Consider the following 114,593-nt stretch of genomic DNA (forward strand, 5'->3'; position numbering starts at 1 on the left):
TCATCAATGTTCAATGCCTGAGAATAAGGCACGTCTCCCCAAAGATCCACCAAATAACCCAATAGCAAGGCTGATTGAATTTTGGCAACACCTCTATAGTGGAAAGCCTGATTTTCAGTTGAAATGTCGATAATGTTTTTCAAATCTATCAATGAACCCGTATAGAAATGATTCCAAGGGGTATTGAAATTTGGCGGCACATATGCATAGAAGGTTACGTTCTGCTGAACGTTAAGGGTACCTGTCATATATTGAAGTAGGATACCCGTGGCTTGGGAAGTGAAGTCTCCCACGGCCCAAGTCATATTGGCCTGTGTAGCGGGAAGTAATACATTCACCCCTACCTCAGTCACTGCATTGGGGTTGACATTTGCTTCCTGCAAATCACAACCAGCAGTAGAAAGAAGGAGCGCTCCTGCCAAGCCATTTATAATTTTTTTCTTTATTGATTTCATTTGATCTCTTTTTTGAAACGAAAATTAGAATTGAGCTGACAAGTTGATACCAACTGTTCTTGTGGTCGGAGTACCAAAAGCATCCACACCGATAGAAGAGTTAGGACCTGCAAGGTTTGTCTCAGGATCCACACCCGTATAGGCAGTGAATAGCAATAAGTTTCTACCGTACAAGCTGACGTCAAGGTTTCTCATTTTCAATCTGTTGGCTATTGCCGCTGGCACTTGGTAAGTCAGGGTGATATCTCTCAAACGTACCCAAGAACCGTCTTCGATAAATCTTTCAGCAATATCTCTGTTACCAGTAGTATTGTTGTAATATCTCGCATCATCGATTACTACAGGGATGTCGTTTGGAGTACCATCTCCTTTCACACCTCTAAAGATAACCTGGCTGCCTCTGTCTTCGGTAAACTCACCTATACCTTGAGCTCTCATCCAGTTGGCGGTAACGTTAGCTACGTCTCCCCCTACCCTGATGTCCCAAAGGAAAGTCAAAAGGAAGTTTTTATATGAAAGGTTGTTTCTCAAACCTAAAAGGAAGTCTGGAGTAGGATCACCGATGATGATGTCACCAGAAGGGTTATCATCAGAAGGAAGAACCCTTTGAGGGTAACCATTTTCATTGATGATTTTATTACCCTGATCATCTCTCAAGAAACCTGTACCCATGAAGATACCATAAGGCTGTCCTTCAATCAAGGATGGTCTCAAGTTACCGAAACCTGCAAGGGCATAGCGGTCAACTGGAAGATCCAACACGGTGTTTCTGTTTCTGGAGAAGTTGGCCACGATATCCCACTTGAAGTCACCCACAAATGGAGAGGCATTGGCAACAATCTCCCAACCTCGGTTTTCGATAGTACCTGCATTGATCCATCTGGAAGAGAAACCGGTACTTCCCGGCTCAGATACCGCAATAATTTGGTCAACGTTTCTTTCTCTATAGTAAGTCACGTCCAAGCCAAGTCTGTTTTCTGCAAACCTGAATTCACCCCCGAATTCCCAAGTTTTGTTTCTCTCAGGACGAAGGTTGGGATTACCCGCAAGACCTGCAAGTTGCACCCCACCTACACCAGATGGAAGTGGGAACACTAGGCTACCACCCCATGCACCACTCACTGAAGAACGGCCGAAGTAAGTTTGATCTCTATATGGGTTAGTATCTCTACCAGCTTCAGAGTAAGAAGCTCTTAATTTACCAAAGCTGAAGAATCCCTGGTCGATGTTCAAGGCTTCTGTAAACACCAAACCAGTACCTACAGAACCGTAGAAGAAGGAGTTGTTAGGAGGCAACAAAGTTGAAGTCCACTCATTTCTTCCCGTCGCTTCCAAGAAAGCATAGTTACGGAAATCCAATGAAACCCTGGAGAATACCGCTGCAGTCTGCTTCAATTCAGTGAATTGATCCTGCACAAGGTTGGTCTGTGCATTAGTGATTCGATAAAGGCCTGGAATGGCCAGATTTCTACCGTCAAAGAATTGCATTCTGTATGATCTAGAATAGAAGTTTTGACCTACCATACCCTGTAGGTTGAAATCTTCACCCAACTGCGTGTTTGCCGTAATGATTAAATCAGAGTTAAGCAATCTATCATTATAAGTAGTCTCCTGAACTCTACCACCCGGAAGGGCATCGCCACCGAATGAACCTACAGCCCACTGCTGGTTTCTCTTATCCGAAGATACATCAGTACCGATTCTGTACATGATGTTCAACCAATCCAAAGGATCATAATTGGCTTGGATAAACCCGATTACTCTGTTTACCTCATCTGTATAAGGGTTGTTGTTCACTGTCCAGAAAGGGTTATCTGGAGAGTTATCTCTAAACGCCCTTTGTCCACCATCCGGTCTCAACCAACCTAAGCTGTTGTCATAACTTGGAGGAGTTCTGAAAGAACCCTGCACAACATCAGAGAAGTTATCCCCTCTTCCGAATCTTGTACTTGTAGAGTGCACATAGTTAGCAGAGGCCGTTACTCTAAGTTTTTCAGTCAAAGAGGACTCCCCTGTCACCTTAAATGATCTTCTGTTGTATTCATTGTTAGGAATGATACCCGTCTGGCTGAAATCCGCCAAGGATACATAGAAAGAGCTATGCTTGTTACCAGTTGAAATACTGATACTGTTGTCCAACGTCAAACCGTCTTGGAAGAAAACGTCTTGGTTGTTCACCGGATCCATCATTTGGTTGGTCGCGTTTGGATCGTTCATATCCACTAGATTCCCTCTTGGATCTCTATAAGTGGACTGACCATCAAATCTTAAAGTTGACAATGGTGGTCCAAAGTGACCAAAAGTTGTAGTTCCGTAAACACCTCTATCCCCTTGCGCATAAGTCATCTGTGCAGGGAAGTTCTGCATGATTCTGTCTACACCTGTATTGGAGCTGAAGTTTACAGAAAGGTTTTGGGTATCAGATCTGGATCCCTTTTTAGTGGTGATGATTACCACACCACTTGCAGCCTGGATACCATAAAGAGCGGTAGCCGCAGGACCTTTCAATACGTTCATGGATTCGATATCATTTGGATTGATATCAATGGCCCTGTTAGGGGTATCCACACTTGATGATCTGGAGCGAGTTCTGTATTCGTTGTTGATCGGAATACCATCGACTACGAATAGAGGCTGGTTTTCTCCTGAAATGGAAGACATACCCCTAATCACTATACTTGAGGCAGCACCGGCCGAACCACCCTGACGGGTTACCTGCACACCGGCAACTTTTGCGTTCAAGGCATCTACCATGTTAGGTTCACGGGAAAGTTGCAGTTCTCTACCTTTCACCTCTTGAGTGGAAGATACCAAGGCTTTTTTCTCCTGCTCGATACCGAAGGCCGTTACCACGACCTCGGAAAGCTGGGCAATATCAGGAACCAAAACCACATTTAGTTCACTTCTGTTTCTAACCTGAACTCTCTGTCTGGTATAGCCAATAAAAGAGAACTCCAGGGTAGCATCCCCTGAAGGCACCTCAATGGAATACTCTCCATCAAGATCCGTCACCGCACCAGTGGTCGAACCCTGTACCAGTACGCTCACTCCCGGCAAAGGCCCACCATCCTCTTGGGAGGTCACTTTTCCTGTCACTGTAATCTGGGCATACGAGGGTATGGCCAGCAAAAACAGCATCAGAAAAAAGACTGATTTTGTACAATTTTGCATCATTTACTTTGAAATTTTGGGTGTAACATAGATTAAAATATTTAAGGTTGAAGTTAAAGATCAATTATGCAGACACTTGCCCCCTAGCAGGCTGGCTAAAAAAACCGGTCAAAAAATCCTCAAAGCTGATGAAAAAGGCGCAGCAAACATTTTTCGATTTTAATAAACTTTAAGAATTAAGGCTAATTTTGGTTAATTTTTTAAGATTTTCAAACATTCCCCCCAAAAATCCCAACCATTACACCAACGGCAGTTTTAAATTATAAAAAAGGCAATGATAAAAATCTTATACAAAATTTTTAATTATGTCCCCTCCTCAGTATAAAAAATTTTTGAAGCTTGAGATTCTTGCTTTTATATGGAAAATAGGTCAGATAAAGGATCGAAAAATATTTTCACTAAAATTAAAAAAAAATGCCGATGGTTTCCATTTTCCATCGGCATTTATTGCTGCAATTATCAAATTAAGGTTCTAGTACCTCCACATTCTCGGCTACAGTTTCCTTTTCCGCCTCTATCTCCATCACAGCATCATCGGGTAAATTGTGGTGGGGGTTGATCGAAATATGCGGCGCAATCACCAATGCCACGATAGACATCAGCTTAATGAGGATATTCATGGATGGACCTGAAGTATCCTTAAATGGATCCCCTACGGTATCCCCAGTCACGGAGGCCTTATGGGGTTCAGAGCCTTTGTAATACATTTCCCCGTTGATTTCCACCCCTTTTTCGAAGGATTTCTTGGCATTATCCCAAGCGCCTCCGGCGTTGTTTTGGAAAATACCCATCAACACACCCGAAACGGTCACGCCGGCCAATAACCCACCCAATACTTCTGGTCCAAAAGCGAAACCTACTATAATGGGCGAAATCAATGCTATAGCACCAGGAGCCACCATCTCGCGAATAGACGCCTTGGTTGAAATCTCCACGCATTTATCATACTCTGGCTTGGCCTTGTACTCCATAATCCCTGGAATCTCCCTAAACTGCCTTCTTACCTCGTTCACCATGTCCATAGCAGCCCTACCTACAGCGGCTATGGCCAAAGAAGAGAAAATAAAAGGAATCATGGCCCCTACAAATAGCCCAGCCAATACATCAGCTTTATAGATATCTATAGAATTTATACCCGCTAAGCCAACATAGGCCGCAAACAAGGCTAATGCGGTCAAGGCCGCAGAAGCGATGGCGAACCCTTTTCCGGCAGCAGCTGTGGTATTGCCCACCGCATCAAGAATATCTGTTCTTTCCCGCACCTCTTTTGGAAGTCCCGACATTTCTGCGATACCACCTGCATTATCAGCAATCGGTCCGAAAGCGTCAATCGCCAACTGCATGGCAGTAGTGGCCATCATCCCCGCCGCCGCAATGGCAACACCATAAAGTCCGGCTGCCAAAAATGAGGTATAGATACCACCTGCCAATACCAAAATAGGCAGTACAGTTGACTCCATACCCACAGAAAGTCCTCCAATGATGTTAGTCGCATGACCGGTTGAGGATTGTTTGATAATAGAATTCACGGGCCTCTTTCCCATAGCAGTATAGTATTCTGTAATAATACTCATCAAAGCACCTACTACCAAGCCAATAAACACGGCTCCAAAAACACCCATTTTGGTAAATGTCACCTCTGGATTTCTCACAAGGTTAAGCTCACCAGCTGGCAACATGAAGTCTATAATAAAGTATGATGCCGCAACTGTCAAAAGGATTGAAACCCAGTTGCCCATATTCAAAGCAGCTTGCACGCTGTCGGTGTCTTTTTTGATCCTTACGAAAAATGTTCCCACTATGGAAAACAGCAACCCAACTCCCGCAATTACCAATGGCAAAAGAATTGGCGCGATGCCACCCATGTTATCATTGGAAATAATCTCACGTCCCAAAACCATGGAAGCCAGGATAGTGGCTACATATGAACCGAAAAGGTCAGCGCCCATACCGGCCACATCACCCACGTTATCCCCTACGTTATCGGCAATTGTTGCCGGGTTTCTGACATCATCTTCAGGGATGCCCGCTTCCACTTTTCCCACAAGGTCAGCGCCCACATCGGCCGCCTTGGTGTAAATCCCCCCACCTACTCTAGCAAAAAGGGCGATCGACTCCGCTCCAAGTGAAAAACCGGCCAAAACTTCCAAAGCTGTTTCCATCTCCATCCCGTTGACGTCTCCTCCCACGGAAAGGACAAACATATTATAGAATACTATAAATAAGGAGCCCATTCCCAAAACTGCCAAACCTGCCACGCCAAGTCCCATTACCGATCCACCGGTGAAGGATACCTGAAGGGCTTTTCGCAAACTGGTTTTGGCTGCCTGCGTGGTTCTCACGTTGGCCTTGGTGGCGATGTTCATCCCCACATAGCCTGCAAAGGCTGAAAGCACGGCTCCTATTACAAAGGAAATCGAAATGATCCAGCTCGAATTTTCAACCAGCGTGCCTGACCAGGCCAGAATGATCCCAGCAATAATGACAAAATAAATAAGCACTTTCCATTCTGCTTTTAGAAAAGCCATTGCCCCGCGGGCAATGTGTCCGGCGAGCTCTATCATATTTTGCTCTCCGGCATCCTGCTTGGACACCCAAGAAGATTTGATGGCCATTACGATCAGGCCAATTATACCCATTGCTGGGACCGCATACGTAAAGATTTGTTCCATGTTAATGTGGATTAATAGTGTTAGTTAACTTTAGCAAATATATTATTTATCACGCACCAGACAATTAATATGATGGTAATAGGTCAAAAATACAAAATATGTGCACATCAAAAAATCAACTCAAGGGCTATTTGTTACACTATAAATAAAAATTTAAGCTTAATTTTGACATTACCATAATTAAGACCATCAAATTTTACACATTTTAAAAATAGATTATTTTATCCATTCTAATAGTAACCTTATGCGAAACATGATCAAGGTCATTCAATGAGGGGAATTAACCTGATTTAGAAAGCCTATGCTATTTTTGCTATCTTTAAGTTTTGCCAAGAACTATTAAAAAATGATGAAAGCAGTCAGCATAATTGAGCCTGGTGGAGCAGAGGTACTAAAGTTGGTGGAAAAACCCAAACCTGTTCCCAAGGAAGGAGAAGTTCTAATTAAAATAAAGGCCGCAGGTGTAAACCGACCCGATATCGCCCAACGGAAAGGACGGTATCCCGCTCCGCCAGATGCCCCTGCTGATATTCCAGGACTAGAAGTCTCAGGAGTAATTGAGGAAATCGGAGAAGGTGTTCCGTCTGATTTTCAAGGAAAAGAAATCTGCGCATTAATGTCCGGTGGGGGTTATGCGGAATATGCCTGTGCTCCTTGGCAACAATGCCTCCCTGTGCCGGAAGGGATCTCGCTGGAAGAGGCAGCCTCCTTACCCGAAACCTTTTTTACCGTTTGGAACAACGTATTTGACATTGCAAATTTCCAAAAAGGAGAAACCGTTTTGGTCCATGGCGGCAGTAGCGGCATTGGAGTGACGGCCATTCAGATGGTGAAGGCCATGGGTGGAAAAGTCATCATCACCGCCGGCTCTGATGAGAAGTGTAGGGCCTGTTTGGAATTTGGGGCTGACCTGGCCATAAATTATAAAACCCAGGATTTTGAACAAGAGATAAAAAACTCAACACTTAGTCAGGGCGTCGATATTGTGCTGGATATGATTGGCGGGGACTACACGCCCAAAAACATCCGAATAGTGAATCCGCATGGCAGAATTGTGATGATCAATGCCATGAAAGGTAAAAATGCAGAAGTGGATCTTATTCAAATCATGAAGAAAAGACTTGTGCTTACCGGGTCCACTTTGAGACCCCAATCGATTGAATACAAAGGGAAAATTGCAGATAAGCTGAAAGAGTACATTTGGCCACTCTTTCCTTTGAATTTAAAACCTGTGATTTTCAAAACCTTTCCTCTCCAAAATGCTTCCGAAGCACACAACATGATGGAATCCTCGGTGCACATTGGAAAACTTTTGCTCATAAATCCGTAATATAACTTAAAGACAAATTAGACATGAAAAAATTTATACTATTTGCCCTCGCCCTTGCTTTCTCTTTGCCCCTTTGGGCTCAGCAGGAAGAACTCAGGGAACTTACCAAAGAAGAGCGTACCGGACGCCGACTAGCCCAAGAGCAACTTGACGCATATAATAAGAGAGATATTGATGCCTTTTTGGTGCCTTATAGCGATGATGTCAAGGTTTTTCAGTTTCCTGAAACGCTACTTTATGAAGGAAAAGAAAAAATGCGTGAAAACTACGCCAGATACTTTAACATGACACCAGACTTGTACTGCAAGCTGATCAATAGAATCGTGCAGGGCAACACGGTGATTGACCAAGAAGAAGTTACGAGGGTTCGGGGAGAGGAGCCCACGCACGCCATTGCAATCTACAAGATCAAGGACGAAAAGATTGCAGAGGTTTACTTTATCAAGTAGTTAAGATTTTTTAACGGATTTTTTTGAAACTATTGTAGCGTTTGATCCATTCTCTACGTATAAAGAATTGAACATGCATTCATGTTTTCAATACATTTAATAAGGGCTTATGTTAAAAAAGAGGTTTCCGTATCGGAGACCTTTTTTTTGTGCCTACTCTGGAGGGTTTTCTTTAAAAAAATCTGTAACCGACTGAAGCAGAAACTTTTTGGCAGATTCACTATCCCCCTTTTCAGGAAGTGGCGGTAAAAAAATGGTTTCGTCAAAACCAGGACCGGGTATCTCACCTGAAGTAATTAAATGTATGGGTTTTGCGTGTTTTTTGGCAATCTGCAGCAGTATGAAGCTTCCTTTCCCCTCAGCAGATTGTTCATCATATCGGCCTTCCCCGGTAATAACCAAATCAGCCCATTTCACTTTCTCCTCCATACCTACTTTGGCAAAGAAATATTCGGGCCCACTTATCAAGTTTGTGGGGAAAAAAGCACTCAAGCCCAACGCAATTCCGCCTGCTGCACCAAATCCCGGCCTATCTTCCAGCTCAAATGGGCTTTTTTCCTGCAGCATTTCAAAAAAACGCGCTGTAATGCCTTCCATTTCCTCCACCCTTTCAGCCTCCAGGCCCTTTTGCGGTCCAAAGACAGGCACGGCACCCGCTGGTCCAAGGAATTGATTTTGCACATCACAGAGCAGGCTAAATTTTAAGTTGAGCTTTTCAATAGGCCTTTGGATGAATTTGATTTTGTCCAAAAAATAAGGGGAAAACATGGCTACTTCCCTCCCCCATTGATTCAGAAATTTGAAGCCCAGGGCATTAAGAATCCCGACACCCATGTCAATGGTGGCACTGCCTCCCAGCCCCAGTTCGATTTCCCTGGCTCCTTCTTGGTAAGCAGCTTTGATTAATTCCCCCGTTCCGTAGGTGCAGGTGATGAAAGGATCCCTTTCTTCGGCTTTTAACAAGCCAACCCCGGAAACAGTCGACACATCGACGAAGGCTTTTTCACTCCCTATGTCCCAACCATAAAAACCTTTGACAGGTCTCCCCAGGGGATCCAAGGCAAGCAATTCCCGCTTTTCAAGCCCCATGGCTTGGGTTAACAACAAACATGTCCCATCACCTCCGTCGGCAATGGGACATGCTTTGATATCATAATCAGGATGTTTATCTAGGATCGCAGTCCGAATGATTTCAGCAGCCTCACCGGCCTTCATGGTGCCTTTAAATGCATTCGGTGCGATTAAGATTTTCATACATCCAGTTCCTTCATTCTTCTGAAATAATCCTTCGTAGCGGCCCTCACCTTTGGAGAAAGGTAAATTGCCGAAATCATGGTCGGAATGGCCATGATAGCGTACATCCCATCCACAAAACTGATCACCACCTCAAGAGAGGCCACCGCCCCTGCCACGATTGTTATTAAGTAAAAATAGTTATAATAATCGGCTTTTTTAGCTCCAAAGAGGTAATTAAAGCATTTATGCCCATAATAACTGTAGGTAAACATGGTAGAAAAGGCAAAAACCAACACCGCTGTCATCAACAGGTACTTCCCAAAACCAGGCAAGGCCATCTCAAATGCAGATAAAGTCAATCTTACACCATCATTTTCGGTGGTCTGCCATACCCCAGTCAATAGGATAACCAAAGAGGTCAAGGTACAAACCACAATGGTGTCGATAAACGGTCCCAGCATGGCGATCAAGCCTTCTCTAACGGGCTCGTTGTTTCTGGAAGCACCGTGTACCATCGGTGCAGTACCGATTCCGGCCTCATTACTAAAGGCAGCTCTTCTTGCCCCGGTTACAATCACGGCTCCAACAGCACCGCCCATCACGGCATTGCCCGTAAAGGCATCCTCAACGATAAGCCATAGCATAGCAGGTACCTCGCCGATGTATTTGAAAACAATGAGTAAAACGGTAGCGAAATAAAGTCCAACCATGAAAGGAACAAGTTTGGAGGCCACAAGGGCGATTCTTTTGATCCCCCCCAAGATCACACCTGCCACAATGACCATCATACTGATACCGATTATCCAACGTGAAGTCGCCCCCCTATCGAGTCCGGCAGGCTCAAGAAGTACAAACCTAAACGTTGCTGTCAACTGGTTAGCCTGGAAAATAGCCAACAGACCAAGTATCCCCGCCACGCAAAAGATGATGGAAAGGAATTTCCACTTTCGGCCCATTCCCTCCTCAATGACATACATGGGACCACCCTGGATCACCCCAGCAGTGTCTTTGCCCCTGTACATGATAGCAAGGCTACAGGTAAAAAACTTGGTAGCCATACCCACAAAGGCAGACATCCACATCCAAAAGATGGCGCCAGGCCCACCCATATTAATGGCAATGGCTACCCCGCTTATATTCCCAAGGCCCACGGTAGCGGCAATCGCTGCGGAAAGCGCCTGAAAGGAGGTAATCTGGCCGGGCATGTTGGAGTCGTCGTATTTTCCCCTGACTACCTTCATGGCATGCCCTAGTTTTCGAAAAGGCAAAAAGCCTGAATAGGCCAATAATATTAATCCCCCACCCATCAATAAGATAAGCATAGGGGTATCCCAAATCCAATTACTGAAATTGACTATAAGTTCACCCACGTTAATTGATTGATTTTCTAACAGTTAATAATCACCAAAAGCCTGGTTCCCGGATGGGCACACAAAACAAAAAACTTTTGAGTTGCTTTTGGCTTTATACAAGTAGGAATATTAATAGCTATTTTCTGCATTTGCAAATAATTACACCATAGCCTGCCCCATTATTTTATGAATATGGGAGTCATTGAGCCTATTTTTTGCCCATGAAAAAGTTGAAGGAAAAAACTTATCACTTACTTTCACCTCCTGAGCAAACAGGTTCGGCCAGCTGGTGGATAGATGTGTTCATCATCTCCTTGATCTTTTTAAATGTTTTGGGCATCGTATTGAGGTCTGTGGACTATATTTATGAATGGAGTCCCGCGCTCTTCAATGGTTTTGAAGTTTTCAGCATCGTTATTTTCAGCATCGAGTACCTGGGCAGGGTTTGGACGGGCAATATGCACCCCGACTACCCTAATTCCGCAAAAGGAAATCTCAAATTTGCCACCTCTCCCATGATGGTAATTGACCTGCTGGCTATTTTACCATTTTATCTCCCCTTTTTTGGACTGGATCTCCGGTTTTTCCGAATCATGCGGCTGTTCAGAATCTTCGCCATTTTGCGACTAGTGAGGTTCACTGACTCCCTTGACTTTATGTACAAGGTCTACAAAAAGAGGCTCAGCTATCTGGTTATCTTCAGTTTGTTTACCTTCTTCTTTCTGGTACTCTCTTCCATACTGCTCTATTATGCAGAAAACTCCGCCCAACCGGAGGAGTTTTCTGATGTGCCGACCACCATGTATTGGCTTATGGGCGTAATCTCTACTGTGGGTTTTGGAGAAATGGCCCCCGCCACCGTATTGGGCAGATTTATAGTATCCATTGTCGCCTTTATTACCATCATGCTTTTTGGCCTTTCTGCTGCTGTAATTGCATCAGGTTTTTCGGATATAATGGCAGATCTGAAGAAAGCCTAATTACTCTAGCCGGATGGAAATAATCCCCAATCCATGGGAAGCCTTCTTTTCATCCTCATCTAGCTCAGGCCCTATCGAAAACTGCAGACTTTCGACCCTAGTGATATCAAAATCCTCAGGAAGATCATGTTCAAAATAGTAAGGAAGAAAACTTGGATAAGGCCTTGGTAAGGTAACCGTTTTCACCGGTTGAACAGAATTCAGATCCAAAGTGTACTCTCCCATCTCTGCTCCTATTTCAACCATGCACCCATAGGCGCTTCCATCATCCAACACAAACGCAACCTGAAGATTTAGGGGCTTTTCCTCCAAAGAACGGCCTTTCAAGACCAACCTGTTTTTAGAGGAAAGATCGTTTTTCCTTCCTTTTATAGCATCCAGTATAAAATGCTTGAAGCTATAATCGTAGATCGGCTCAGCATTCAGGTTTTCTGGGTCTTCCACAAATAGCTGTTCAATGGGCATTTGGTATTCAAATTCCGTGGAATGCTTGGTTGGCACTAGCCGGAACCCCTCCCTCCACTGCCTTACCAGCCACTCTGAATCCGATTTGGCATCAAAGAGATGAATAGGATATTCGGCAGGGGTAATATTCACTTTGTAGGCCTCACGATCATAGAAATCCCAATCAGAAGGTCGTCCTTCCTTTCCTGCCGGATAGGTAATGTTTTTGCCGTCTTTATTTTTCACTATCAAGTGGTATTCAAACAAGCCTTCATATAATAAATCTGCAGGAATTTCTGCCTGGTAGTGGTATGGCTTAACCTCTTCCAACGCTATTGGATCCCTAAATCCAGGTTGGATTTTGATTGCTTTTGGTTTTTCTTTAGCTACATACTTTACTTCAATTTTCAAAGGTTGATCCAAGGATGCCGATTCAATTGACTTATGCACCAAATAGGATTTTTCTACTGTTGCCTTCGGGGCATAGAAATCGCCCAACTTTCCTTTGCCAAAATCCTCATCTGCAGGCCATGACTTCGATGAGCCGGCACGTTGTACAACGTAGGTGCCCGGTTGGATTTCAAATGATTTTTGTTCTGCGGTCACATCCACAGTATTTCCATCATTGATACCTTTGATACTAAAATCTTCCCCCAAACCTTCAAGGTTGATGCGCATGGAATGGCTCGCCCAATTTATTACAGCCAAAATTTTGTCTGGACTGTTTCTCCCAAAAGGATCCTCCACCCAGATTGCATCAGGCATCACTTCCAGTCGCCAGCTATCCTCATCAAGCCTGTCCAGAAAATAAGCTCCAGTCCCCTGGTATTTAATCAAGGGGCTGTTTCCTACGCCCGCCACTTGCTGGAGCAAGGAAATATTCTTGGGTTCATGCTCTTGGGCGTTGGTGTAGAAATATTTTTTGCCCGAATTGAAAAGAGCAAGGTCGGAATGGTAGTCAATTGTAAAATCATCAAACTCGAGGTTTTGGGGATAATTCCCAAACTCCGCTCTCATGGGCACTTTGCGAAAAACTTCGCCGCTAATCAACAAGGAAATTGCTTTACCTGGTGTGTAGGCCAGATTCATGTAATGGGTGTCATATTCGGTATTGACATCAGCCATAAAAGTGGGATCATAGGAAAAATGCGTCCCAATCTGTATACCCGCCGTTCTGAAAGACCTGGCCATCACCGGATAGATATAGGTACGCCCCACATCCGCAGCATCAAACTCATACACGAGCTTGCCCGCATGATGTTTTTCAAAGGCCTCCGAAAATGGAATATGGTAGTCGTTTACATTTGGTAGCAGGTTGCCTGGAATTTCTTTCTTGTAGCCCAGACCAGTGGGATACCATTGGAAAGTACCACCTTGGGCTCCCCCTTCAAAATATTCCTCAATGAAATGAGTTCCATGGCTGGCATTGTAAAATATCGGCTTTTCGGTCCCCGAGGCACGAATGGCCTCCACCATGCCTTGCACAAATTTCTGAACTTCCGCAGCCTCACCCCTATGATGGGGCTCATTGCTTACCTCCACAGCTATCAGGCGGGGATCATCCTTATATGCTACACCAGTGTAAGGGTTGGTGTGATTCATGAATTGGGTCAAATAGTTTTCTTGGGCCTTAATACAATTGGGGTCGGTAAGACATTCATCCTTTCCATATTTTTCAGAAAAGCCGGGTGTATCCTCATTGGGCTCCGGCCATCCGTTTCCCCAAAAGGCAATCGGGGTGATTACATAGTTTATATCCAGTTCATTTAATCTGTGGATCAAATAGTCGAAATGATCGAGGTGCTCATTTCCCAGCAGGTTTCCCAATGAATCGCTGATCTCCGTATCCCACACATGTACACGATAAAGATCAAAACCCAGGCGGGTAAAATGGTACAAATCATTGTCAATGGCCTCTTTCTGATTCACGCCCCACCTTTCGGCAGTCCGATAGGCATGTGCAAAAGGAACCGTGTAATTCACACCGAACCCTTTTACCTCGGCTTCATCTTCAGACCAGCGGATGACCCCCGACTCATCCAAGTAGGTGCTTGAGATTTGCTGGGCCATGAGACCAAAAGGAAATAGCAATAATAAGATTAATAATAAACGCATGTTAACAGGTTTGAATTTTGGAATTACGTGCCTAATTTCCAGTTTTTTCACTTATGATCATACTTTTCTTATATGTAAGGCGTATTTTTAAGGCAAAAACCAGCTTTCAATTCTAGAGTTATGAACCAACGGTTTGTTCAAATGTCATTACTGGTGAGGGATTATGATGAGGCCATTGAATTTTATGTGAAAAAGCTAAAGTTCATCCTTGTGGAAGACTCCACGCTATCGGAGACCAAGCGATGGGTGGTGGTAAAGCCACAAGGAAGCGGTGGTGCCTCCCTTTTACTCGCAAAAGCGGCCAATCCAGAACAGCTGAACTATGTCGGCAATCAGGCAGGGGGGAGGGTTTTTCTTTTCCTCTACACAGACAACCTTGAGCGGGATCTAGAAAATTTAAATCTTCACAACATTCCAATTGTGCGGGGCCCTGTGAATGAAGAATACGGGAAAGTGGTTGTCTTCAAGGATCTTTATGGCAACCTTTGGGACCTGATTGAACCTAGTTCCAAAAACCCAAACATTAAATGAAATCGCTTCTAGTTATCATATTGAGCTTTATTTCTACTTTAGGCTTTGCCCAAAAGATTGCCCATCAAAAAATCTTCAGTGAGCACCTAGGGGAAGCCAGAGATATCTGGATCATCACGCCATCTGGCTATGACTCCGGGAAAACCTATCCCGTATTATATATGCATGATGGGCAGAATTTATGGTATGACTCCCTCGCTTATGCAGGGACCTGGCAGCTTCAGGAAAACCTATCTGTCTTGGAAAAAGAGGGATTGGAGTTGATCGTAGTGGGTATTGCAAATGGAGGGGAGAAAAGGATGGCAGAACTTTCCTATTATTATAACCCCGACCATTCCTCTGGAAACGGCAAGGATTACCTCAGCTTTATCCTGGAGGAAGTCATGCCTGTAATCAATTCAAATTTTAATATTGATAAAGACAAAGTTGGTATTATGGGAAGTAGTCTTGGCGGACTGATTTCCATTCAGGCATTAGCCGAATTTCCAGAAGTTTTTACGGTAGCCGGGATATTTTCGCCCGCCTTTTGGTTTAACCCCAAAACCATTGAAAGAGAATATCTGGAGAAAATAAGCTCCGATACTAGAATTTATATGATCAGCGGAGCAAAGGAAGTCTACGGTGAAGTGGATTTTCCCAAGGATCAGGTAAAAGCTGAATCCGTTCTGACCGATGTTTTAACCCAGAGTCAATTCAAGTCTCTTATACATGAAGACGGCGAGCATAAAGAGTGGTATTGGGCCAGAGAGTTCAATGATGCCATAAAATTCCTTTTTAAGTGGAAATAAAAAAAGGCCTGTAGAAGAGTTCTGCAGGCCTTTTTAATTTATTTTCTCATTTGCTTAAATGCGTTGATTAATCCGTTTGTAGAACTGTCATGAGATTCGATGTTCTCCTCATTTTCCAGTTCCGGTAGGATTTCCTTAGCTAGCACTTTACCAAGCTCTACCCCCCACTGGTCAAAACTGAATATATTCCAGATTACCCCCTGCACAAAAATCTTGTGCTCATACATGGCGATCAAGGCACCAAGGGTAAATGGATCCAACTTTTTGACCAAAATAGAATTTGTAGGCCTATTGCCTTCAAATACTCGATGAGGAGCAATCACCGAAATCTCTTCTTTTGATTTTCCAGCCTTCTCCATCTCACTCATTACTTTTTCCAAACTCTGACCATTCATCAAAGCTTCTGTTTGGGCAAAGAAGTTCGACATTAGCTTGGTGTGATGATCACCAATCGGATTGTGAGAAATCGCAGGAGCGATAAAATCGCAAGGAATCAGGTGAGTTCCTTGATGGATCAATTGATAAAACGCATGCTGCCCATTGGTGCCTGGCTCGCCCCAAATGATCGGTCCCGTGCCGTAATTGACCTTTTCCCCGTCACGAGAGATATATTTTCCGTTGCTCTCCATATTTCCCTGCTGGAAATAGGCGGCAAATCTGTGCAGGTATTGATCATAGGGTAAAATAGCCTCGGAAGTTGCTCCCAGGAAGTTGGTATTCCAGATTCCGATCAAGGCAAGGATCACCGGAAGATTCTTTTCGAAAGGCTCATTTCTGAAATGCTTATCCATGGCATGGGCGCCATCCAATAGTTTCTCAAAATTGTCGAACCCAATTGCACATGCTATGGGCAACCCGATGGCGGACCACAAGGAGTACCTTCCACCAACCCAGTCCCAAAAGGCAAACATATTATCGGTGTCGATACCAAATTCGCTGACCGCTTTGCCATTGGTGGAAAGGGCAACGAAGTGCTTGGCTACCGCAGACTCATCCTTTGCTTTATCCAAAAACCAATCCCTTGCCGTATGGGCATTGGTCATGGTTTCCTGGGTTGTAAAAGTCTTGGAAGCAATGAAAAACAAAGTCGTTTCAGGATCAACCTTTTTCAAGGTCTCAGCCATGTGCGTGCCATCTACATTGGAGACAAAGAAAATCTCAAGGTTCTCTTTTTGGTAAGGCTTCAATGCCTCAGTCACCATCACTGGTCCCAGGTCACTCCCACCGATACCGATGTTGACCAATGATTTGATTGGCTTACCCGTGTAACCCTTCCATTCCCCTGCTCCCACTTTATCCGCAAATGCCTTCATTTTTTCCAAAACAGCATTTACATCAGGCATCACATCCGCACCGTCCACCTTAATAGGAATATTGGACCGGTTTCGGAGGGCTGTGTGCAATACTGCTCTATTTTCTGTCTTATTTATGGCCTCACCTGTAAACATTGCCTTAATCGCTGACTTAAGGTCAACATCTTCGGCTAGTTGTTTTAAAACCTTAAAAGTCTCATCATCCACCATGTTTTTGGAAAAATCAACCAGGATGTTTTCAAATTGTATATGGTATTTTTCGAATCTATCTCTTTGGGCAAAAAGAGACTTGATGGTCTGGTCTTTTTTGTTTTGGGCAAAAATATCCAACTGTTTCCAAGCCTGAGTTTGGGTGGGGTTAATATTTTTCATCTAAAATCGGTTTAATGGTTTAAAGGCATAAAAATACGGTTTTATATTCGACTGGCGAAATCTTCTGCGGGGGTTTGGAGATTAAAATCTGACCCGGATTTTTAGAATTCAAATATGTTCCATATTTTGAGGGTCTCTATTCAACCCAAAAGACGCCTGGGTTTATTACCCCCTATCGTTCAGATTTAATTAAAAACAAACAACCCGCTGCTTTTTAGCAACGGGTTGAATTAATATAGAACTCAAAAATCCTTAAAACTGATCAATATCTTGTCTTTCCAATGGTCTGAACTTTCTTCTTACCCCAACCTCATCATCGGCCATTTCACCTTCAAAAAACGGATGGGCTTGTGCCATTCTATCACCATCATAGAATATTCTAGTGGCATCATTTTGCGCTAACTTATTCAAAGGATCACCATAATTATCCAACATTACAAACGCATATTGATAATTTCTCAATCCTTCATCTGACACTTCCGCACTCACCACTTCAAGGCTTCTGAACCGGGCAGTGTCAATTCTATCTCTTTCATGGTACACGTAATAGTTTTCAACTATTGAAAAAGCAGAAAACTTGTTGCCGTTACCTGACATGTATCTTTTCTCATTGGGAGAATCGTACACAATGTTTTCAAACTCAGGATCCACTCCCCTTACATCCATTCTAATGGACAAGTCGGACATATTTTGGTCCCTGAATCGGTAATAATAATCCTCTACCCGCTCACCTGACTGGTAAGTCCAGTTTTGTTCGTTACTGGCTGTCATATAGTAAGGGCTGGCTTTGTAAGATCCCGAAACCTGAGGAGGTGTTTTGCCCTCGTGCATGATAAAATTCATTCTTTCAAGTTGCTGGATTCTTTCCACTGGTGCAATTTCCAAAATCTCTGGGACATAGACTTCGCTGTAGTCTCTTTGGTCGTCTGATGTACAACTACTCAACGCGATAGCGCAAAGTGCTACACCACAAATTTTCCTTAACATGATTACCTCCTTTAAATAATTAAAATATCAATAAACTTTATAAAAAAACATCCTTTAAGAATTGTCACGCTGTAAAAACTGACGAAAAACATAATTCAGGATACCTCCGTGTTTGAAGTATTCAATTTCAATGCCAGAATCGAGCCTACTGATAACTTCAAAACTTTTTCTTTGCCCATCTTCATTCTCCACGTGGACTAAAAGCCTCTTTCCCACTTCCAAACCACTTTCAATGTTTTCTATGGAAAACTTTTCTTTTCCACTAAGTTCAAGCGTTTCGGCATTATCACCTTCTGCGTATTGGAGAGGAAGCACTCCCATGCCAACCAGGTTGCTGCGGTGGATTCTTTCGTAGCTTTCTGCCAATACCGCTTTTACCCCCAACAGGCTGGTACCCTTAGCGGCCCAGTCCCTGGATGACCCGCTTCCATATTCTTTGCCTGCCAATACCAGCAATGGGGTATTTGTCTCCTTATATTTCTGGGCAGCATCATACACATTCATCTCCTCACCACTTGGGATGTGGATGGTATAGCCACCTTCCTTGGTAGAAAGCTCATTTTTTATCCTCACATTGGCAAATGTACCTCTCACCATAATCTCATCATTTCCCCTTCTGGATCCATAGGAATTGAAATTCTCCTTAGGCACCCCACGCTCCAAAAGGAATTTGCCTGCAGCCGAGACCTCCGAAAATGCCCCTGCCGGAGAAATATGATCGGTAGTAATGCTATCCCCTAGCTTTAGGAGCACATGTGCATTTTTAATATCCTTGGGTTCTGCGATTTCTTCCGAAATCCCATCAAAAAACGGGGCTTCTTTAATGTATGTGGACTTTTCATTCCATTGATAAACAGGATCTTTGGGTGCTTCTAGGTTTTTCCACTGCTCATTACCTTCAAATATCTCCCCATAATTCTTCTCAAAATCCCCCGGGCTAAGCACCTTGCTCACCACTTCGAAAATTTCCTCATTGCTAGGCCAGATATCTTTGAGATACACCGGCTCTAAATTGGGATCGTAGCCCAACGGCTCCGAGTTAAGGTCGATATCCACCCTCCCTGCCAATGCATAGGCCACTACCAGCATTGGCGACATGAGATAATTCATTTTAACTTGGGGGTGTACCCTGGCTTCAAAGTTTCTATTACCCGAAAGGACAGAAGCGACCACTAAGTCATTTTCCTCCACCGCTTTGGCTATATGCTTTGGCAGAGGACCACTGTTACCAATGCATGAAGTGCAACCATACCCCACCAGATGAAATCTCAATGCCTCTAGATCATCAAGCAGGTTGGCTTTTATCAGGTAGTCGGTTACTACCTTCGATCCTGGAGCAAGGGAAGTTTTTACCCAAGGTTTTACATCCAGTCCACGCTGCCTGGCCTTCTGAGCTACCAAACCCGCCCCTATCATCACATTTGGATTGGAGGTATTTGTACAGGAGGTGAGGGCCGCAATTACCACAGAGCCGTCGTGAAGTGCAAATTTCTCATTATGCAGCTTTACCACGACAGTTTTAAGTCCATCCCGAAGTTTGGTTTCAATTTCAACATCGGAAGGCATACTGGAGGCTTGCTCAGTTGGCTGGCTGCTCCCCCCTTCCTCATACCACCTGCTCACATCTCTTTTATCTATTGGAATGTATTCCCTGCCGTGAACATCCTGCAGGATTTCACCAAACTTACTTTTGAACTCCCTAAGCAAAATCTTATCCTGTGGTCTCTTTGGTCCAGCTACGGTTGGCTCCACATTGTCCAAGTTCAATTCTACTACACTTGAGTATTCGATCTGCTCCTCATCTTTTCTCCAAAGCAGGTTTTCCTTGCAGTATTGCTCCACCAGCTTGATCTGCTCCTCGCTTCGGTTGGTTTTGGCCATGTAGTCAAGCGTGCGGTCATCTATGGGGAAATATGTCACTGTGCAGCCAAACTCAGGAGACATATTTGCAATAGTGGCCCGGTCCGGCACCGACAGGGTATCCAGCCCCGGCCCAAAGACCTCCACAAACTTGCCCACTACCCCATGGCTTCTGAGCAGCTGGGTAATGGTCAACACCATATCCGTGGCCGTAGTCCCCAGCGGCAAAGAGCCTGTTAGTTTGAGCCCAACTACTTCCGGCATGATAAAATTGATAGGCTGGCCCAGAATCGCTGCTTCGGCCTCAATCCCGCCAACACCCCACCCCACTACGCCAATTCCATTCACCATGGGGGTATGGGAGTCGGTGCCTACCAAGGTGTCTGGAAAAATCTGACCGTCCCTTACAATTACCCCTTGGGCGAGGTACTCCAAATTTACCTGGTGGCAAATGCCCATGCCCGGAGGCACTACCGAGAAATTGTCAAATGCGGTCTGCGCCCATTTTAGCAACTGGTACCTTTCGCCGTTTCTTTCATATTCTACATCTACGTTCTTTTTATAGGAATAATTGGTTCCAAAATAGTCCACCTGAACCGAGTGATCTATCACAAGATCAACGGGGATAAGCGGGTTTATCTTCTGCCCATCTTTACCCTTCCGGACAGCCTCGGCTCTCAAGGAGGCGATGTCCACTACAGCCGGCACACCGGTGAAATCCTGCATCAGCACTCTCGCCGGTTTGAATGGTATATCTTTATCAGAAGGGCTGGGAGACCAATTGAGAATCGTGTCAATATTCTCTTTTGTAATGGCAAAATCATCAAAGTTGCGGAGGGCATTTTCAAGGAGTATACGGATGCTAAAAGGCAGTTTCTGAATGCTTTTACCCTGCTGGCAAAGCTCAAATAGACTCCAATAAGTAAGATCACCCTGTGGGGTTGAAAGAGAACGCTTGATTTGATATGGATCCAAAGACATATGAATGGGGTAGATTTAAAAGATTGAACTCATGGCCGGAAGGAAAAGTGAAGCCGGCAAAAAATTAACCTCCCATGGAGAGGTTTGTTTTAAGAAAAATCACAAACTTCAAAATCCATGTTCCTTATGCCAAAAAATAGGTTGCCAAAGTAAATATACAAGCTTGATTAAGTAAAACTTATACCAAGTTACCTGATGTCAGGCTTTAATTTTATTCACGGAATTAAAACCTTAAACGATGCTTTGGCCGGAGAAAGATTTGGATTTTGGGACCGAAGACGGGAGACGGAAGAACGGGAGGCTGAGTTCGACGTAGTAGTATTCGGAGCTTCCTTCTAAGACGGGGTCATTACGATTTAAACCGTTCCAATTACCCATTCGAAAGCATAAAATAAAGGCACAAAGTATGAAAACAAAAACCCCTTCGTGGAATGAAAAGAGACACGGCGTTTCTCAGAGTTCAGTTTGGGATCTTACAAACTCACACCTAATGGCAGAAAGATAAGATTCATAGACCTGCCTGTGCAGGCAAGTTTTCTTCTTCTGGAAGAATTTTATAGGCCTCATTTTAATCTCACCCCTACACAAAAAGCCCGAGTAAGTATACTCAGGCTTTTTAAATCAATTGTAAATTCAACCAATTGAAATGTATTTTATATGATCTGAAACGTCGTTTATTAATTCGCCTCTTCTGCCGCTTGCTGTCTGGCCTGACGTCTAAAATACCTCCTAAGCAACCAAGAATGCTGTAAAGCCTCAAGATTTTCATCTAGTCTATCTGTACCTGATTCCAGATTCTCCAAGGTCCCTTTGAGATATTGTGCAAATTGCTCGTCATTCAGAAGCATCCCCAGGGCATTGTCTGTTTCCTTGATTTTCTCACTTGCTGCGTTGAAATTAGCCGCGGCAGCAGAAGCCTCCTCGGTGGTACTTTCCAAACTCTTAGCCGTTGCCTGAAGGCTTTTAAACACGGTGGTATCCTTCACCAAGTTATCAAGCAAAGTCCCTTCCTGATTCATTTTTGAAGCAAAGCGTGATAGGTCTGCCGTGATTTGGTTGCTATTGACCGTGGTGCTTTCAAGGTTGCTTAGCATGTTTCGGAAATTCTCAGCAAGCAGACTATCCGTAAGCACAGCCCCTATGATCCCCTCACCCTCGCTGATTTTGCCCGTAAGGTTCTTTAGGTCATTAGTAATAGAAACCAAGTTTCTATTATTCTCCTGAAGGGTTTCCATCATCTTATCGGTATCCAGCGGCATCACCGAGACCAGCCTGTCATCGTTTTCAATAGTTGGAGCCTGAGTGGTTCCCCCATAGATGACAATGATCTTGTTACCGATCAGACCGTCAGAGCTAATAGTGGCTTTGGAGTCTTTTCGGATAAACTCACGGGTTTTTTCTTCGATATTCATCTCAATTTCCACCTGGGAATCCCCATAGAAATTGATTTTTCGGACGGTCCCGATTTTCACACCTGAAAACCATACGTTGTTACCTACCTGCAGACCGGCAACATCATCGAATACGGCCTTTACTCTGAAGCTTTTGACAAACTTCTTTTGCTGCCCGCCCAAAGTCATGATACCCGCCACGAGAATAATTATCCCGATCAAGGTGAAAATGCCTACGATAACGGATTTTCTATTTTCACTTTTCATCAATTAATGAAGTTATAATCATAAAACGCCTTAATTCTATCATCTGAAGTATAATGAAACACTTCTTCAAACTCTCCCACTGCCCCAAACTTGCCATCCAGCAAAACCGCCTGCCTATCACCGGTTACTTTGGCGCAGGTAAGGTCGTGGGTAATAACAATGGAAGAAGTCTTATATTCATCCCGCACCTGATTGATCAGGTCGTTGATATCGCCACAGGTAATGGGGTCAAGACCGGCTGTGGGCTCATCGTAGAGCATGATTTCGGGCTCCAAAATTAAAGTCCTGGCAATACCGATTCTTTTCTTCTGTCCACCGGAAAGCTCAGACGGCATCTGGTCAATGGCCTGGCTCAAGCCTACAGATTCCAATACGCGATGAATCTTTTTTTCCTTCTCACTTTCGGTGATGGTTTTCACATTTCTCACCAAGGGAAATTCAAGATTTTCCCTCACCGTCATACTATCATAAAGCGCACTGTGCTGGAAAGAAAAGCCGATCTTCAACCTCAATTTATCCAACTCCTTGCTTGGCAGGCTGTTCACTTCCTGACCAAATACCTTCAGCGAACCCTCATCCTGGGTCAACAACCCAACTACAATCTTAATCAAAACAGACTTACCTGTACCGGATTTACCCAGCACAACCAGGTTTTCTCCCTTATAAAGATCCAGATCCACCCCTTTGAGCACATGCAGGTCCCCAAAAGATTTTGTAAGCCCTTTTATTTCAATTACCTTCTCCCTCATGGCTTAATTAAATCTAAAGAAGTTAACAATCTGCAAAGCCAACAGCTCCTCGATAAAGATCAGAAACATAGCCATTACCACGGATGCATTGGCTGCCTTCCCCACCCCTTCGGTTCCTTTGGAGGATGTGTAGCCCTTATAGCAGCCCACGATCCCTATGGTAAAGCCGAATACGGTAGATTTTATGATGGATGAAAAGATATCCAAGAAGGTAAGCGCCTCAAAAACCTCCACAAAGAAGGTGGTCAGACTGGTAAGTTCATTTTGGTGGACATTCAAAAAGGCTCCCAAAAGGGCCACAAAATCCACATACATTACCAGTAGTGGAATCATGACGGTACAGGCAATAACCCTGGTCACCACCAAAAACTTGAAAGGATTGGTCGCGGATACCTCCATGGCATCAATCTGCTCGGTCACTTTCATGGAGCTGATCTCCGCACCAATACTGGAACCGACTTTTCCTGCAGCTATCAGTGCCGTCACCAAAGGTCCCATGGCCCTTACAATGGCAATAGAAATCAGGGCAGGTAGCCAGCTGGTGGCCCCAAATTCGGTCAGCGAGGGCCTGGACTGGTTGGTAAACACTATCCCTACAATAAAGCCAGTGAGGGATATCAGAGGAAGGGATTTGACCCCAATCTGATAACATTGGCGAATCACCTCTCTAAACTCGTAAGGCGGCAACCACACTTCTACAAAAAAGCGCTTCATAAACCTGAAGATACTCGCCAGGTCAATGAAGAATTGGTCTATTTTTTTAGATATGATATATTTCTTCTCAGCTGTTTTTTCTGCCATCTTTTACTAGAAATCAAAATGCGAAACTACTAAATATCACTTTAGAAGTCTCTTAAAAAAGCATAAAAGTTGTCTTTCTCAATTCAAAAGCACTTCTACTTCATTTTTGTTCAATGGCTTAATTAAAAAACCGCTGACCAACCTGTATTTTTTACTCTTCTCCACATCATCGGCGTCCATACTTGAGGTAAGCATTTTCACATCCAGCTCTATGGATTTGGATTCCAAAATCTCCAAAAATTCCCAGCCTTTCATCTCGGGCATATTGATATCCAACAGCAAAAGATCTGCCTGATTTTCGGCCAGCCAATCCAAAGCTGTAAGGGGACTTTCAAAAAACTGAAGACACAAATCGGGACAGCTTCGCAAGAGAATTTTCCGGTTGATCATATGCTGCACTTTATCATCATCCACAATGACCACGGTCTTGATTTTATCGGAACTCATAATATGGTTTTGGCTCGAATTAATACGATATCGAATGTAGGAAAAAATGGCTTCAAATACGGCAAAATTGCGCAAAAAGTTGATTTAGCCTAAGCGTAATTATTTAGGTTAGCCTAATTTAGATTAATCTAAATTAAGCTTTATAATTTATAAATCAAATATTTAAATCAATCTACTTAAACCCATTTATCAATTACCTGATTTTACTCAGGCCTTTCAGGGCCATTTTGGGAAATTGGCCTAATCTCTTCCTTTCAGCATGTAATTTTGGGAAACTTTGTCTGACAATCCCCTCTGCTTTTCAGTGGGGGCTTCTGCTTTTGGGAGTAAAACTTTGCTATCAGGGATCAGATTATTTTGGTAAATTGCCTTTCAAAACTTTACCTACCTATGAAGATAATTAGACAACTTTTAAGGATTTGCCCCCTACTTCTCACCCTGCTTTTTTCCCAAACCTTGATGGCCCAAGAGACCTACGATCAGAAGCTGGCCGAGCAATACAAGGCAGATGACTATGGAATGAAGACCTATGTAATGGCCTTCCTAAAAAGAGGTGATCAGGTGGAGAAATACAGTACCGAGGAAAGAGCCGAAATTCAAAAAGGACATATGGAAAACATCAACCAACTGGCGGCTGAAGGCAAACTCATTTTGGCCGGCCCTTTTATAGATGGTGATGAACTTCGGGGTATTTTTCTTTTTAATGTAGCCACCCTTGTAGAGGCCGAGGAGCTGACTTCTCGGGACCCCGCCATCAAGGCCGGTGTATTGAAAATGGATTTGGTGCAATGGTATGGATCAGCCGCACTCATGGCCATCCCAGAGCTTAGCAAAAAAGTGCAGAAGAAAAGCTTCTAAAAAAACAAGGGCCTTCCCGTTTTGGGAAGGCCCTTGTTTTTATTTTATCCTCTTTCACAGATTTCCTGATAAGGACAGTATCGACATTTGTCCTCATGCTCGGTCTGGTCAAAAGGCACCTCGGGATCATACACTTCTTCGAGGAGCTTTCTGAGCTCCGACCCGAAATCCTCTCTGTGATATCTATAATCATTCAACTCCTCCCCTTGAGTTCTTCCAACTTTCACCTGAAGATAGGGATTGAAGTCAGGTTTGAAGATTTCCCTTAGGTTGAAAATCGCTGGTTTGAGCGGACTGTTTTCTGAAGGAAACTTGGAGTCATATAGAAGTCCGTACAACAAAGTCTGCATGGCTGCCTTATTTCGGCTCTTGAGCTGCCTGTCAAAAAGGGAGGGAATGTCGGGAAAGGTTTTCTTATCTGTGCCTGATTTGTAATCAATCAACCGCACAGTCTCTCCCACTCGGTCCACCCTATCGATGATCCCACCCACTGCCACGCTCTTCAGTCCCGCCGGCGTGTCTATCTCCACAGCAGTCCTGTACTTTTTCTCCGCCTCCAAGGAGATGATTTCAAATGGCGCCGTGTTTTCATCAATGGCCAATACTCCCAACACATATTTCTGAAGCACATCCCGGGCAATAGCCAACTGGCCGTTGAGCTTGACCTCTGCATTGTCTTCCAAAAAATACTGCTTCCGTATGGCTTTTTCAATGGAGGGAAAAACCAGTTGCTTCAATCTTTCAAAATCCGTCTTTTCAATGACGGCGCTTTTTTTCCTTTCAATGTAATTTTGATAAAGAATCTCCAAACTCAAATGGGCGAGATTTCCAAAAACTGCCGGATCCACTTCTTCGTTCACCGTCGACTTTTCATCCATGCCTGCGATATACTTAAAATAAAATTTCAGCCTGCAGTCGAGCCAGACATTCAGGGCAGATGGCGAAAAGGCGGTCACTCGTTCACCGGCCTCTTTGAGCACATACCTTTCAAGAGACTTATAAATCTTTTCGTTTTTTGGAATGGATATAGGCTGGGACTTGCTCAAGTCTACCGGCACAAACACCACTTCCTCTTCCATTGCCCCTTCGGCCAAATCCATTTCTTCAGCCATTTGCTGAATGTACCTGCTTTTCTCCCCGGCCTTGCCCTGGTCACCCGCAGTAGTATAGATCATATGAACTTCCTCCGCACTGTGCATCAACCTATAGAAGGTATAAGCATAGATGGCATCATTCTGCTCCTGCACGGGCAAGCCAAATGCCCTGCGAAGGTTGAATGGTATCATGGAATTCATCCCTCCGCCTGGCGGAAAACTCTCCTCGTTCATATTACAGATTATCACCCTTCGGAAATCCAGGTTTCTCGACTCCAACACCCCCATCACCTGCAGACCGGCCAGCGGCTCACCCTCAAAGGGCAATTTGACCTCCCTAAAAACCTGACGGAATATGCGGATGAAAAAATCCATGCTCATCCCCACATCCTGCTGACCGGAAAGAATCTCCCCTAGCCTGTTTAGCTGCTTGTAAGTTTGCATCAAATAGCTTTTCTGCAGAGTCTCCTCTGATGCCTGCCTATGCAACCGCTTGATCACTTCCCCCAGATAGGGAAATATCTGGGAAGGGGAAAGCTTTACGAAAAGCATCTTGAAAAACCCATTGACCTTTGCCAGCATTTCCTGCGGCACATAGACCAGGTTGGTCTCTTGGATGTTTTTCAACAGGGTCTGTACTTCCTTGGCATTTTCAAATTGCAAATAAGGTGAGGCCAAAAGTTCACGCACAGGCTTGTGATAGAACATGACTTTCCCTTCCTCGACCTTGGTGTATTTTTGAAGATCAAGCACTCCTTCCAAAAATGCGTAAACAGGGGCATTTTTGACCGGATAGCCCATCGTTACATTGATCTTGTCAATATTGGGGGGCATGGCATGTAGCGTGGGAAAAAGCAACTGCTCATCCGGCAAAATTACCACTGTTTCCTCCAGGGGCTCCTCCCCTTTGATTTTCTCTAACAGCTTTCCTACCAGATTTGCCTGGTTGACCTTCAGTGGAATGGCGTAGGTTTTTATCTTGGCTTTCCTGTTAGCAATCTCCGTAGGCAAGTTTTCGGGGAAAGTAGGACCAAATACAGGGTCCTTCATGTATTCCCTGAAAAAGAGGCCGGCCTCCTGATTCAAATCCTGAATGTAATAGGCATCCAGATCCCAATAAATCTTTGCTCCAAACTTTTGGATGAAATGCTTGAGAAGCACCTCCTCAGTTTTCGTAAAAGCATTGAACCCCACAAATACATATTGCCTGTCTGGTTTGGGTATGCTCTCAAGGGATTCTATCACATTTCGGTACAACATCCCACCATATGCTAGCCGCTTGTTTTCCAGTTCGTCTTTAAAGTTCACATAAAGGCCATGGAGCATTTGCCAAAATTTCAGAAATTTATCCTGATGCCCTTTGTCCTGAAGGTTAAAAGACTTCCAAAACTCCCTTATCAGCCGAATTTGATCGTGAGTCAAGTAACTTAAATCAGTTTCAATTTCTTTAATTTCCGAAAGATCACGGTAGAGCTTCTCAGCATTGGCGAGAAATTGGTCCAGGTCATTGAAATCCTTTAGGATCATTTCTCCCCAATAATAAAACCGATCAAATTCCTCTGGGGCTGGGTGCAGCTTTTGATAAACCTTATAAAGCTCAAAGATCAACGTCAGGTTATCCGCAGGTCTATTCCCGGCATAGCCGTAAAATAAGTCCTCGATAGTTTTGACTTCCGGAAGCCATTGAGGCTTGTCAATGATTTTGCCCAGATGCTGGGTAAAGAAAAGCCCTGCCCGCCGATTGGGAAATACCACGGTCACATCTTTCAGTAAGGGAAAACTCTGTAATATATCCTGTGCTGTATTTCTAAGAAAACTATGCATATACCTGATGATTGCTAAATGAGTTTAATTGAAAAGTTGACCTTGCTTGCCCACAAGTGACACCTCCACAATCCTCCCGGATTCCAGGTAGCAGAGGTAACCTTTGGCCGGTAACTTGGTAATCTCACTGACCAGCTCCATATAATCCTGGACTTGATTTTTATAGTATTTTTTTTCCTCCCCCGTTTTAAAATCTACGATGACAGCCAAATTCTCCCTAAGGATCACCCGGTCAGGCCGCTTTTGCTCGCCACCCGGGAGAATAATCCCCTGCTCTGCCAGCAGCACTCCATTTCCTCCAAACCAACTTCTAAATAACTCTTGTTCAAAAAGTACTTCCAGCTGTTTCTGGAGAATAACTTTTTCATCCTGTGTGATTTCCCCCTCAAACATGAATGAATCAACCCACTGGTTGGCTTCCTCCCTGGTTTTGGAATGCTCGAGGAGGCGGTGAATAAGCAAACCATACTTCCTCTTTTGGTCAAGCACGTCCGAGCCTTCCAAGTTTTGGTCAAGCTCACGCACTTTCAACAGCTCCTGCCATGGGGTGTAATCCCAGCGCAAATCGGTCGGGACGGTTTTGATAGTTGGGGAAATAATTTTCTCCCCCCATTCACCAAATTCAAAAACCTTTGACTCACCGTCAAAGTATGTTGGTAGATTAACAGCAGCATTCACGGAATTGCATTGCTCGAGCAGCAATTGCAGATTTATACCCAGTGCATTCAGTGATTTTGACTTGCTGGTATCTTTATAAGCCGTAAAGGACCAAAACACCTCCTCTGCCCTAGTCAAGGCTACATACACCATGTTCAGTGTATCCAAATAAGCCATGATTTCTTCGCTGGCATAGACTTGCTCAAAAGCCGAGTTGGCCAGTTCCTTTTTAAGTGACAGGGGGATGATGGTCGAGGGAAGACCCTCCAATTCAAATGGACTCCATAAAATGTTATCCTTGGTGGTATCAAAAATGGTCCAGTCCAAGTAAGGCATGAGGACTACTTTATATTGAAGGCCTTTTGACTTGTGAATGGTCAATATGCGCATGGCATCATGGTTTTCGGGTATCTTCACGGTGCGCTTTTGCTGGTTTTCCTCCCACCATTCCAAAAAACCCGCAAGATCGGCTCTATTTTTTCCCACATAATCAAATACAGCCTCTTTAAACCCAGAGATATAGGCCTTTTCTTTTCCTGCCTTTGCCAAATCCAGAATCTGGATCAATTCTTCCAACATTTCGGAGAGGGGCATTTGCAAAAACTGCGGGATCCTGTCGGCCAACTGTTTGGCTTTTTCCTCCAAGGTTGCCGGCAATTCTGTAATGCTGAAAAGCTCATGCGAAACACTTTCCCCAAAAATCACCCCGCGGAAATACCACATGGAGGTGTAGGAAACCATGTCCCCTGTATCAAAAATATATTTCATCCCTGCTACCAATGCCTTCACCGAGGAAGCTTGCCCCAAATACATGGCCTCATCTGAAAGCACATCAAACCTATAATCCGAAAAATCCTCTGCCGCCTGCATCATCGTGTGCACAATCCTTTCCCCCTCAGACTTCCTTCTCACCAAAAACGCGATATCCTTCAAAGCATACCCCCTATCCTGCAGCTCCATCACCACTTGGGGCAGCTTTTGCAGCATCTGGGCCTCACAGCCCCCTTCTTCCGCATCCTTATCTTCCTGAATAAAATCCATCCGAACTTTCCCCTTGAAAGCAGCAGCTGACTTTCGGTCAGATACCTTCTGCTCCACATCAGCGTAAGCTTTTGCCAGAATGCCAGCAGCCTCTTCCCCATATTTCTCACTCAAAGTGCCCTGCAGCAATTTATTGAGCTGGGTAAAAACTGTATTGTTGAAATTAATGATATTGGGAAGGCTCCGGTAATTGGTTTCCAGATTCTCCACCCGGATCTTTTCTTCACCTATTTGCCGCTCCACTTCCTCCAAAAGCAATCTTAATTCCCCGCCCCTCCAGCGGTAAATGGACTGTTTCACATCCCCAACCAATAAATTGGTCTTATTTTCGGCCAGCGAGTTTTCCAAAAGGGGCTTAAAGCTTTCCCATTGAAAGCCACTGGTGTCCTGAAATTCATCGATTAAAAAGTGCTGGTATTGGTTTCCTACTTTTTCGTAAATAAATGGAGCGTCATTCTCCTTGGTAATTTCTTTGAGAAAATCATTTGCATCTGAAATCAGCAGGATATTTTCATCGTTTTTCAGCTCAATGAGCTCATCAAGCAGGTTTTTGAAAATCCCATATACATAAAAATTCTTCCTTACAGCCTCAAGCGTGTTCCAGCTCCTAGTTAAGGTGCCAAATTCAGAAATTATCCTTCCCAAACCGGCATGGAAGGAAGCCTCAATCAGATCTTTGTTCTTACTGGTCTTGGTAGCCCAGCCCTCCGGGTTGTCCACCATTTTCATCTGGGCGTCAGTTAAAGCCGGCACTGGGCAGGGTTTAGCCCCCAAATCCTCAAATCTCTTGGCAAAAGATCGCCCTCCACCACTATAATCCGTCCATTCCAAGCCGTACTCGGTACGAATTCGGGTAGCCTCCTCTTTTAGTTCGCAGCAATAATCCGAAAGCTTTTTCCTCTGCTGCTGAATGAAGCTCTTTAAATCCTGTACGTTTTGGGGATCTGCCAGAAATCTTTTGATGTCGCCTTGATGCTGCTTGAAACCTTCTTGGAATAGCTGTTTTCCCAAACCCTGTATCCCCTTTCTGATATCCCAGCTTTTCCCCTCCTGCACCTGCTCCTGGGCATAGTCTACCAGCCACTTGTGAAGCAGTTCGTCATCCATCACTTTGGTAATGATCCGGTCCACCACCCTGGAAAGCACCGCATCCTGGTCAAGCTCGACGTCGAATTTTGCCTGAAGATCAATCTCCCGTGCAAAGGACCTGACCACCTTTTGGAAAAAGCTGTCGATGGTGCTCACAGAAAAACTCCCATAATCATGAAGTATGGCCAGCAAGGTTTGCCGAGCCCTATCTTGCAGTTCCAGGGGGGTAATCTGGAAATGCGCAAGAAGTGTCGCATCAAGATCTACCTTGGGACGGATTTCCCGCTTCATTCTTGACAACACCTCCAAAATCCTTTCCTTCATCTCCTGTGTTGCCTTGTTGGTAAAGGTCACCGCAAGAATGGACTTGAAGGCATAAGGCTGGGCTAATGCAAGTTTGAGGTATTCCTTGGTAAGCGTGTAAGTTTTCCCCGATCCGGCAGAGGATTTATAAATGATGAATGGCTTCTCCGACATTGGCTTCCTAATAAAATGAATGTCGAAGGTAATTAATTTCTCACCCAATCACGAGAGTTGGCTGAGCTAGGGACATGGAATGTCACAAAATCTCATTTTCCATACCTGCCCAAAACAATATAGAGCAAGGGTCCCAATATAGGAAGTAAAAAAGAACCCCACATCCAAAGCATTTTTTCGCGGGTAGGCAGGGCTTTGTTGTTGAGAATCATTACCAAGGCAATGACAAAAAATATCAGGATAATCCCTCCGGCTACTTTCCATCCCATCCAAATAAATGGCGGCAAATCGAATTCATCCATAGCGCTTTCATTTTGACTTAAATTTACAAAAAGCAAATGTAAATATCTATAAAACAGCAAAATGAATTTTATTCAATAAGATTAAACAAAAGTCACTCCCGGGTCCTTCCTTTGGAATATTTCAAACATGGGATAATTTTCTATTTTTGCACAAAAAACAATCCCATGGTTTACTTTTTATCCCAGATCTTCAGCTTCCTGATTCTTCCCCTCACCATTATTCTCATCCTTTTCATTTCGGGTTTGATTATGGTCAAAAAACCGATAGGCAGAAAGCTACTTTGGGCCTCCCTGATTCTCCTTCTCTTGATGAGCAACCGCTTTTTGGCCAATAAACTGATGAATGCTTGGGAACCCCAGTTTAAGGAAATTGCAACATTACCAACCTACGAGGTGGGAATAGTGTTGACGGGAGTTACCAACATCAATAAAACCGCATCTGACCGCACCTTTTTCGACCGAGGAGCCGATAGGGCTACCCACGCCATGCAGCTTTATAAAGAAGGTAAGATCAACAAAATCCTAATCACTGGAGGCGAGGGTTTCTATAATGCCAATACCAATCGGGAAGCAGATCTATTGGCTAACTTTATGTACACCGCGGGGGTGCCAATGGAGGATGTAATTATCGAAAATCAGGCAGTCAATACTCGGGAAAATGCCCTTTTTGCCAGGGAAACACTCATAGGAAAAGGTTTCGATGAAAATGAAACTTACCTGTTGATCACCTCGGCTTTTCACATGCCAAGGTCCAAGAAATGCTTTGATAAAGTGGGGTTACAAACAGAAACTTACCCGGTGGATTATTATGGTTCAGACAGCGGGGCAAACTTCAAGTCCCTCTTCCAGCCCGCACCTGATGCGCTGATGATCTGGCAAAAAATGTTTAAGGAATGGGCTGGCCTATTAGTATATAAATTGGTAGGATATATTTGAGCCCATCCCTTTGAGGCCATTACCAGGTAGTAGATTTGAGGTCCTGCACAGCCTTGATGATATCGCTGATACTGATCTGTCCTACCAGGTTGCCCTCCTTCATCACGGGGCACCTTCTCACTTTGAGGGTAAGGAACTTCTGAGCGGCGTCGAAAATGCTCAAGTCAGGCCCCATGGTCAGCACTTCCGTGGACATGTGTTCCGACACTTTCCCGCCAAGGTCGGGGGTGTTGGAGTATTTCCCCTTGATGATCTGCTTAAGGCAGTCCCCTTCGGAGATCATTCCCACCAATTTACCGGAATTGTCCACCACGGGACCACCTGAAATCCTTTTGGAAGTCAAAATATCCACCACCTTGTCGATGCCGTCTTCCGGATTGAAGGTGATCAGATTAGTGGTCATGTAATCTTTTACATAAATAGGCTGAAGGGATTTTTTCTTATCCTCAACTACTCGAACTCCTTGATAACTTTTTACCATTTCGTATTTCTTTTAAGTTGAACATTTAATATAGATATAATCTAATAAATTTCAAAATCACCTTACTGAAAAATCTTTAAACTCGGAAGATTCTTAAAAAGACCGGAGACGGAAGACCGAATAAAAAAAACCGACAATCCAGGGGACTGTCGGCTTGCATTGTTTGGTTTAGTTGTTTTGTTTATCTGATGGCATCTCTGAATGCTGACTCCTCTTTGTATGCTCTGAATTCCGGATCGGTAGCCGCTCTTCTTTTTAGCTCGCTGCTTCTCTCCGCAGCCTTTTTCAAGTTTTCGTACATCACATCCTGGTTGCCGCTTCTGGCCGCCACGATGGCTAGTCCGTAAAATCCGTAACCAAAATCCCTATTTACCATGACACTTTCTTCAAAAGCATTAGTAGCGTTTCTGTAATCTTCCGCCAAAAGGTAAGCTAGTCCTTTGTTGAATAGGTTGGTTTCATTTTCAGGAGCATTGTTCAACCGAATGGTTGCCAGTTTGTAATCCCCATTGATGATGTCCACAGCGCCTCGGGTTGCGTCGTTTACATGGGTAAACTCTTCACTTTGATCCTTGGTAGAAGCATCTGACATGTATTTATACGCTGTCTGATAATCACCCAGCATCAAATGGGCCTGTCCAAGGTTGTGCATGGCATAGGCATTTTCCTCCTCAGCATTTGCCGTTTCAAATTCCCTCACCGCTTTTCTCAGGTACTCATCTTTCTCGGATTTTGAAGCCGTTCTGTTGGCCATATTCAAATAGACCACCCCAAGATTGTTGTGGGCCATTGGAGTACCATAGACCTCCACTTGGGCTTTATACAGGCTTTCCTTGGCGCCATAACTAGGACTGATTTCTGCTGCATAGGCAAGTTCAGCTTCTGAAAGCGTATCCGCCTGCACATCTCCCCTAGCTATTCGTGAACCCAGCAAAGAAATCTCCGCCTCTGATCTTTTGTCCTTGGTAGTTAGAATCTCAGTTTTGGCAATTCTCATTTTAGGGTAAAGGTCATTGAAAACCGTTTTATAAGTGGGTAGCTGACGCATTTGTCTTTCCTTGCTGTCAAAATCCCCCGATCCATCGATCACCTCGTAATATTCTTCTTTCTGACTCTCATTCAAGCCATCATAATCTTCCAACAACACTTTGAAATCAGACCAGTCATCCACCACTGGCTTGATGATAAACTGTACATCTTTTGATTCATCGCGGTAGTCAAACCTCTCCATTTCCCTTCTGTACATACGCTCAATAGCCTCCGCGCGGTTTTTGGAAAGATTTCTGTTTACCCTTTCTGACCCCTCCGGGGAGTGGGTTCCGGTAATGGTTACGGTTTTGGTTACGTTGTTATCAGCAATGAAGGCTTTCAAATATCTTCCTCTATCCGACTCAACTTCGCTAGACCGCAGGTTTGCACTACCTTGCTGGAAGAAAAACTCCACTTCAGTTGGCTCCAGTTCGTCCGAGGCTTCATAGTCATGGCCCATGTATAAGCCAAGATTTGGTATCCCCTCCTCTTCGGTCACCTGGCCGATTCTGGCCAGTCGTGAAGTGGTGATGATTCCGTCTGCAACCTTGATGGCTTCAGTGGACGCCGACCCGCCTTTCTTTTTGTGGGTGGCACGGCCAGCAACTTTGAGCGAGCCAGCTTCCATCCCTTCTTTGTAAGGGAATGCAAAGGTCTGCTGCTGGGTATTCTGCTGTTTGGTATTTATCGCAGCACCGTCAAATTCCAGGTTGTCGGAAATCGGCTGGATTTTGCCCTGATATTGGAATTCCGGCTGCAGGGTGTACTTGAAATTCTTGTTGAGCATTTTGGGAGGAAGCTGGGCTTCCATATCAAATTTGACAGAATCGCCTTCAAGCACCAGGGGATTAGGGTTGACTTCCACCTGTTGATCAGCGGAACGTTTGATGACGGACTGCACGTTTGTACAGGCGGATAAGGCTATTGCCCCACCCATTACTGTCAAAAAAGTTGCCTTTTTCATAAACATTGTTGTTGGTTTATTCGATTATTTATTATATTCCCGATAAAATCAAATTGATTTATTATAACAAGACCATTATTATCATGGAAAAAATCAAGATATTCTTTGAGGATCGGGCTTTTGGGGTTTGCTCCAAATTGGGTGAAAGGTTGAATTTCCCCATAGACAGTATCAGGCTGTTTTTTATCTATTCTTCCTTTATCACACTGGGTTCCCCGGTAATTTTTTATGTTACCATGGCCATGATGATGAAAGTGCGGAAATACTTCCGCAAGATGAACAACCCTGTGCTATTTGACTGATCTCAATTGGCTAAACTTCTTTTTTCCTTGAAAATAATATGTCAAGATTATCGAAAGGACACTTCTATCCGAACATCCTTTTACCAATTTTGGTGCCAAAAGGCTGTCTTTAGACATTCTACGGCGCATTTTGAAAAAATCACTGTATGCATTAAAGACCGCTTTGGAGTGGGCTGGCCCTTGGCTAAGCAACAAATGCATCCCTGCAGCCATGTCCAGGGGCAATCTCTTCCAAAACACCTCTCTAAAACCCCGCATCTCCAAGTTCAGGTAAAGCATTAAAATACTGTTTCGAAAGTTTAGGTAGGTTTTGTAAGAATTCGCCTTGCTCAGTGTGCCGCCTCCCAAGTGAAAAACCTTACTTTCGGGGACACAGTATAATTTTCTCCCTCTTTTTCGCAGCCTCCAACAAAAATCTATCTCCTCCATATGGGCAAAAAATTCAGCTCTAAAACCTCCAAGTTCCTCAAAAAACTCTGCTCTGACCCCCAAACATGCTCCCGAAGCCCAATCTACCTCTATTGATTGATCATACTGTCCCTCATCCTTTTCGATGGTATTTAAAATCCTACCCCTGCAATAGGGATATCCCAAGCTATCCAAAAATCCCCCACAGGCCCCTGCATAATCGAAGTATCCTTCATTTTGAAGGGACAAAATCTTTGGTTGCACAGCGGCGGTGTCAGGATGCTGTTTTAAGAAATCAACAAGAATGGTATCCCAATTTGGGCTAACCTCCACATCGGAATTCAATAATATAAAGTAGTCAAATTGGCCTTTCAGCTGATCCAAGGCCTTATTGTATCCACCTGCATAGCCTAGGTTTTGACCGATATTCAAAACCCTTAACTCTGGGTAGGATTTTTTTAAAAAATCAACCGAATCATCGCTAGAGGCATTATCGGCGATGATTACCGGGAAAAATGAATAATTTAAAACATTGGGAAGGAAGCGTTCAAGCATTTCCTTCCCATTATAATTTAATATGACGATTGCCGCCTCCATTAAAACATATTGCCGAAATCCATACCTGGAATATTTGGCATCATGCCTTGAGTGGCGTTTTTCATCTCTTCTTTGATCTTCACATCGATAGCTTCAAAGGCCTTGTTGGTGGCAGCCACGATCAAATCCTTGAGCATATCCTTATCCTGGGGATTTATCAGTGATTCATCCATGGTCATGTCAATGACTTGACGGTGTCCGTTGACGGTTACCTTGACCATACCGGCCCCTGACTCCCCTTCAGCGGTCACGTTGACCAATTGGGCCTGCGTTTCCTTCATTTTCGCCTGGGCCTCTTTCACCTTATTCATGATATTCATAAAGTCGAACATATCCTATCTGCTTTTTTTACAAAGATAATTGTTTTTACATCAGGTTTTAATACACACAATTTTCCTACCAAAGGAAATAACACCTATTTACAATATTTTATGCTTTTTTTACAAATATTAAAAGATAATATATCTTTCTTCGAACTTTTTACAATAAAATCGACTTATATACGTATTAGAAGTAGAACTCAAAAATTCTTTTAACAATGAAAACCATCACGAAAATTGATAAGGAGCACATCAGAGATTTACGATTCAGCCGCAGGGAGGTATTGGATAGCCCGGAGGCAAAAAAATTCCGTGCAGCCGACCTTCAAAGGGCGCTGACACTGGGAAATCTCCTTCAAAGCAAGGTCAACATCATTTTTGAAGACCGGGAGGAAAACACCTATTGTGTGGACACTACCGTATGGTCGGTAGGTGACCAATTTGTGACCCTTAAAGGAGGAATACACATCCCCATCAACTCCATCGTAGAAGTAAACTGAAAAATACAGTAAGGCAATAAAGAAAAAGCCCTTTTCAGTTTCGAAAAGGGCTTTTTTCTTGTTTGCTTTTACTTATTCGGTCCTCGGTCTTCGGTCTTCCGTCCCTAAAAGTACAGGAAGGCTGCTGGCAACCTAACGGACAACCATGTAGTTTCAGACCGACTGCTTAATCTGCTTCAAGGCCTCTTGAAGCCCCATCTGCCTTTGCTCTCCCGATTCCATGTTTTTAAGAGTCACTTCACCGCTTTTGATCTCCTCCGAGCCGATTATGATCACAAAAGGAATATTCTTTTTATCGGCATAGTTAAATTGCTTCTTCATCTTTGCGTCATCAGGGAAAATTTCAGCACTGATTCCCAATTTTCTTGCCTCTGTCAACACATTCAAACCGTGGCTCAGCGCATCTTCTCCAAAGTGGGCAACCATCAAGGTCGTTGACTTAAGGCTTTCCTCAGGGAATAGCTCCAGCTCCTCCAAAACATCATAAAGCCTATCCACTCCAAATGAAAAACCAACGCCCGAAACACCTTCCAGCCCAAAAACTCCGGTAAGGTTGTCATATCGGCCACCACCGCTTACTGATCCAATGGAAACGTTATTAACCTTGACCTCAAAAATTGCCCCGGTATAATAAGAAAGTCCCCGGGCTAAAACCACATCAAAATCCACAAACTCCTCGTCCTCCTTGAAGCTTCCTAAAAGGTCAAAAACTTCCCTCAGTTCATTCAAGCCCTGAAGCCCAACCTCACTACTCGCAAGAAAGATCTGCAAAAACTCAAATTTATCTTTGGACCCCATATCGATGATAGGCCCCAGTTTCTCAATGGAAGCCTCTGAAAAGCCTTTTTGCTCCAATTCTTCCCGCACTTTTTCCCAGCCAATCTTATCCAGTTTATCAATAGAAACACAAAGATCACTTTCGCGTCCCGGCTCCCCTATCACTTCCGATATACCTGTAAGAATTTTTCTGTTGTTGATTTTGATGCTATAATCGTTGAGCTTTAGCTCACTGAACACCCTTTTGATCATCAGGATGATCTCAGCTTCGCACACCAAGCTGTCCGTGCCTACCACGTCGGCATCACACTGGTAAAACTCCCTGTAGCGCCCTCTTTGCGGACGGTCGGCCCTCCATACCGGCTGGATCTGGAATCTTTTGAAGGGAAATGTGATGTCATTTCTATTCATCACCACGTAGCGTGCAAATGGCACCGTCAGATCATATCTTAACCCTTTTTCGGCCACTAATGGCAATACCGCATTCGATCCTTTTGATAATTTTTCGGCAGTAACCTTCTTTAAAAAATCCCCGCTGTTGAGTATTTTATATAAGAGCTGGTCGCCCTCATCCCCATATTTGCCCGTCAGCACGGAAAGGTTTTCCATGCTCGGCGTTTCGAGTTGCTGAAACCCAAAAAGTTTGAAGGTAGATTTGATCGTATCCAGTATATAGTTCCTTTTGGCCATTACCTGTGGTCCAAAATCACGGGTTCCTTTTGGCAAAGTCGGTTTTTGAATGCTCATTTGTCTGATATTTTGGACAAAGTTATATAAATTGAAGCAGAATATTTGTTTTTCTCTAGCCAAGGATTGCCATCAAAGGGCCTAAATCCATGTGGATTGGCGCTTTTTTCACAAAGCCTGGAGCAAATCCGCTGATTTATTTAGGAATATCCGTTCATAGTTTGATAGATATTCTTATCTTTGCACCTCAAATTTGAAAACTCATAAACAGATATCGATATGGCTGTTACTACTTTAAAAAGAAAACTGAAAAGAAAGAGACAATCTCAAAACACGAGAGTTATCAAGATCAAACAATTGAATGCTAAGCCAGTAATCAAGAATGTTGATATTGAAGAATTGAAAAAAGATTTCAACAAATAAGATTTATTTGTGAAAAGACATATAAAGAAGGCGATACCGACGGTGTCGCCTTTTTTATTGCTTCATTCTGGCTTGGGCCCTTTTCCCAAGTTCTACCACCCGCAGGTTTTTGATCTGCCCCTCGGCAAGCTCAAACTTCAAAAGTGTCCTTACCTGGTGAAATCCCTGGATGCCAATGGCGCCGGGATTCATATAAAGGACGTTTGACGCCTGGTCAAACTCTACTTTGAGAATATGCGAATGCCCGCAAACAAACAGCTTGGGAGCGGTTTGCTTGATCCGGCTCTTGATTCCTTTTGCGTAGCGGGGAGGTTTGCCCCCGATGTGGATCATCAACACCCTCACCCCTTCTACCTCAAAAAGTTGCTCTTCAGGAAATTCCGCCTGAGCAGAACTGTCGTCAATGTTTCCCGTGACTACCCGCAACTGCTTCCCCTTGGGCAGCTGTTCAATCACGTTTAACTCCCCAATATCTCCAGCATGCCATATTTCATCCACATCCTCCAAGTGCCTCAATACCGCCTCATCTATATAGCTGTGCGAATCCGATATCAATCCTATTAATTTTCCCATTTTCAAACAAAATTGGTTTCCCCGCAAGTTATAAAGATAGCGGACAATATATTTTACAATTATTGCGAAATATGCCGCCGTGGAATACGCTGATGGGAATAGTTGGAATTATTTATGCTTTGATACTGATAGCCCTGACCTGAACTGCAAAATGCTCACCCTCTTACTGTTTAACCATGAAAACTTGGCTCGGAACTTTTATTTTAGCGCTAACGCTGGCCTTGGGCAGCTGTCACAGCTCATTCATGAGCCAGGAAAAAATCCTTAGCCCTGATGAATTTGAAATCGGCTATTCCAAGCATCCCGATGCCATCCTTATCGATATCCGCACTCCAGAAGAAATAAAAAACGGGCATTTGAAGGATGCCATTTTTATAGATTACCATGACCAGCACTTCGAGGAGCAGCTGGCTTACCTTCGTAAAGACCTTTCTTATTATATTTATTGTAGCTCTGCTGACAAAACCATCCACACCGCCAGGCTCATGAGCTCAATGGGCTTCAAGAAAGTATTTGTGCTGCAGGGCGGCATCAAACAGTGGCACCAGCAGGGCAAGAAGATAATTCATCCACAAACATAACCCTATGAAATCCATCAACCCCTATACCGGCGAAACCTTAAAACTCTACAACCCCCATAGCGAGCTACAAATAAATGAGGCCATAACACGAGCCCATGATACCTATTTGGAATGGAGAAAAACTCCATTTTCCGAAAAGTCATCTTTAATGAATAAAGCTGCCGATATTTTGGAAAGCAAAAAGGATCATTATGCCAAACTCATTTCACTGGAAATGGGAAAAATGATGAAGGAGGCGGTAGCCGAAATTGAAAAATGCGCCTGGGTTTGCCGATACTATGCTGAAAAGGCCGAGGGCTTTCTAGCAGACACCCCGCTCGAGCTTCCCGATGATAAGAAAGCCAAACTCAAGTATAACCCCTTAGGTGTGATACTAGCCGTAATGCCTTGGAATTTCCCCTTCTGGCAGGTTTTTCGCTTTGCGGCCCCCAATCTCATGGCGGGAAACACAGGATTGCTCAAACATGCCTCCAACGTACCCCAGTGTGCCTTGGCCATTGAGGAAATTTTCCAGGAGGCAGGGTTTCCCGAAGGTTGCTTTCAGAGCTTGTTGATCTCTTCGGACAAAGTCAAGTCCATTCTCCACCACCCCCATGTAAAGGCGGCCACCTTGACGGGTAGCGAAAAAGCAGGGGAAATAATTGCCTCACAGGCCGGAGAGGTGTTGAAAAAGACCGTACTTGAGCTCGGGGGCAGTGATCCCTTCATCGTTTTGGCAGATGCCGACGTGGAGAAAGCAGCCAAAACTGCCGCCAAGGCGCGTATGATTAACTTTGGGCAAAGCTGTATAGCAGCCAAAAGATTCATCGTGCATACCGATATTTATGATTCTTTTGTGGAAATCTTCAAAAAAGAGATTGAAAACCTAAAGCAGGGTGAGCAATTTGATGAAAGCGCGGATTTTTGCTGCATGGCCAGGCCGGACTTGGCTGCCGAGCTCTACGAGCAGGTAAACAAAAGTATTGAAATGGGCGCCAAGGTGATTTTGGATGGCGGCAGGCCCGAGGAAGGAAGCGCTCTTTTCAGGCCGTATATCATTTCCGAGATAACTCCCGAAATGCCGGCATATAGTGAAGAGATGTTTGGCCCCGTAGCCACCATATTTGAGGTCAACTCCGAGGAGGAGGCTATCAAGATTGCCAATGACTCCCCTTACGGCCTGGGCTCCTCCCTTTGGACTTCGGACATGGACAAGGCGGATACCCTTGCTGCTCAGATAGAAAGCGGGGCTGTATTTGTCAACGGGCTGGTGGCATCGAGCCCATACCTCCCATTTGGGGGCATCAAGCGCTCGGGGTATGGCAGGGAACTGGCGGAATTGGGTATCAAGGAGTTTGTCAACATCAAAACCGTAACCTTTGCCTGATCGGCCTTGAAAAGGCCATGGAATTTGAAATTATCTTGTGAATTGCCGATTAACTTTCTATTTTTACGCCCATAAATTTTGGCTGTTACATGAGAGAAATACAATTTAGAGAAGCATTAAGAGAGGCTATGTCCGAAGAAATGAGACGTGACAAAAATGTGTTTGTCATGGGCGAGGAGGTAGCTGAATACAACGGGGCATATAAAGTGACCCAAGGTATGTTGGACGAATTCGGTCCGGAAAGGATGTATGACACCCCAATTGCTGAACTTGGTTTCGCAGGTTTGGGCGTGGGTGCCGCCATGAACGGTCTGCGTCCCATCATTGAATTCATGACCTTCAACTTTTCTTTGGTGGCAATTGATCAAATTATCAACTCTGCCGCTAAGATCTATTCCATGTCAGCCGGACAGTACAGCTGTCCTATTGTATTCAGAGGACCAACCGGTAACGCCGGGCAATTGGGCGCTCAGCACTCCTCAAACTTTGAAAACTGGTTTGCCAACACTCCAGGTTTGAAAGTAGTCGTTCCATCCAATCCTTATGATGCGAAAGGCCTTTTGAAAGCCTCCATCCGTGACAACGATCCAGTGATTTTCATGGAGTCTGAACTGATGTATGGTGACAAAGGCGAGGTTCCAGAGGGAGAATACTTGCTTCCAATTGGTGTAGCCGATGTGAAGAAAAAAGGTAAAGATGTGACCATCGTTTCTTTTGGCAAGATGATGAAAGTTGCTTTGGAAGCTGCTGAGGAACTGGCCAAGGACAACATCGATGCCGAAGTGATCGACTTAAGAACGGTAAGACCCATCGATTATGCCACCATCGTGGAATCTGTAAAAAAAACCAACAGATGCGTGATCGTAGAGGAAGCCAATCCAATCGCTTCACTTGCCACTGACCTGGCCTTCAACATTCAGAAAAACGCTTTCGACTACTTAGATGCCCCAGTTTTGAGAGTTAACAGTATGGATATTCCATTGAGTTACGCTCCTCAATACATCGAAGCTACCATTCCAAATGTCAAGAGAACAATCGACGCAGTCAAAAAAGTCTGCTACAAATAAGCACTTAAAAGGCCGATCATCTGATCGGCCTTTTTTTTTTGTCCTCCATCAATTTACAACCCATTACAAGGCGATGTCAAATCCGAATAAAATTTATACATTAACCACTGATCACAAAACATTAAGTAAGTTATATATCTTTATTCAACCTATTTTACACCAACATTAAACCAATACCAGATTGTTTTTACACTGGTTTAATACTGGTCTAACATTGGTTTTAGACTGGTGTATGGAAACCTGATATTGTAGCTTTTCTAAAAATAGAATGGAGTTTACTCCAGCTGATGGTAATTAAGGGAATGGCCTTCGTCCAAAGCCCTTTGGACACCGGGTGAAATGGCTGGAACTTTAAGCTTTTCGAATTTGAGCTGGCCATCCTGATCCAGGTTCCAAACGAGGTTGGCCTCCCAGTTTTCATCCTTGTCCGGAAAGTCTTCCCGGTAATGCGCTCCTCTTGACTCTTTTCGTTCCAAGGCCGCCTTAAGGACGAGTTTCGACACCTCCAGCACGGTAAAAAGATCCATATTGGCCCACACATTTTCAAAGTCGAGCCCCTCCACTGAAACGGAACCGGCAACTATTTCCTCTTCTATAGCTTTAAGTTGCTGCAGCCCTTCCTTCAAGCCTTTTTCATTTCTGATGATCCCGGCATGGTCCCACATCAAGTTTTTAATTTTCACAAGGACCTGATTTGGCTGAGCCTGCCATGGGTAGTGCTTTGGTGAAAAGGATTGTTCCAGTTCAGGGATACTTATCTTTTCCCCATTATCCTCACCTTTGATCTTTCTGCATAACTCCTCACCCGTAAGTTTCCCCAAGACCACGGTTTCAATAAGGGAATTGCCACCGAGCCTGTTAGCACCGTGCAATCCGCAAGCCGCCTCCCCTACTGCATACAGGCCCTGAACCCCGGTAAAGCCGTTTTCGAAATCCACCAGCAGCCCTCCCATGGAATAATGGCTTGTAGGGGCTACCTCCATGGCTTTTTCTGAAATATTGATCCCGAGGGATTCAAATCTTTCATACATATCGGGAAGTTTCTTTTTGATAAACCCCTCCTCCTTGTGGGATATATCCAGGTACACTCCTTTATCTTTTGTGCCCCGCCCTTTGGCAATTTCCCTTGCAATCGCACGGGCCACTTCATCTCTGGCATCTAATTCCATCATTTCAGGAGAATAATCCTCCATGAACCTTTTTTTATCCGCATTGAGCAAATGGCCGCCCTCCCCCCTTACGGCCTCTGTGACCAGCTTCCCTTCAAATTCCTCCGGCTTTACCATGCCTGTGGGGTGAAACTGCACCATTTCCATATCTTTTAGCTGGGCACCGGCTCGAAGGGCAAGCCTCATTGCGTCGCCGAGGTTTTCATTTTTCCTAGAAGAAGACCTGCTATAGATGGAAGCATACCCCGCGGCGGCTATTACGGTGTAATGGCTTTTAATTCTGAGAAGTTGTTTTTCCTTTTTATCTAAAACCAAGGCACCAACCACCCTATCCTTGTTTTTCAACAACTCAAATACATATTTTCCATCCAGACACTCGATCCCCATATCTTTGGCTTTTTGGACCAGGGTGTCTAAGATAGCCTTTCCGGTATGGTCACCTACAAAGCAGGTACGGCGGTAGGACTGTGCTCCAAAAAAGCGTTGATTGATTTTCCCATCTTCATTAGTGTTAAAGGGGCAGCCCCATTCCGCCAGTTCCCTGATGGCATCGGGGGCATTTTTGCAAACCAGTTCGACGGCTTTTGGATCATTGACAAAATGTCCCTCCTTGAGCGTATCAGCCGCATGAATCTCCCAGCGGTCCTCAGGGTCCAGATTACCCAAGGAAGCATTGATCCCACCTGCGGCCATTTTGGTATGTGCATCCCCAAACTCCCTCTTTGAGACCAGCATGCAATCCACCCCGGCTTCTTTCAGGGCGATAGCGGTTCTGATTCCCGCCGCTCCGGCCCCTATGATTAATACATCTGTAGTCAGTTCCTTGTCAATGTCCTTAAAAACCATCATGCCTTTTTACTTTTCAAACAATCATACCTTTCGAATGTTCGATTTAAGGGGATTTGAGAATTCCTGTACTATTTTTGAACGAACCTTTTGACAAACCTTTGAGCATGAGCAAACATCTTGATGCAATAGTAGTAGGAAGCGGCCCCAATGGACTGGCCGCAGCGATCTACCTGCAACAAAAAGGACTTTCAACAGCTATCTATGAGCAGGCTTCCGAGGTGGGTGGCGCCTGTAGATCAGGTGAGCTTACCCTACCGGGATATATCCATGACCTGGGTTCAGCCATCCATCCGCTTGGAATGGCTTCTCCTTTTTTCAAAACGTTACCTTTGGATGAGTACGGGCTGGAGTGGGTTTATCCCGATATTCCCTTTGCGCATCCTTTTGCCGATGGATCCGGCATAGCAGCCTATCAGGATATTGACCAAACTGCCCGACAACTGGGCAGGGATCAGCATACCTACTTTGAAATGATGAACTGGCTGACGGAAAACTGGGCAGATTTGGAGGGTGACATCCTTAGCCCCATGAAGCTCCCCAATCACCCGATCAAGATGGGCCGGTTTGGCATGAGCGCTCTTTTGCCGGTCACCACATTTTCTAACCTGTTTTTCAAAGAAGAAAAAACCAGGGCTTTTTTCTACGGTGCAGCAGCCCATTCTACCTTGCCCTTGACAAAACTGGCTTCTGCCTCATTTGGATTAGTCCTTCACGGGGTGGCACATAAGTATGGCTGGCCTTTCCCGAGAGGTGGAGCGAAAAATATTGCCGAGAGCCTGGCAGCCTATTACAGATCCATGGGGGGTATAGTATTTAGGGACAGTCCCATCCAGGACATCAACGAACTTCCGCGGGCTGAAGCCTATTTATTTGACCTGACCCCAAAACAGTTGCTCAATATCAAGGGTACCAATTTTGGTGAAGGCTATAGAAAAAGACTTGAAAATTATAAATATGGAAAAGGTGTGTTCAAAATTGACTGGGCCTTGAGTGAGCCTATTCCTTTTTTGAGTGAAGAGTGTAGGAAAGCGGGGACCATACATTTTGGGTACTCCACCAAGGAAATCGAAAACAGTGCAAGAAGAAGTGGCAAGGGCTATGTGACTCCCGATCCTTATGTGTTATTGGCCCAGCATACCATCTTCGACTCTTCTAGGGCACCAAAAGGAAAGCATACCGCATGGGCCTATTGCCATGTACCCAATGGGGATGAGACAGATATGACACCCTTTATAGAGGCGCAGATTGAGAAAGCCGCACCGGGATTTAAGGATCTTATTTTGGCCAGGCATACCCAGACCACCTCACAAATGGAAGCTTGGAACCCCAACTTGGTCGGTGGGGACATCAACGGCGGCTTACAGGATATCAGCCAGCTGTTCACCAGACCGGTGGCAAGCTTTACTCCCTACAACACCCCTGACAAACGGGTATATATCTGCTCTTCCTCTACTCCTCCAGGAGGCGGGGTGCATGGAATGTGTGGCTATAATGCAGCGGAAAAAGCTTATTCAGATCATTTCAAATAAGCCCCTGCCAAAACTATTTTATATTTTCGTGGGTATATATAGGTAAGAATAGAAGTATGAGTTTGTCAACAGAACAGAAGCATTTTATGCAAAGAGCGCTGGACCTAGCTCAAGAAGGCATGGAGTCCGGCAAAGGTGGGCCATTCGGCTGCGTGGTTGTCAAAGATGGCCAGATCATCGGAGAGGGAAGCAACAGTGTGACCTCCACCACAGACCCCACTGCCCATGCAGAGGTGGTAGCCATCCGTAATGCCTGCCAGCATTTGGAAAATTTCCAGCTTAGCGGCTGTGACATATACACCTCCTGTGAGCCCTGCCCCATGTGCCTTGGGGCAATTTATTGGGCCAGGCCAGATCGGGTTTTCTTTGCCAATGACAAATTTGACGCGGCTCAAGCGGGTTTTGATGATGCCTTTATATATGAGCAACTAGAAGTCGATCCCGCCCAACGAAGTATTCCCATGTATAAAATCACCATGGAAAACTCTGCGAAAGCCTTCAACCTTTGGCAGGAAAAAAACGATAAAACCATATATTAACCAAATAAAGAACTACACATGAAAAAGATACTATTAAGTTTATTGACCACCGCCATTTTATTTTCCTGTGCGCAAAACCAGTCTGAAGAAGAAAGGTTTACCTATGAAAACGACAGAATTGTAGACACCGAAACGGGTGATGAATATATGGTGGAAGACCAAGACACTTACACTGTCACTCATCCTGACGGCGAACAGGAGACTGTCACTTATGAAGAAACTCCTTTCTACGGCACGGAGGCGGCAGATGAGTTTTTGGAGCGCTACAATACCCGATTGGCCGAAAGAAAAGAAACCCTTTTGGTGGAACAAAAAAATAAAATCAAACAGGCCAGAAAGGAAAGGTACGCCGAGTACTCGGACAAGGAATTAATCGAACAATTTAACCAGCTGCACAAAGACCTGGCCCCCTACGAGCAACAAATGGATATCATTGCCGAATTGGTGGAGCGTGGAGCCGTTACTGAAGAGGAAGCTGTAGAACTGATGGAAGTAGATGAAGCTGACATCAATTTTGACATCGACTACGATCCGGAAGAAAACGCTGAAGAAATACCAACACCATAAATTACAAAAAAAGGCCAATCGCAGGATTGGCCTTTTTTATTTTATCTTTTACCCATCTTTGGGTTTAGGGCTTTTAGTGCATTTTGTGCACCACCCATTTTATTCATTTGCTTCATCATTTTCCTCATGTCGCCAAACTGCTTCATCAGGTTGTTGACTTCTTGAATGCTCCGGCCACTACCGTCCGCTATTCTTTTTCTTCTGCTACCGTCAATCAATTCTGGCTGGTTTCTTTCAGCAGGTGTCATACTTCTGATGATAGCTTCAATTGGCTTGAATGACTCATCATCTATATCAAGCCCTTTGATCGCCTTGCCCATTCCTGGGATCATGCCCATCAGGTCTTTCAGGTTACCCATCTTCTTGATTTGCTCCAACTGAGAAAGGAAATCATCGAAGTTGAACTGGTTTTTCCTGATCTTGGCGTTGATCCTTTTGGCTTCATCCTCGTCAAAAGTCTGCTGGGCTCTTTCCACAAGGGAAATAACGTCACCCATACCCAAAATCCTTTGGGCCATCCTGTCAGGATAGAAAACATCAAGGTTTTCCATTTTCTCCCCTGTGGAGATGAATTTGATAGGCTTGTTGACAACGTGTCGGATTGAGATGGCCGCACCACCACGGGTATCACCATCCAACTTGGTCAACACTACCCCGTCAAAATTCAAGCGCTCATCAAAAGTCTTTGCAGTATTGACAGCATCCTGACCGGTCATGGAGTCGACCACAAATAGCGTCTCAGACGGATTGAGTTTTTCCTTAAGCTCGGAAATCTCATTCATCATCTGCTCATCCACTGCCAAACGACCGGCGGTATCGACGATTACCGTCTTTTTACCTGATTTCTTGGCATAGGCGATTGCCCTTTCGGCAATTTCAAGGGCATTTTTGTTTTCTGGCTCTGCATATACTTCTACCCCGATCTGCTCACCTAGCACCTTCAGCTGGTCGATGGCGGCAGGTCGGTAGATATCACAAGCCACCAATAACACCTGGCGCCCCTGCTTCTTTAAATGTGTGGCAAGTTTACCGGAAAAAGTCGTTTTACCGGAACCTTGTAGACCTGAGATCAATACCACGGCTGGGTCACCTTTGAGGCTGATATCCTCTTTGGATCCTCCCATCAGCTCAGTCAGCTCTTCTTGGGTGATCTTCACCAAAAGCTGTCCCGGAGATACGGAAATCAATACATCACGACCTAAGGCTTTCTCCTTGATAGAGTCAGTTACTTCCTTGGCTACTTTATAGTTAACATCCGCATCGATCAACGCCCGTCTGATTTCCTTTACGGTGGTGGCCACGTTGATTTCGGTGATGGTACCGGTCCCCTTGAGGGTCTTAAAAGCTTTATCTAATTTATAACTGAGATTATCAAACATGCTGATTTCGTCTATTTACTGCAAAAATAAAAATATATATTCATTGAGGGCCATAAAAGGCCAATTTTTCTGGACAAAGATAGGCATAGAAAAAGGCCACCCCAAGGGTGGCCTCAAAAAATAAAGTGAGAATACATCGAACAAACCAAAAATTTAACACCCTCCAAAAGACATTTCGCGGAAAGTCCTGAAGATTATGTCCACTATACGGGATAAATACCAAAAGTGTCCCAAGGTCAGGTGTTTTTTTTTACATTTATTTAAACAAAACCCCGCAAAGGACTCTTATCATAAAGAATGTTTTTCTTGAAACTTTTATTATAACCACTAAAACACATTTAACCTATGGGTAATTTATTTAAAGGACTACTAGCCGGATGGGGCGCCAGCAAGCTTGGCGGGGGATGCCTCAGTACTCTTATCATCTTTGCACTTCTTTGGTGGCTACTCGGACAATGTAGCTAACTGACAGTTATATTTAGAAGCAAAAAAATAAAATTTATTTCAGAAAAGTTTTCTGGACCTCTGACTACCGGTCAAGGTGCGGAAAACTTTTCTCTTTTACAGGAATGGAGCTTTTCTGTATATGCTTGACTTTTTTCAACCCATCAACTGTAGAGAAAAAAATCACAATTTTCACGGTTAAATCATACAAAACTTTAGTCCTCAACATAACGCTCAATTTTTCCCTTTCTTTTTTTTTAATTAAGCAATAAATGGCTTAAACTCGTGTTAGAACTTAATAAGTCCTTTAGAAAAAACACACCAAAATATTGAGCATGAAAAAATTTAACCGCCTCACCCTAGCTTGTTGCATGATGGCGACTGTGGCCGTAGCCCAGGAGTCTGAACAGGAAGGTAGCCTCAACAGCGGGACCATCTCCAGCCAATTTGAATACCTTAACTCAATCTCCAACAATTATCAGGAGTATAAGGTGGTCAAAAAAACCAACCTTGACAAGATCCAGAAAAACATTACCGACTCCCTTGATTTCTACAAAGTACAGATTGTAGATGTGCAAAAAGAGCTGGCTTCACAAAAAACACATATTGCCAGCCTAGAGCAAAAAATGGAGAAGGCCGAGGCCGAAAAAAATGCAGCCATTGAAGCGAAGGACAACTTTGCCTTTTTGGGCATGCCTATACACAAATCCAACTACAATAACCTGATGTGGGGCATTGTAGCTGTCCTTGGTATGGCACTTTTATTCTTCCTTTACAAATTCAACAAAAGCCATAGAGTAACCGCTGAGACGCTCAAGACACTTGATGAAACGAAAGAAGAGTTTGAGCAGCACCGCAAAAATACCCTCGAAAGAGAAAGAAAACTTAACCGCCAACTGGTGGATGAAATGAATAAAAGGAATGTAAAAGCCTAATTCAAAAAAGCGCAGAGATTTGATTTCTGCGCTTTTTTGGTATTTGTACCTTTCCTTTCAAGGCCACTTTCCTGGGCATCCCTATTAAAAATAGCCTGAAATGATTAATTTGCATGCTTATTAAGCCAAAAGCCTTAAAACCAAGCTTGCATGCAGATTGATTTCAAACATAAAGTGTTGCCCCACCTGCTGGGCATCATTTCTTTTTACCTTATCGTCGTAGTATATTTTTCCCCCATTGTTTTTGATGGCAAAATGATGTTTCAAAATGACATCCTGCAGTGGGAAGGTTCTGCCAAAGAGGTGCTGGAATATAGAGAGGCTACCGGGGAGGACGCCTTGTGGACCAACCGCATGTTTGGGGGCATGCCGGCCTATCTGATCAGCACCGAATTTCCGGGCGACATTACCAACGCTATCACCAAAATTTTAACTTTGGGCCTACCCCACCCCATCAATTCCCTTTTTATGGGCATGATCGGGATGTATATTCTCCTACTAAGCTTTAGCATCAGGCCCACGATCAGCATGGGTGGTGCTTGGGCTTTCGCATTCAACACCTTTCATATTATAAGCCTTGAAGCGGGCCACAATGCCAAGATATGGGCAATCTGTCTTATACCATTAATTTTGGCCGGTATCCATATGGCTTTTAGCAGGCGCTTGATACTTGGTACGGGCATTTTTGCACTGGCACTTATGCTTCAGTTAAAGTTCAACCACCTTCAAATCACGTATTACACACTTTTAATCGTATTGATTTACGGGCTGGGTCAGATCATTTCTTTTGTCAAAACCAATCAATTGCCCGCACTTGGCAAAATCATGGCTTTCTTGGTGGTCGGGGCAGTGTTTGCCGTCATGGCCAATGCCGGCAGGCTAGCCACTACCTACGAATACGGGGACTACTCCATCCGGGGAAAAGCAACCTTGGAAACTACTGATTCCCCCGACTCAGGTCTGGGCAAGGATTACGCCTTCAACTGGTCTCAGGGAATACTTGAAACCATGACCTTTTTGGTGCCAAATTTCTACGGAGGAGGCAGCAGGGAAGACCTTGGCGAGGGCTCGGCTTCGGAGGAAGCCTTGAGAAGACAGGGTGCACAGACGGGTCAGATCCGTGATTTTATAAGGAATGCGCCAACCTACTGGGGAGAACAGCCGGGTACAGGCGGGCCCATCTACGGTGGAGCTATTTTAATTTTCATGTTTGTAATGGGCATGGTTTGGGGGCCAAGAAGGTTCAAATACATCTTTCTTGTCATCACCATATTATCCTTTATGCTGGCTTGGGGTAAAAACATGGCTTGGTTCAATTATGCGATGTTTGATTATTTCCCGGGCTATAACAAATTTAGGGCTGTCACCATGGCGCTATCAATGGCCCTATTTGCCATCCCGGTAATGGGCGCCATGGGATTGGAGTCCTACATGAACAACCGCACGCACCCGCAGGTAATGCCAAAGCTGCTTTTCGCGTTTGGGGTTACGGGTGGAATTGCTTTGATTTTGGCCTTGATTCCAGGCGTCTTTGATTTCCGCTCTCCATCTGATCAATACCTTCCTGACTGGCTAATTTCGGCCATCCGCGAAGACCGGCGAGCCCTGTTGAGCAAGGATGCTTGGCGTAGCTTTATCTTTATCGCACTTGCAGCCGGGTTGGTTTTTGCGTTTTTAAAATATAAGATCCAGGCCGTGTATGCTACAGCTGGAATAGCCCTTTTGATTTTGGCAGACATCTGGTTTATCAATAAAAGATACTTGGAAAACGACAGTTTTGTAAACGATCCCAGTGCGGAGTACTTTCAGGCTACCCCTGCCGACAATAGAATCATGGCTGATGAAGGCTATTACAGGGTCCTCAACCTGGAAAACCCTTTCAACGAAGCCAGAACTAGCTATAGGTTCAACAGTATAGGCGGTTATCACGGTGCCAAAATGCGCAGGTATCAAGACCTTATTGATGAGGTGTTGTCCTATGAAATGCAAGGCTTTATTCAGCAGGCCCAAGAAGGGAATTTCAATTTTGAAACCCTTAACGCCTTAAACATGCTGAATGCCAAATATTTTTACTTTGGAGCATCAGAAAATCAAGTATTTAGAAACGACAACGCCAAAGGTGCCGCTTGGTTTCCTGAAGCCGTATATCCGGTGACCTCTAACGTCGATGAGATAGGCGTGCTGCAAAATTCCGAACTTGGCAATACTGCAACGCTAAACTCACAAGAGTTTGGCACTCTTAATGCGGGTTCTGGTTCTATAGAGCTTGTTAATTATTCACCTAGGGAGTTGGTTTACAATGTAAGCGCAAACCAGTCTGGGCTGGCTTTATTTTCGGAGATCTATTATCCTGAAGGCTGGAGGGCGTTTGTAGATGGGCAGGAAGTGGATATTTTAAGGGCCAATTACTTGCTAAGAGCATTGGATTTGCCGGAAGGGACGTATGAAGTGAGGTTTTCATTTGAGCCTAGCTCCTATTATTCCGCCAAGCCCCTGATGATCATTTTCCAGATATTGATCTTAGTACTGCTAGGGTTTGGATTATTTTTGACAATAAAACCAATGGTTTCTCATGGTAGAGAAGGATAAAATAGTTAGCTATTACGATCAGTTTGTCACCGAACAGGAAAAGCGGGGGGTCAATTCCCGGCACCTGCATATTTTGGACAAGTTGGTGTCTGCCGGGCTAAAGAATGACCACAAGGTACTTGAGGTGGGTTGCGGCATCGGTACAGTCAGCCAATTGATTGCCAGAAAGGTCAATAAAGGAAAGGTGCTAGCAGTGGACATCAGTCCTGAAAGCATCGAAAAGGCCAAAAAACTGTGGGAAGTCTGTGAGAACCTCACCTTTGAAGTTTCTGACATGAAGGACTTTGCCAAAGATGAGCTTTATGACTTTTTCGTCTTTCCGGATGTTTTGGAACACATCCCGGTAGATCAGCATTTCAAATTATTTGAAACGGTCAAGCGGCACAGCCATAAGGATTCGGTGATTTTTATCAATATCCCCGCTCCACGCTTTTTGGAATGGATGATGCATAACGAACCTGAAAAACTTCAGGTAATCGATCAGCCCTTGGACACAGGGGAATTGATTAAAAATATCAGTGCCAACGGTTTTTATTTGGAAAAGATGGAAACCTATAGTATTTTCTACGAAGAAAATGACTATCAGTATTTTGTACTACGGTCTCATAAACCTCTGGAGAAAGCCACTTTGCGAAACAAGTGGTCGGTTTTCAGAGAGCGGTTAAGCATTAAAATCAGAAACGGACTTAATTAATTTTTTATGACAGGAGGAGCCGGATTTGCCAAGCAGGGTAAAGATCAGTTTGACGACAACCGCAAACTGCGCCAGATCAGAACGCCCTATAAGGATCAAGCCTACCAAAAAGACTCCCGTGTTTTTTCGGGGACCATGGAGGTATATGAGGAATTGAAAGATTGGCAAAATGACCGCAGGCAGGAAATTGCGCAGACGTCCATGTTTATCTGGTCTTTCATCGTGATGCTAATTCTATCTTTGCTGGCGGTAATGGTTTTGCTATTTTGAATTTCTGCTGAGCATAAAGAATGATCATTTACACCTATCCGGTCAGGACCGCATTTACCGAAAGGGATGTGGAAATGATTGAGCCCCACTTTTCCATCAAGCCATTAAAATTCACTGACAGTCCTGTAAAACTCCCCTTTTACTTTATTCTACAGGCTTTTCAGCTGTTGTTTTATTTACCCAAGACCACTCATTATCTGTGCTTTTTTGCCGGCTACCACAGCTACCTTCCCGTCATTTTCGGAAAGCTTTTCAAAAAAAAGGTTTTTATACAATGTGGAGGCACGGATGCCATGAACATGCCTGCGATCAACTATGGAAATTACCGAAAGAATATTTTGAGACAGTTTACCGAATACAGTTTCAGAAACTGCACGAAGATTTTGCCTGTAGCCCAGGCGCTGGTCAAGCAGGATTACCGCTATTCTGCGCTGATACCTGAGGCTCAAGGATTGAAAAACTTGGTTCCAGGGCTCAAAACCCCCATTCAGGTTATTCATAATGGTTTTTCGGGGGAATTTTGGAAAGATCTGGGCTTAGAGCGGAAAGCCCAAACTTACATTACGGTAGCCACCGGCATCTCCAAAAGCAACCGTGCGATGATCAAAGGGATTGATCTGATCGAGGAAATGGCAGCCCGTTTTCCAGATGCCCAATTTACCTTGGTAGGTGATGAAAATTATTCTACCCACCTCACCAATATAAAGGTACTGGGAAAACTTTCTCAAAAAGAGATACGCAACCTTTTTAACCAACACCGCTTTTATTTGCAACTTTCCATGTCTGAAGGCTTTCCAAACGCTTTGGCGGAGGCTATGCTTTGTGGGTGTATTCCTATTGGCTCAGCCGTGGGAGCCATTCCGGAAATTATCGGTGATACCGGCTTTATTCTAGAAAAAAAGGACTCCGCAGCACTGGTGAGGATTTTACAGGATGCCAACCAGGCTGATTTAATTACCCTAAGAATTTTGGCCCCGCTCAGGATCAAGACACATTATGATTATGAAGACCGAAAAAATGCCTTACTACAGGTTTTCCAGTGATCCTGCTTATCTTTAACTTTTTATTTTCGCATGGGTAAAATTGCCAAACAAAGTATTCTGACCACCATCAGCTCCTATTTAGGCGTACTGATTGGCTATGTCAATATTCTTTGGCTGCTCCCTTATGCGTTGACGCCGAGTGAATTTGGGGCATTTCGTACTATACAGGATATGGCTTTGTTGCTGGTCCCATTTGCGCAATTAGGGCTGGGCCATGGCATCACACGCTTTTATCCCCAGGTAAAAAAACACAAATTCACCTTTTTCACCTTTAGCTTAATCTGGTGCTTAGTCGGATTTACGGCTGTTGCGGTGCTGTTTTTGGTTTTCAAGGATGAGATTATCCGCACCTATTCGGTCAACTCCCCACAGGTAAACAACTATTTAGGCGTGGTGTTGATCATCACGTTTTTTTCGGTGATCCACACAATTCTGGATGCATTTATGCGCTCATTTCTCAAGGTGGCTATTCCCACTTTTATAAGAGAGGTGATGGTTCGCCTCCTGGTGAGTGCCTGGATTGTAACCTTTTTGTTGGGTTGGATAGATTTTTACCAGGTGATGATGGGATTAGGACTGCTTTACTTGATGGCAGTGTTGTTTATGATTGCCTACATGCTGAAAAGAGACCTGTTTAGGCTGAAGTTCAACTTCGGAGTGTTATCCCAGTCTTTCAAGGGTGAATTTATTAAATACAGCTTGATCACCTTTCTGGGGACGGCTGGGTCCATTTTGATCATGAAAATCGACAGCCTGATGGTTTCGGCGATGATCAGTCTGGATGCAAATGCCATATACACGATCGGGTTTTCCATTGCCGTGGTGATCGAAATGCCCCGCAGAGCCATTAGCCAGGTAGTGATGCCGGTGATTGCTGAAAGTTTTGCGGGTGGCAGGCTGGACCAGATCCACCAGCTCTATAAGAAAGTGGCGGTCAACCAACTGATTATTTGCCTCCTACTGTTCATTGGACTTTGGGCCAATATTGATAACCTTTACCATTTTGTGCCCAACCGGGACGTTTATGAAGCTGGCAAGTGGGTAGTTTTGCTCATTGGCTTGGGAAAGCTTTCCGACGTAATCTTTTCTGTCAACGGTGAGATCATAGTCTTTAGCAAATATTATCTATTTAACATCACCTCCACCCTACTGATGAGCCTGGTGGTGATATTGCTAAATTTGATGCTGATCCCAAGTTATGGAATTGAAGGAGCGGCGATGGCTTCCTTTGTTGCCATGTTCTTTTATAACCTGTTGAAATATTACTACATCAAGGTCAAGCTTCACTTTACACCCTTCACTTGGGATCTGGCGAAAGTGATTTTGGTGGGCTTAGTGGCTTATTATATTCCAACTCTATTGTTACCGACTTTAGACAATATCTTCCTAGACCTGATCATCCGGTCAGCGCTAATCATGATAATTTACCTGACAGGAATATATGTGTTCAACCCTTCCCCGGAGGGAAAAAACATGGTTCTGAATGCGTTGAATAAAATCAAACCTTAAAGTTCATCGAGAATGGCGGCCAGCTTTTTCGCAAGCTCTTTTCGGTCGTATTTTTTGACGTTGCCTCCACTATTTATTTGGATTTCCCCCTTTGCGTAGCGAAGTAGGAAGCTTTTGATTTCGTCCACTTGCTTGTGGGCAAACACTTTCCCTGCTTGGGCTGCCTGCAAGATCTGGGCAGAATCACCGGCGGGATCACCTAGGGCCAAAACCGGCCTTTCTGTGGCCATGTATTCAAATATTTTCCCGGGAATGTTGCCCTTGGCATTTTTGGTTTTGGTCAGAATCAAAAGCAAGAGATTGGCTTGCTCATAAAAGCCAAATACTTCCTCATGGCTCACATACCCCGCAAAATGCACATGATTGGCCAACCATTCATCCGACTCGATGAAATGGATAACCTTGTCACTGACCTTGCCCACAAAAGTCATTTCCACGGGAACTGCAGTCCCCTCAAAAGCCTGTCTAAGCGCTTTTACAAACGGCAAGGGGTCCCGAATCGCATCAATAATTCCGGTATAAACGATTTTCAGGCCTTTTGAAACCTCGGGAGCTGCCGCAAACTGAGTAGGCAAATCTGCTTGGTCAAAACCATTGGTGATTAAATCTATCGATCTGGGGTAAATCTTGCTGATTTCCTCCTGAAAAGTCGGCGATATGGTCAGCACCCGATCGGCCTCCTTCAAAACCGACCTCTCCAGCTCTTCATGCTGTTTCCTAACCAAGGGTGTCATAGGCAGGGTATCCAAAAATTCCCAACTGCTCCATGGATCCCTAAAATCCGCAACCCACCTCACTCCAAGTTTCCGCTTCAGATTTCGCCCTATCAGGTGTAGGCTATGCGGAGGGCCAGTGGTAATCACTGTTTCGATTTTATTTTTCTCAAGAATATCGGAAAGGTATTCCACTGAAGGTTTTACCCAAAACCTCCGGGGGTCAGGTATCAGCAGATTGGCGCGCATCCAGATGGAAAGCTTGTCGAAAAGTCCCTTTTCACCCTTTTCCAAAATCTTGGAAGGATCCTTTATTTTTCCTCCTTTAAGTTTCCTAAAAATCCCATAAGGCTCCCAGATAGGAAATTTCAGAACCTCCAAATCTATGGGTATTTCCTTTAGAAGGCTCATATCCTTCAGTTCAAAGTCGGGATTTTCAGGGGTAAAAATCACAGGTTCCCAGCCGTATTGCGGAAGGTACTTGGCAAATTTAAGCCATCGCTGAACACCTGATCCTGCGCTGGGCGGCCAATAATAGGTAATGATAAGAACCTTTTTTAATTCTTGCATTCTCAAAGATAATAAATAAACTTTTCGCCTCCCTTCTACTTATAATAAGGATTAATCTTTATTTTTAAGCTTAGAAAACCTATTAAGCATGAAGAAAATCGCAGTATTTACCTCAGGTGGAGATGCCCCAGGAATGAACGCCTGTATCCGTGCAGTAGTACGGACAGGAATTTACCACAACCTAGATGTTTACGGCATCATGTATGGCTACGACGGCATGATCAACGGAGACATCAAGAAAATGTACACCCACTCTGTGAGCAACATTGTGCAGCGTGGCGGAACCATCCTTAAATCTGCTAGAAGCGAAGAATTCAGAACCAAAGAAGGCCGGCAAAAAGCTTACGAGCAACTCAAAAAGCACGGAATTGAAGGTTTGGTGGCCATTGGAGGGGATGGAACGTTTACCGGTGCGCAGATTCTGAGCAAGGAATTTGGTATACCTGTGATAGGCTGTCCTGGAACTATTGACAACGATATATATGGCACAGATTTCACCATTGGTTTTGATACGGCGCTGAATACCGCCCTGGAGGCCATTGACAAGGTGAGGGATACGGCTGCGGCCCACGACAGGATCTTCTTTATTGAGGTAATGGGTCGCGACAGTGGGTATATAGCCGTGGAATGCGGTATCGGTGGAGGCGCGGAGCTGGTGATGGTACCGGAAACCAAAACCTCCATCAAGGATGTGGTCAAGTCGCTCAAAGGCTTGAGAAAGACCAAAACATCCAGTATCGTGGTTGTGGCCGAAGGCGATGAAGAAGGTGGCGCGGCTGAGATTATGGAGAAGGTAAAAAAAGAGATCAATAATGATGAACTCGATTTTAAAGTAACTACATTGGGACACATTCAGCGAGGGGGCAATCCTACTGCAAAGGACAGAATCCTGGGTAGCTGGTGTGGCATGGCCGCCGTAGAAGGACTGATGCAAGGCAAGACCAACTGCATGGCAGGTATAGTTCACGAAGAAGTCGTCTACACGGACTTTAACGACTGCATTACCAAGGACAAACCTTTGAAGAAAGATTACCTTAAACTAATAGAAATCCTAAGTATCTAATTCACCCTATGGGCTTTATCCCTATCTTCCTGACATTGGCAGGATTTGTATTTCTGTTTTACACAGTAGTTGAAAACAGCCTTAAAAACAAACAGAAGGCATTTGAAGAACAATTTTATCTATTGAAGGAAAAGCTAGCGGTGCAGGAACACCTCAAGCCAACTCGGGCCAACTTGGTCCATCTGGAAAACATCTACCTCAAGAAAAATCCGGCTGAAAAGGAAGCCGCAAAAGGCCCTCTCTCCCAGTCAAAACTTTACCTTTATCAGTATAATAGGCTATTGGCTAAAAAGCCGTATAATTTTGTAGCAAAAATCAGCGGCCGTCAATCCATTTGACGGCCAATATGCTTAATAATTGATTCTGCCTCATCCGGAGAGAACCACACCATATCCGGATCTTTTTTAAACCAGGTGAGCTGCCTTTTGGCATAACGACGGGAATTTCTTTTAAGAAGTCGCACGGCCTCCTCCTTGTCATACTTTCCATCCAAGTACCCAAAAATTTCCGAATACCCGACCGTCTGTAGAGCATTGAGATGGCGATAAGGAAATATCTTTTCGGCTTCCTCAAACAATCCCTGCTCAATCATCTGATCCATCCTCAGATTGATGCGCTCATACAGCAATTCCCTGTCCCTTTCCAGTCCGATTTTGATCAAATTGAAAGGCCTTTCCACTGTGTTTTTTAGTCTGAAACTACTAAATGGCTTGCCCGTGCCTTCAAAAACCTCCAATGCCCTGATCAACCGTTGTGGATTGTGCCGATCCACCATTTCAAAGTATTCGGGATCTACCTGCTTGAGCCTCTTTTGTAAAACCTCTATTCCCTCATTTTGAAAAAGCTCATTTAAGCTTTCCCGTATTTGGGATGGTATTTCAGGCATTTCATCAAAACCCTTACAAACCGCATCTATATAGAGACCCGAACCGCCGGTCATGATGACACAGTCGTGAGTTTCAAATAGGGAATTTAAAAGATTCAAGGTGTCATTTTCAAACCTTCTAACGTCATATTGGTCATGTATAGAAAGGGAGTCAATGAAATGGTGGGCAACCTGTTGGCGCTCTTCCAAGGTGGGCTTGGCTGTCCCTATTTCCATTTCCCTAAAAAATTGTCTACTATCGGAAGAAATGATAGAAGTATTAAATTTTTTGGCTATTTTTATGCACATATCCGTTTTACCAACGGCAGTCGGACCAGCGACGACAATTAAAAACTTGGCGGTATCTATCAATGGATGTAAACTATTTTTTTGAGACTCTACCGCAAAATTACAAAAACTTGATGATGAAAGATAAAAAGGTGCTGATAGTTGATGATAATGCATTAAATCGAAAGGTTTTCGAGAACATCATCCGACATAATTACCTTTTCGAGACAGCCGAAAACGGCCTTGTGGCATTGGATAAATTAAGGGAGAAAGATTTTGACATCATCCTTATGGACATTCAAATGCCCAAACTTGACGGCATTTCCACCCTTAAGGTGATCAAGACGGAGCATTTAACGGAGGCTCCCATTATTGCCGTTTCGGCATATTCCGACCAGAGCGACAGGGATTATTTTATTGCCACTGGTTTTGATGAATTTATTGCCAAGCCGATCAAGCCTAAAAACCTTCTGGAAACTATTTTCCAACACCTCAACCCGGGTGGTGCATCCGTAGTTGCGGAATCTACAGCAGTGGAAGCTGTTCCGGCTGCAGATTCTGAGGAACTTAATGAGAAAATAGTTAAACAGTTATTGAAGTATAACAGCCCCGACAATATCAAAACAGTATACTTAGACTTTATTGAGGAGGCCGAAGATCTTACCGCTGACATTAAAAATTTAATTGAAAGTAAGAATTACAAGGAAATAGGGGAAAAATTGCATATTATTAAGGGTAATTCGGGCACTTTAGGTGCCAACAAGATATACCACTTCAGTGCATCTTTTGAAAAGAACATCAAAACTTCTAATTTTGACAATATTTCACAAGAACATTTGAAGCTTAAACAATTGTTGGATAACTTTCGGGATTATTTTAGCGAGCAGCAATCCATCTTATAAAAAATAGGAATATAAAGAATGAGCGATATTAAAAAAGTATTGGTAGCAGAGGACAGCTCAGTGATCATTAATTTGACGAGAAACGTGTTGATGTTTGAAAACTTCCACATCACCTCTGTTAAAAACGGTAAGCAAGTATTGGCCAAATTGGAAAAAGAAGACTTTGACCTGATTTTGATGGACATCAACATGCCTCAAATGGACGGAATCGAGTGTACAAAAGCCATTAGGGCTTTGCCTGACAAGTCAAAAGCCAATGTTCCTATTGTTGCCATCACCGGAAATTACAAAAATTACACTCTGGACGATTTTAAACAAGCCGGCTTAAATGATTACGTTCAAAAGCCTTTGGATTACGACCACCTTTTGGCCACTGTCAAAAAGCACATCTCCAAATAAGTAAATGGCGGTAAAGTATACCAAATCCTACCTTGACAAGCTGGAAAACCTATTTGCGGAATCTGATTTCATTCTCAGGTATGAAAAAGGAAACTTCAAATCTGGCTATTGTATACTCAATGACACCAACGTGGTCATCGTCAACAAATACTACACAACTGAAGGAAAAATCAACACCCTTTTGGACATACTCAGGGAACTGAAGTTTAACCCGAAGGATTTTTCCAACAAGAAAAACCAGGATTTCCTCAGCGAACTCCAACAAACCGAGCTCAAACTTTGAAGATCACATTCTTAGGAACTGGCACCTCACAAGGGGTACCCGTAATCGGGTGCAGTTGTGAGGTGTGTACCTCCTTAGATTTTAGGGATAAAAGACTTCGAACTTCCGTTCACCTGGAGGTAGATGGAAAGAGTATCGTCATCGATACCGGCCCGGACTTTAGGCAGCAGATGCTGAGGGAAAACATCCGCGATGTGGACGCCGTTATTTTCACCCATGAGCACAAAGACCATACTGCAGGTCTTGACGACATTCGTCCCTTCAATTTCATGCACAAACGGGACATGCCCATCTTTGGTAGGCAACAGGTGCTGGAGCAAATCAAAAGGGAGTTTTCCTACATTTTCGAAAATCACAGCTACCCGGGTGTGCCTAAGGTGCAGCCTGTGGAAATCACTAATCAACCATTTATTGCGGAAGGAGTCCCTGTCACCCCTATAGATGTGCTGCACTATAAGCTTCCCGTCTTTGGGTTCAGAGTACAGGATTTTACCTATATCACAGACGCCAACTTTATCTCAGAGACAGAGATTGAAAAAATAAAAGGGTCCAAGGTGCTTGTGCTCAATGCGCTGAGGTTAAAAGACCACATTTCCCATTTCACTTTCGAAGAAGCGATTGAAATGGTGGAAAGAATACAGCCCGAGAAAGCATATTTTACGCATATCAGCCATCAACTGGGCTGCCATTCCAAGGTGGAAAAACTATTGCCGCCCCATATCCGTTTGGCCTATGATGGGCTCAAGATAGAAATCTAATCATGCATTTAAATTATCATTTTTTTAAATTCCTATGTCCTGAACTGGACAATGCGCTGAAAGGTCACACCCTTACCAACTGCTTTTCACAAAATAAAGACGAGTTAGTTTTTGAGTTTGAAAAAGATAGCCAATACCGCTACATAAGGGCCTTGCTAAGCCCCTCCAACACAGTATTAAGCTTTCCCGACAGCTTTGCCAGAAGTAAAAAAAACAACATTGATCTTTTCCCAACCCTGATAGGCCTTCAGGTCGCGGAGATCAGGACCTATGAAAATGAAAGGGCCTTTTACATTAAATTTGATCCCTTTAAATTCCTAGTATTTAAAATGCACGGCTCGCGAAGCAACGTGATACTTTTCCATGAGATAAATCAGCAACCTGAAGATATTTTCAAAAAAAACCTGCAGGAAGACTGGAACTTAGTGGCGGAAGACTTATCCCGACCCATGGACTTTACATGGAAGAGATTTACATCTCTGGAAGGTAATGCCGCACAGTTTGCCCCCACTTTGGGAAAGCTCCCAAGGCAATGGTTGAAAGAGAAAGGCTACATTGAGGCACCAATCGAGGAGAAATGGCGCCTGATGCAGGAGCTAATGGACATGCTGGACAGTCCTGTTTTTTCCATCGTTCCGGAAAACAGTGACTATAAACTTACCCTTCTCCCGGTTTCCTCCCCTACTTTCCAAAGCAGCTCGGCTATTGAGGTAAGTAATGAGTTCTTCAGATATGCGGTTGTGTATGCTTTGTTTGAAAAGGAAAAAGACAAGCTATTGAGGAGCTACCAGGATAAAATCAAAAAGACAGAATCCTACCTGGAAAAGTCTAATCAGAAATTGAAAAGCCTCACAGAAGAAACCAGTCCCCAGCAGCTGGCCGACCTCATCATGGCTAACCTCCACCAGATCCCTTCTAATGAAGAAGAGGTGATTCTGTATGATTTCTACCAGGATAAAGATATCAAGGTTAAACTAAAAAGAGGCGTTACCCCACAGAAGTTTGCCGAGAATCTTTATAGAAAAGGCAAAAACCGTAAAATTGAAATTGCGCAGCTGGAGGAAAATATCAGAAGAAAGGAAGATTATCTTTTAGAACTGCTCGAGCAGTCTGAGGAGGTAGCAAGCTTTACTTCTTTTAAGCAACTTAAAGCATTCGAAAAGGAACACCATTTAACTTCCAAAACTTCCGCCTCACAGGAAACCATCCCTTATAAGAGGTTTGAGTTTGACGGTTATATTGTAATGGTCGGCAAGTCTGCCAAGGGGAACGATGAGATGCTGCGATATCACAGCTGGAAAGACGACTTGTGGCTGCACGCCAAGGGTGTGGCGGGTTCACATGTGATCATCAAAGGGAAAGGCAAGGTCAACATTCCCAAAGATGTACTGGAGAAATCTGCTCAATTGGCTGCCTATTATTCCAAAAGTAAGAATGACAGTCTCACCCCTGTCATCTATACCCCCTGCAAATACGTCAGAAAGGTAAAAGGCTCTGCTCCTGGGGCTGTGATGGTGGATAAAGAAAAAGTCATCATGGTACCTCCCAGAGGACCGCAGGAAATCCAGTAAAAAAGGCCGGACATGCTGTCCAGCCTTTTAAATGGTTGAGGTCTATGACCGTTATCAATTTACAATATGCAATTTTAACATGTTGGTACGTCCCTTGGCTTTAAGTGGCATACTACCGGTATTGATGATTATTTCCCCATCCTTGACAAAACCGTCATTTTTTAGCTGGTTTTGAATATCCTGGAAGGTGCCGTCTGTAGAAGTCTGCTTCTCATAATAATAAGCTCGAACACCCCACACCAGGCTTAGTTGAGTGATCAAACTCTTGTTGCTGGTAAATATGAAGATATTAGCCAATGGACGGTGAGAGGCCAGCCTGAAAGCGGTAAAGCCGGAGACTGTAATGCCTACCAATGCTTTGGCTTTCACATTTCTGGAAAGTCTGGAGGCCATCAGAAGCAAGTTGTTGCTTAGGAAAGTTTCATCGTCTTCAGGAATTTTATAAAGGTTATGGTAGATTTCAGCGTTTTGCTCGATATAGTCAATAATGCTGCTCATTGCCTTCACTGCCTCCACAGGATAGTTTCCTGAAGCTGTTTCCGCAGAAAGCATCACCGCATCGGCACCGTCCAATACCGCATTGGCCACGTCATTGGACTCGGCGCGGGTTGGGCGTGGATTGACGATCATGCTTTCCATCATCTGGGTAGCAATAATCACCGGCTTGCAGGCAAGCTTACATTTCTCCACCATTTTCTTTTGCCATAGAGGCACCATCTGCATCGGAACTTCCACCCCAAGGTCACCTCTGGCCACCATGATAGCATCAGAAGCCTCAATGATGGCATCTATGTCCTCAAGGGCTTCCGGCTTCTCAATTTTGGCAACGATTTTACAGGCTTTCCCGGCTTTTTCGATTCTTTGCCTCAAGTCAACAATATCCTCTGAAGACCTTACAAAAGAAAGGGCAATCCAGTCTACCTCATTTGCCAACCCGAATTCCAGATCTACCAAATCCTTTTCCGTCAAGGATGGAGCACTTACTTTTGTACTTGGCAGGTTGATCCCTTTTTTGGATTTCAACAACCCACCGTGTACCACGGTACATTTTACACTTTTACCGTCTGTGCTTAGCACTACCAACTCCAAGTTTCCATCGTCAATGAGGATTCGGTCACCCTCTTGCACATCGTTGGGAAGATTTTGGTAAACTGTGCTCACCAGGCTGGAAGTACCCACCACCGGTTCGGTGGTGATGGTAATCGGATCACCTGGCACTATTTCAACACCATTGTTTTCCACCTCTCCTACCCTGATTTTTGGGCCTTGGAGATCTTGGAGAATACCAATGTTTAGATTGAGTTTTTTATTGATCTGGCGGATCAGCTTGATGACCTCTGAATGTCCTTGATGGTTGCCGTGGGAAAAATTAAGTCTGAAAACACTTGCTCCGGCGTGAACTAATTTTGTGAGAGCTTCTTCATTGTTACAGGCTGGGCCTACTGTTGCTAAGATTTTTGTTTTATTAAAAACAGGTACTTTCATAAAGTAATTTCAGTTTTAATAGGTTAATAGGTTTTCTTTTGATTTTAATTTTGTCACATCCAGTTTGACCACGTTTTGGACATAGGGATGTTTGGAAAGCTCCTCAATATACGCATTTATATTCAATTCGTAGGTATAATCCTGCAACAGGAGGAAGTAATCGATGGTTTTGAGCTCCGGCACCAGGTACAGGGCCTTGTCGGACTTGGAGTAGGAGCGGTTTCGCAGCAACTGGATGAAGCCATGATCTTTTTCAAGAATATACTGCGAAATAACCAAAGCCGGTTGGTTGATAAATTCCAACTGGTAATCCTTCGTTCTGGCAAGATCCAAATCGAGCGAATTATTGATCACCCAGGCCATCTTATAGTCCTTGAGGGGAGCTACGAGGCCGATTAGATCAAATTCATAATCGTGTACAACTTGGAGCTTGGTTTTCTTCATTCGAGGAAGAATTTAAAAAACCAAAGGTAAAAATTATAGTTCAACTTTCAGCCGTAAGGTGAATATCTAAATTTAGTTTCCTGTTTTTTTTGGCAATAAGGGGATAAATATATTTCTTTGCGGAGTGTTTAAACTAAACTGATCACAAAATGTCTGAAATTGCACAAAAAGTAAAAGCCATTATCGTTGATAAGTTAGGCGTAGAAGAATCTGAAGTTACGCCTGAGGCAAGCTTCACTAATGACCTAGGAGCTGACTCTCTTGATACTGTTGAGCTTATTATGGAATTCGAAAAAGAATTCAACATCTCTATTCCAGACGACCAAGCTGAGCAAATTGGCACAGTAGGTCAGGCAGTGAGCTACCTGGAAGCAAACGTGAAATAAAATTCCATCACTGAAAATTCATTTATGAATTTAAGAAGAGTTGTAGTAACAGGTTTAGGTGCCCTTACACCAATTGGCAACAACCTCCAGGAGTACTGGGATGGTTTGGCAAATGGTGTAAGCGGTGCTGCGCCTATTACTAGATTCGATGCATCAAAATTCAAGACGCAATTTGCCTGCGAAATCAAAAACTTTGACGTAGAGCAATACATCGATAAAAAAGAGGCCAGAAAGATGGACCCCTTCACCCAGTACGCTATGATTGTAGTGGAAGAGGCTATGAAGGATTCCGGACTGGACCTGGAAAACATCGACCTCCACCGCGCCGGAGTAATCTGGGGATCGGGAATTGGAGGTCTGAAAACTTTCCAGGATGAGGTTACCTCCTTTGCCCATGGAGACGGTACCCCAAGATTCAACCCATTCTTTATCCCAAAAATGATCGCTGACATCAGTGCGGGTTTCCTTTCCATCAAGTATGGCTTTAAAGGACCTAACTTTGTCACCGTTTCTGCTTGTGCATCTGCCACAAACGCCCTGATTGACGCGTTCAACTATATCCGTTTGGGTAAAGCTGACATCTTCATCTCAGGTGGTTCGGAAGCTGCGGTAACTGAAGCCGGTATAGGCGGGTTCAATGCCATGAAGGCGCTTTCTCAGAGAAATGATTCTCCGGAAACAGCTTCAAGGCCATTTGACAAGGATAGAGAAGGATTTGTACTTGGTGAAGGAGCCGGTGCCCTTATTCTTGAGGAATATGAGCACGCCAAAGCAAGAGGTGCCAAAATCTACGCCGAGTTAGTTGGCGGAGCTATGACAGCCGATGCTCACCACATCACCGCCCCACACCCTGAGGGTGAAGGTGCCGGAAATGTGATGAAACTTGCCCTTGAAGATGCCGGATTGACGCCCGAAGATATAGACTATATCAACGTGCACGGTACGTCCACACCACTTGGGGATGTAAGTGAAGTGAAAGCTATCCAAAAGGTTTTTGGACCACATGCTTACAACTTGAACATCAGCAGTACAAAATCCATGACAGGACACCTTTTGGGTGCCGCTGGAGCTATTGAGGCGATTGCAGCCATCTTTGCTGTTCAGAAGGACCTGGTTCCTCCTACCATCAACCATTTTACAGATGACGAGAACCTGGACACCAAATTGAACCTGACCTTCAACAAGGCTCAGGAAAGAAAAGTAAACGCTGCATTGAGTAATACATTCGGATTTGGTGGACACAACTGTTCCATTATCTTCAAGAAAATCGCCGAATAAAATTGAAAATATTTAGGCTACTCAGAGTACAGGAGCTTATTTACAATAGAAAAGAAAGAAGGCTTGCGGCCGCTATCAAAATGATAGTGGGTCGCAAGCCTTTGAACTTATCTCTGTACAAGCTCGCTTTAAAACACGCATCTGCTGCCGAAGATGTAGGCAACGGCGTGAAAGCCTCCAATGAAAGGCTGGAGTTTTTGGGTGATGCCGTACTTGGCACCATTATCGCCGAACATTTATTTTTGAAATTCCCCTACCGTGATGAAGGTTTCCTCACCGAAACCAGGTCAAGAATTGTAAATCGGGAATCGCTCAACCAGATCGGCTTAAAGTTGGGATTAGGAAAAATCGTGGAATCCGAACTTTCCGAAAAGGGCATGTATATGCATAAATCCCTTTTTGGGGATGCTTTAGAGGCTTTGGTGGGTGCGGTTTACCTAGACCGCGGTTATGCTTTTACCAAAGAGTTTGTCTACACCCGGATTTTAACTCACTTTGATATTGAGCATATCATCAGCACCACTATCAATTTCAAGAGTAAGATTATTGAATGGGCCCAGAAAAACAACCATGTGCTGGAGTTCAATCTGGCAGGGGTGCAAGGGAACCAGCGCTTTAAGGAATTTACCGTAAACCTAACCCTCAATCAGGAACAGGTATCCGAGGGGAAAGGCCCAACAAAAAAGAAAGCCGAGCAGGAAGCTGCAAAAACGGCATGCGAAAAGCTCAAACTCTAGCTCTATAGAACTTCTACCCGCAAAATTCGTTTTAAGCCATTAAGATTCTTTAAAATCATTATGCCTCACTTAAAAATCGCGGGAGCCACTGTAAATCAGACTCCCCTGGATTGGAAGGGTAATTTTAACCGGCTAATTGCCGCCATTGAAGATGCCCAGCACCAACAAGTAGATATTCTATGTTTCCCAGAACTCTCCATTACCGGCTATGGAAGTGAGGATTTATTTTTAAGCTATTGGTATCCTGAAAGAGCTCTGGCCTATGTCCACAAACTCATCCCCTACTGTCAGAACATAACCGTTTGTGTCGGCACCCCGGTGCGCATCAATGACAAGGTTTACAACTGTATGGCCGTAATTGAAAACGGCTATCTGAAAGGCCTGGTCGCCAAACAGTTCATGGCCATCGACGGGGTTCACTATGAATTCCGATGGTTTACCCCTTGGCAACATGGGGAAATCAAAACCATTGAGTTTTTTGATGAGGATGTACCCTTGGGGGACATTATTTTTGAGAAAAAAGGGATCAAATATGGTTTTGAAATCTGTGAAGATGCCTGGAGAGGTGGAATGAGACCTGGCTATAGGCTGAAAGACCGAAAAGTTGACCTGATCTTCAACCCAAGCGCCAGCCATTTTGCCCTGGGAAAAACAGCCATGCGGGAGGAACTGGCCAAAAGCAGTTCCAAAGAACTCGATGCAGTCTACTGTTACACCAACCTGTTGGGCAATGAAAGTGGCCGGATGATATTTGATGGCGAGATCATGGTGGCCAAAAATGGCAAACTGGTCGAAAAGAACAACCTGCTGAGCTTTAAGGATCACCAGCTTCTCTGTTTCAAATTCCATGAGGAGATAACTGCCTCCATCAAGAAGATTCAAAAACAAATCAAAGAGGAAGAGTTTGCCCAAGCGGTGAGCTTAGCCTTATTCGATTATATGCGCAAAAGCCGCAGCAATGGCTTTGTGCTTTCACTCAGTGGTGGCGCGGATAGCTCTTCTGTTGCCATCTTAGTTTCTGAAATGGTCCGTAGAGGACTTGCCGAATTGGGCACGGATGAATTTCTCAAGAAAATCAATTTTAAAGGTGAGCTTAAAACAGACAACCCACAGAAAGAGCTAGTTGGCCATTTGCTGACCTGTGCTTATCAGGCAAGTGACAATTCGGGCGGGGACACTTTCAAAAGTGCCAAAAACCTGGCTGAAAGCATTGGGGCTACCTTTTACGACTGGCAGATCGGCGAGGAGGTGAAGGGTTTTACTTCAAAAATAGAAAAAGCTATAGGGCGAGAGTTGACTTGGGAAAGGGATGACATAACCCTGCAGAATATTCAGGCCAGAACCCGCTCTCCTATCATATGGATGCTTGCAAATCTAAACAATGCCTTGCTTCTAGCCACCTCAAACAGAAATGAAGGGTCGGTGGGCTACACCACTATGGATGGAGACACAAGCGGAAGCATTTCTCCAATTGCGGCCATTGACAAGCCTTTTATCATCAACTGGTTGAAGTGGGCAGAAAAAGTATTAGGATATAAAGGGCTTCAGTACGTCAATTCACTTCAGCCTACAGCCGAACTCCGCCCCCAGGACAACAAGCAGACGGACGAGGAGGATTTGATGCCCTATGCTGTCATGCTGGAGATCGAAAAACTTGCTCTAAGAGACCATCGGTCACCAAGTGATGTTTACCTGAACTTGAAAGAAGAACTGGATATAGAGCCTAAAAAGCTTAAAGATTACATCACCAAATTTTTCCGATTGTGGTCCCGCAATCAATGGAAGCGGGAGCGCTTGGCACCTGCTTTCCATTTGGATGATTATAATGTAGACCCCAAAACCTGGCTGCGTTTCCCTATCCTTTCCGGAGGGTTTGAGGAAGAATTGGCCGAATTGGCTTCCCTAGAGGAGGAATAATCTTATCTTAGCAAAAAATTAAAACAATGGTCAATAGTATTTTAGATTACATAGTTTGGAGCCCCAACCCGGCCGTTTTTCCTGGCTTTGAGCGGTTGAGGTGGTACAGCTTACTTTTTGCCTTGGGGTTTATCATTTCCCAGCAAATCATGATCTATATTTTCAAAAAAGAAAATCACAATACCGCCCTTGTCGACAAACTTACAATCTACATGGTAGTGGCGACAATTGTGGGCGCTAGACTGGGGCACGTCCTTTTCTATGAACCCGACAAATACCTCAGTAATCCCTTAGACATCTTAAAAGTATGGGAAGGCGGGCTGGCAAGCCATGGAGCGGCCATTGCCATTCTTATAGCCCTTTGGTTGTACGCAAGAAAAACCCCTGGACAAAGTTATTTGTGGACGGTAGACCGGATCGTGATCGTAGTAGCGCTAACTGGATGTCTAATTCGATTTGGAAACCTGATGAATTCCGAAATCGGCGGAAAGGCTACTGAGAATGATTCTGGGTTTGTTTTCGCTAGAGATGCAGAAGAAACCCTTGCAACTTTAAGAATCCCTGTATTGGACGTGAATGCCTACAGACCGGATAACAGACAGGAGGAATTGTCTGGAAACGGAATTGTCCCATTGAATTTTGACATTGAAATTGCCAAAGGCGGATACGAAGAAAAAGATCTTAGAACAGCGCTGGAAACTGATGTCAAATATGTATTGACCAAATTCAGGAGCTCACAGAAATATTTGGCAGAGGCTCCCGACACACCGCTTAATTACACCCTGCATGACCGAGGCGACCATTATGTGGCTACGATTCAAACCTTTGGTATAGCCAAACATCCAACACAGATTTACGAGGCTATCTCCTATCTGCTTATTTTCATCGGCCTATACATAGGTTGGGTAAAATACAAGAATAGAATTCCTGAAGGGCTTTACCTTGGGATTTTTCTAGTAGCGGTATTTGGGATGAGGTTTATTTGGGAATTTCTTAAGGAAAACCAAGTGGAATTTGAAGAGGGACTTACCCTGAATATGGGTCAGGTGCTCAGTATTCCTGCCGTATTGGGCGGATTGGCTTTAATCATCCTAGCCATGAGGCAAAAACCAACCGAGCATTAAGGGACCGGATCATGGCCATGACCGCCAAGCGGGTTGCATCTTGCGATCCGCTTGATGCCTAGCCACCCACCTTTGAAAACCCCATGTTTTAAAATGGCTTCTTTTGTGTACTGGCTGCACGTAGGCGTGTATCGGCACATGGGTGGCAGCAATGGGGAGATGAAGTATTGATAAAACAATACGGGTAAAATCGCAATTTTTTTGAAGATGGTACTCACACAGTTTTAGTTTAGCTGGCTAGAGAAGATAGCTTGGGTTTAAAGTCGTTTCCCCTGTTAAATAATTAAACCCACGGCACGTTAATTTGATTCTGGCTTTAGGTATTTAAGTTACAACTGCCTAAGTTAGTTCCTAATTTTGATTTATTAAATACAAAAAGGTCATTTGAAGTTTTACTGGAAATATATCATCCTCTTACTGCTGAGCGTGGCTCCCATTTGTCTTATCGCACAAGACCTGGATTCCCTTGCCATCGACCCCAAGGCCCCGGAGCAGGTGACGGTAAACAATATTTTCATCATTGGAAATGAAAAAACGAGGAAAAGCATCATTTCCAGGGAAATGGATATCCAAAGCAGGACTACCTATGATTGGGAAGAGTTTATTTCCCTCCTGATCGAAGACCAAAAGAAGATTTACAACCTTCAGCTGTTTACCACAGCGGAAGTCACCCCCCTTTTCGTAGAAGATGACCAAGTGGAAATTTTGGTGACCGTAAAAGAGCGGTGGTATGTGATTCCAAGTGTGATTTTCACGCTTGCCGATCGGAACTTCTCCGAATGGTGGGTCAACCAAAACCGGGATTTTTCAAGGGTTAACTATGGGGTAAAACTCAACCATGACAACGTGGGCGGGCGAAATGAAAAGCTAAAGCTATTGGCTCAATTTGGTTTCACGCAGGCTTTTGACCTGATATATTCCAAGCCATATATAGACCGTAACCAACAGCATGGCTTGGCTGCCCAGGTCACCTATTTTACCATGAAAACCATTCCCCTTCGCTCAGTGGACAATAGGCAGGTTTTCTATACCAATGACAATGAGGATGTCTTGAGGCAAAATATTGCTGGAAATATTCGGTACACATATAGGGGCAGTTTTTACAACTTCCACAACATCACGGTAGGCTATAACCAGACCTCTATCCATGAAGATGTTTTGGCCGAAAATCCGGATTTCTTTCAACATGGGGATAACCAGCTAAGGTTTTTCTCTGCCAGCTATAGCTACCGCCACGACAAGCGGGACAATGTTGCCTATGCTACCGAGGGGCAGGTTTTGAATGTAGGATTGACCCGCTATGGGCTTTTTTCAAATGATGATGTAAACGAGACAGAGTTTTCTCTTATTGCCAACAAATATTTGAGGATCACTCCCAAAATCCATTTTGTGACGGGGGTATCAGGTTCCACCTATTTGAGCCCCCAGCAGCCCTATACCTTGGTAAGGGGTATAGGCTACTTGCCAAACTTTATCCGTGGATATGAATTGAACGTAATTGAGGGCCAGCAAACGGTTGCCCATAAAAACAGTTTACGATATGAGCTATTCAACAAGGCTTATGACCTTTCCAGCTTTGTCCCTGTCGATGCCCTCTCCACCTTCCCAGTGAGGCTTTATTTGAGTGCTAACTTTGACCATGGCCATGTTAAAGACAGAAATAACCTGCCTGAAAATGCCCGATTGACCAATCGGTATCTATACGGTTACGGCTTGGGATTGGACTTGGTGACCTTCTATGATCAGGTTTTCCGCTTTGAATACTCAGTTAACAACCTCGGGTTTGGAAACTTTTTTATAAACTTCAGGGCACCTTTCTAACTTAGTCGTTTATTTTCAATAGGTTATGGTAATTTTATAGTAAATTACTATTCAATTTTTTATCCTCAACTCCTATTTTCATTTTTTATGAGGCATACCGCATGGATGACCCTGTCCTTATGGACTTGCTGTATAATAGTATCTGTAGCCCAATCTGGTATGGAAACCTATCCATCCGGTGCCAGAAGCATGGGGATGGGCAACTCCCATGTTACACTGGTAGATGGCTATAGCCTTTTCAACAACATTGGTGCACTGGGTAGGCTGGAGCGATCCCAGGCTTTCTTCGGTTTTGATCACCGGCTAAATCTATCTGAACTATCAACTCTCTCGGCAGGCTTGGCGATGGTAACTACTAAAGGCAACTGGGGAATCAATGTCAGCCATTTCGGAGGACAGCTTTTTAACCAGCAGAATTTGGGACTTGGATTTTCGAATAAGCTGGGGATTGCGAGTTTTGGCGTAAAGGCAAACTACCTGCAGACCAACATTGATGAATTTGGCCGAAGTGGTGTGCCGATTTTTGAATTTGGAGGAGTGGCGGAGCTTTCCCCTCACCTATTCTTTGGAGCCCACATTTACAACTTCACTCGGGCCAAAATGAGCCGCTATACCGATGATACCTTCCCAACCCTCGTGAAAGCAGGCTTGTCAATACGGCCTTCAAATGCCCTAATCTTGAATGTGGAAGCCGAGAAAGATATTTTGCTCCCACCCCAATTTAAGGCCGGGATGGAATATAACATGCAGGAGAAGCTTCAGGGCCGGCTTGGCTTCAACACCAACCCCAACAACCTGTTTTTTGGGATTGGATTCAGGCCTAGAAAATACCACATAGATTATGCCTTAAGCCAAAATTATAAACTCGGCTTCACGCACCATTTCTCATTTAACCTTCTCTTTGGACAATGAGGTGGTGCTGGGCCTTTTTCATTTTCCTTGCAGCATTTCCAATTTTAGCCCAAACCTACAAACCAAGGGAAATTGATCTGGAGCAGTTTGCGGAAGACCTTTTTGCCTTCCAAGATGAAGAACTGGATTATGAAAACCTCTATGAAAGCCTCCTGCAGCTTCTTCTCAGCCCAGTCCATTTGAATAAGGTTTCCGCAGAGGAGCTTCAGTCTTTATACATTTTGACTCCCCTTCAAATCTCTGAATTCATAAATTATAGAAATTCCTTTGGCCAATTTTTAACCATTTATGAGCTTCAGGCAATCCCTGAATTTGACTTGGAAACCATTTATAAGTTATTGCCTTTTGTGACGCTTGAAGACCGAGAGCACCAGTTTACTGGCAACCTTTGGAGTCGGATGGCAAGTGATAGAGAGAATTACCTAATGATCCGTCACCGGAGAGTTTGGGAACCCCGCAAGGGCTATACTCCGCCTGATACCCTTTCCAATGGCAGGTTGACCAACCGCTATTTGGGTGATCCTAACGATTTATATGTAAGGTTTAGGATGCAACATACCAAGGATTTTAGCGTGGGCTTTACGCTGGATAAAGATCCGGGAGAACAATTTACGTGGGACACGCCCACAAATCGCTATGGTTTCAATTTTTTATCTTATCATTTCACCCTCTACAACAAGGGGAAATGGAAAACCTTGGCCTTGGGCGATTATCAGCTGCAGTTTGGACAGGGATTGGTGTTTGGTTCGGGGTTTTCTGTAGGCAAGGGGGCAGAGGCAATCACAACCGTCCGGAGGAGCTCTTTAGGCATCCGGCCCTATACATCAGTGCTGGAATTTGGGTATTTTCGAGGTGCAGCATTTACCCGAAAGGAAGGCCGGTTTGAAATCACTGCCTTGGCCTCCTCCACCCCTAGAGATGGCAATTTGCAGGTAGGTTTGGACACCCTTGAAAGAGAAGAAGCCTACATTTCATCCCTCATGCTGAGCGGCCTTCACCGTACTTCCAATGAAATCGCCCAAAAAGCCCAACTTCGGGAAAACAATATAGGCGGGAATATTCAATACGCGTCACTCAACCGTTCTTTCCAAATGGGTATTAACACGCTATTCACTGAATACAGCCAGCCTTTTCAAAGACAAGAAAGAGTGTATAATGGGTTTGAATTTAGGGGAAAGCAAAATCATTTACACAGCTTTTATTTCAATTATAATTATCAAAATTATTTTTTCTTTGGCGAGTCCGCACGATCAAGAAGTGGTGGTATGGGAACAGTGCTGGGCTTGATGAGCAGTTTGAGTCCAAAAGTAGACTTATCCCTCCTTTATAGAAATTATGCCAAAAACTTCCATACATTTTATGGCAACGGATTCGGAGAAGGGAGCCGCCCCATCAATGAAACAGGCTTTTACATAGGCCTTCAGGCCAAGCCTATCCGAAAAGTAACCTGGTCAGGGTACTATGACCAATTCAGGTTTCCATGGCTTAGGTTTCAGGCCTATGCGCCTTCCGAAGGCTATGAATGGCTTCAACGGATCACCTACTCACCTTCCCGTCAAATTTCCATGTTTGTCCAAACTAGGCAAGAAAGTAAAGAAAGAAATCACCGAGCGGCAACGGCGGTTCCTTCTGGCCATATTCTTTCAAGCGCCAAAAGATTCAACTCCACCACAAGCTTAGACATGGTTTTAGACAGGAATTGGAGCATAAAGTCCCGGGTCCAGTTTAGCAGTTATCGTTTTGAGGGACAAAAAACTAAAGGATACACCATTTTGCAGGACTTGACTTTCAAGTCCCAAAAAGCCTCCTTTAGTGGTAGGGTAGCTCTTTTTGATACTGATGATTATGACAACAGGCAGTATGTGTACGAGAAAAATGTACTCTGGGCCTTTTCCATCCCTGCCTATTATGGTCAGGGTATACGCTACTACCTGTTAAGCCAATATAAAATAAGTCCTAAACTTACGGTATGGGGACGACTAGCCCGCACATCTTTTACAGACAGGGATAAAATCAGTTCTGGCCTGCAGGAAATCAACGGCTCAACAATTACCGAAAGTACCTTGCAACTCCGGTATGCTTTTAATAAGTAAGGGAGTTGTCAAAATAGTAGACAACTCCCTTAGTTAATTTTTTAAGATCTTTTTAACAAATCCCTGATTTCCTCCAACAGCTTTTCTTCACGCGAAGGCGCAGGTGGCGGAGTTGGTTTTGCCTCCTCTTTTTTCTGCAACCTTGCCATAGAGCGGATTATCATAAAAATGATAAAGGCAATAATCAGAAAGTCAACCACCTGCTGAATAAAATTGCCATAATTGAGGGTGACTGCACTGATGGATTCTCCTGCGGGATCAATATAAGCTTCCCGCAGTACTACCATGAGATCTTTAAAGTCCACCCCACCCAGTGCCAATCCGATGGGAGGCATAATGATGTCATTGACCATGGATGTAACTATTCTACCAAAAGCTCCTCCAATAATTACGGCTATAGCCAAATCTACCACATTGCCTCTAAGAGCAAATTCTTTAAACTCTTTGATAAATGTCATAAAAATAATGTTTGGTTAAAAATGAGTCTAACAAATAATAAAACAACTCAATATACTCATTTAAAAACAAATTTCAATAAAACGCAAAAGATCAATCTATACTCAAATTATTTTTACTTAATCTAAATAATCCGAATCGAACTATTTATTTTTGTCGCAACGTTAGAGTAAAAGTTGACCGAAATCCCTATATGAACATTACGGAAACCCACCTTCTCAATAAGCCAGTGGCTAAAAAAATAGCTAAAACCCTTTCCATGCACCAGCACACCAGAGTAGATAACTACTACTGGATGAATGACCGATCCAACCCGGAAGTGATCAACTATCTCAATGAGGAAAACAGCTACTTGGATGCCCAGTTGGCTGATACTTTGGGCTTGCAAGAAAAACTTTTTTTGGAGATGAAAGGACGGGTGAAGGAAGATGATGAGAGTGTTCCTTATTTCAAGGATGGCTATTATTACTACACCAAATATATAAAGGGTGGAGAGTATCCGGTTTTTTGCCGGAAAAAAGAGACATTGGAAGCGGATGAGGAAGTGATTTTGGACCAAAATGTTTTGGCTGAGGACTTTGACTATTTTAATGTGAGTGCTGTAGGTGTGGCCCCAAACCAAAACCTGATGGCCTTTGCTCAGGATATAATCGGGAGGAGAATTTATTCCCTCAGATTTAAAGACCTAAGCACTGGTGATTTTTTGGCTGATGAAATCATTGAAGTTACGGGAAACTTTGTTTGGGCCAATGACAACAAGACTGTTTTTTACTCTAAACAGGATCAAGATACCTTGCGCTCATTTCAGATATATAAGCACACTCTGGGCACTTCCCAAGAGGAGGATGAGTTGGTCTATGAGGAAAAAGATGACACTTTCACCACATTTGTGGCCAAATCAAAATCCAAAGAATACATCTTCATAGGATCCCAAAGCACTGTCTCCTCCGAGTACAGGTTTATTAATGCCAATGACCCTCATGGACATATCCATTTGGTGCAAAAGAGGAAAAGAGATTTGGAATATGAAGTGGAACATTTCAACGGCCATTTTCTGATTCTTAACAATCATGAGGCTACCAATTTCAAGCTTGACAAAGCCCCAGTTGACAAACCATCCCTCAATAATTGGGTAGAGATTATCCCGCATCGTGAGGATGTCCTTTTGGAGGGATTTGAGGTTTTCAAAAACCACTTGGTGCTTGAAGAAAGAAACAACGGCCTTTCGCGCATACAGATCCGCCATATGCGAAATGGGTCCAACCATTTCATTGAGATTGATGAAGAAACTTACACCATCTGGATAGGGCACAATCCCGAGTTTGACACCCACATCTTGAGATTTGGTTATAATTCACTCACTACCCCAGCCTCCACGTTTGATTATGACATGGAGAGTCGTGAAAGGTACTTGCTCAAGCAGCAGGAAGTTTTGGGAGGTTTTGAGCAAAGCGATTACGAAGCGAAAAGGGAATGGGCAACTGCCGTGGACGGAACCCAAATTCCTATTTCAATTGTCTACAAAAAAGATCTTTTCAAACAAAACGGGCAAAACCCTTTGCTACAATATGCCTATGGTTCATATGGGTACAGTACTGATCCAGTATTTAGTTCCAGCAGGCTGAGCTTGTTGGACAGAGGATTTGTATTTGCTATTTCCCATATCAGAGGCGGTCAGGAAATGGGCCGAAACTGGTATGAAACCGGCAAAATGCTCCAAAAGAAAAATACCTTTCAGGACTTTGTCGACTGCTCTGAGTTTTTGATCCAGGCAAAATACACTTCCCCGCAGAACCTCTATGCGATGGGAGGCAGCGCAGGAGGCCTTCTGATGGGCGCTGTGATGAATATGCGTCCTGAGCTATATCATGGCATTATTGCTGCTGTGCCCTTTGTAGACGTGGTTACTACCATGCTTGACGAGAGTATCCCGTTGACCACTGGGGAGTTTGACGAGTGGGGTAATCCAAAAAACAAGGAGTATTATGACTATATGCTCTCCTACTCTCCCTACGACAACATTGAGGCTAAAGACTATCCCCACTTGTTGATCACCTCTGGCCTACATGACAGCCAAGTTCAATATTGGGAGCCTACCAAGTGGGCCGCCAAGCTTCGGGAGTTGAAAACCGATGATAACCTGCTTCTCCTTTACACCAATATGGATGCCGGCCACGGAGGTGCCTCAGGAAGATTCAACAGCCTCAAAGAATTGGCCATGGAGTATGCATTTATTCTAAAATTGGCCAACATCAAGGACTGATCAAAAGCTTATTCCTAAAACCCAAAAAGCCCCAAGTATTGCTACTTGGGGCTTTTTGGGTTAAAGTAAAAGGATTGTTATGCGATGGCTTCTTGTCTCTTTGGGCTATAATCCTTGGTCAGGTAATAGATAAAACCAGCCTGAGGAACAACTAGCAAAAGAACTGTGGGTACAAGAGAAGAAGCGGTGAATCCGAACTCCATGCCCAACATCTTGGTGGCAGCAAAGATAGCTACGACAGTTACTAGTGCGTAAAAATTAACCAGAGCAATTTTCTTAAAGTTTTTCATAGTATGGTACGTTAATGTTTTAAAAAGATTCTTGTTTTAGGGATCAAATCCAGGGCTCTTATTCCCTTTTAATATTGATTACGACACTAATATGAAACAAAAATTTTTATTTCCAAAACACCAAAAACCCAAAACAATAAACCTAATACCAACACAATTCACCAACTATTGTTACATAAATTTAATTTTGCAACACACCAAAACTTTATTGCATTTCACCCCAAAAATCTTTTGAAAAAAAATTTTGAGATTTTTTGATTTTTTTTGATCAAATTTTAAACTGCTGAAAATCACCCTTAATTCGACCTATCCCTCCCCAGTGACACCTGAATATCATCAGGGGTACCTTTCATGTTGATATTAAGAAAACGGACGCGGCGGTCTTCGTTGCGGTAGACAATATCGTCGATTTGCTCAGGGTCCACTTCTTCTTTGCGTTTGCCCCCAAAGAGGGACCTGAAGCCAACTTGGGTCACCAAGCCAAGCGGAATCCGCAAAAAATAATCCATGCTAAGGTCAAGGCTTTGTTTACCTGACAACTCTATGAAACCAAGGCTGGAGTTGATGTTCATCTTGGGGATAGACAGGACTCCTTCTTTTAGGTCCATCGCATTTTCCAAGGTATCGAACCTGACCATATTGAGATTCTTATCCTTAAAATAATCAGATAAAGCATGCAGGGGTGCAAAGTTATTGATGCTACCCTCATAAATTCTCAGGTCCATATGGGCCTCGCTCTTTTCCAGAATAGGTGTAAAATCAGGATGTACAAGAAAATTGCTGGTGATGGTCCCGCTGACTTTTCCGTGAATATTTTCATTGATGAAATAATCCTGTCCAAAATTTTCAAACTTGATCAGCAATTTATCAAGGTCAAGCCTTTCCGCCTGCAAGGTACTGTTGAAGTATATATTTTTAGGATCTGAACCATTGAAGTATCCTTTCATACCAAGCCAGCCCTCTGCTACATTCACTCCTAGTGTATCCAAGTACATGAAGTGATCTTCTTGGATTCTGCCTTTCACTTTAAAGTTATCCAACCAGTAGGTGTGGTAATTCAATTTTCCAATTTCAGCCTGAAACTTCATGTCGGTAAAAGGCAAATCAAAGATATTAAAGGCATCCTCATGGGAAGTGTCGGCTTGAATATCATAATTCATCAGAGCATCGAGATCCAGCGCCTTTGCGACAAACCTAAAGTGATTATCCCTCTTTCGGATGGTACTGTCCTCCCCGAGGTAGTAAGCCAAGTCAATTTTGAAATCACTTGCTCCCATTTTGCCTTCAAAGCCCTCCACCAAAAGATGCTCATCCTCATAATGCACCCTGCCTTTGAAATTTTCAAACTTCAAAGGGTGGACATTCATTTTGCCCTGGAAGCCCGAAAGGTAAAAATCCAGCGAATGGAAAACCGAATCATAGTGCAAGTCCAATAGCCCATGCGCTTTTACGCCTCTCAACTCTTCGTTTCTATAATCTTCAGGCAGGTAATTTTGGCCATCATAGGAAAGCAGGTCTGCGAGCTGAAGGTAATCCGAATGGAAATCAAATTCAAACTTGGTGTCCCCTTTTTTGACCTCCTGAAACCATTTCCTGTAGTTGTCAAGCTTTCCTGTGAAATGGAAATCACTTTTATCAATAAACCCAGAGAAATCTTTTAGCAAAAACGAGCTATCGGTGATAATCAAGTCCGCATGAAAATCATGAAGGGCATGGCTATAGTTTTTCAATTTTGCATGGAAATCCTTGATGAAAAACTCACCCTTTGGAAGGTGCTCAAAGTTCCAAAGGTCCTTGGCATTTGCCTCAAAGGCCAATTTGATTTCAAAATCATCAATCACCTCATCAGTGATGGCAAGTAGTGCTGAATCAAATGAAAGCAGCTCAGGAAAGTCAATTTTCTTGGAGTTGGCATTCAATTCCAAGTTTACTATCTGATCATATTGGTGAAACAGGGCTGGGAAATCACTTAGTCCCATGGTAAATTTGAAATCGGACCCGGCGATGTTAAATGAAAGGTTATCCATCTCGATTTTGCCGTCACGCATCACGGCATGGCCATTGGCGTTTCGGATTGGATGGGGGTAATCAGGAATGTTAAAGCTTAGGTTTTTGATGGTCAACTCACTGTCAATACCCTGCTTTAGTTGGGCCAGGTTTTCACCCGGTAGCTCTAGGTCAATCAACTCGTCAAAGTCCATATCCAGAAGCACTTGTCCTTTGATCCTCTCAAGTCCTTCCACTTGTAGAAATTGGCCGATAAACTCCAGGTCAAGATCAGCATGCAAGTTGACTTTGATAAAAGGATCTTTGAAGTTTTTAACAATCATTTTACCTTCAAAGATGCCCTCCTCAGGTCTCGCTGTAAACCTCTGTAGCCTTAACTCAGAGCTTTCCAAGGTTCTCTCTTTTCCATTGGTGAAATAACCCGCAAAGGCCAAATCATCCACTTTTTTGTTCATTTCAGTATTGAGGAAATAGGCGTTATCGGCGCCAAATTCAACCGATACGGCCGGGATATTTCCGTTTGCAGACTTGCCTTTGACACTGCCCAGAAAATAAATCTGACCTTCATTCCTATAGCGTTTGAGAGCCTCCCCTATTTCCGCAGGCGCAAATGCAGCGAAAATATTAAAATCGGGTTTTTCACCATAAAACTTGAGGTCCATGTCCATATCATCATCCATGTCCACCAACCCCTCCAAAGAAAACAGCGCCTGTTCCAACATCACCTGACTTTTTAGAACGGTGACCAATTCCTCAGTCATATCATAGTCCAAGTGGAGATCAATATCCAGATGTTTGTTGGCAAAAAATGTAGGTTGCCCATTTTCTACAATATCCAATAGGAAATCAGATGCCAAATCTATGTAGAAGTGGTCAGCACTATACTTCAGTTTGGTATCTACCGATTTGATATGAGCCAAGATTACCTGAGCGGAAGAAAGGTCTTTATAAGAGATTTCAAAACCATCAATTTTTAAGGACTCCAACTCAACTTGTCCATTGAAGGCCTCATTGGTTTCCGGCTCAGCATCTTCTCCCAACCCTTTTGCCAAAAGCAAATTGATATCTCCGTTTTCATATCTGACCACATCCAGATGCCCATTTTTAACCTTTATACTCTTGACGCTATAATTGCCCGCTAGGATATCTTTGATGTCAAAACCCACATACACATCGCTAGCCGTATATAGCGGGCGGGTGTCCATTGCTTTGTTTTCATAAAACGCCACTTCCTCCAAGTCGATGGAGATATAGGGAAAATTCGCAAAGGGAGAAATGTGGCTTCCCTTAATAGTCAACTCCCCGTCAAAACTTTCATTGACAGTGATTAGAGCTCGTTGGACTATTTTTTGTTGATTATAATATACTGCGGCGATCGTGCCGGCAAGCAGCAGCACTGGCACCAAGATGATGGCCAGTATGATGATGATTATTTTCTTACTCATGGTATTTACCCTTCCCCCAAAATGTTAACGTAAATTAGTGGAGATAGATTTTGTTTACCAAAATTAAGAACTACAATTAAAGAATAGGGTTAGAATTTTAGAAATCAGTAATTTTTACAGATTTTTAAGAAAAGAAACGACCTCAACCAAACCTAATAAACCTACTATATGCTTGATTTTCAGATTAAAAACCCAACTTTGATATTAGATGAGGCCATTTGTCGAAGAAATTTGAAAAAGATGGCTGTGAAAGCTAAATCTCTAAACCTCAAACTCGCACCTCATTTTAAAACCCACCAATCTTTAAAAGTGGCAGAGTGGTGCAAAGACTATGAAATTGATGAAATTTCGGTCTCATCCTTTCGAATGGCATTTTATTTTAGAGATAGGGGCTTTAAAAACATTCATATTGCTTTCCCCTTCAACCCACTCCTCATCGAAGATCTATCCTTGATGCAGGGGCAGCCCGTTTCTATCCAATTGGTAAATGAGGAAGTAGCAAGGCTGGTATCCCAAAAAGTAGAAAGGTCCATCGGGTTTTTCATTGAAATTGACGCTGGATACGGTCGGACCGGAGTGCCAGTAGAAAACTTTGAGGTAATTGACAACATCCTGAGGGTCATCGCTGAGAATAAAAACATGAATTTTAAAGGTTTTTATATCCATGCAGGCCACACCTATCACGCTAACTTGGAGGGAATCAAAAAGATTCACAAAGAAAACCAAGAGGCGTTTCGAGTTCTGAAGGCCAAATACCAAAGTCAATATCCCGAATTGGTGTGCAGGTCAGGGGACACTCCAAGTGCTTCCCTGATGGAAAACTTTGACCATATTGATGAGTTGGGACCTGGAAATTTTGTCTTTTACGACCTTACCCAAGCAGCAATCGGCAGCTGCAACAAAGAGGACATAGCGGTAGCGCTGGCTTCACCTGTGGTGGATGTGAAAGTTGGCAAGAATGAAATATTGATACACGGTGGCGGGGTCCACTTGTCCAAAGATGTGCTCAATGATAATGAGGTTAAAAATTTCGGGGAAGTAGTACTGTTTGAAAAAGATAAATGGATAATTCCAGCCGAAAGGGCATTCCTGAAAAGCATTTCCCAAGAACATGGGCTCATCCATGCTCCCGACGCATTGATGGAGCGGATAAAAATAGGTGATGTGATTGGTATTCTACCCATCCACAGCTGCATGACAGCGGATTGCATGAGAAGCTACAGGACCTTGGACAATGACCTGATCGACCATTTGGAGGGTACAATGAAATAGAAAAATTGATAAAAAAAAAGGGCTTTCAGTGGTTGAAAGCCCTTTTTATCATTTATCTAGACGCGGTAGTGCGCTCGGCTGTTGGAGTATTACCTTTCACCAATTTGCCATCCTCAATTTGTTTACTGACTATAAAATAAGGTCCGCTTATAATCTTCTGACCTTCTTCTAGGCCTTCAATAATTTCAATGTTATCAAAATCTGAAATACCCGTGGTGACTTCTACCCTCTTGGCCCTGTCGCCATCTTTTACAAACACAAGTTCCTTCAGTCTACCGTCGGTTCCTTCTCTCACTTGGCCTTCTCTAGTAGTGACTGCTGCAAGAGGCACAGCTAATACATTTTGCTTTTTGTTGGTAATGATTTCCACACTGGCTGTCATTCCAGGACGGAAAGGATACCTGTTCTTTTCGGAAATCAAGTCCTGATAGGACTCATTCAAAATCCTGATACGAACCTCAAATTCGGTGACGGCATCCTGATTGGCTTTTTCGTTTGCAGAATTGGCAATTGAGGTAACTACCCCTGTAAACTTCTTGTTGCTGTAAGAATAGGAATCCACATCTATAATAGTGGTATCGCCCAAGGAAAGCCGAACAATATCATTTTCATTCACATTTACCCTCACTTCCATTTGGGAAAGGTCGGCCAATCTCAACATTTCCGTACCGGCCATTTGCTGCGTACCTACCACACGTTCCCCTTTTTCAACCAACAACTTGGAAACTATTCCATTCATCGGGGAATACACATTGGTCAAGCGCAGGTTTTCCGCTGCTTCATCCACAGTCGCCTGGGCACTTTTCACGATGTACTCGGCTGCAATCACATTTTGCTGAGCAGCTTCCAAGTCATTTTTGGCAGAAAGAAAATCAGCATTGGCCTGCTCAAAATCCGAATCCGAAATCACTTTATCTTTATAAAGCTTCTCATTTCTTTTAAACTCCAGTTCCGCCCTATTAAATACAGCCTCAGCTCTCTTCAGCTGGGCTCTAGCTTGGCTTAAATTGGCCTTGTTTTGATTCAAGTTGGCCTCACTTCTACCCAGGGCAGAAATCAGGTTGTCAGGGCGGATCTTCACCAAAAGGTCATTTACACGCACCGAATCTCCTTCTTTGACATTTAGGTTAATAATCTCACCAGCCACGTCTGGGCTAAGTTTCACCTCAATCTCAGGCTGGACCACCCCTGAGGCACTTACTTTTTCAATGATAGTCTTTCGGTTTGCCTCGGCCACCTCGACTTCAAGTTCCTTTTCTCCACCAATCCACCCGGCTGATCTGCCGATGATGATAAAAAGTAACAATACGCCCACTACCCCGAGTAGGATGAATATCAATTTATTGGATTTCTTTTTCTTTGCCATGGTATTATAATGAAATGGGATTGCCTAAGTAAAAATCCAGGACTTTCACCCGGAAAATGTATTCGTATTTTGCATTGATCAAATCTGCTTGCGCATTGAACAGATTGTTCTGGGCAATCTGGAAATCAACGGCATTGATACCGCCTACGTCATACCGCTGCTGGGACATGCGGAAGGCTTCTTCAAGGGAACTCACCCTTCTCTGGGAGCTTCGGTAAGCCTGGCGGGAGGCCATGGCATTTGTGAAAGCTGTTTCGATATCCTGGCGCAACTGGTTCTGGGTTTCCACTTGCTGAAGCTCGCTCATTCTGCGCTGCACTCGGGCACGCTGAAGGTTGGCCCTGTTCCGGAAATTAGAGAATACCGGAATATTTAAATTTAACGTAACCTGCTGGGCTAGGTTATTTTCAATCTGCTGAAAAAACGGATTGATTTCAAAATTTGGCAGGGAAGGCTGATCAATATAGTTGGAGAATACATTTCCTCCCAAAGACAAGGTTGGATAAAAGCCTCCTTTTGCGGCCTTAACACCGAATTCCGATGCCTCAACCCCCAGCCCTGCTGCCCTTACCTGTGGCATGGTTTCCAAGGCAATGGCAAAGATTTGGTTGACATCCGTTTCGGCTAAATTATAGTCTTCTGCTTCCAGATCTGGAAAGCTGATATCAAATTCATTTGAGAATGGCACCTGAAGCATCTGAGCCAAATTCAGACGTGCCAATCGAAGGTTGTTTGAGGCATTGATTACCTCAAGCTCACTTGTGGCAGTCTGGGCTTCGATATCCAGTCTTTCCGCAGTTGGCAAAGAACCTGCCTCCACTAGTCTGGTCGTCCTGTCACGTTGCTCAGCTACAGTTTTCAGTTGACTTTGGGCAATGTTCAATTGCTCTTTGGCAAAAACCACATTGACAAAGAGATTGATCACCGTTAAGGTGATATCATTGCGGCTTGCCTCCACATCAAATTGACTTGCTTCCACATTGGTCAAGGCCTGGTTGATACTGTTTTGGATCTGCCTACCGGCGAATAAAGTCACGTTAGAATTTGCTACCATATTAACCGCCCCGATTCTTCTGGTCTCGAAGAGGTTGGTCACTGGGTTAATATTTCGACCCCATCTGATTTGGGGCGCAAACCCTAAACTAAAAGATGGTAAAACATTCCCGCGGGCCTCCAACAGGGCTGCCTCTGTATTGGCCAGATTGAGCTCGGTCCGCTGTAAGTTGATGTTGTTCTCGAGAGCAATCTCGATACACTCCTGCAGGGTCAGGTCCGTAACTTGGTAGTCTTGGGCTCTAAGTTGACCGGCTAACAGAAGTAAACTAAACAAAAAGTAAACTTTCTTCATACTATAAATCTATGTCTGGGATATAAATCAGTTCCTTGATCCAAGGAAGGCTTTTCAAATATTCGATCGTGATGGGTTGAAGGCCAGAATCCATCTCGATCACATGACAGGCAATGTCATTTTTACCTTTTCGGGATACGGACATGGTGGCGATATTGGTTTTTTCTTGGGCAATTACGCTGGAAATAAAGGCAATTGCACCAGAGACATCCTGGGCCTTGATAATAAGAGTGTGCGCTTGGGCAGAAAAGTCGGCATTAAAACCATCTACTTTAGAAATATTGATCAGCCCTCCTCCCAAGCTCTCACCAATCACCTCTACTTTTTTGGTCCCTTTGGTCAGGTTAACTTTTACCGTATTGGGATGGTAAACAGATGCATTTCCAATAGATTTGAAAGAATATTGCAAGCCCTTTTCTTTGGCTACCTCAAAGGCAGTCTTGATTCTATCATCATCTGTCTTCATGTCCAGCAAGCCTCCAATTATGGCCCTGTCGCTGCCATGGCCTTCATAAGTTCTGGCAAAAGAATTGTAGAAAGTTATCAGGGCTTCATCGGGTATACCGCCCAACACACGGATAGCCGCACGCCCGATCCGAACCACACCTGCCGTATGGGATGAAGATGGGCCTATCATCACTGGTCCAATCATATCGAATACACTACTTTTTCCTGCCATTTGGGTACAAATTTTACTATAACTGTGCTAATCTAGCAACTATTTTTCAATTAAATGATTAATATTCAATTAATGGTCTTATATAAATATTAGAGCTAGGTTATTTATAATTATTTAACGTTAGCTTTATAAGACAAATTCAAATTTCGCACGATAATGAACATCCACCTGTCCGATAACGAGACATGTTTTTTATTTAAATCCAAAAATGGCCAGTTTGACGCCAGCCCCTCACAGCTAGCGAACCGTGCCTATCTTTATGGAGATGGGATATTTGAAACGATGATTTTTACAGGAGCGGAAATCAGATTTGGAAAGCAACATATTTCCCGTGCGTTCAAAGGTTGTACAACTTTAAATATTGAACTGAAGGTAGAGCAGGCCTTCCAAGATGTGGAGCAATATCTGAAAGAAAAATTTCCGGGTAAAATTCTAAGGGTAAGGTGGAACATCTATCGTGATAGTGTGGGGAAATACACCCCAGTGAGCCATCATGCCAGCGAATCCCTGATACTTGAGGCCTTTACTTATACCCCACCACAGCAGAAATCAGCTTTTATCAACAAACAGTTTGTTGTTCCAAATCTCCCTTGGAGCAATTGTAAGACGCTTAATGCTTTGGTATACGTGCAGGCGGGAATTTCCAGAAAAAAAGCAGGAATGGATGAAGTAATCCTACTTGAGGCAAAAGGAAACGTCTGTGAGGCCGGAGCATCAAATCTATTTTGGAAAAAAGACGGTGTATTCTATTCCCCATGCCTCACTTCCTCCTGCATCGAAGGAGTAGGAAGAGCAGTGGTGATGGAAAAGTTGCAAAAAAAGGGGTACTCTGTAGTGGAAGGAGAATTCAAACCTTCAGAAATAATGAAAGCCGATCTAGTTTTTACGACCAACGTAACTGGCATACATTATATAGAAAAAATCAACTCGACCGAATTCAACATCGAACCGATCGAGTTTATAGAAAATCTTTTTGTGATTTAAACAGCCACAGGGGCTTTTATATGCGGATGTGGATCGTAATTTTCCAGTTCGAAATCTTCAAATTTAAAACCAAAGATATCTTTTACCTCGGGATTGATTTTCATCACCGGTAAAGGCCTGCACTCTCTGCTAAGTTGCAAATTCGCCTGCTCTAGGTGATTGCTGTAAAGATGCGCATCGCCAAATGTGTGTACGAACTCACCTGGCTGGAGGTCGCAAACTTGGGCAATCATCATTACCATCAATGCATAACTGGCGATATTAAAAGGTACCCCCAAAAACACGTCAGCACTTCTTTGGTAAAGTTGGCAGGAGAGCTTGCCCTCAGCCACGTAAAACTGAAACAGCAAGTGGCAAGGCGGCAATGCCATCTGGTCCACATCAGCTACATTCCAGGCACTTACGATCAACCGTCTAGAATCTGGGTTATTCTTGATCTGCTGGATCAGATTTTTGATCTGGTCGATCTCCCCGCCCTGACCATCAGGCCAATGCCTCCATTGGTAGCCGTAAACAGGCCCTAAATCCCCATTTTCATCAGCCCATTCATCCCAAATTGACACCTTGTTGTCTTTAAGATATTTGATGTTGGTATCACCATTCAAAAACCAAAGCAATTCATGGATAATGGATCGCAGGTGACATTTTTTGGTGGTCACCAGCGGGAATCCTTCCTGTAGTTCAAACCGCATTTGATAGCCAAACACACTCAAGGTTCCTGTACCTGTACGATCACCTTTTTGGACGCCATTGTCCAAAATGTGCTGTAGTAATTGGTGATATTGTTTCATATTGGAATGGGATTTTTCACGACTTAGCTGAACCGCAATATAGGGATTGATCGAAAGAATTTAAATTCATTTCAAGTAAATTAATGCGCAGTTTTCAATTCTGCTGTTAATTGCCGTATTTTTGCCTATCATCAGCAATCTAGTCTTTTGAAAATCATCACTTTCAAAAGACCTGTTTTAGCAAGTTCCAAACCGAAAAAGTAAGAGCGCCCCCACAGGCATCCTAGACAACATGCGATTTATTACCTTTCTAGTATTCATTATATCCATGATTTTGTTCTTTAGTGTAAGGATATCCCCCGAGGTATTACCTTACACAGGGCTTTTGCCGCTGTTGATACCGGGATTCCTAATCCTCAATCTCGTTTTGCTTTTGATCCACATGTTTAGGATAAGACTGATCATGGTGGTGCCAATTATCGCTTTGGCAATTGGCTATAAGTTTTTGGGGGCAACTTACCAGCTAAATCCTCCTGTAGATAATGCCGAAGGGCTATCCGTTTTGAGCTACAATGTCAGGCTCTTCAATTTGGGAATTGCACAGGATGAGAAAAAAAGCTTCACTAGAAACAGTATCCAATGGGCGCGGGAGTTTCCGGCTGACATCAAATGCTTTCAGGAATTTTATCAGAATTATACCATCCCTACCTACAATTCCATCAAGGCGATTAACCAAGATGGCGCCTTTGAGTACAAGTATGAAATTATGGAGGGGGATGCCAAACGGAACAGTTATGGGTTAGCGACTTTCAGCAAATACCCAATAATCAATAGCGGTAAAGTTTTCCAAAACCGCTGGACCAATGGTGCTATTTTCACTGACATTAAAGTCAACCAAGACACCATCCGGGTCTACAACACCCACTTGGAATCCATGAGCATCAAAGCGGATGACCTCAACCATGTGGATGGCATTAAGGAAAATTACAAAGACACTTTCAGGAAACTAAAAAACGGCACCGAGATAAGAGCTTCACAAGTACAAATCCTCCAAGAACACATCAACAACAGCCCCCACCCTGTGATCGTGGCTGGGGATTTTAATGACCTCCCCTATAGTTTCACCTACCAAACCTTGAAAAAAGATTTGCTAAATGCTTTTGAAGAGGCAGGCAGAGGCTTTGGCTTTACTTATAACAGGGTGCTTTTCTTTCTGAGGATCGACAACATCTTCTACTCCCCAATATTCCAAATCAAAGATTTCAACACCCATCGGGAAGTTGATTATTCAGATCATTATCCCGTAAGTGCTGTTTTCAGTTGGGAGTCGCCGTTTCCTCAAAAATCCTTTGACGAAAATTATTAGCCTACCAAATCAGAATTTCCCTTCTATCCCTTCTAATGTGGGTTCGGCCTAACCTCAAAGTAGCCACAAATTCATGCGTGGTACCCGGTAATCGGTGAGAGGCGTTGGTAGGAAACTCGAAAACATAACCTACAGTGAACTGGTGAAGCAAGAGAACGCCAAATTGGAAATTGTTTCCGTGATCGATTCTATGTCCTCCCCCCAGCCAGAATGTATCAGCAAATAAGGCTTTAAAGTTAAATTCTATGTTGTCATACAACCCGTCTTGATAACGGTAAAGTGCATTTCCCATTACTGAAAGCTGGTCGGAAAGGGACTCCCTATAGCCGGCTGATATAACATAACCGATGGGTCTCTGAGGCCAAAATACATCTCCTCTGTTGAATTTACCGCCGTTGACGTTGTTCATGGCAAATCCAAGGTAATAACGCTCATGGGTCAATGCTCCTCCAATATGAAAATCCAAGGATTGCATATCGGCAAATCCACCTAGGTATTTCCCAATGGTTGGGTCATTCTCCAATTCTGGAGTCAAAGAAGCCCCATCGAGCCTCACTGAGGAAAAATTTACCCCAGCCCCCAACCTAAAACTGTGCTTGGCAGAAAGCCTTACCCTAGTGGCATAATTGACATTTAGTTCGGTCTCTGCGAATGGACCGTGCTGATCAAATAGCACATTTGCCCCCACGGCATTTCTTCCCATCAATGCCGGATCATCCTCTCCGGAAAGCTCCGCAAAATCTATTTCACCACTGAAGAAAGTGGAAGAAGGAGATCCGTCCAGCCCCATCCATTGATTTCTTACCACACCCCTCAAGGCGCTCCCTCCATGGGCTGTCAGTGCGGGATTGTAATACCCTTGCAATGAATTGAACTGGGTAAAGTATTTCCTGCTTTGGGCAAACCCATGGGAGGAAACTATCACGAAACACAGTATCAGTAAATATTTTTTCATATACACCTATTTACCTCCCTCAATCTCTTAAAATTGTCAAAACACTTCGGTGCACTTCCCCGGTTGGCACCACTTCAATAATATAATAATATGCACCCGACACTACTGGCTCGCCAAGGTAGTTTCCATCCCATCGTTCATAAGGATCATGTGAGTAATACACCCGCTTACCGCTTCTTTCAAACACCATCACCCGCACATTACCATAAAAACCTAGCACCTCCACTCCCCAAGTATCGTTGATCCCATCACCATTTGGCGAGAAGACATTTACAATTCTGAGTTCAGACAATGGTGGGAATACACGCGTAATGGTAAAAGTCCTTGTGATTATATTCCCCATCCGATCAGTGGAACTTACTGTAATGATAAATTCGGTCCTACCTGGAAGCTGCTCGTCTGTGTTCCAGAAAAGCTGTCCGTCCTCGATTCTGAAATAGCCATTGTCAGCACCCCCATCTGCTAAAGCATAGGTATGTTGGTCATCACTAGGGTCAATGGTATTGAAACTTCCAATCGGTCTGGATACACCATGATCCATCTGGAAGGATTGATTATCTAACTCGATATCTTCCGGAAGGGGTTTGTCCTCCACAATAATGGTAATGGATGCCATTAATCCATCAGGGTTGAAAATATCCCCTGGAAGCACAATTACCCCCTCATTTTGATAAAAGCCGGGTTCCATGGCCTCATAATTATCAATTTGCCAGGTCACCTGCACGATTGCTTCCTCTCCGTTTCTAAGAATCACCCTGACCTCACTTGGAAGTGGAAGGTCATCTATCTGCGTATTCCAAGGCACGGAAATTATCTCAGGCATGATTACCTCATCAATGGAATTATCAACCAAGGTGATGGTAAAGGTTATGTCTGTTTGGTTGCCGTGAATATCCGTGGCAATAATGGTAATAGTATGCGGGGTATCAAAACCTTCTAATATCGTCCCTACCGCCGGGAACTGCTCAACTGAAGCCACTTCGCAATTATCACTTACTTGTAAGTCTTCGGTGAAATCAGGAAGGGTATATTCCCCATCTACATTTGTTCCTGCGAAAAAGCTATCAGGGGCATTGGCTATAACAGGCCCCATATTATCAGCAACCGTAATTGTGAAAGTGGCAACGGTTTCATTTCCTGAAAGATCCCTAATGGTTGCCTCCACCTCATTTTCACCCACATCACTGCAGCCAAACTCATCAAGGCTAAATTCAATTGACTCAATGCCACAGTTGTCATACATCATTGCTTCAATATCTTCCTCAGAAAAGGTTGCAGCACCATTTTCATCCAAGTACAAGGTGTAGTTTTCTACCTCAGCTGTCGGAGCTAAATCATCAATAACAGTCACCATCACAGTTTCCGAGACACTGTTTCCAGCTTCATCGGTTACGGTCACGGTCACTTCATTTTCACCCAAGTCATCGCAGCTGAATTCAGCTGGTTCTACTGTAAAGGTCAAAGTAGAGTTTTCACTCACATCATCCGATGAACCCGCGTCCACGGATCGGCCATCAATCGTGACATTCCCCTCCTCATTGAGAGAAACGGTTATTTCCTGCAAGTCAGCCGTTGGAGGCGTCAGATCAATGATAAAGGTATATGGTTCGCTTATAGGACTTTCGGCGCATAATTCATTGATAAGAAATGCAGTCACCTCATAAGATCCCTCTTCCAATGTCACATCGGTATAGTCCAAATCCCACCAACCATCAGCGTTGGAATCTGTCCTTCCGATTTCTTCACCATCCAAAAAGACCACGATGGTGGAATTGGCTAATCCAGTCCCGAAAATCTCTAAGTTTTGGGCGTTAGTGATGCCGTCCTCGTCTGAAATCCCAGTATCTTCTCTGATTCCCCAAACTAATGGGGCATTCGGTTCGCTCGTATCAATTAAAATCCCGGAAGTATCAGGCACATTCGCGCTGGTCATTTCTAGATCCAAGAAATCATTATTGGCAATATCAAAAATAGTAGTTCCGTTTAACCGGATCCTACCGATCCTTATCCCAGTCAGGTCTTGGTCTCCTTCTTGGATTTCGTAGGTAAAAACCAAAGTAGAATCATTAACATTCCCTTGATCAAACCTAGCCCAAGCCTCTCCAGAATCAAATAGCAATTGCAATTCAGGAAGGTTGTCAAAATCAATCTGAACAGCTTCGTTTAGCTTCAGCGTAAAAGTCATTACATCTTCTGCGCAAAAGGCATATACGCCATCTGCCGGTACCTGCACATTCACCACAAATGGCCGTATGCCGTCAACAAAAATATTACCGGCGATCTCTCCCACCTCCAGTGGAATGGTCTCCCCGCTGGAATTAAGCACATCCGCCCCGTCCAAGGTGACCGTAGAAGCGATTCCGATACCATCCATATCCAGTAGCTCAAGCTCTTCCTCCACGGTATAAGCAAACAGCAATTCATCTGTACCTGATCCGGATACATAGGTAGCGCGCACCTCTACCCCGTTAATGTTCAGCAAAATATAGGGAGTGCCACCGCTCACAAAAACCGGCTCACTATAGGCTAGCCGTAATTCAATCACATCATCAATTCCATACAGGCCATTTGGAGGCAAATTGACCACTTCTGTTTCAACAATCTCCAATGGCGGCTCCTCAATGCGAATGATTCGGGTAACCGGTTCACTTATATTGTTGTCCTCATCGGTAACTGTGTAGATTGCCCGTCTATCGCCGGGAGTTGGAGAGGAGCGACGGTTGTCGTAGATGATTTCCCGAAGGATACGCTCATAAATTGCCACGGGGGCAGGGCCGGAAATCAGAACCCTCATTACTGGCGAAAACTCTACTTCAAAGGCAAGGCCGTATTGAGTGATTAATTCAGTGCCCCTTTCTGTAAGAAAAAGTTGCTCAATTATAGTCCCATCCAGAATATCACTTAAAATAATCTCAGCACGGATTAAATTATCAGAATCGACATCGGTAATCCTCACATTTGGATCAACCAACATATCGATAGTGCCAGGAGGATAAATGGTGACTCCCGGTGCCGATGTGACAACGACCGGAGCCTCGGTAAACGGCAGGTAATTTTCAGCTGCAAAAAGCGAAAATTGAATGAGGAAAATTGAGAAGATTAACCGTAAACGTTTTGCCATATAAAATGGGGATACTTGAAAATAGACCACCAAATGCTTTTTCATCAGCACCTACAGCATATTTGGTATAACTTATTATTTTACCATAAAATTTTACCGAATAGCTGTTACAAATAAATATAAATTATTCAACATAACACATATCAAATTAAATTTTTTATCAAATTATCTAACATATGAAAAAAGAAAAGCCAACAGATATCTGTCGGCTTTTCAATTGGTTAGCAAATTTAACTTTTATAATCTAGCGTCAATTTCCTCTTTTGGCAATATGGACTTCACATCGTAAATCACACCTTTTTCAGCTTTTAGCTGGGAAAGATCGGAGGATAGAAATTCCTTGTGGCTCACAGCCAATACTACACCTTCGTATTTTTTCCCCGACTCGAATGGATTATCAATAAGGTCAAGTCCATATTCATGTTTTACCTCATCTTTGTCGGCCCATGGATCATATACATCCACGGTCACTCCAAAGGCTTTCATTTCTTGGATCACATCGATCACACGGGTATTTCTCACATCAGGGCAATTTTCCTTAAATGTAACTCCAAGCATCAAAACACTGGACTTAGCGATCATGTGCTCATTTTTGATCAAAAGCTTGATTACCTGGTCAGCCACAAATTTACCCATGGAGTCGTTTACTCTTCTACCGCCAAGGATGATTTCAGGGTTGTACCCCACTTCCATCGCTTTCTGGGCCAAATAGAACGGATCCACCCCAATACAGTGGCCACCCACTAATCCTGGTCTGAAAGGCAAGAAATTCCACTTGGTCCCTGCCGCCTCCAACACATCCAAGGTATCAATATCCAATTTGGCGAATATTTTAGAAAGTTCGTTTACAAAGGCTATATTGATATCTCTTTGGCTGTTTTCGATCACCTTTGCCGCTTCAGCCACCTTGATTGCCGGGGCCAAATGGGTACCAGCCACGATAATTTCACCATAAAGGTCATTGATCACTTTCCCTGATTCCGGAGTACTACCTGCAGTTACCTTTTTGATCTTGGTTACAGTATGCTCCTTATCTCCCGGATTGATCCTTTCTGGGGAATAACCTGCATAAAAATCAGTATTGAACTTAAGTCCACTTACTTCTTCCAAAACAGGCACACAGTCTTCCTCCGTACAACCTGGGTACACAGTTGATTCATAGATAACGATATCCCCTTTTTTGAGGACTTTACCTACAGTCTGACTGGCCTTCACCAAAGGCGTCAAATCAGGTCGGTTGTGCTTGTCTACTGGAGTAGGCACAGTGATTATAAAAACGCTGCAAGAAGCTATGTCTTCGCTTTTATTGGTAAATGACAAGTTGCCCATATCAAGGACCTCCTTCAAATAGTCATCTTCAACCTCAAGCGTGCGATCATGGCCATTGCTCAATTCTGCAATACGGCCCTCATTGATATCAAAACCAACAACTTTAAACTTCTTCGCAAATTCTACTGCCAGGGGCAATCCCACATAACCTAGTCCTATGACGGCTATCCCCTGGTCTTTTATCTCATTGATACTTAACATTGAAAAAAACTTATTTATTTAACTTTGAAATCCACTTTTGAATAAATGAAGACTGAAGTTCACCTTCCTCTTCGTAATAATTCCCTGTATATTTATTTTTCTTCATGTATGAATAATTGTACCCATATCCATACGTATATCCTCCATAATCATAAATATCACCCCCACCCTTAAAGCCATTAAAAACAGCAAAAAAGTCCGAAACGTGATTGCTGGAATACAGATCGTTGATCATCAGCAGGTGCTTCTTATGGGTGTAATTCTGCCTTACGATATAAAGATTCACATCCGAAAACCTCAACAAATCCATTGTCTCAGAGACCAGGCCTACAGGCGGGGTATCTAGCACCACCACATCAAACTGTTCCTTCAAACCGTTTAAAAAATCTTTCAGTCTGTCCTTCAACAGAAGTTCAGCGGGATTTGGAGGCACCGGCCCCGAAGGTACGATGTATAAATTCTCGTATTTGGTGGCCTGCACCACTTCCTCTGGTGAGGCCGTTCCCACCAACAGAGAGGATAAGCCTTTCTTGTTGGAAACACCCATATACTGGGACACCTTGGGCTTGCGAAGATCCATCCCGATCAAACAAGTCTTCTTTCCGCTTAGAGCCATCGCAGAGGCCAAGTTTAGAGCCACAAAAGTTTTCCCTTCTCCCGACACGCTGGAAGTCACCAAAATTGTCTTGCATTTTTTCTCACTGGCAATATAAAAAAGTGCCGAGCGAAGTGACCTGAACGACTCCGAGACCAAAGACCGGGGATGTTCCGCCACGATGAGGTTTGTGTCTTTCGTGCTAAACCCAACTGTACTCAATAAAGGTATTTTCAAAAAGCTTTTTAGCTGAACCTGATCCACTATCCGGTTATTCAAATAGTGATACATTAACAAAAACGCCAACGGAACCATAAAACCCAAGCCCACTGCCATACCATAATTCTGCGGTTTTTTGGGGTAAATCAAATTCCCCTTTTTGGCATAATCCAAAATCGCATTATCCGGGACATTGGAGGCTTTTGCAATTCCAGCCTCGGCCCTTTTCTCCAGAAGATAGGTATAAAGATTCTCTCTAAGCTTAAACTCCCTGAAAATATGGGTGTAATTGGATTCCGCTTCCGGCAAATTGGCAAATTGATGGTCGTAAGACCTCAATTTTTCATAAATTTCCCCCTTTCGGTTTTCGGTGTTCTGCACCAAGTTCTGAATGTTCTCAAAGACGTTTTCTCTGAGCCTATCTATTTGCTGATCAAGCTGGGCCACGTCGGGGTGATTGGGCTTGACCACAGAAAGTAACTTTCGTCTTTCTAACGATAATTGTACCAGATTTTGAACCAAGCCATTTAAAAGTAAATCCGAAACGCCAACCAATGAAGGTGCCACCACCTCACTGTAATCATTGCCCTTATCTGAAAGATATTGCTCTAGTGAACGGTAATATGCCAATTCAAATTCAAACCCCTGAATGGTTTCTTCCAATGACTCAATTCGGGTAAGCAGCCCGCCAAATTCTTTATTTACATCCAGTAATTTGTTGCTGACTTTGAAGTTTTGCATTCTTCTCTCTACCGATTTGAGGGAATCCTCCACCAAGAATAGCTGATCATCAATAAAAGCCAAGGTATTTTCCGAAATACGGTTTTTCTCTTTGAGATCATATTCCAAAAAGGAATCCATCAGTGCATTGACATAATCCCTACCTTTTTCAACTACCGTCGACACCATGCTCACTTCAAGCACGGAACCATAATTGTTCTGTGGTCTTACAGTAACCGATTTAGCGTAATTATCAACCAAGGTAGACGGATGATGGATCTTAAATCCAACCATATCCCCCACCCGGTTGGGGTTTACCAAATGGGCTTTAAATTTGAATTTACTTGTATGCACTGTTTCCCCAAAGCTAAAAATCTTGCCGAGGATGTCTTCCTCACCTACGGATGCCTTGGCCGAAAGGTAATCCATAAAGCTGGTTTCCTCACGGGATAGCATATAAGTATCTTCTGAAAGTATGCTCAAATGCACCATCCCCTGAAGGTTTTGAGGAAACTCCCAATCCACTTCAATTCGGATGGGCGAGTTTTCGTACATCTCAATTTCCTTGATATGAGTGGCCGCATAATAGCTCACATCAAAATGGAGCTTTTTGAGTGCCTCTTCCGCGAGATTTTTTGAGGTAAAAAGGAGAATATCATTTTCCAGGTTGTTGTTTCCGGAAAAAATCTGCGACCTGTCCAAAATCCTCACCTCAGGGGAAAGGCTGCGTTTGATCATAATACTGCCCTTCACCTGGTACTGCTCCACAGTATAGCGATGAAACAAGAATACCGCCACCAAGCCGATGGCTATACAAGTGAGGTACAATGGCCAATAACGGGAATACTTGGTGATATAATACTTTATATCAATGGGTCTTTCCTCTTCCTCAAATTTTGACAAATCAATATTCTCCATCTCAAAACAACCCTTGTGTTAAACCATAGAAAAATATAAACATGGTCACCAGTGTAGCGCCAAGCTGCAGGGATTGTACGAGATTATCACCTGTCCCCACTTGACGGATCCGCATCGGCTCCAGATATAGTATGTCGTTGGGCTGAATAAAATAATACGGAGAGGCCAAAAGTCTCCGATCATTGAGGTTGATTTGGTGGATTTTAGTGCCTCCATCATATTGACGGATGATAAAAAGCTGGTTCTTTTTGGCTAAAATATTGGCTTCACCTGCATTGGCAAGTGCGTCAAAAATTGTCGCCCTGTTTCTCATAATCAGCTGGGTGCCCACACTGGAAAATTCCCCCAGAGTGGTATACCTTATCCCACCTGTCCTCAAGCGGACAAACACCTCTTCCTGAAAAAACTCATTGATTTCTCTCTGTACTTTCAATCTGGCAGATTCCTCGCTTATTCCGGCAATTTCGATTTTGCCAAGCTTGGGAATGTCCACAAACCCATCCTTGTCAATGGTATAACCCGTGAAATAAAAAATATCACCTCCGCCCATGCCGCCCCGGCCTCCGGCCATGCCTCCACGCATGGAACGTGATCCCTGAAACTCAAATGCTTTGGTAAGCTCCTCGTCTGATGTGGCAAAATCGATATCCACAATATCAAATGGCTGCAGAATATACTCATATTCCACTTCAGCATAGGGGATAAATTCCTCCAGCCCGATCGGCTCATTGCCAGGCAAGTTCTGAAAGTATGTAATTCTCCTATTGCTGATACACGAACTTGCTAGCAGCAAAAGAAGTAATAAGTAAATCCCTTTATTCATCAGTACTGAATGGAAGTATAAAAATCCCGCTCAAAATTAGTTAATTCTTTAAGCAATAAAACCCCAGTACCATTTTCTTTCAAAAAGCTTAACTGGGCTTATGCTTTATGGGGAAAGATACACAATTTTTCAATCCGACAAAGCAAAAAAACTGACGATAATTACTTTACTACTCCATGGACTTTTTCCCAATCCATCACATCTCTCAAAACCAGCGAACCTGCACCAATCACCGCGCCTTCTCCTATCTGAATTCCCGGCTTGATAATAGCCCCTGCGCCAATCAACACATTGTGGTCCACTCTCACATTGCCACAAAGCGTAGCCCTGGGAGCGATATGCACAAAATCCCCAATGATGCAGTCATGGTCAATCGAAGCTTTGGTATTGACGATGGAATGGTTGCCGATCATGCAATCCGCTTGGACCACAGCCCCGGCCATGATGATGGTCCCCTTGCCTAGCTTGCAATGTTTGCTCAGAATAGCAGCGGGATGGACGATCGTTCCCCACTCTACTCTCCCCAAGTACTCCATCACAATCTTCTCCCTAGTTTGATTACAGCCAATTGCAATAAAAAGTGTTTTATCCAAGGATGGTAAAAATTGGGACCTTAAGGAAACCTCGTGCCCCAGACAACTGCTGAGCATTTCATTTTTGTCCAACACCCCGCACACCTGCCCTCCGCTCAATTCTAATGCGTCAATTACTACTTTTGCATGTCCGGAGGCGCCTACGATGTACATTCTATTCTTTGTTTAAAAGTTGCTGATACTCTTCCAGAATTAACTGGTGCATTACCCTGCTGTCAAATTTAGTTTTAACTTCCTCATAAAGGTTTTGGGCAAATCCGTACATCACTTCCCGCTTCACATAGGCAAACTCCAATGCTTCCTTAAGCACTTGGGCCTTTTTCACTGGGTAAACCAAACCTGTTTTTTTGTGAGTAATTATATCAATATTCCCTATAATATCCGAACAAATCACGGGACACTGCATAGCTCCTGCCTGTAAAATAACATTTGGACATCCTTCGCGATGAGAAGCATGGACCAAGATATCAGAAATGGCCATATAATGCTCCACATGGTCAGACCAGTCAATATGCACAATCTTCGGATGGTCGGCAATTTTCCTCACAATTTCGTCATCCAAAGGATTTAATTCCTGCTCCATAGGCCCCAAAAGGACAAGCTTGGACTTATTTACAATTTTGGAATCCAAAAAAGCCTTCACCAAATCCTCAATACCCTTATCCCTGACCATCCTGCCAACAGCCAAGATCACAAATTCGTTATCTCCAGGTACCACCCGCATCATCGCTGCTACCAGATGGTTTTCTTTCAAAGAATTACGGTTAAAACGGTTCAGGTTCACCCCATTTGACGACCCCTCGCCGATTACCTTGATCTTTGCGGGGTCCACCAGCTCTTCTTTGAGTATAAAATCCTTCAGCGATTTAGAATTTGGCCACACCTGATGGGCCAATTTGAAAGTGAGCTTTTCACACCAGATCAAAAGTTTAGCTTTGTTCTTATGGGCCACCATGTAGGGCATCCCAGCCACCGTGTGTATCCGAACCTTCACCCCGGTGATCCATGCAGCCAACATCCCCAAAAGACCTGCTTTTGGCGTATGAGTATGGACGATATCCGGTTTTTCCTTGCGAAAAAGCTGAATTAACAACCACAAGCAATATAAATCATGAAAAGGAGTGATCTGCCGGGTAAAAGGAATGGATATGTGTTCCACCCCCTCATTTTTCTTGGCATCCTGAATTTCCCTTCCTTCAGCACTGACCATTTTTACCTCCCAGCCATTCTCTTTTAAAAACTTCATCTGTCCCGTCAAAAGAAGCTTCAGGGACATGGGCACTGTGGTAATCCGTATTAATTTAGGCATGAATTTCTTATTACTAAACTGAAAAATGCAAAGATAAAACCATGGCAATTATGGGGTACAGATCCCGCTGGAAAAAACATAAAATCCGAACCCTAAATCCATTTTTTTGCACTTGATCAAAGATAAGCATATTGGATGCCTAGATAGTTACGCCGGAATGATTTTTCTTAGAATTTTTTGTGGAAAATGCACCATCATCACTCTAGCCTTTGATTTCCAACTACCTGAATAATCCCTATCGATAATTTTATTCAACTTAAAATCATCTTTTCCTTTCACCAACACACAATCAGGCTGAAGATGGGACCACCTTGTGCCCGGATAATTGTTGTCCAACGGGATAAAAAGCTTGTTGGAAGGCCTGGTATACTGGAAAATCATGGAAGACCTTGTGTTAGGAGTAGAATTCTGAGTACCATGCCACAATCTGCCGTCAAAAATGATGAATTGCCCAGGTTTAACCTTGACATGAACTAATTTACATTCCGAGTTCCGCTTTTGCGCCTCATGCTGCACCTGCCGGTCATCAGTGAGGTCTACAAAATACTTCTCCCCCAATTCCTGCGGGGTGATATTGAGATGCTGGGATTTGGAAATGAGTTTCATCGAACCCTCTGTCACATTCTGCATAGCCAACCAAACCGTTACGCCATCCCAAGTAGAATGCTCCACATCGATATGCCACCTGTGAGTCACTTGGGGTTTTTGATAAATGATCTGACTGCTCCACAACAGCACATCCTCGCCGAGCAGCTTGGACACCGCCTCCACCATCACCGGATGGCTCCCCAGGTCTACCATTTCGGGCACCACACTGTGTCTGCCTTTCAACCAGGGCAGAAACTTTTCAGGCAATGCGGCACAGGCAGATAAAACTTGCTCAATCTGATCCCCGTTCAACAGGTCAATGGCTTCAGTATAGCCATCCTCTAAAAATTTATCTAACATGACTGGGAGTTTTAAAAATACGAAATAAAAAATCTTGTATTAAAAATAATGCATTTCATCCAAGAAACAAACAATTCCCCTGAAATTTAATTGTATAATTTTAATCTGAACCTAACATGGAATACCTGTATATTATTCTGATCATTCTGGTTATTGCCGGAGTGCTAATTTTTCCCATTTGGCTTTTCTTGAGAAGAAGCACTGAATTAAAAATCCAAGGTAGTGAAGTCACTTTTATTTCCCCCATACAATCTGAAAGCATCAGCTTTGAAAAAGACCTCATAAGTTGGCAGGTTCAGGAAGCCTATTTCCTGTGGTGGGGAAAAGTGTACGCCATCAACATGCAGTTTGCAGGCAACAAATGGAAATCCATCAACTCCCGCATTCAACCTGAAAATTACCAAAAACTGTTGCGGGTTTTAAGTGAGTACTACGCAGAAAAACGCATCGACAAGCGCGCTAAAGGGCCCACTTCCGATCAGAGGTGAAGGATATCGTGAGCCATTTCTTATAGGGCACCTCCTGCAGGGCGTCTGAAATCTCTTGCCGGATCAGGTCCATCTCCTCTATCGTGGGTTCAAAAGCCTTTCTGTCTACCACATAGTCCACCTCAACAAAAAGCTTGCTCCCCACTTTGGAAACCCGAAGGAAATACTCTTCAAACCCGTACCGGGTCTTGGTGGCTGAAATGATTTGGTCAACTTCCTGTTTCAGCTCACTGTCGGGGGACATTTCCATCACCTCCCGCACTTGTTTTTTGATCAGCCCCATGGGCACTTTTATAAAATAGCCTGACACCAGCACCACCATCACGGGATCAATATAGGGCACAAAGTTTTTGTAAATAGTAAAATTCAGGCCAAAAGCTATGAGAAAACCCAAAAGCACCGCCATACTCAGAAAAAAATCCATTTTCCACTGCACGGCTTCGGCCTTGATAAAGCCTGACAGCAAAGCCTTGTGCCTCCTTTCCAAATAGCGATATACCAATAAACAACCGATGGTAGCCAAAAGCGCATACAAGGCCGACATCCCCGGATCAATCATCTGCCCACCTGAAAGGATACTGGCCACCGCATTGAAAAAGGCAAACACACAAAGAATGATAATCACCACATTTTTCAGCAAAATGATAATCGGCTCCAACATTTCCTTGCCAAAAGGAAACCTTTTGAAATCATACTTCTGGATATAGCTTGCCGACCATAACGAACCCACCGAAAGGGCAACGCTGATCAGGGAGTACACCCCATCAAACAATATCATCTGGGATTGCCCCAGCACACCCCATACCATGGCAATCACGGCAAAAACCAAGGCTCCATAGGCGGAAACCTTTAAAACAAACCTTTCACTGACTGGCTCCATATTAGCGAAACAGCAGTCTAATCGGGAAGGTTTAACATCAATACATCACCAACCTGTATCTCCACACCTCCCGGATATCCTCTGCCTTCACCTCAAAAGGCTTGTAAATAGGATTCCCAGAGCAAAGAAGCAGCTTTTCCTCCCCTTTCAGGTGATTGTAGGCAATTTTGAATGTCACCCCATCCTGCTCAGTTACGATCACGTATTTCTCCCCATCTTTTACATCTCTCCAATCATCTACATACTCACACACAATCCACGCCCCTTCAGGAATCGGCAGCATGGAATCTCCATCCACCTGAAAAACGCGGTGTTTTTTGTCTGCCGGCAAAAATGGAAGCGAAAAACGGGGCAGCTCCCCGATGAAATCCGGATCCGCAAAACCGGCCAGATAACTTGCTTTGGCTTTTTGGGAAACCACCTCGATCAGCTCCCTCCCTTCTGCGTCCACAGTGGTTGAGAGGATTCTCAAGTTGCGCCCGCTGAGGTACCGGTCCGTTTCCAGCAGTTCCCGGAGCTTGTATTCGGAGAAAGTCTCCAGATTTTGCCTAAGCAGCACATCCACCGACACCCCGAGATAGTCCGCAATTTTAAGCACCGTCTCTAGTGGCGGGGTAATGTTAAGCTCATACCCGGCCAGCTTGGACCTACTGATGCCTATCGCCTCTGCCATCACCACCTGGGTAAGGCCTTTTTTCTTACGGAGAAATTTGATGTTTGAGTTTAAATACATATCTCATTGTAATTATCATTCCCATCCGCCAGCAGATTAGGCTAAGCGATGAAAATTTTATCTTCTAAATGAAAATCTCTGCGACCTTTGCGACTTCTTTGCGGCCTTTGCGTGAAACCTTTTTTCTCTCAAATATAAAAATCTTTGACTACATTATAAACATAAAAATGTCAATAATGTTGTCAATATAAATATGCAGGGAAGAAGAAGCATTGTCCATATGGATCTGGACTCGTTTTTTGTGTCGGTGGAAAGGTTGTACGATAGCAGGCTCAACGGCAAACCCATCCTCATCGGTGGATCGGGCGACCGGGGCGTGGTGGCGTCCTGCAGCTATGAGGCCCGCAAATTTGGCGTGCACTCGGCCATGCCTATGCGCACGGCCAGGCAGCTGTGTCCGGAGGCGCTGATCATCCGGGGGGATTTTGAAAAATACAGCCAAAAATCACATGAGGTCACCGCTATCATTCAGGAAGACGTACCGCTATTCGAAAAGTCATCAATCGATGAATTCTACATCGACTATACCGGTATGGATCGATTTTTCGGCTGTGCCAAAATGGCCCACCAACTACGCCAGAGGATCATAAAAGAAACCGGCCTCCCCATCTCTCTGGGGCTGTCGGAAAATAAAACCGTATCCAAAGTCGCCACCGGGGAAGCCAAGCCCAATAATGAAAAGGAAATCCTTTATGGAGAGGAAAAGCCTTTTTTGGCACCTTTATCCATCCGCAAGATCCCTATGATCGGGGAAAAAACCTCGCAGACACTTTACAATATGGGTGTCCGAAAGGTGCACACCTTGCAAGCGATGCCTTCAGAGTTACTGGAAGCCACTTTTGGAAAAAACGGGAACATGATCTGGGAAAAAGCCAACGGTATCGACCCATCCCTGGTGATTCCCTACTCGGAAGCAAAATCCATTTCTACTGAAAACACCTTCGAGCAGGACACTATAGATGTGCGGATGCTGGAGGCCACCTTGGTGGCCATGACCGAGCAGATTGCTTCCAAACTCCGGCAGAAGGGCCAGTTGACCGCATGTGTTAGCGTGAAAATCCGTTACTCGGATTTTGACACCCACACTATGCAGCGCAAAATCCCATATACCTCTGCCGACCATACCCTTATCCCATTGGTGAAGGAGCTTTTCCGAAAACTGTACAACCGCCGTATCCTCATCCGCCTGATTGGGGTGAGATTTAGCAGTCTGGTGTATGGAAATTATCAAATCAACCTTTTCGAAGACACCCAAGAGCAGATCAACCTCTATCAAGCCTTGGACAAGCTCAACATCAAATACGGCGACAAAACCGTATGCCGGGCAGTGGGCATGCAGGTGGGAAGAAGGAGGTTTAACCCCTTTAACGGCAGGGAAATGTAGAAAACCGCATTAAACATTCTACCAGTTTAATTTCTCGAAGATTATTAACTTTATCTCTATGAAAAACCCCTCCCAACAAATAACCCTCATCCAAGAAGAACTGCTACAACATGCCGACCCTGAAAAAGCGGAATTCTTGCCCAAATATTTCAAAGCAGTCCCGGGAGGGTATGGGGAAGGGGATCGGTTTATTGGCGTGAAGGTTCCCTTCCAGCGGAAAGTCGCTCAGAAGCATTATCGGGATCTCTCCCTGGATGAACTCGAAGCCCTCCTTACCCAAGAGGTCCATGAATACAGGCTGACCGCTTTATTTATGCTAGTACTCAAGTTTGAAAAAGCTAAATCCGCAAAAGACCGGAAAACCTTACTGGACTTCTATCTAAACCATCTGGATTTTGTCAACAACTGGGACCTTGTGGATTCCTCGGCGCCCAAGATCTTGGGGGCGTATCTGTATGATCAGGACAAAAGCCTGCTATACGATTTTGCCCAATCCGGTCAACTTTGGAAACAGCGGACTGCCATCATTTCCACCCAGTATTTTATCAAGAAAGGCCATTTTGACGACACGCTTCAACTAGCTGATCTCCTCCTTGACCACCCCCATGATCTCATTCACAAAGCCGTGGGCTGGATGTTGCGGGAAGTTGGAGAAAAGGATTTCGACACCGCTTACACGTTCTTGGAAAAACGCTATAAACAAATGCCACGCACCATGCTCCGATATACTATTGAAAAGTTTGAACCGGAGATAAGGATGGGATTCTTGAAGGGATTGATCTAAAACCCCGTTCATTTCTCTGGCCCCTTTGCGCCTCTGATCACTTCTCCCCTCCTCTATTCTCCAAATGGACAGAAGTAATTGGGTAGACAATCCTGATATCCTCCTCGTCTCTAAACTTCTCCAGCACCGCTTCAATCATGGCATGCTGTAGCACCCGCCGCTTTCTTGGCGGGCAAAGGTAACGCATGGACAACTGTATCCCCCGCTCATTAAGGTTGATATAAACGGTGGGCGTATAAAAAATGAAGGAAATCAGATGTTTCTTCTCGGCCCTTTTAAAAGCCTTTTCAATCTTCTTAAACTCATCCTTCAACTCTTCATTCATGATGTCAAGTAAAATCTGCTGAGCTTTTTTATGGTCACTATCCAGGCTGATATAAACATGCTGTTCGTTCCAGATATAATCAAACCCCTGGCTGTAATTGGCCTGCGCATCGGAAAAAACCTTTCCGTTCGGGATATGGATGATTCTGCCCGTGCTCTGCTCAGCATCCACCCAGCTGCCCACTTCCAAAATCGAGAACTGGAACATCCGCAAATCCACCACATCCCCTTTGTGCTCCCCTATCTGAATCCTGTCCCCCACATCAAAAGGCCTCCTCCAGTAAATAAAAAACCATCCGGCTATATTGACGAAGATATCCTTAAGCGCAATGGCAATACCTGCAGAAAGCAATCCGAGGTAGGTGGTCACAAATTGAAAATTGGTGATCCAAATGCTTCCCACCAATAGTAATCCGATCAGCACCACCACATACTGAATGGTTTTCTGCCAGTGATACTGCCGCTTCAGCTCCCCACTTACGTTTTGACTCACCAGCCTGGTAGCCCCTTTTTTGATCAGCCAGAGGATGAGGATAATGATGATTGTCTGCAGTACTTTCAGCCTGACATCATAGGGCACAAATTCATCTATATAATTCCAAAGCTCATTCATAAATGCGGTGGTCGTTCAAAAGAAGTCTAATATAGGTAGAAAATCCCCCTTCTCCATCCAATCCGATTTTTTCCATATTTCTCTGTTAAAACTTTTCTTCTCTTTCTATTTTTTGATTAAATTATAAACAACAAAATGTCAAAATAATAAACATTTGCATCTCAACTGCCATTCATATTACAGTTTCAAATACGGGACCCTCCCCATTGAAGAATTGATCTCCGAAGCCAAAGGGAAAAAGCTGGATGCATTGGCTTTAACGGACATCAACAGCACGGCTGGTGTGTTTCCCTTTCTCAGGGAAGCCAGCAGGAATGGCATACACCCTGTGATTGGCATTGACTTCAGGAATGGCACCCAGCAGGCATACATTGGCCTTGCCAAAAACCAGGAGGGCTTTTTTGAGTTGAATAAGCACCTTTCCCATCATAGGATAAAGCAGGTTCCTTTTGCCGACCGGGCGCCAGAATTCACCAATAGCTTTATCATATACCCCTTACCTGATCAGTATTTTTCCCTTCGGGAAAATGAATATATCGGTGTATCTCCCGAGCGCCTCAATCAGTTTCACCGCTCTCCTTGGCTTCGCCACAAGGACCGTTTAGTACTGCTTCAACCCGCCACTTTTACCTCCAAAAGGGATTTCAGCGCCCATCGTCTGCTGCGGTCCATTGATCTGAATGCTTTATTGAGCAAGCTCCCCCTTTCTGAGCAGGGAAATGCATCCGATAGGCTATATGGATATGCGGAAATGGTGGCTCGCTGCGAAAACCACAGCTACCTGATCTACAATGCCCAAAAACTGCTTGAGCAATGCCAGTTTTCCTTTTATTTCCAGGCAGTCAAAAACAAGCGGGATATCTTAGGCTCAGATTGGCAGGACTATGACTACCTGCGAAAGGAAACGTTAAAAGGCGCCGCACGACGGTATGGCGAGATGACCCCTACTATCGAAACCCGCATAGAGAAAGAACTTGAGCTGATCCAGCAAAAAGGATTCGTTTCCTATTTCCTCATCAATTATGACATTATCCGCTATGCCCAGCAAAAAGGGTATTACCACGTTGGCCGGGGCAGCGGGGCAAACAGCATTGTGGCGTACAGCCTTTTCATCACCGATGTGGACCCCATTGAGCTCGACCTGTACTTTGAGCGCTTCATCAATTTGTATCGCGAAAATCCCCCGGATTTCGATATAGATTTCTCATGGAAAGATCGGGATGACATCATTGATTATGTTTTCAAGAAATACAACACTCCTGAGCAGGAGCACGTATGTCTGCTCGCCACCCACACCACCTTCCAATACAATTCCGTATTCCGGGAACTGGGGAAGGTATTTGGCTTGCCCAAAACCGAAATCGAATCATTGATCTATCATGCCGACAAACCTGGCTACCAGCCGGACCAGTTTGGCCGCCTGATTATCAAATACAGTCAGGTATTGAAAAACTTCCCATCGCACCTAAGCATCCATGCAGGGGGAATTTTGATCGCCCATAAGCCTATCCATTATTATACAGCCACCGAATTGCCCCCAAAAGGCTTTCCCATTTCCCACTTTGACATGCACGTGGCCGAAGATATTGGCTTGCACAAGTTTGACATCCTCAGCCAACGCGGCTTGGGCCACATCAAAACTGCCGTAGAGATTATTGAGCAAAACCAGGGGGTAAAAGTGGATATCCATCAAGTCAGCGAATTCAAACAGGACCCCAAAATCAAGATGCACCTTCGGGAAGGCAAAACCATCGGGGCTTTTTATGTCGAGTCCCCTGCCATGCGAATGCTTTTGGCCAAAATGAAAGCCGACGAATACTTAGAGCTGGTGGCGGCAAGCTCCATCATCCGCCCAGGGGTGGCCCGCTCGGGCATGATGCGTGAATACATCCTCCGGCATGTCAATCCGGCCCGCCGCAAGGTGGCCCATCCGGTACTCTATGACATCATGCCCGAAACTTATGGGATCATGGTTTATCAAGAGGATGTCATCAAGGTGGCCCATTATTTTGCCAAACTCAGCCTGAGTGAAGCCGACATTCTCCGCAGAGGCATGAGCGGAAAATCCCGCTCCAAAGATGAATTTCAACGGGTGAAATCTCAATTTTTCATTAACTGCCAGCAACTGGGCAGGGACCCCAATGTCACCAAAGAGGTATGGCACCAGATTGAGAGCTTTGCCGGCTACTCTTTTGCCAAAGGCCATTCGGCTTCCTTTGCGGTAGAAAGCTATCAGAGCCTTTTTCTCAAAGTGCACTTTCCATTGGAATTCATGGTGGCGGTGGTCAACAATTTCGGGGGCTTTTACCATACCGAATTTTACATCCATGAACTCCGCATGAACGGCGCCCAAATAGAGGCTCCACACATCAATGAAAGCGATTACCTGACCAATATCAAGGGCCGGGTGGTCTATCTGGGTTTTATCCATCTCAAAAATCTAGAAACCGCCACCTCAGAACGCTTGCTGCGGGAGCGTTCCCAACACGGTCCTTTTGCGGGCTTGGAGGATTTCATCGCCAGGGTGGAGATTAGCCTTGAGCAGTTGCTTATCCTTATCCGTATCGGATGCTTCAGGTTTACGCAAAAGACCAAGCAGGAGTGCTTATGGGAAGCTCATTTTATATTCAACCAACAACGGAAGGTAGTTCCGGCCGGGGGTCTTTTTCAAAAACAGGGCCTTCGCAAAGCCCAAGTCCCTCAGCTGGAAGCCAATGATCCCCGCCAGGAAATTATTGACCAGATTGACATTCTGGAATTCCCGCTGGACTCCCCATTCCTTTTGGTGAAAGACCAAAGTGTTCCCAGTATTTCCGCCAAGAAACTCAAAAAGTTCTTGGGAAAGGAAGTTCAGGTCATCGGGTACCTGGTCACCATCAAGTACACCCGTACTGTAAAGGGGGACATCATGAATTTTGGAACATTTGTAGATCGATCTGGAGACTGGGTAGATACCGTACACTTCCCTCCCGTGGTAAAAAAACATCCCTTCAAGGGAAGGGGAATATATTTGATTCGGGGAAAAGTAACGGAAGAGTTCAGCTTTTACACCATTGAAGTGAGCCGCTGCGAAAGGATGGCTTACTGGAATGCTGAAGATTGATGGGCTTTTGTTTAAGGGGAATAAAGGTAATCACTATCTAAAAAGCTTATTATTTTCTTGTCCAAGGTCCACAGTTGCAGTTGATGTTTCATGACTCCATAGATGATTATGGAATCAATTAAACCTACTCCTTTGGAGATTAGCTTTTCCTGCTGGGAAAAAACACCGGCTTCATAAATAATCCCGCCATTGTGTAATCTGGGAAGACTTTCAAAATACCCTTCAATAATGCTTAATTCACGTCTACCTCTGGCACCTTGCTGCAGTTCTGCAAAAATTATATCCATTGCATACACACTTCCTTGCTCAAGCAAAGTTTGGCAGACTGGGAAATAATTGGGGTTGGCTTTAAAATACTCTATCCATATCGAAGTATCAAAGACAACCCCTCTCATTCCCTGTTCTTTTTACGCAAGCCCTTGGCCGAGTAATTAAATTCCAAAGGCTCGTTTAGGACCGAACTGCTCAGCTCCTTTAATTTTTGCATGGAAATATATTCCTGCAACGCTGTCTTGAGGGCCTCTGTGATAGTCCCAGCTTGGGACAGCCTCATAGCCTCTTCAATCATCTCATCTGGTATTATGGCTGTAACCTTCATGTTTTTAGATATTTATATAAAAATACGATACACTATCGTATTAAGCAAACAGCATGCAAAAATTATTTAACAACTGAGACATCAATTTTAGAGGGATTAAAAAAGGCCGTCTCTATTAAAGAAACAGCCTCAATTTGCATAAGAAAACCAGATCAAAAACACCTAACTTTTGGATTAAATGGAGTATACACTCCTGCTGGATTATGTGTCCAAACCCAGACGTGTAACTGAAAATGGGGGAAACCTAATGGGGCACCTTGAAGATGATTATCCATGGGTACACGACCAAACATTGGAGCTACACCTCTGACGTCTAAAAGACTATCCACCACGATATATTCTATAGCTCCCAACTTCAAGCGGCCATTAGGTAAGGGCTCATAAACCAACGCTTCTGGTTTGGAAGGATCAAGAATACCATCCATCAGTGCAAAATTTACATAATGGAATCCCATTCCTCCGGCAGCGGTTGCCACACATGGCGAAGCTAATTCATAACCATCGGCTACTGCCACTTCCACACGTTGATACTTTGCCGTAGCTTTTCTCACAACAGCTTCCAATTGATTTTGGGCTGCAGGATTTACTCTTAAGTTTTCTTCACTCAACTCCTCTACAAACATAACCTCTGGATTATTCACCAGATCCACATCTTCCAATTGATCGGGCATGCACCCCATCACTAACAAGGCCATGGCTATCATGGATAGCTTTAGCCAAATGCTTATTTTTTTGGCTTGCATAATAAAATTTAAAGTAGGTTAAATTGAAATAGTATGTTTAAAAACCTTTATAGGAAAGGACCTTTGGCGGGAAGGGCTGGGCGATATTACTAATTATTAAACCCGAATAATATTTTGGTTCTTGCATGAAGAACAATTCACCCGTTAAGAAAGACTGTAAATTTACAAAAAATTTGTTATTTAGAGAACCAAAAGACAAATAAAATTACTGAATATCAAGCAGTTAAACTCCTAAAAGTCAAATTGATTCTCCCTTCAGCAATTCTTGTACTCTTGGGCAGGGAATGTTCCCAATAAGTTTGAGTAGAACCTTTCATTAAGACCAAACTACCATCCTCTAGCAGAACTTCTACTTTTTCTTGCTTATTTTCATACCTTCTTAACAGGAACTTTCTCGCTGCACCAAAACTAACAGAAGCGATGGCCGGGTCTAAGCCTAAAGATTTTTCATTATCCCTGTGCCAGCCCATGCTATCATTTCCATCTCTATAATAATTAAGCAACACGTGTGTAAATGAAGATTGCACTTGGCTTGCTATCCTTTCCTGGATTTCAAGTAGCTCTTTGGTCATGGGTAGAGGTTGTAGTTCCAATCCGGAGTATTTATAAGGAACAACAGAATTGCCATACAGCGCGGTTAACCTTGGCTGCATCACTTTTTTTCCAAACAATTGAATCGCCCGGTGCTCCCACTTAACATGCTCTCTTAATAGAGAAAAATATTTCTTACTTTCCTCAGGAGTAAAAATGCTCGGGTAGTAATACACCTCTCCGAAAAATGGAAGCAGATTCTTAGACATATTCCTATAACTTTTGGACATTGGTTCGGTTTACTTTTAAGAAAATAGAATTATGGAAGCTATAACATTCAAAAGAAATCTTGATCAATCAAACAGTTCCATTGTAGCTGTAGAACAAGAAAAAGAAGTGGGAAGGATTGAATTCTCCCTTCAATCATCAAAATTGACTATCAATCATACCGAAGTCAGTCCCGAAAAAAGAGGCGGTGAATTAGCCAAAACTCTAGTTTTTAAAACCAAAGAGTTATCTGAAGAGAAAAATATTGGAATTGAATCAAATTGCCCTTATGCGAAAAAAGTGTTGCAGAAAGAAAAAGAATAAGGCTGGAGGCCTTATTCCTTATGTACGAGTGGCGCCATTTTATTGATTACAGGATTGGCATACATGGACAAGAAGTTCCTAACAATTTCGGGATTATCCACCTTAATCCCTTTTGTCATTCTTTCCACAAACTCCTTTTTTTCATCTGCTGTGTAATTATCGGCAAATTGATCTGACTCATGAAGCAGGTCATGAGCAATGTAATTTGTTGGCCAAAGTTTATAATTTGAAATTATTGAAGCATCAATCGCGTCACATAAAGCTTGTATTTGCTTATTGGGACTAGCATGCTGTTCAATGATTTCATCAATTTCATCCTGGAGAACATCCCCTGTATGAAAATGAATTCTTTTCTTTTGCCCCATAATGCCGGTCAAGACATTAATGAAATCCTCATTCTTTTCCTTGACATACTTTTCGGCTCTTGACCTTGCCAACAGCTCTGGCATTTTTAAGGCGTCAGTTGGATCATATTCATAAGAGATTGAAACAGGAACAATCTTCATTTTCTTGAAGTATTCCATTTCACTCATATCCCCCCTAGCCATGCCAAGCATCTTTAACACCCCCTTGTGAGTTGCATCATTGCCATCTTTAGTCCGCCCTTCTCGCTGAGCCATCCACACGGATCTATTTTCATGGAAAAGGGAATTATTGATGTACTCAGACAGCAGTTTGGAGCTTAGTAATAACTCTCTTGCCGGCAAGCCTCTCTGCACTATGAAATTCCGAGTCAGCCTAGACATGGCCATCAAGAACGGTTTCTTGACCAAGTTATCCCCTATAGCCGATGTGGTCATCATCATATTATGATTATACAAGCTATAATTAAGAAGTGAGGTATCCAGGATGATGTCTCTATGATTGGAAATGAACAAATATGCAGTATGCCCATCTAATTTGTCAAAACCGGAAGTAGTTAGACCCTGGGAGCTTTTCTCAAGGACCATATTTAAAGCCGGGTAAATGAAATTGATCTGAAAATCACGGATAGAGTGAGTTCTTTTCAATCTATCAACCCACTCCTGATCCTCCATGCCTGGAAAAGTAAAATTCATGATCGCTTTCATCATGGGATCATGGGCGAATTCATGAAGCGCTGCATTTACTTCAGTATCATAATATGGTCTTATATGATCAAATTTTGACATCTCTTTTATATTTGGGCTTAACTGCAAAGAAACAAAATTTTCTTGAAAAAACCCTTAGTTAGGGTTCAGCATGTGGTTATTCCCTTAGTATTCCACTTAATGTCCCTTAATCCTCAGAAAGGCCTTCAGATTACCCGAAAGGTTCTTGTAATAAAGAAAGACCCCAGGTATAGCCATCGGGGCTACTCTCCCCAAATGTGACTTAAAACTACTCGGCGCTGCAGACCTGTCCCTCTGTGGCGGAGCTTATCCGCTGCGGCGGATCGGGATGGGAAGAAGTGTGGCGGATAAACGCAAAAAAGCCTCCAGATCTCTCTGAAGGCTTTTGCTTAATAAAGGAAGGCGGCGACCTACTCTCCCGGATGTGACTCCAGTACCATCGGCGCTGCAGGGCTTAACTTCTCTGTTCGGGATGGGAAGAGGTGGGGCCCCTGCGCTGGGCCGCCCAAGGTTTTGCTGTACCACATGCATGGTGACAGTGTCCGCTTGGGACCAATATTTTTAAGTCCATTTATCTTCGTACTTGGTACTTGGTATCTGGTACTTTGATATTTGATATGTCT

98 protein-coding genes and 1 rRNA gene (1 of these 99 cut by a window edge) are annotated in these 114,593 nt (G+C 43.9%); 46 read left to right on the forward strand and 53 right to left on the reverse strand.

Annotated features, from left to right (window positions below; genetic code table 11):
* The 3 genes from KI659_RS12105 to KI659_RS12115 all read right to left on the reverse strand — a co-directional run.
* Positions 1-455: the 5' end (the start) of a SusD/RagB family nutrient-binding outer membrane lipoprotein gene (locus KI659_RS12105; protein WP_213945612.1), read on the reverse strand. 1,018 nt of this gene lie to the left of the window's left edge; only the first 455 of its 1,473 coding nucleotides appear in the window; the start codon lies at positions 453-455; its stop codon lies off the left edge, out of view.
* A 24-nt stretch (positions 456-479) separates the two neighbouring features.
* Entirely contained in the window at positions 480-3,629 is a 3,150-nt protein-coding gene (locus tag KI659_RS12110) for a SusC/RagA family TonB-linked outer membrane protein (protein WP_213945613.1), read from the reverse strand.
* A 461-nt stretch (positions 3,630-4,090) separates the two neighbouring features.
* A complete protein-coding gene (locus tag KI659_RS12115) occupies positions 4,091-6,298 on the reverse strand; it encodes a sodium-translocating pyrophosphatase (RefSeq protein WP_213945614.1) in 2,208 nt (735 codons plus the stop codon).
* Positions 6,299-6,644: 346 nt separating this feature from the next.
* Here KI659_RS12115 and KI659_RS12120 point away from each other — a divergent pair, with 346 nt between their 5' ends.
* Together KI659_RS12120 and KI659_RS12125 are read left to right on the forward strand one after the other, a co-directional pair.
* Positions 6,645-7,628 carry an NAD(P)H-quinone oxidoreductase gene (locus KI659_RS12120; protein ID WP_317195970.1) on the forward strand — a complete coding sequence of 328 codons (984 nt, stop codon included), beginning with the start codon at positions 6,645-6,647 and terminating at the stop codon, positions 7,626-7,628.
* Between the two features lie 23 nt (positions 7,629-7,651).
* A complete protein-coding gene (locus tag KI659_RS12125) occupies positions 7,652-8,077 on the forward strand; it encodes a nuclear transport factor 2 family protein (protein ID WP_213945615.1) in 426 nt (141 codons plus the stop codon).
* 153 nt (positions 8,078-8,230) lie between these two features.
* Here KI659_RS12125 and KI659_RS12130 read toward each other — a convergent pair whose 3' ends face one another.
* Positions 8,231-9,331 (reverse strand): glycerate kinase, encoded by a 1,101-nt coding sequence (locus tag KI659_RS12130; RefSeq protein ID WP_213945616.1) that lies wholly within the window; start codon positions 9,329-9,331, stop codon positions 8,231-8,233.
* The gene (locus KI659_RS12135) at positions 9,328-10,683 is read right to left on the reverse strand and encodes an alanine/glycine:cation symporter family protein (RefSeq protein WP_213945617.1); all 1,356 of its coding nucleotides are present in this window, start codon (positions 10,681-10,683) and stop codon (positions 9,328-9,330) included. The genes KI659_RS12130 and KI659_RS12135 overlap by 4 nt, the downstream gene beginning before the upstream one ends.
* Before the next feature lie 203 nt (positions 10,684-10,886).
* Between KI659_RS12135 and KI659_RS12140 the strand changes: the two genes are divergently transcribed.
* On the forward strand, positions 10,887-11,645 hold the full coding sequence (locus tag KI659_RS12140; RefSeq protein ID WP_213945618.1) for an ion transporter: 759 nt from the start codon (positions 10,887-10,889) through the stop codon (positions 11,643-11,645).
* Here the strand turns inward: KI659_RS12140 and KI659_RS12145 are convergent, their stop codons facing one another.
* On the reverse strand, positions 11,646-14,204 hold the full coding sequence (locus KI659_RS12145; protein ID WP_213945619.1) for a glycoside hydrolase 5 family protein: 2,559 nt from the start codon (positions 14,202-14,204) through the stop codon (positions 11,646-11,648). It abuts the gene before it with no gap.
* Positions 14,205-14,324: 120 nt separating this feature from the next.
* Here KI659_RS12145 and KI659_RS12150 point away from each other — a divergent pair, with 120 nt between their 5' ends.
* Positions 14,325-14,735: a VOC family protein gene (locus KI659_RS12150; RefSeq protein WP_213945620.1), complete on the forward strand. Its 411-nt coding sequence runs from the start codon at positions 14,325-14,327 to the stop codon at positions 14,733-14,735.
* On the forward strand, positions 14,732-15,523 hold the full coding sequence (locus KI659_RS12155; RefSeq protein ID WP_213945621.1) for an alpha/beta hydrolase: 792 nt from the start codon (positions 14,732-14,734) through the stop codon (positions 15,521-15,523). The genes KI659_RS12150 and KI659_RS12155 overlap by 4 nt, the downstream gene beginning before the upstream one ends.
* A 38-nt stretch (positions 15,524-15,561) precedes the next feature.
* Here the strand turns inward: KI659_RS12155 and pgi are convergent, their stop codons facing one another.
* The 3 genes from pgi to acnA all read right to left on the reverse strand — a co-directional run bounded on the left by pgi (position 15,562) and on the right by acnA (position 21,036).
* Positions 15,562-17,208 (reverse strand): glucose-6-phosphate isomerase, encoded by a 1,647-nt coding sequence (gene pgi, locus KI659_RS12160; RefSeq protein ID WP_213945622.1) that lies wholly within the window; start codon positions 17,206-17,208, stop codon positions 15,562-15,564.
* Positions 17,209-17,460: 252 nt separating this feature from the next.
* The gene (locus KI659_RS12165; RefSeq protein ID WP_213945623.1) at positions 17,461-18,195 is read right to left on the reverse strand and encodes a hypothetical protein; all 735 of its coding nucleotides are present in this window, start codon (positions 18,193-18,195) and stop codon (positions 17,461-17,463) included.
* A gap of 54 nt (positions 18,196-18,249) precedes the next feature.
* Positions 18,250-21,036 carry an aconitate hydratase AcnA gene (gene acnA, locus KI659_RS12170; protein WP_213945624.1) on the reverse strand — a complete coding sequence of 929 codons (2,787 nt, stop codon included), beginning with the start codon at positions 21,034-21,036 and terminating at the stop codon, positions 18,250-18,252.
* A gap of 195 nt (positions 21,037-21,231) precedes the next feature.
* Between acnA and KI659_RS12175 the strand changes: the two genes are divergently transcribed.
* Positions 21,232-21,375 (forward strand): hypothetical protein, encoded by a 144-nt coding sequence (locus KI659_RS12175; protein ID WP_213945625.1) that lies wholly within the window; start codon positions 21,232-21,234, stop codon positions 21,373-21,375.
* A 338-nt stretch (positions 21,376-21,713) separates the two neighbouring features.
* Here the strand turns inward: KI659_RS12175 and KI659_RS12180 are convergent, their stop codons facing one another.
* From KI659_RS12180 to KI659_RS12195, 4 genes are all read right to left on the reverse strand, one after another.
* Positions 21,714-22,694 (reverse strand): MlaD family protein, encoded by a 981-nt coding sequence (locus KI659_RS12180; protein WP_213945626.1) that lies wholly within the window; start codon positions 22,692-22,694, stop codon positions 21,714-21,716.
* Positions 22,694-23,443 carry an ABC transporter ATP-binding protein gene (locus tag KI659_RS12185; protein WP_213945627.1) on the reverse strand — a complete coding sequence of 250 codons (750 nt, stop codon included), beginning with the start codon at positions 23,441-23,443 and terminating at the stop codon, positions 22,694-22,696. Before KI659_RS12185 ends, KI659_RS12180 begins: the two co-directional genes overlap by 1 nt.
* 3 nt (positions 23,444-23,446) lie before the next feature.
* On the reverse strand, positions 23,447-24,244 hold the full coding sequence (locus KI659_RS12190) for an MlaE family ABC transporter permease (RefSeq protein ID WP_213945629.1): 798 nt from the start codon (positions 24,242-24,244) through the stop codon (positions 23,447-23,449).
* Between the two features lie 78 nt (positions 24,245-24,322).
* Positions 24,323-24,691 (reverse strand): response regulator, encoded by a 369-nt coding sequence (locus tag KI659_RS12195; RefSeq protein ID WP_213945630.1) that lies wholly within the window; start codon positions 24,689-24,691, stop codon positions 24,323-24,325.
* Between the two features lie 390 nt (positions 24,692-25,081).
* On the opposite strand from KI659_RS12195, the gene KI659_RS12200 reads away from it, so the two are divergent.
* Positions 25,082-25,549 (forward strand): YciI family protein, encoded by a 468-nt coding sequence (locus KI659_RS12200; protein WP_213945631.1) that lies wholly within the window; start codon positions 25,082-25,084, stop codon positions 25,547-25,549.
* 44 nt (positions 25,550-25,593) lie between these two features.
* Here KI659_RS12200 and KI659_RS12205 read toward each other — a convergent pair whose 3' ends face one another.
* The 3 genes from KI659_RS12205 to KI659_RS12215 all read right to left on the reverse strand — a co-directional run bounded on the left by KI659_RS12205 (position 25,594) and on the right by KI659_RS12215 (position 32,033).
* On the reverse strand, positions 25,594-28,467 hold the full coding sequence (locus tag KI659_RS12205) for a PD-(D/E)XK nuclease family protein (RefSeq protein ID WP_213945632.1): 2,874 nt from the start codon (positions 28,465-28,467) through the stop codon (positions 25,594-25,596).
* A gap of 24 nt (positions 28,468-28,491) precedes the next feature.
* Entirely contained in the window at positions 28,492-31,731 is a 3,240-nt protein-coding gene (locus tag KI659_RS12210; RefSeq protein ID WP_213945633.1) for a UvrD-helicase domain-containing protein, read from the reverse strand.
* A 92-nt stretch (positions 31,732-31,823) separates the two neighbouring features.
* Positions 31,824-32,033, reverse strand: a complete 210-nt coding sequence (locus KI659_RS12215; protein WP_213945634.1) for a PLDc N-terminal domain-containing protein — start codon at positions 32,031-32,033, stop codon at positions 31,824-31,826.
* Between the two features lie 165 nt (positions 32,034-32,198).
* On the opposite strand from KI659_RS12215, the gene KI659_RS12220 reads away from it, so the two are divergent.
* Entirely contained in the window at positions 32,199-32,969 is a 771-nt protein-coding gene (locus KI659_RS12220) for a YdcF family protein (protein ID WP_213945635.1), read from the forward strand.
* A 19-nt stretch (positions 32,970-32,988) separates the two neighbouring features.
* Here the strand turns inward: KI659_RS12220 and KI659_RS12225 are convergent, their stop codons facing one another.
* Together KI659_RS12225 and KI659_RS12230 are read right to left on the reverse strand one after the other, a co-directional pair.
* Positions 32,989-33,450 carry a CBS domain-containing protein gene (locus tag KI659_RS12225; protein ID WP_213945636.1) on the reverse strand — a complete coding sequence of 154 codons (462 nt, stop codon included), beginning with the start codon at positions 33,448-33,450 and terminating at the stop codon, positions 32,989-32,991.
* A gap of 181 nt (positions 33,451-33,631) precedes the next feature.
* Positions 33,632-35,443 (reverse strand): TPR end-of-group domain-containing protein, encoded by a 1,812-nt coding sequence (locus KI659_RS12230; RefSeq protein WP_246535390.1) that lies wholly within the window; start codon positions 35,441-35,443, stop codon positions 33,632-33,634.
* 83 nt (positions 35,444-35,526) lie between these two features.
* On the opposite strand from KI659_RS12230, the gene KI659_RS12245 reads away from it, so the two are divergent.
* On the forward strand, positions 35,527-35,745 hold the full coding sequence (locus tag KI659_RS12245; protein WP_213945640.1) for a PspC domain-containing protein: 219 nt from the start codon (positions 35,527-35,529) through the stop codon (positions 35,743-35,745).
* Here the strand turns inward: KI659_RS12245 and KI659_RS12250 are convergent.
* On the reverse strand, positions 35,734-36,750 hold the full coding sequence (locus tag KI659_RS12250) for a glycosyltransferase family 2 protein (protein WP_213945641.1): 1,017 nt from the start codon (positions 36,748-36,750) through the stop codon (positions 35,734-35,736). The two genes, KI659_RS12245 and KI659_RS12250, sit on opposite strands and share 12 nt — an antisense overlap.
* Positions 36,750-37,082: a YbaB/EbfC family nucleoid-associated protein gene (locus tag KI659_RS12255; RefSeq protein WP_213945642.1), complete on the reverse strand. Its 333-nt coding sequence runs from the start codon at positions 37,080-37,082 to the stop codon at positions 36,750-36,752. Before KI659_RS12255 ends, KI659_RS12250 begins: the two co-directional genes overlap by 1 nt.
* Positions 37,083-37,288: 206 nt before the next feature.
* On the opposite strand from KI659_RS12255, the gene KI659_RS12260 reads away from it, so the two are divergent.
* Entirely contained in the window at positions 37,289-37,570 is a 282-nt protein-coding gene (locus tag KI659_RS12260; RefSeq protein ID WP_213945643.1) for a hypothetical protein, read from the forward strand.
* Between the two features lie 153 nt (positions 37,571-37,723).
* Here the strand turns inward: KI659_RS12260 and hisS are convergent, their stop codons facing one another.
* Positions 37,724-39,094 (reverse strand): histidine--tRNA ligase, encoded by a 1,371-nt coding sequence (gene hisS / locus KI659_RS12265; protein ID WP_213945644.1) that lies wholly within the window; start codon positions 39,092-39,094, stop codon positions 37,724-37,726.
* Positions 39,095-39,511: 417 nt separating this feature from the next.
* Entirely contained in the window at positions 39,512-40,030 is a 519-nt protein-coding gene (locus KI659_RS12270) for a metallophosphoesterase family protein (RefSeq protein WP_213945645.1), read from the reverse strand.
* A 176-nt stretch (positions 40,031-40,206) separates the two neighbouring features.
* On the opposite strand from KI659_RS12270, the gene KI659_RS12275 reads away from it, so the two are divergent.
* The 3 genes from KI659_RS12275 (at position 40,207) to KI659_RS12285 (ending at position 43,044) form a co-directional block, all read left to right on the forward strand.
* Positions 40,207-40,611 carry a rhodanese-like domain-containing protein gene (locus tag KI659_RS12275; RefSeq protein WP_213945647.1) on the forward strand — a complete coding sequence of 135 codons (405 nt, stop codon included), beginning with the start codon at positions 40,207-40,209 and terminating at the stop codon, positions 40,609-40,611.
* 4 nt (positions 40,612-40,615) lie between these two features.
* Positions 40,616-41,977 (forward strand): NAD-dependent succinate-semialdehyde dehydrogenase, encoded by a 1,362-nt coding sequence (locus tag KI659_RS12280; RefSeq protein WP_213945649.1) that lies wholly within the window; start codon positions 40,616-40,618, stop codon positions 41,975-41,977.
* An 89-nt stretch (positions 41,978-42,066) separates the two neighbouring features.
* Entirely contained in the window at positions 42,067-43,044 is a 978-nt protein-coding gene (locus KI659_RS12285; protein ID WP_213945650.1) for a pyruvate dehydrogenase complex E1 component subunit beta, read from the forward strand.
* Between the two features lie 275 nt (positions 43,045-43,319).
* On the opposite strand, the gene KI659_RS12290 is transcribed toward KI659_RS12285, so the two are convergent.
* Complete coding sequence (locus KI659_RS12290) at positions 43,320-45,062, reverse strand: L-aspartate oxidase (RefSeq protein ID WP_213945651.1); 1,743 nt, start codon at positions 45,060-45,062, stop codon at positions 43,320-43,322.
* A gap of 104 nt (positions 45,063-45,166) precedes the next feature.
* On the opposite strand from KI659_RS12290, the gene KI659_RS12295 reads away from it, so the two are divergent.
* From KI659_RS12295 to KI659_RS12305, 3 genes are read left to right on the forward strand one after another with little or no spacing between them, the layout of a single operon-like run.
* A complete protein-coding gene (locus KI659_RS12295; protein ID WP_213945652.1) occupies positions 45,167-46,591 on the forward strand; it encodes a phytoene desaturase family protein in 1,425 nt (474 codons plus the stop codon).
* A 56-nt stretch (positions 46,592-46,647) separates the two neighbouring features.
* Positions 46,648-47,130 (forward strand): nucleoside deaminase, encoded by a 483-nt coding sequence (locus tag KI659_RS12300; RefSeq protein WP_246535392.1) that lies wholly within the window; start codon positions 46,648-46,650, stop codon positions 47,128-47,130.
* A gap of 18 nt (positions 47,131-47,148) precedes the next feature.
* Positions 47,149-47,697, forward strand: coding sequence for a hypothetical protein (locus KI659_RS12305; protein ID WP_213945654.1), 549 nt, complete (start codon positions 47,149-47,151; stop codon positions 47,695-47,697).
* A 41-nt stretch (positions 47,698-47,738) separates the two neighbouring features.
* On the opposite strand, the gene ffh is transcribed toward KI659_RS12305, so the two are convergent.
* Positions 47,739-49,076, reverse strand: coding sequence for a signal recognition particle protein (gene ffh / locus KI659_RS12310; protein ID WP_213945655.1), 1,338 nt, complete (start codon positions 49,074-49,076; stop codon positions 47,739-47,741).
* 779 nt (positions 49,077-49,855) lie between these two features.
* Between ffh and KI659_RS12315 the strand changes: the two genes are divergently transcribed.
* From KI659_RS12315 to KI659_RS12340, 6 genes are all read left to right on the forward strand, one after another.
* Complete coding sequence (locus KI659_RS12315; protein WP_213945656.1) at positions 49,856-50,455, forward strand: hypothetical protein; 600 nt, start codon at positions 49,856-49,858, stop codon at positions 50,453-50,455.
* A 150-nt stretch (positions 50,456-50,605) separates the two neighbouring features.
* Positions 50,606-53,044, forward strand: a complete 2,439-nt coding sequence (locus KI659_RS12320) for a YfhO family protein (protein ID WP_213945657.1) — start codon at positions 50,606-50,608, stop codon at positions 53,042-53,044.
* Positions 53,028-53,738, forward strand: a complete 711-nt coding sequence (locus tag KI659_RS12325) for an SAM-dependent methyltransferase (protein ID WP_213945658.1) — start codon at positions 53,028-53,030, stop codon at positions 53,736-53,738. Before KI659_RS12320 ends, KI659_RS12325 begins: the two co-directional genes overlap by 17 nt.
* Positions 53,739-53,744: 6 nt before the next feature.
* Positions 53,745-54,008 carry a hypothetical protein gene (locus tag KI659_RS12330; protein ID WP_213945659.1) on the forward strand — a complete coding sequence of 88 codons (264 nt, stop codon included), beginning with the start codon at positions 53,745-53,747 and terminating at the stop codon, positions 54,006-54,008.
* Between the two features lie 20 nt (positions 54,009-54,028).
* Positions 54,029-55,051, forward strand: coding sequence for a glycosyltransferase family 4 protein (locus KI659_RS12335; protein ID WP_213945660.1), 1,023 nt, complete (start codon positions 54,029-54,031; stop codon positions 55,049-55,051).
* 30 nt (positions 55,052-55,081) lie between these two features.
* The gene (locus KI659_RS12340) at positions 55,082-56,560 is read left to right on the forward strand and encodes an oligosaccharide flippase family protein (protein ID WP_213945661.1); all 1,479 of its coding nucleotides are present in this window, start codon (positions 55,082-55,084) and stop codon (positions 56,558-56,560) included.
* Here the strand turns inward: KI659_RS12340 and KI659_RS12345 are convergent.
* Positions 56,557-57,843: a glycosyltransferase gene (locus tag KI659_RS12345; protein ID WP_213945662.1), complete on the reverse strand. Its 1,287-nt coding sequence runs from the start codon at positions 57,841-57,843 to the stop codon at positions 56,557-56,559. The genes KI659_RS12340 and KI659_RS12345 overlap by 4 nt on opposite strands.
* Positions 57,844-57,931: 88 nt before the next feature.
* On the opposite strand from KI659_RS12345, the gene pfkA reads away from it, so the two are divergent.
* Positions 57,932-58,906, forward strand: a complete 975-nt coding sequence (gene pfkA / locus KI659_RS12350; protein ID WP_213945663.1) for a 6-phosphofructokinase — start codon at positions 57,932-57,934, stop codon at positions 58,904-58,906.
* A gap of 8 nt (positions 58,907-58,914) precedes the next feature.
* On the forward strand, positions 58,915-59,244 hold the full coding sequence (locus tag KI659_RS12355) for a hypothetical protein (RefSeq protein WP_213945664.1): 330 nt from the start codon (positions 58,915-58,917) through the stop codon (positions 59,242-59,244).
* Here KI659_RS12355 and miaA read toward each other — a convergent pair.
* Entirely contained in the window at positions 59,232-60,143 is a 912-nt protein-coding gene (miaA, locus tag KI659_RS12360; RefSeq protein ID WP_262898497.1) for a tRNA (adenosine(37)-N6)-dimethylallyltransferase MiaA, read from the reverse strand. The genes KI659_RS12355 and miaA overlap by 13 nt on opposite strands.
* Before the next feature lie 50 nt (positions 60,144-60,193).
* On the opposite strand from miaA, the gene KI659_RS12365 reads away from it, so the two are divergent.
* Genes KI659_RS12365 through KI659_RS12385 form a run of 5 tightly spaced genes read left to right on the forward strand, consistent with a single transcriptional unit; the run spans position 60,194 to position 63,972 of the window.
* Entirely contained in the window at positions 60,194-60,961 is a 768-nt protein-coding gene (locus KI659_RS12365; protein WP_317194963.1) for a response regulator, read from the forward strand.
* A gap of 18 nt (positions 60,962-60,979) precedes the next feature.
* The gene (locus KI659_RS12370; protein ID WP_213945666.1) at positions 60,980-61,360 is read left to right on the forward strand and encodes a response regulator; all 381 of its coding nucleotides are present in this window, start codon (positions 60,980-60,982) and stop codon (positions 61,358-61,360) included.
* A gap of 4 nt (positions 61,361-61,364) precedes the next feature.
* Positions 61,365-61,643, forward strand: a complete 279-nt coding sequence (locus KI659_RS12375; protein WP_213945667.1) for a hypothetical protein — start codon at positions 61,365-61,367, stop codon at positions 61,641-61,643.
* On the forward strand, positions 61,640-62,401 hold the full coding sequence (locus KI659_RS12380; RefSeq protein ID WP_213945668.1) for an MBL fold metallo-hydrolase: 762 nt from the start codon (positions 61,640-61,642) through the stop codon (positions 62,399-62,401). Before KI659_RS12375 ends, KI659_RS12380 begins: the two co-directional genes overlap by 4 nt.
* 2 nt (positions 62,402-62,403) lie before the next feature.
* Positions 62,404-63,972, forward strand: coding sequence for an NFACT RNA binding domain-containing protein (locus tag KI659_RS12385; RefSeq protein WP_213945669.1), 1,569 nt, complete (start codon positions 62,404-62,406; stop codon positions 63,970-63,972).
* Positions 63,973-64,026: 54 nt separating this feature from the next.
* On the opposite strand, the gene pyk is transcribed toward KI659_RS12385, so the two are convergent.
* On the reverse strand, positions 64,027-65,457 hold the full coding sequence (gene pyk / locus KI659_RS12390) for a pyruvate kinase (RefSeq protein WP_213945670.1): 1,431 nt from the start codon (positions 65,455-65,457) through the stop codon (positions 64,027-64,029).
* A gap of 15 nt (positions 65,458-65,472) precedes the next feature.
* Positions 65,473-65,901: an IPExxxVDY family protein gene (locus KI659_RS12395; RefSeq protein WP_213945671.1), complete on the reverse strand. Its 429-nt coding sequence runs from the start codon at positions 65,899-65,901 to the stop codon at positions 65,473-65,475.
* Positions 65,902-66,050: 149 nt separating this feature from the next.
* Here KI659_RS12395 and KI659_RS12400 point away from each other — a divergent pair, with 149 nt between their 5' ends.
* The 5 genes from KI659_RS12400 to KI659_RS12420 are packed head-to-tail and all read left to right on the forward strand — an operon-like array spanning position 66,051 to position 71,343.
* Positions 66,051-66,287, forward strand: coding sequence for an acyl carrier protein (locus KI659_RS12400; protein WP_010855324.1), 237 nt, complete (start codon positions 66,051-66,053; stop codon positions 66,285-66,287).
* 24 nt (positions 66,288-66,311) lie between these two features.
* The gene (gene fabF, locus KI659_RS12405; protein WP_213945672.1) at positions 66,312-67,565 is read left to right on the forward strand and encodes a beta-ketoacyl-ACP synthase II; all 1,254 of its coding nucleotides are present in this window, start codon (positions 66,312-66,314) and stop codon (positions 67,563-67,565) included.
* 2 nt (positions 67,566-67,567) lie between these two features.
* The gene (gene rnc / locus KI659_RS12410; RefSeq protein WP_246535394.1) at positions 67,568-68,302 is read left to right on the forward strand and encodes a ribonuclease III; all 735 of its coding nucleotides are present in this window, start codon (positions 67,568-67,570) and stop codon (positions 68,300-68,302) included.
* Positions 68,303-68,362: 60 nt separating this feature from the next.
* Complete coding sequence (nadE, locus tag KI659_RS12415) at positions 68,363-70,219, forward strand: NAD(+) synthase (protein ID WP_213945673.1); 1,857 nt, start codon at positions 68,363-68,365, stop codon at positions 70,217-70,219.
* A gap of 26 nt (positions 70,220-70,245) precedes the next feature.
* Positions 70,246-71,343 (forward strand): prolipoprotein diacylglyceryl transferase, encoded by a 1,098-nt coding sequence (locus KI659_RS12420; RefSeq protein ID WP_213945674.1) that lies wholly within the window; start codon positions 70,246-70,248, stop codon positions 71,341-71,343.
* On the opposite strand, the gene yidD is transcribed toward KI659_RS12420, so the two are convergent.
* Positions 71,340-71,561 (reverse strand): membrane protein insertion efficiency factor YidD, encoded by a 222-nt coding sequence (yidD, locus tag KI659_RS12425; RefSeq protein ID WP_213945675.1) that lies wholly within the window; start codon positions 71,559-71,561, stop codon positions 71,340-71,342. The genes KI659_RS12420 and yidD overlap by 4 nt on opposite strands.
* A gap of 166 nt (positions 71,562-71,727) precedes the next feature.
* On the opposite strand from yidD, the gene KI659_RS12430 reads away from it, so the two are divergent.
* From KI659_RS12430 to KI659_RS12440, 3 genes are all read left to right on the forward strand, one after another.
* Positions 71,728-73,164: a BamA/TamA family outer membrane protein gene (locus tag KI659_RS12430; protein ID WP_246535395.1), complete on the forward strand. Its 1,437-nt coding sequence runs from the start codon at positions 71,728-71,730 to the stop codon at positions 73,162-73,164.
* 159 nt (positions 73,165-73,323) lie between these two features.
* Positions 73,324-74,076, forward strand: a complete 753-nt coding sequence (locus tag KI659_RS12435; protein WP_246535396.1) for a PorV/PorQ family protein — start codon at positions 73,324-73,326, stop codon at positions 74,074-74,076.
* The gene (locus KI659_RS12440) at positions 74,073-76,169 is read left to right on the forward strand and encodes a ComEA family DNA-binding protein (RefSeq protein WP_213945676.1); all 2,097 of its coding nucleotides are present in this window, start codon (positions 74,073-74,075) and stop codon (positions 76,167-76,169) included. Before KI659_RS12435 ends, KI659_RS12440 begins: the two co-directional genes overlap by 4 nt.
* Before the next feature lie 41 nt (positions 76,170-76,210).
* Here the strand turns inward: KI659_RS12440 and mscL are convergent, their stop codons facing one another.
* Positions 76,211-76,627 (reverse strand): large-conductance mechanosensitive channel protein MscL, encoded by a 417-nt coding sequence (gene mscL / locus KI659_RS12445; RefSeq protein ID WP_213945677.1) that lies wholly within the window; start codon positions 76,625-76,627, stop codon positions 76,211-76,213.
* 191 nt (positions 76,628-76,818) lie between these two features.
* Between mscL and KI659_RS12450 the strand changes: the two genes are divergently transcribed.
* On the forward strand, positions 76,819-78,888 hold the full coding sequence (locus KI659_RS12450; RefSeq protein ID WP_213945678.1) for a S9 family peptidase: 2,070 nt from the start codon (positions 76,819-76,821) through the stop codon (positions 78,886-78,888).
* Positions 78,889-78,965: 77 nt separating this feature from the next.
* On the opposite strand, the gene KI659_RS12455 is transcribed toward KI659_RS12450, so the two are convergent.
* Both KI659_RS12455 and KI659_RS12460 read right to left on the reverse strand, forming a co-directional pair.
* Positions 78,966-79,178 (reverse strand): hypothetical protein, encoded by a 213-nt coding sequence (locus KI659_RS12455; protein ID WP_213945679.1) that lies wholly within the window; start codon positions 79,176-79,178, stop codon positions 78,966-78,968.
* A gap of 296 nt (positions 79,179-79,474) precedes the next feature.
* Positions 79,475-82,630 (reverse strand): AsmA-like C-terminal region-containing protein, encoded by a 3,156-nt coding sequence (locus KI659_RS12460; RefSeq protein ID WP_213945680.1) that lies wholly within the window; start codon positions 82,628-82,630, stop codon positions 79,475-79,477.
* A 168-nt stretch (positions 82,631-82,798) separates the two neighbouring features.
* Here KI659_RS12460 and KI659_RS12465 point away from each other — a divergent pair, with 168 nt between their 5' ends.
* Positions 82,799-83,902: an alanine racemase gene (locus KI659_RS12465; RefSeq protein WP_213945681.1), complete on the forward strand. Its 1,104-nt coding sequence runs from the start codon at positions 82,799-82,801 to the stop codon at positions 83,900-83,902.
* Between the two features lie 52 nt (positions 83,903-83,954).
* On the opposite strand, the gene KI659_RS12470 is transcribed toward KI659_RS12465, so the two are convergent.
* Genes KI659_RS12470 through sdaAB form a run of 3 tightly spaced genes read right to left on the reverse strand, consistent with a single transcriptional unit; the run spans position 83,955 to position 87,295 of the window.
* Positions 83,955-85,268 carry an efflux RND transporter periplasmic adaptor subunit gene (locus KI659_RS12470; RefSeq protein ID WP_213945682.1) on the reverse strand — a complete coding sequence of 438 codons (1,314 nt, stop codon included), beginning with the start codon at positions 85,266-85,268 and terminating at the stop codon, positions 83,955-83,957.
* Between the two features lie 4 nt (positions 85,269-85,272).
* Positions 85,273-86,616: a TolC family protein gene (locus KI659_RS12475; RefSeq protein ID WP_213945683.1), complete on the reverse strand. Its 1,344-nt coding sequence runs from the start codon at positions 86,614-86,616 to the stop codon at positions 85,273-85,275.
* A 1-nt stretch (position 86,617) separates the two neighbouring features.
* The gene (sdaAB, locus tag KI659_RS12480; RefSeq protein ID WP_213945684.1) at positions 86,618-87,295 is read right to left on the reverse strand and encodes an L-serine ammonia-lyase, iron-sulfur-dependent subunit beta; all 678 of its coding nucleotides are present in this window, start codon (positions 87,293-87,295) and stop codon (positions 86,618-86,620) included.
* A gap of 156 nt (positions 87,296-87,451) precedes the next feature.
* Here sdaAB and KI659_RS12485 point away from each other — a divergent pair, with 156 nt between their 5' ends.
* Positions 87,452-88,279, forward strand: coding sequence for an aminotransferase class IV (locus KI659_RS12485; protein ID WP_213945685.1), 828 nt, complete (start codon positions 87,452-87,454; stop codon positions 88,277-88,279).
* Here the strand turns inward: KI659_RS12485 and KI659_RS12490 are convergent.
* Complete coding sequence (locus KI659_RS12490) at positions 88,276-89,070, reverse strand: thymidylate synthase (RefSeq protein ID WP_213945686.1); 795 nt, start codon at positions 89,068-89,070, stop codon at positions 88,276-88,278. The genes KI659_RS12485 and KI659_RS12490 overlap by 4 nt on opposite strands.
* 268 nt (positions 89,071-89,338) lie before the next feature.
* On the opposite strand from KI659_RS12490, the gene KI659_RS12495 reads away from it, so the two are divergent.
* Entirely contained in the window at positions 89,339-90,376 is a 1,038-nt protein-coding gene (locus tag KI659_RS12495) for an endonuclease/exonuclease/phosphatase family protein (protein ID WP_246535397.1), read from the forward strand.
* A gap of 1 nt (position 90,377) precedes the next feature.
* Here KI659_RS12495 and KI659_RS12500 read toward each other — a convergent pair whose 3' ends face one another.
* The 8 genes from KI659_RS12500 to KI659_RS12535 form a co-directional block, all read right to left on the reverse strand.
* Positions 90,378-91,331 (reverse strand): PorP/SprF family type IX secretion system membrane protein, encoded by a 954-nt coding sequence (locus tag KI659_RS12500; protein ID WP_213945688.1) that lies wholly within the window; start codon positions 91,329-91,331, stop codon positions 90,378-90,380.
* A gap of 19 nt (positions 91,332-91,350) precedes the next feature.
* A complete protein-coding gene (locus KI659_RS12505; RefSeq protein ID WP_213945689.1) occupies positions 91,351-94,452 on the reverse strand; it encodes a T9SS type B sorting domain-containing protein in 3,102 nt (1,033 codons plus the stop codon).
* Between the two features lie 237 nt (positions 94,453-94,689).
* On the reverse strand, positions 94,690-95,982 hold the full coding sequence (locus tag KI659_RS12510) for a nucleotide sugar dehydrogenase (RefSeq protein WP_213945690.1): 1,293 nt from the start codon (positions 95,980-95,982) through the stop codon (positions 94,690-94,692).
* Positions 95,983-95,992: 10 nt separating this feature from the next.
* Complete coding sequence (locus KI659_RS12515) at positions 95,993-98,434, reverse strand: GumC family protein (RefSeq protein WP_213945691.1); 2,442 nt, start codon at positions 98,432-98,434, stop codon at positions 95,993-95,995.
* A 1-nt stretch (position 98,435) separates the two neighbouring features.
* Complete coding sequence (locus KI659_RS12520) at positions 98,436-99,257, reverse strand: polysaccharide biosynthesis/export family protein (protein WP_213945692.1); 822 nt, start codon at positions 99,255-99,257, stop codon at positions 98,436-98,438.
* A 161-nt stretch (positions 99,258-99,418) separates the two neighbouring features.
* Positions 99,419-100,003: an acetyltransferase gene (locus KI659_RS12525; protein ID WP_213945693.1), complete on the reverse strand. Its 585-nt coding sequence runs from the start codon at positions 100,001-100,003 to the stop codon at positions 99,419-99,421.
* Between the two features lies 1 nt (position 100,004).
* Positions 100,005-101,159 (reverse strand): glycosyltransferase family 4 protein, encoded by a 1,155-nt coding sequence (locus tag KI659_RS12530; RefSeq protein ID WP_213945694.1) that lies wholly within the window; start codon positions 101,157-101,159, stop codon positions 100,005-100,007.
* A 147-nt stretch (positions 101,160-101,306) separates the two neighbouring features.
* Positions 101,307-102,107 carry a phytanoyl-CoA dioxygenase family protein gene (locus KI659_RS12535; protein ID WP_213945695.1) on the reverse strand — a complete coding sequence of 267 codons (801 nt, stop codon included), beginning with the start codon at positions 102,105-102,107 and terminating at the stop codon, positions 101,307-101,309.
* 116 nt (positions 102,108-102,223) lie between these two features.
* On the opposite strand from KI659_RS12535, the gene KI659_RS12540 reads away from it, so the two are divergent.
* The gene (locus tag KI659_RS12540) at positions 102,224-102,595 is read left to right on the forward strand and encodes a hypothetical protein (RefSeq protein ID WP_213945696.1); all 372 of its coding nucleotides are present in this window, start codon (positions 102,224-102,226) and stop codon (positions 102,593-102,595) included.
* On the opposite strand, the gene KI659_RS12545 is transcribed toward KI659_RS12540, so the two are convergent.
* Both KI659_RS12545 and KI659_RS12550 read right to left on the reverse strand, forming a co-directional pair.
* Entirely contained in the window at positions 102,567-103,475 is a 909-nt protein-coding gene (locus tag KI659_RS12545) for a cation diffusion facilitator family transporter (RefSeq protein WP_213945697.1), read from the reverse strand. The genes KI659_RS12540 and KI659_RS12545 overlap by 29 nt on opposite strands.
* A 37-nt stretch (positions 103,476-103,512) precedes the next feature.
* A complete protein-coding gene (locus tag KI659_RS12550) occupies positions 103,513-104,208 on the reverse strand; it encodes an XRE family transcriptional regulator (protein WP_213945698.1) in 696 nt (231 codons plus the stop codon).
* Positions 104,209-104,401: 193 nt separating this feature from the next.
* Between KI659_RS12550 and dinB the strand changes: the two genes are divergently transcribed.
* Positions 104,402-105,592 carry a DNA polymerase IV gene (gene dinB / locus KI659_RS12555; RefSeq protein ID WP_213945699.1) on the forward strand — a complete coding sequence of 397 codons (1,191 nt, stop codon included), beginning with the start codon at positions 104,402-104,404 and terminating at the stop codon, positions 105,590-105,592.
* Between the two features lie 58 nt (positions 105,593-105,650).
* Positions 105,651-106,376 (forward strand): DNA alkylation repair protein, encoded by a 726-nt coding sequence (locus KI659_RS12560; protein WP_213945700.1) that lies wholly within the window; start codon positions 105,651-105,653, stop codon positions 106,374-106,376.
* Positions 106,377-106,413: 37 nt separating this feature from the next.
* Here KI659_RS12560 and KI659_RS12565 read toward each other — a convergent pair whose 3' ends face one another.
* Positions 106,414-107,313, reverse strand: a complete 900-nt coding sequence (locus KI659_RS12565) for a mechanosensitive ion channel family protein (protein WP_213945701.1) — start codon at positions 107,311-107,313, stop codon at positions 106,414-106,416.
* A gap of 154 nt (positions 107,314-107,467) precedes the next feature.
* Here KI659_RS12565 and KI659_RS12570 point away from each other — a divergent pair, with 154 nt between their 5' ends.
* Complete coding sequence (locus KI659_RS12570) at positions 107,468-110,416, forward strand: DNA polymerase III subunit alpha (protein ID WP_213945702.1); 2,949 nt, start codon at positions 107,468-107,470, stop codon at positions 110,414-110,416.
* An 11-nt stretch (positions 110,417-110,427) separates the two neighbouring features.
* Here the strand turns inward: KI659_RS12570 and KI659_RS12575 are convergent, their stop codons facing one another.
* The 4 genes from KI659_RS12575 to KI659_RS12590 all read right to left on the reverse strand — a co-directional run bounded on the left by KI659_RS12575 (position 110,428) and on the right by KI659_RS12590 (position 112,557).
* The gene (locus tag KI659_RS12575) at positions 110,428-110,811 is read right to left on the reverse strand and encodes a PIN domain-containing protein (protein WP_213945703.1); all 384 of its coding nucleotides are present in this window, start codon (positions 110,809-110,811) and stop codon (positions 110,428-110,430) included.
* Complete coding sequence (locus KI659_RS12580; RefSeq protein ID WP_213945704.1) at positions 110,808-111,014, reverse strand: type II toxin-antitoxin system VapB family antitoxin; 207 nt, start codon at positions 111,012-111,014, stop codon at positions 110,808-110,810. Before KI659_RS12580 ends, KI659_RS12575 begins: the two co-directional genes overlap by 4 nt.
* A gap of 152 nt (positions 111,015-111,166) precedes the next feature.
* A complete protein-coding gene (locus KI659_RS12585) occupies positions 111,167-111,757 on the reverse strand; it encodes a hypothetical protein (RefSeq protein WP_213945705.1) in 591 nt (196 codons plus the stop codon).
* Positions 111,758-111,972: 215 nt separating this feature from the next.
* The gene (locus KI659_RS12590; RefSeq protein WP_213945706.1) at positions 111,973-112,557 is read right to left on the reverse strand and encodes an alpha-ketoglutarate-dependent dioxygenase AlkB family protein; all 585 of its coding nucleotides are present in this window, start codon (positions 112,555-112,557) and stop codon (positions 111,973-111,975) included.
* A 52-nt stretch (positions 112,558-112,609) separates the two neighbouring features.
* On the opposite strand from KI659_RS12590, the gene KI659_RS12595 reads away from it, so the two are divergent.
* Positions 112,610-112,879, forward strand: coding sequence for a GNAT family N-acetyltransferase (locus KI659_RS12595; RefSeq protein ID WP_213945707.1), 270 nt, complete (start codon positions 112,610-112,612; stop codon positions 112,877-112,879).
* 11 nt (positions 112,880-112,890) lie between these two features.
* On the opposite strand, the gene KI659_RS12600 is transcribed toward KI659_RS12595, so the two are convergent.
* Together KI659_RS12600 and rrf are read right to left on the reverse strand one after the other, a co-directional pair.
* The gene (locus KI659_RS12600) at positions 112,891-114,030 is read right to left on the reverse strand and encodes a 1-acyl-sn-glycerol-3-phosphate acyltransferase (RefSeq protein ID WP_213945708.1); all 1,140 of its coding nucleotides are present in this window, start codon (positions 114,028-114,030) and stop codon (positions 112,891-112,893) included.
* 337 nt (positions 114,031-114,367) lie between these two features.
* A 5S ribosomal RNA gene (gene rrf / locus KI659_RS12605) occupies positions 114,368-114,479 on the reverse strand.
* Positions 114,480-114,593: the final 114 nt, after the last annotated feature.

It is taken from the genome of Litoribacter ruber (assembly GCF_018449405.1).
GTDB classification, from domain to species: domain Bacteria; phylum Bacteroidota; class Bacteroidia; order Cytophagales; family Cyclobacteriaceae; genus Litoribacter; species Litoribacter ruber.

What these genes read in the sequence shown, in the direction of transcription:
- KI659_RS12145 (WP_213945619.1), bottom strand. Translation starts at nt 14,204, where the DNA reads ATGCGTTTATTATTAATCTTATTATTGCTATTTCCTTTTGGTCTCATG.
- KI659_RS12115 (WP_213945614.1), bottom strand. Translation starts at nt 6,298, where the DNA reads ATGGAACAAATCTTTACGTATGCGGTCCCAGCAATGGGTATAATTGGC.
- KI659_RS12180 (WP_213945626.1), bottom strand. Translation starts at nt 22,694, where the DNA reads ATGAAAAGTGAAAATAGAAAATCCGTTATCGTAGGCATTTTCACCTTG.
- KI659_RS12455 (WP_213945679.1), bottom strand. Translation starts at nt 79,178, where the DNA reads ATGAAAAACTTTAAGAAAATTGCTCTGGTTAATTTTTACGCACTAGTA.
- KI659_RS12225 (WP_213945636.1), bottom strand. Translation starts at nt 33,450, where the DNA reads ATGGTAAAAAGTTATCAAGGAGTTCGAGTAGTTGAGGATAAGAAAAAA.
- KI659_RS12485 (WP_213945685.1), top strand. Translation starts at nt 87,452, where the DNA reads ATGAACATCCACCTGTCCGATAACGAGACATGTTTTTTATTTAAATCC.
- KI659_RS12245 (WP_213945640.1), top strand. Translation starts at nt 35,527, where the DNA reads ATGGAAAAAATCAAGATATTCTTTGAGGATCGGGCTTTTGGGGTTTGC.
- KI659_RS12505 (WP_213945689.1), bottom strand. Translation starts at nt 94,452, where the DNA reads ATGGCAAAACGTTTACGGTTAATCTTCTCAATTTTCCTCATTCAATTT.
- KI659_RS12215 (WP_213945634.1), bottom strand. Translation starts at nt 32,033, where the DNA reads ATGGATGAATTCGATTTGCCGCCATTTATTTGGATGGGATGGAAAGTA.
- KI659_RS12490 (WP_213945686.1), bottom strand. Translation starts at nt 89,070, where the DNA reads ATGAAACAATATCACCAATTACTACAGCACATTTTGGACAATGGCGTC.
- KI659_RS12475 (WP_213945683.1), bottom strand. Translation starts at nt 86,616, where the DNA reads ATGAAGAAAGTTTACTTTTTGTTTAGTTTACTTCTGTTAGCCGGTCAA.
- KI659_RS12370 (WP_213945666.1), top strand. Translation starts at nt 60,980, where the DNA reads ATGAGCGATATTAAAAAAGTATTGGTAGCAGAGGACAGCTCAGTGATC.
- KI659_RS12200 (WP_213945631.1), top strand. Translation starts at nt 25,082, where the DNA reads ATGAAGATAATTAGACAACTTTTAAGGATTTGCCCCCTACTTCTCACC.
- KI659_RS12525 (WP_213945693.1), bottom strand. Translation starts at nt 100,003, where the DNA reads ATGTACATCGTAGGCGCCTCCGGACATGCAAAAGTAGTAATTGACGCA.
- KI659_RS12560 (WP_213945700.1), top strand. Translation starts at nt 105,651, where the DNA reads ATGAAAAACCCCTCCCAACAAATAACCCTCATCCAAGAAGAACTGCTA.
- KI659_RS12290 (WP_213945651.1), bottom strand. Translation starts at nt 45,062, where the DNA reads ATGATGGTTTTTAAGGACATTGACAAGGAACTGACTACAGATGTATTA.
- KI659_RS12495 (WP_246535397.1), top strand. Translation starts at nt 89,339, where the DNA reads ATGATTTTGTTCTTTAGTGTAAGGATATCCCCCGAGGTATTACCTTAC.
- KI659_RS12325 (WP_213945658.1), top strand. Translation starts at nt 53,028, where the DNA reads ATGGTAGAGAAGGATAAAATAGTTAGCTATTACGATCAGTTTGTCACC.
- KI659_RS12365 (WP_317194963.1), top strand. Translation starts at nt 60,194, where the DNA reads ATGATGAAAGATAAAAAGGTGCTGATAGTTGATGATAATGCATTAAAT.
- nadE (WP_213945673.1), top strand. Translation starts at nt 68,363, where the DNA reads ATGCCTCACTTAAAAATCGCGGGAGCCACTGTAAATCAGACTCCCCTG.
- KI659_RS12210 (WP_213945633.1), bottom strand. Translation starts at nt 31,731, where the DNA reads ATGTCGGAGAAGCCATTCATCATTTATAAATCCTCTGCCGGATCGGGG.
- KI659_RS12450 (WP_213945678.1), top strand. Translation starts at nt 76,819, where the DNA reads ATGAACATTACGGAAACCCACCTTCTCAATAAGCCAGTGGCTAAAAAA.
- KI659_RS12515 (WP_213945691.1), bottom strand. Translation starts at nt 98,434, where the DNA reads ATGGAGAATATTGATTTGTCAAAATTTGAGGAAGAGGAAAGACCCATT.
- KI659_RS12165 (WP_213945623.1), bottom strand. Translation starts at nt 18,195, where the DNA reads ATGTTAAGGAAAATTTGTGGTGTAGCACTTTGCGCTATCGCGTTGAGT.
- KI659_RS12590 (WP_213945706.1), bottom strand. Translation starts at nt 112,557, where the DNA reads ATGTCTAAGAATCTGCTTCCATTTTTCGGAGAGGTGTATTACTACCCG.
- KI659_RS12150 (WP_213945620.1), top strand. Translation starts at nt 14,325, where the DNA reads ATGAACCAACGGTTTGTTCAAATGTCATTACTGGTGAGGGATTATGAT.
- KI659_RS12540 (WP_213945696.1), top strand. Translation starts at nt 102,224, where the DNA reads ATGGAATACCTGTATATTATTCTGATCATTCTGGTTATTGCCGGAGTG.
- KI659_RS12335 (WP_213945660.1), top strand. Translation starts at nt 54,029, where the DNA reads ATGATCATTTACACCTATCCGGTCAGGACCGCATTTACCGAAAGGGAT.
- KI659_RS12500 (WP_213945688.1), bottom strand. Translation starts at nt 91,331, where the DNA reads ATGAAAAAATATTTACTGATACTGTGTTTCGTGATAGTTTCCTCCCAT.
- KI659_RS12110 (WP_213945613.1), bottom strand. Translation starts at nt 3,629, where the DNA reads ATGATGCAAAATTGTACAAAATCAGTCTTTTTTCTGATGCTGTTTTTG.
- KI659_RS12465 (WP_213945681.1), top strand. Translation starts at nt 82,799, where the DNA reads ATGCTTGATTTTCAGATTAAAAACCCAACTTTGATATTAGATGAGGCC.
- KI659_RS12585 (WP_213945705.1), bottom strand. Translation starts at nt 111,757, where the DNA reads ATGCAAGCCAAAAAAATAAGCATTTGGCTAAAGCTATCCATGATAGCC.
- KI659_RS12355 (WP_213945664.1), top strand. Translation starts at nt 58,915, where the DNA reads ATGGGCTTTATCCCTATCTTCCTGACATTGGCAGGATTTGTATTTCTG.
- hisS (WP_213945644.1), bottom strand. Translation starts at nt 39,094, where the DNA reads ATGAGCATTCAAAAACCGACTTTGCCAAAAGGAACCCGTGATTTTGGA.
- pfkA (WP_213945663.1), top strand. Translation starts at nt 57,932, where the DNA reads ATGAAGAAAATCGCAGTATTTACCTCAGGTGGAGATGCCCCAGGAATG.
- KI659_RS12435 (WP_246535396.1), top strand. Translation starts at nt 73,324, where the DNA reads ATGGAAACCTATCCATCCGGTGCCAGAAGCATGGGGATGGGCAACTCC.
- KI659_RS12510 (WP_213945690.1), bottom strand. Translation starts at nt 95,982, where the DNA reads ATGTTAAGTATCAATGAGATAAAAGACCAGGGGATAGCCGTCATAGGA.
- mscL (WP_213945677.1), bottom strand. Translation starts at nt 76,627, where the DNA reads ATGACATTTATCAAAGAGTTTAAAGAATTTGCTCTTAGAGGCAATGTG.
- KI659_RS12535 (WP_213945695.1), bottom strand. Translation starts at nt 102,107, where the DNA reads ATGTTAGATAAATTTTTAGAGGATGGCTATACTGAAGCCATTGACCTG.
- KI659_RS12595 (WP_213945707.1), top strand. Translation starts at nt 112,610, where the DNA reads ATGGAAGCTATAACATTCAAAAGAAATCTTGATCAATCAAACAGTTCC.
- KI659_RS12565 (WP_213945701.1), bottom strand. Translation starts at nt 107,313, where the DNA reads ATGAATGAGCTTTGGAATTATATAGATGAATTTGTGCCCTATGATGTC.
- KI659_RS12300 (WP_246535392.1), top strand. Translation starts at nt 46,648, where the DNA reads ATGAGTTTGTCAACAGAACAGAAGCATTTTATGCAAAGAGCGCTGGAC.
- KI659_RS12175 (WP_213945625.1), top strand. Translation starts at nt 21,232, where the DNA reads ATGTCAGGCTTTAATTTTATTCACGGAATTAAAACCTTAAACGATGCT.
- fabF (WP_213945672.1), top strand. Translation starts at nt 66,312, where the DNA reads ATGAATTTAAGAAGAGTTGTAGTAACAGGTTTAGGTGCCCTTACACCA.
- KI659_RS12120 (WP_317195970.1), top strand. Translation starts at nt 6,645, where the DNA reads ATGATGAAAGCAGTCAGCATAATTGAGCCTGGTGGAGCAGAGGTACTA.
- KI659_RS12460 (WP_213945680.1), bottom strand. Translation starts at nt 82,630, where the DNA reads ATGAGTAAGAAAATAATCATCATCATACTGGCCATCATCTTGGTGCCA.
- KI659_RS12305 (WP_213945654.1), top strand. Translation starts at nt 47,149, where the DNA reads ATGAAAAAGATACTATTAAGTTTATTGACCACCGCCATTTTATTTTCC.
- KI659_RS12195 (WP_213945630.1), bottom strand. Translation starts at nt 24,691, where the DNA reads ATGAGTTCCGATAAAATCAAGACCGTGGTCATTGTGGATGATGATAAA.
- KI659_RS12520 (WP_213945692.1), bottom strand. Translation starts at nt 99,257, where the DNA reads ATGAATAAAGGGATTTACTTATTACTTCTTTTGCTGCTAGCAAGTTCG.
- KI659_RS12545 (WP_213945697.1), bottom strand. Translation starts at nt 103,475, where the DNA reads ATGGAGCCAGTCAGTGAAAGGTTTGTTTTAAAGGTTTCCGCCTATGGA.
- KI659_RS12260 (WP_213945643.1), top strand. Translation starts at nt 37,289, where the DNA reads ATGAAAACCATCACGAAAATTGATAAGGAGCACATCAGAGATTTACGA.
- KI659_RS12385 (WP_213945669.1), top strand. Translation starts at nt 62,404, where the DNA reads ATGCATTTAAATTATCATTTTTTTAAATTCCTATGTCCTGAACTGGAC.
- KI659_RS12580 (WP_213945704.1), bottom strand. Translation starts at nt 111,014, where the DNA reads ATGAAGGTTACAGCCATAATACCAGATGAGATGATTGAAGAGGCTATG.
- KI659_RS12205 (WP_213945632.1), bottom strand. Translation starts at nt 28,467, where the DNA reads ATGCATAGTTTTCTTAGAAATACAGCACAGGATATATTACAGAGTTTT.
- KI659_RS12230 (WP_246535390.1), bottom strand. Translation starts at nt 35,443, where the DNA reads ATGAAAAAGGCAACTTTTTTGACAGTAATGGGTGGGGCAATAGCCTTA.
- KI659_RS12140 (WP_213945618.1), top strand. Translation starts at nt 10,887, where the DNA reads ATGAAAAAGTTGAAGGAAAAAACTTATCACTTACTTTCACCTCCTGAG.
- KI659_RS12190 (WP_213945629.1), bottom strand. Translation starts at nt 24,244, where the DNA reads ATGGCAGAAAAAACAGCTGAGAAGAAATATATCATATCTAAAAAAATA.
- KI659_RS12330 (WP_213945659.1), top strand. Translation starts at nt 53,745, where the DNA reads ATGACAGGAGGAGCCGGATTTGCCAAGCAGGGTAAAGATCAGTTTGAC.
- KI659_RS12250 (WP_213945641.1), bottom strand. Translation starts at nt 36,750, where the DNA reads ATGGAGGCGGCAATCGTCATATTAAATTATAATGGGAAGGAAATGCTT.
- sdaAB (WP_213945684.1), bottom strand. Translation starts at nt 87,295, where the DNA reads ATGGCAGGAAAAAGTAGTGTATTCGATATGATTGGACCAGTGATGATA.
- KI659_RS12130 (WP_213945616.1), bottom strand. Translation starts at nt 9,331, where the DNA reads ATGAAAATCTTAATCGCACCGAATGCATTTAAAGGCACCATGAAGGCC.
- KI659_RS12285 (WP_213945650.1), top strand. Translation starts at nt 42,067, where the DNA reads ATGAGAGAAATACAATTTAGAGAAGCATTAAGAGAGGCTATGTCCGAA.
- KI659_RS12275 (WP_213945647.1), top strand. Translation starts at nt 40,207, where the DNA reads ATGAAAACTTGGCTCGGAACTTTTATTTTAGCGCTAACGCTGGCCTTG.
- KI659_RS12255 (WP_213945642.1), bottom strand. Translation starts at nt 37,082, where the DNA reads ATGTTCGACTTTATGAATATCATGAATAAGGTGAAAGAGGCCCAGGCG.
- KI659_RS12420 (WP_213945674.1), top strand. Translation starts at nt 70,246, where the DNA reads ATGGTCAATAGTATTTTAGATTACATAGTTTGGAGCCCCAACCCGGCC.
- KI659_RS12575 (WP_213945703.1), bottom strand. Translation starts at nt 110,811, where the DNA reads ATGAGAGGGGTTGTCTTTGATACTTCGATATGGATAGAGTATTTTAAA.
- KI659_RS12395 (WP_213945671.1), bottom strand. Translation starts at nt 65,901, where the DNA reads ATGAAGAAAACCAAGCTCCAAGTTGTACACGATTATGAATTTGATCTA.
- KI659_RS12470 (WP_213945682.1), bottom strand. Translation starts at nt 85,268, where the DNA reads ATGGCAAAGAAAAAGAAATCCAATAAATTGATATTCATCCTACTCGGG.
- KI659_RS12340 (WP_213945661.1), top strand. Translation starts at nt 55,082, where the DNA reads ATGGGTAAAATTGCCAAACAAAGTATTCTGACCACCATCAGCTCCTAT.
- dinB (WP_213945699.1), top strand. Translation starts at nt 104,402, where the DNA reads ATGCAGGGAAGAAGAAGCATTGTCCATATGGATCTGGACTCGTTTTTT.
- KI659_RS12280 (WP_213945649.1), top strand. Translation starts at nt 40,616, where the DNA reads ATGAAATCCATCAACCCCTATACCGGCGAAACCTTAAAACTCTACAAC.
- acnA (WP_213945624.1), bottom strand. Translation starts at nt 21,036, where the DNA reads ATGTCTTTGGATCCATATCAAATCAAGCGTTCTCTTTCAACCCCACAG.
- KI659_RS12530 (WP_213945694.1), bottom strand. Translation starts at nt 101,159, where the DNA reads ATGCCTAAATTAATACGGATTACCACAGTGCCCATGTCCCTGAAGCTT.
- pyk (WP_213945670.1), bottom strand. Translation starts at nt 65,457, where the DNA reads ATGAAAGTACCTGTTTTTAATAAAACAAAAATCTTAGCAACAGTAGGC.
- KI659_RS12220 (WP_213945635.1), top strand. Translation starts at nt 32,199, where the DNA reads ATGGTTTACTTTTTATCCCAGATCTTCAGCTTCCTGATTCTTCCCCTC.
- KI659_RS12125 (WP_213945615.1), top strand. Translation starts at nt 7,652, where the DNA reads ATGAAAAAATTTATACTATTTGCCCTCGCCCTTGCTTTCTCTTTGCCC.
- KI659_RS12550 (WP_213945698.1), bottom strand. Translation starts at nt 104,208, where the DNA reads ATGTATTTAAACTCAAACATCAAATTTCTCCGTAAGAAAAAAGGCCTT.
- KI659_RS12185 (WP_213945627.1), bottom strand. Translation starts at nt 23,443, where the DNA reads ATGAGGGAGAAGGTAATTGAAATAAAAGGGCTTACAAAATCTTTTGGG.
- KI659_RS12440 (WP_213945676.1), top strand. Translation starts at nt 74,073, where the DNA reads ATGAGGTGGTGCTGGGCCTTTTTCATTTTCCTTGCAGCATTTCCAATT.
- ffh (WP_213945655.1), bottom strand. Translation starts at nt 49,076, where the DNA reads ATGTTTGATAATCTCAGTTATAAATTAGATAAAGCTTTTAAGACCCTC.
- KI659_RS12345 (WP_213945662.1), bottom strand. Translation starts at nt 57,843, where the DNA reads ATGCAAGAATTAAAAAAGGTTCTTATCATTACCTATTATTGGCCGCCC.
- KI659_RS12400 (WP_010855324.1), top strand. Translation starts at nt 66,051, where the DNA reads ATGTCTGAAATTGCACAAAAAGTAAAAGCCATTATCGTTGATAAGTTA.
- KI659_RS12320 (WP_213945657.1), top strand. Translation starts at nt 50,606, where the DNA reads ATGCAGATTGATTTCAAACATAAAGTGTTGCCCCACCTGCTGGGCATC.
- KI659_RS12375 (WP_213945667.1), top strand. Translation starts at nt 61,365, where the DNA reads ATGGCGGTAAAGTATACCAAATCCTACCTTGACAAGCTGGAAAACCTA.
- KI659_RS12155 (WP_213945621.1), top strand. Translation starts at nt 14,732, where the DNA reads ATGAAATCGCTTCTAGTTATCATATTGAGCTTTATTTCTACTTTAGGC.
- KI659_RS12295 (WP_213945652.1), top strand. Translation starts at nt 45,167, where the DNA reads ATGAGCAAACATCTTGATGCAATAGTAGTAGGAAGCGGCCCCAATGGA.
- KI659_RS12270 (WP_213945645.1), bottom strand. Translation starts at nt 40,030, where the DNA reads ATGGGAAAATTAATAGGATTGATATCGGATTCGCACAGCTATATAGAT.
- KI659_RS12315 (WP_213945656.1), top strand. Translation starts at nt 49,856, where the DNA reads ATGAAAAAATTTAACCGCCTCACCCTAGCTTGTTGCATGATGGCGACT.
- KI659_RS12600 (WP_213945708.1), bottom strand. Translation starts at nt 114,030, where the DNA reads ATGTCAAAATTTGATCATATAAGACCATATTATGATACTGAAGTAAAT.
- pgi (WP_213945622.1), bottom strand. Translation starts at nt 17,208, where the DNA reads ATGAAAAATATTAACCCCACCCAAACTCAGGCTTGGAAACAGTTGGAT.